We start from the raw sequence: 115,343 nt of genomic DNA, 5'->3' as shown, positions 1-115,343 counted from the left end.
AAATTATTCTGTAATTTTAGCGTTTTCAACTAAAAATTCTACAGTTTTTTGAGTTCGAATATCATTTTCAAGAATTTCAGTGTTTCCACCTAAAGCTGAAATGATTTGCTCATTTGTCATACCGAATTGACCGCCCATTTTTTCTAATTCAGCGTTAATATCTTCTTCTGTTACTTCGATATTTTCTGCTTTACCGATTGCTTCTAAAGTTAAAGAAACACGTACGCGGTTTTCAGCTTCTGGACGCATTTGCTCATGAAGAGCTTGTTCATTTTGACCAGAGAATTGGTAGTAAAGATCTAAAGACATACCTTGCATTTGTAAACGTTGAGCGAACTCATCGATCATGCGGTGAATTTCGTTATGAATCATTGATTCTGGAATGTCGATTTCTGCGTTTTGAGAAGCTTTTTCCACTAACTCATCGCGTAATGAGCTTTCAGCATCAGCTTTCTTTTGTTCAGCAGTTTGTTCTTTAAGTTTAGCACGTAATGCTTCTAAAGATTCAACTTCTGGATCGATTTCTTTAGCGAATTCATCGTTTAATTCTGGTAATACTTTAGTTTTAACTTCTTTAACAGTTACTTTGAAAGTAGCTTCTTTACCAGCTAATTCTGCTGCATGGTATTCTTCTGGGAATGTTACTACAACATCTTTAGATTCTCCAGCTTTTAAACCTACTAATTGTTCTTCAAATCCAGGAATGAATGAACCTGAACCGATTTCTAGTGGGTAATCTTCACCTTTACCACCTTCGAATGCTACACCATCTTGGAAGCCTTCAAAGTCGATTACAGCTGTATCACCTTCAACGATTGCTTCGTCTTCTTTGATTTCTAACTCAGCTTTACGAGCTAATTGTTCTTGGATTTTCGCTTCGATTTCTTCGTCAGTTACTTCAACTGAAGCTTTTTTAACTTCTAAACCTTTGTATTCACCAAGTTTTGGTTCTGGTTTAACAGTTACTTTAGCAGTAAAAGTAAAGTTTTGGCCTTTTGCAAAGTTTTCAGTTCCATCGATTTCTGGGTAATCTACTGGAATAATACCAGTTTCGTCGATTGCGTTTGAGTACGCATCTGGAACTAAAATTTCTAAAGCATCTTGGTAAAGAGCTTCTACGCCGAAACGTTTTTCAAATAACGGACGAGGCATTTTACCTTTACGGAAACCAGGTACGTTGATTGTTTTTACTACTTTTGCAAATGCTTTATCTAATGCTTTATTTACTTCTTCAGCTGGTACTTCGATTGTTAATGTACCAACATTTCCTTCTTGCTTTTCCCATTTTGCTGACATTTATAATACCTCCAAAAATAGTTTACAATTGTTAGACAAACTACTCGTTTATACGATTTTGACAACCATTTTAGTATAACATAGTCTACAATAGTTTCAACTTTTTTCATACTTCTTGTAGTTCTGTTAACTTTTCAAGCATCTGTAAAAATTGGACAAGTTCGTAATCCATCTCTTGTACACTACCAAACATTGTTCTTACAAAATCAATATACGCTAACGCAACATCTTCATCATCATATTCCAACCACTCAAATGGATAGGTTACAATTGCATGTTTCGCAATTAAATATTCAACCATTTCTAATGTTGACGGTTCTTTCTGTAGTTTTTCTGAAATCATTTTCGTTATATTGATAAAATGCGGTAATTTAGTTGGTAGTTCTAAAGTACTTGGATTAACTACGCTGCTTTTATCTAATTTAGATAATCTTATTTCTACATTTACTTCTTGTTCTACAAGTAAAATTAAAATAATGCTTTTAATAAAAGGATGGGTTTGTTCATACTCTATAATTGATTTTAATTGCGTTACTAATGGACGGATATTTGTTGTAGTTAATTCATGAACTTTATTTAACTGTTCTGTTGGTGGTAAAGACAAAAAATTATCTATAGAAAATGCATCAGCATCAACTTCATTCCGCACATTATTGCTAATGTCTTCTTGCTGATTTTTATTCTCAGCAATATTTGCATTAAGTTCTTTTAGCCGTTGAAATTTCTCTATTTTATCGTTAGGTATAGCACCTTCTTCGATAAGAGACGTAATAATTTGTTCGACTTGTTTATATTGTTTTAACTGCATACAAACAGTTAAATATAATTCCATTATTTCTAAATACATCGTGGGGCCTAAACTTAAAACCCTTTCACAAATTTCCTTCGCTCTTTCAAAAGATTTCGTTTCATATAGGGAGTATGCGTAAACACTTAAGGTAAATTCGTCACCTTCACTATACTTCAGAGCTTCTTCAAAGGTTTCATTTGCTAAATGATATTGATAACTTTCAACATACTCATGAGCTTTTTGGATTAATCTTTCAACCGTCCCAGGAAATATTACGACATTATCGAATGTTGTGTATTTTTTTAGTTTTCTTTTCAAAACTTCTCACTCCCGGATGTCTACAAAATATTTCCATAGTATTTCTTCATTTTACCTTTTATTGAACATCAGAACAATACAATTATTTTGAGATTCGAATTATTTACCATTTCTGCAAATCTCCTCATTAATTCTGCCAAAATTGTACTAAGTTAACCAAGTATTTGCCTTCAAAATACATTTTTAATCGGTCATTTATAAATTACTTAAGCATAATATTCGTTCTAATTTACGAGAAAAAGGCTTGAAGAACCTTTATCTCCAAGCCATTTTATTAATTATTTTCTTTTGTAATGTCAAGAATTAAAGATGGTAACCAATTAAGTAATGTCTCACATGTAAAACCTGCATTCATGGATTTCACTTGAGACATATACCAATCATCTGGTAAAGAGAAGGGTGAAGTACTTTCGTTATCTTCTTCAACCACTATATTGGCTTTTTTCCCTACCATCTTTTCAATTAAAACCATTAATTCTTGCATAGATATAGTGCCTGTTGATGTGGCATTAAATGGCCCCTCAATATCTGATAAAAAGGCAAATTTTAAAAATTTAGCCGCATCATCTGATGAAATAAAAGACATTCGTGCATCTAGATTAATAAAATGAATTGGCTTTCCTTCTATGACGCGTTCAATATGATAATGTAAACGTCTTGTATAATCATCTAATCCTAATACAATTGGAAAACGAACAGCTACGATAGGAAAAGTTGCTTCTTGGAAAAATACAGCCTCAGCTAACCTCTTTCCTTCCCCATAAGAAAAATCTTGGCTATTACCATAGCGAATTTTATAGGTATATGGATTAAAATCTTCTTCAGTTAGCTCTTTTCCCAATAATCCATCATAGACACTCAATGTAGAAGTGAATATGTACTTCTTTGTTTTACCTTTAAATACTTCACAAGCAGTCAACGCCTCATTTGGAGAATAACAAATATTATCAAAGATGACATCCCAAGAGGTATTTTCAAATACTGTTTTAAATTCCTCGGAGTCAGTACGATCGACAATGATTTGTTGTACTTTGTCTCCAAATGGATGCGGAGTGATACCGCGCGTTGCGATAGTGATATCAAAACCATCTTCTATTAAAAGTTCCACTAGTCTTTTACCAAAAAAACGTGTTCCACCTAGCACTAATATCTTTTTCATAACACCCTCCCCAATTTTTGATAATTTTTTATTTTCTATCTCTTTTATTTTCTATTCCATAAATTGAATTCCTTCTAACATGTATAATTATTTGATACTTGTCTAGGCTAGTTCTGTACAATTAAACAAGGAGTGGTATAGATGGGTATTATGAGTAGAAATCCAAAAGAAGAGCCATTACATTATGGGGAAGTATTTACAATTTGGTCACATCTGTTATCAAACAATGGTATGGTTGCTGCCTATCAAACACTTTATAACCATACTGGAGATCAAGAATTATTAAAAATATTAGAAGAAGCTATTGTGGGTATTGAGGAAGAAAATAAAAAACTAAAAGAGATCTTAAAAGTAAATGGTGTTGGCTTACCTCCTGCACCGCCTGAACGACCAAATGCAAGACGTGATGACATTCCAGTAGGGGCAAAGTTTATGGACCCAGAAATCAGTGCAAAATTATCAGCCGATGTAGCTGCTGGCCTCGTTGCTTGTAGTACGGCAATGGGGATGTCAACTCGTGAAGATATTGCCTATATGTATGGTCAGTTCCATATGGCTAAAGCTCAACTGGGTGCAAAATTATTAAGACTAAATAAAGCAAGAGGTTGGTTAGTACCCCCACCATTACAAGTAAGCCCACATGATGAAAGATAATCTTTAGGATAGGAGACAAAACGAGTCTTCTATCCTTTTACTATTTAACCCTTTAATCCAAACAGTGAGCGTAACAACTTCACATTTCTAATAACAAAATGATACAAAAGCATAATAAGGATAAAAGATGTTGTAATTAAAACGAATGCTTTTATAGAAATAGGCCATGAAAGCTCATAAATAAAATATCCAACAGCAACAATGATTGGCTGGTGCAATACATAAAAAGGCATCGATGCTTCACTTGTATACTTCAAAAAATTATTTGAAAAAGTTAAATACAAATTACCTAAATAAAAAATGACTAATATCCAACTCCAACAATTGACTGTTTTCACTGCATAAAAAATAATATCTTGTATACTATTTTCTTTTGGGAAAGCAATCATAAACCAAACAATATAGATAACGGAAGTTGATAGTGCTATAGGCAATATCCATTTAAACGAAGACACTAATGCAGGTTTGAACTCAGGACTCGATAAAAAGTAATATCCAAATATGAATGTCATGAATAAAATATAATATCCCATCCACCAATACCCATTGTTTCAATCACACCCGATAAAAATAACAGAAACGGAAGTAAAACAAATAAACTTTTTCTAAACTTTCTCCTAGCTATTGTTTTAAATAATGGGACGGAAATGATTGAAAAAACAAGTAGTACAAGTAAATACCAAAGATGCAGGCCCGAAAAAGCAAAATTTCCCCTTCCACCAATATCTAAATATAATCCATCAAAATAATGAGGAATAAAATTTATGAATGATCCTGAAAATTGATAATTTGTCACCCGTTCGATATAGACTTGTGGTGGGGATAATATAAATATACCGAATAACAATGGTACACCTAATCGAACAAGTCTCTCTTTAATAAAATTTGATGTACTTCGATTGTTTAAGGAATAAGTAACACTAATTCCTGAGATAGCAAAAAATAACGGCATTAGCCATACTCCTAAAAATAACGAAAATACGAGTATCCCATTTGTATCTAATTCATTATTTTTAACATGCCAAGGAAACGGATTAAAAAACATTGAACAGTGATACAAAAATACTCCTAATGTTGCGATTACTTTAATCCAATCGTAATCATAATATCGAACTCTTTTGCCCCTCCCCATAAAACACCCCTATCCGTAATTACTATAATACAAAGAATATACAGATAGACATAAAAAGGAAAAAGTTATTTACAACTTTCTCCTTCTAAATAAATTATACAGTTAGTGTATTTTCCTTAATTGCTGCAATAATTTCTTCTGCCACATCATAGGCAAGTTCTAATTGCGAAGTAAACCCAACGCAAGAACAGTTCATTTCACCTAATATATATTCATCTTCTAAAGCTTCATTTGTATCTAGTATAAAGTCCGCTGTCCAAATGAGAGGTAGATCATAATTGCCAAGTAATGAACGTACTTCAGGTAATTGGCTTAAAAAACTTTCTACAAGATTTGACCATTGTTCAGGTGTATCATAACGGTACTCAGCTCCTGAGAAAAGAGTGGCACTAAATGCATCTTCAGTTTCTGCTGGTTTTTTATGAACAACATAAAATGGTTTATCGCGCAGCATAAATAGACGGATTTCTCCTTCTTTAATTCGCGGTAAAAAACGCATGTCCACAATCATTCCGTTTTCTCCAGCAATATATTGTTCACAATAATCAATGAATTCACCGAGTTGCCAATATTCAACATGGTTATCTTTTGCTTCCGTACATTTAATTTGGGCATCTAATGGCGCTTCATCTTGCCCCTCTAGCGCTTCAACTAACTGAACACGCCATATCCCTTCCCCAGTCGATCCACGATTTTGTTTTAATACTCGTTCACCATAAGCTAATGATTTCGGAAATTGTTGTCTAAAATTCTCCATATCATAATAGGCAAATGTATCATCCGGAACTAATGTAGTTGTTTTCAGCTTAACTAAAACATCTTTTGATCCGTATCCAATCATTGCATCAGGATGTGGCATACCGATCACCCCATCTTCACAAAGACGTCTAAGCATTTGAAAATAACTTTGTTCCTCTTTTAAATTACCTGGGTTAATGCGAGATACATATGCAATTCCATTTAAAGATACATAATTATAGATTTCTTCTTCTCGCGCTTTGTCATAAAAAATAACTTCTGCATCTACGCCTCGTTCCTTTAATGCATTCACCATCGGCATCGTATCTTTACGAAAACCATCTGCACCTTTGTCATTTCCACCTTGTACTTCAAAGAATACAACTTTACTTCTCATAAAAGCCCTCCTTTTTTCCATTTATTACTAATCATTATAAAGGAGAATAATCTCATTATTTTACAGTAATTGTAAACTTTATGTGTATTTTTAATTACCAGTTCTGAAATTTGTAAATACATATTATTTTAATTACATTAAATTAAGGATGAACTTAGGAGGTTAGATATGTTTCAAAATAAAGTTGTTATTGTCACAGGTGCTGCCCAAGGGATTGGAAAAGAGGTTGCAACTCAATATGCCAAATCAGGAGCTAAAGTTGTATTAGCCGACCTGAACGAACAATTAGGAGAAGCAATTAATGATGATTTAAAGGAACAAGGTTACAATACTACCTTTGTAAAAACCGATGTTCGCCAGGAAGCTGATATCATAAATCTTATGAAAACTACCGTCGAGCGATATAGTACCATCGATATATTAATTAATAATGCTGGTGTCTTTAAAATCTGCTCACCTTTAGATTTAGACATTGATAGTTGGGATGATGTAATCAATACCAATTTGCGAAGTGTTTTTTTATGTTCACGGGAAGCTGCAAAATATATGCGATTAAACCAAAAAGGTGGGGCTATTGTTTCGATGGCTTCTACAAGAGCATTTATGTCAGAACCAAATACTGAATCCTACGCTGCTACTAAAGGGGGTATCATTGCACTTACACATGCTCTAGCTAGTTCCCTTGCACTTAACAAAATACGGGTAAATTGTATTTCACCTGGTTGGATTGAAACTGGAGAATACGAAAAATTACGTCCAATTGATCATCAACAGCATTTTTCCGGAAGAGTTGGAAAGCCAATCGATATTGCAAAGGCTTGCTTCTATTTGACCGATGAACGAAACGATTTCGTAACAGGAACTAATATAACTGTAGATGGTGGAATGACGAAAAAAATGATCTATGAGGAATAGGATTTTACTATTTTTTCCCTGTACTAAAACACAAATATTCTGGTTCAACATGAATTTTTTTAAAATTGATACATTAAAGTTGACTTGAAATAACATCTGTATTACATTATAAAGGAATCGATTCTGTTGTTATATAACAATAAGCCACACTATTTTCTTTCTTAACATTAGAAAACCGAATAATAGCCATCTGCCAATGACTACTATTCGGTCCTTTTTGCCATATTTATTAATACGTAGTTGAGAGATCTCCAACTTTTTCTTTTTTGTCTTTTTCGATTTGTTTTTTCTTTTTATTAACTTCTGAACGAAGCAACAATGAAATTAATAATGAGATAGCAATTAGTCCTGTAAAGATATAGAAAACAGGAATATAACTATTAGTCATATTTTTCACTGTATTCACTAATATTGGACCAAAAATTCCACCTAGTGACCAAGTTGTTAATAAATAACCATGAATAACACCAAGTTGTTTCGTACCGAATAAGTCACTTGCGTAAGCTGGCAAGTTCGAGAAACCACCACCATAACAACTAACTACAAGGAAGATGAAAACTTGGAATAATAAAACGTTTGTTGTAAATGGTAATACTGCAAATGTAATGATTTGAATAACGAAGAAGATGACAAATATATTTGGACGACCAATATAGTCAGAAACCGCTGCCCAGATAAGGCGTCCCCCACCATTAAACATTCCCATTAAACCTACCATCGCTGCTGCACCTGCAACAGATAAACCTACAATTTCCTGTGCCATTGGAGATGCTACAGAAATCATCATAATACCAGCTGTTACATTCACTAAATGCATTGCCCAAAGCATCCAGAAGTACTTTGTTTTCACTGCTTCTCTAGCCGTCATTTGTGCTAAATCTTGTTTTACTTTTGTTTTACCAGCAGTAGCTGCATTTTTCATACCCTCTGGCATAAAACCTTGTACAGGGGGCGCGATATAAGATGCACCTAAAATCATTAACGTAAAGTAAGATGCACCTAAAATAAAGTAAGTTGTAGAAATTCCTACGCCTTCCATTAAGTTCGCTGCAACCGGCGCAGTGATTAAAGCTCCAGAACCAAATCCTAATACTGCCATACCAGTCGCTAAACCACGACGATCTGGGAACCATTTTACTAATGTCGATACTGGCGCAATATAACCTATCCCCATACCTAATCCACTAAGAAGTCCATATGTTAGCCAATATAAAACTACAGAATCCATTAAAATTGCAAGTCCAGCACCTGCTTGTCCTGCTCCAAATAAAACAGCTGCAACCATCGCCGATTTTCTAGGTCCTAATTTTTCTACCAAACTACCAAAAAGTGCCGCTGCAAAACCAGCAAGCCCCATCATAATTGTGAATGCCACAGTTACATTCGTTTCACTCCAACCCATTTCTGTAACAATTGGCAGTTTATATACACTATAGGCATAAGCTCCGCCAATCGATAGGTGGATTGCAATAGCAGAAAGTGCAATTAGCCATCGATTTTTTTTCATATCTTCTCTCTTACCCTCTTTCTTTCTAAATGTGAAAAAGTTGTGACAACTACTTTACCAAGATAACATTAATAAAATATGAAAATCAATAGTTTTGCAGAAAAAATTATTTTTATAAAGTAGATTTTATATGCAATAAGTAGAAGATAATTATATAAACGCGAAAATCCACTATATACAACATTATTCTGAAAATTGATATCAGTTATTATAAAATAATTTAATCATCTTATGTATATACAGTTTTTATAACGTTTTAATCATCAAGAATGTTGAGTTAATAACGTTTATAACTTAGAAATAAATAGTATAATCTAGAAAAAATTTATCAATTCATAGTTATTATGTTATGATACAACTAATTTTGAACTCAATTATTACAGATATAAAATTATAATTAATTACCAATTAAAGATTTTTTGATAGTATATTAAAAAAGTTGCAACATGACATAAATATGTAAACTTCATTTTCAATTGAATACTATTTAACGAAATAAAACACCTTTTAATGACTTCATTAAAAGGTGTTTTATTTCATTATCTAACTATTAAAACATCATATTTAGAAAAACGAAGGATTCGTTCAGCAACAGAACCAATAATTAACTTTTCTATTTGGTTTACTCCCGTTGCTCCACAAATAAGTAAATCGATTTCAGGTAGTTGTGTTAAAATTTCTTTTGGCGAACCGGTCTCTACTTTTACTTCTACATTCAAAACCCCTGTAGTTAGAGCTTGTCCTTTTAATGCCTCAATTTTTTCTAATCTTTCATTCTTTAATTGATCTGCGTATTTTAAGTCATACGCAGCAATGGCACCAAATGATTTAGTATCAACAACATTTACTAGTTGTAAAATTGCCTCATTATTTTTAGCGATTTCAACTGCACGTTCAAATGCCTTGATGGATTGTTCAGAAAAATCAATTGCAACGGCAATCTTTTTATAATTATTTACCATATTCACCCTCCTTTGTTAATCAAATCATATTCGATATTTATATTTTTAACAAGAAAACTATTAATTAAGTAGTGTTTGTATATAAACAGTGTTATTACAAATAATAAAAAAGGTGTTTTATCACCTATAACAACGATGTGGAGGGATTTGTAATGAATAACATTCGTGAAGGCTTAATCCCTACAGTATTAGGGTCAGCTGTTACCGCTGCTGGATACGCAATGAAACAAAAAAGTGGATCTAACAAAATGTTAGCAAACACTATTTTCGGATTCGGCTTAGCACATATTGTGTTAGGGGCAATTGACCTTGTTGAGCATCGTCGTTAGCTTAAAGGAGAGCGCAACGATTGTGCTCTCTTTTTTTACCTTTTTAGTTCCTTCAACATTAGATATCAAATCTAGATAATTGATAAATAGAAGAAAAATTAAGGTAAACGTATGGGAGAACTCTTTGTAATTTTGCTTATTGTACAAATTATTGGGAATGTCATTTACTTTTTTAAATGGTTTAAGATGACGACACGGGAAAGAGAATGGGGTCGTAAAAAATCAAAATGAAGTAGTTCTGACTCTGGTTCATCCGATTCTTTTTGGTCCTTTGACACTAGCAGTTCGGACAGTGGAGGGGGATATGATTAATTGTTCAAACACATGTTAACTATTCTATCAAAATAAAAATCTCTCAATAAACTAATATATCTGCCCTTTTCTGTTCTCTTTTTTTACATAGTTTATAGTTATAATTATGGAAAATAGAGGTGTTACGATGGCCCGTTTATTTGGTTTTTGTTATCCTGGTTATCGTTATTGTGGGCCTGGTTGCAGTGGACCTGGAGCACCGACGAATCCAGTAGATGCATGTTGTAAGTACCATGATGAATGTTATAGATATTGTGGAGATAAAAAATATTGTGATGAACTATTCCAGCGCTGTTTATATCCATATATCAACCCCTATAGCAAAATGGGGAGAGATGCTAGAGTTTTCTCTAGAGCGATTCATTTAAAGAATTTCTTTTTCTAAAAACCCTTCCTTAAATTTGGAAGGGCTTTTATTTATTAATCAATCATTACAACATGTCCCATCTTCATTTAAATGTCCAGATCGATTGATTTTTGTTTTTAAGTAATTTTTATTATGTTCAGAAATATCGCCCCACAATTGCTTCCTTCCTGCTACAGGGAGCCCAGATGCTTGTAATGCTTCTATTTTTTTAGGGTTATTTGTAATTAGTGTAACTGGTTTAATCCTTAACGCTCGTAAAACACGAATTGCATCATCGTAATTTCTTGAATCATTCACAAACCCTAACATATGATTTGCATCAACTGTATCATAGCCATTTTCTTGTAATATATAAGCCAACGCTTTACTAAATAGCCCGATTCCTCTTCCTTCATGATTTGCTAAATAGAACAATGCTCCCGTTCCATGTTCTACAATCATTTTCATTGATTCTTTTAATTGGTATCCACAATCACATCGTTTACTACCAAAAATATCGCCGGTATGACAAATGGAATGCATCCGAATAATTGCATCTTCCCCATTTTTAAAGTCTCCATAAACTAGTACACTTGATTGCTGCCGTTCTGCTAAATTTACCGAAGACAATTTATCAATAATCTTTTGAAAATCTTCCGTCACTTCTTCGCAATTTAACCAACAATACCACTGAAAAGTAACTGTATTTCCATATAAATTAACTGGTAAATTTACTGGTCCAACTAAATAAATGGCACCTTTATTGTTTTGTATGAGTTTAATTTTATTTTCTAAAATAGATAACACTTTACTATTTAAATTTACCTGTGCCAATGCGTTTTCCTCCTTCTTTGCTGTTAGTTTGGTTACTTTAGTAAAATTTATGTCACACCGTCATTGAAAGGTTAAGATATTCAGTTGAAAAATGAAGTGATATACTATGAAATACATATATAGAGAAAATGAGGTAAAATAGAATGAAATATAGTTTTCGTAACGATTATAGCGAATTATGTCATCCCGAAATTTTTGAAGCTCTTATAGCAGCTCAAAAGGAACAAAATAGTGGATATGGCTTAGATAAACATAGTGAAAATGCGAAAAAGCTAATTCAAGAAAAATTGGAAACGAATAATTGCGATATTCATTTTGTTACAGGTGGAACACAAGCAAATGCTACGGTAATATCATACATATTACGACCATATGAAGCGGTACTAAGTTGTGAATCTGGACATATTAATGTGCATGAAACAGGTGCCATTGAAGCAACTGGCCATAAAGTCTATACTGTGCCAGGGCAAGATGGAAAATTATATCCGATTGATATCATCAATGCACTGAAAACTCACACAGATGAACATATGGTGAAAATCGGAATGGTTTATATATCACAATCTACTGAAGTTGGAACTGTATATAGTGTTTCAGAGTTAAAAGCTTTATATGATTGCTGTAAGGAAAATAATCTTTATTTATATATAGATGGCGCTCGTCTTTCAAGTGGTTTAGCAGCAAGTGATGTCGAGTTTCACATGCTAAAAGATCTATGTGATGTTATGTATATTGGTGGAACAAAAATCGGATTGATGAGTGGAGAAGCCATAGTCATTTTTAACGATCAATTTAAACCTTATTTCCGTCATCATATAAAAAATAAAACTGCTATGTTGGCAAAAGGATTTGCAATTGGCATTCAGTTTGAACGTGCATTCCAAGATAATCTATATTTTGAAATGGGAAAACATGAAAACGAACTTGCACATTTTTTAAGTAATGAACTTAAAACTTTAGGCGTACCTTTACTTAGTGAATCACCTACAAATCAAATTTTCCCTATATTTAGTAAAGATCAAGTTGAGGAATTAAAAGAACTTTATGATTTTGAAATATGGGGAGAAGTAGAAGATAAAATTGCTATCCGCTTTGTTACTTCTTGGGCTACAACAAAAGAAGCATGCATTGAACTAATTCAAGATATTGAGAAAATCATTTCAAAATAAAAATAAAATCTTCCTATTTCTAATTTAAAAGAAAGAGGAAGATTTTTTATTTACCCATTATATAAGTCTTTAATAATGCTAACCGTTCTCGAATATGAGATTTTACCGCAACACTTCGAGGCGTTTTTGCAGCTAATACATCCGCTTCTAGACCAACAACATTTGCTAAAAATTTCGCTCTTGCTAAATGGTAATCATTCGAAACAATCGTAATAGTTTTAACTCCTTCTGGTAAAAAGTCTTTTGAAAATAATAAGTTCTCATAAGTTGAAGTTGATTTTTCTTCCATTTGTATTCTTAATGGGTCAATTCCTGCATCGATTAAATATTGTGCCATTACAGATGCTTCTGTTGCTGGTTCATCGATTCCCTGTCCACCAGAAACAATTACTTGCACATGCTTATGATTTTGCAAATAATCAATCGCTACATCTAAACGATTTTTTAATGATAGCGAGGGATCCCCATTTGGCTTAATTTTTGCACCTAAAATTATTAAATAATCATTAGAACCATCTGCAACAGGTGTTTTGCCCTTCTCTATCTTTTCTCCCAGCCATGTGTAGCCACTTCCAATTAATAATAGAAATACAATTCCCCCACCAATCCAAAATTTCATACACTCACCTCTTACCTCTATTAAACGAATGATTAGAGGAAAGGGTTCTCACTTTTACTAATTTATTGATTCTCTACAAATCGCAATAACTGATTAATTAAATCTGGCATTTCATAAAATCCACTGTTAATTCTTAACCGCTCCGAAACCTGGTGTGCGTCCTTTCCATATGGACCTAAATTCATAACAGGAGCATTAAATTTTGCAATTTGTTCAAATGGGATATCATAAGTTCGATTCCACACAGGGGTATTTTCTTCATAGGCAATCCAACCATTATCATCCATTAGCTGACAATAACTTAAATCGCATATTCCATTAAAATAATGTACTTGTTGTAGTGGAATATTATATTGTTCTGATGCTTTTAATACTACATCAATGGCTTTTTTCACTAGTGGATGATCACTTGAATTCACTGCTGGATAAAATGGTGGTGCAAATAACACGACAACTGCTGGTGCTAACTCCTGACATTGAATCATTAATCTATCTGCAATAGCAAAGGATTGGTCACGCTCATCTAAATTCGGCAATGCCAATACCTCATGTATTAGTTGTTCAATATGTGGCTTCCCTAGTTTGTTTGTTGCGTAATCCAAAAGTTCACTATAACGAATTGTTCGAATTTTACCGATAGGACTAATTTTCATATTTGCACAAACTTCATCATACCGCGCTTGACATTTTTGCATTGCCTTTTTTGTTACTTCTTCAAACATATCAAAAATATCAGCCGCGCTTCTTTTCATTAAAAAGACATTGTACATCGCCACTGCTCGATACGGTGTTTGTGTAGAATATTGATCTTTTAAATCTTGTAATTTTAAGGCCACTGGAAGAGGGGTTGTTTCACCGTAAACTGTTTCACAAAATGTATCGTTCCATTCCATTTCAATTTCCAAATAAGCGCTCATAAAAGGTGCACTTATCCCCTTCAACGGCTCACCAACATGAGTTTCCTTTCCGTAGAATAACGCTGCCGGCATTACTTTCCCAATTGAACCAGTATATAAATATTCATTGTTATCATATGGTCCTTGGGAAAAGGAAGGTTCACTATTTAAGAATAGACTAATCTCCAAATTATAATTTTCAGTAACCTCTGCAATATGTTTTACAGCGACACGCATACCAGCTGAACTTACTTCTTCGTCTGGTACTGTAACTAATAATAAATTTAATGCCCACTCTTCTTCAATTGCACGTTCTAAAGCTTGCATATGAAGGGCAAGCCCCATTTTCATATCCATTACACCACGACCGAATAAGTAGTCACCGGATTCAAGATCCTTTTGTGCCTGCTCATTTAACATCCACTTTGCTTCATGAAAAGCTTGCGTAATCATTTCAGGTTCTGTGGCAAGCGGCATAAGCGCACCATATTCTTCAATTTGAACCGTATCAAAATGACTAATGAGCACCACGGTCTTTTTTGCGTTTGGATGCTTATATAACGCAGAAAGCACTTGTCTTCCACCTTCAACATCAACGGTTTGTAAAAAGTGTTGATTTGTATTGAAATACGGTAACAATTGAAATTTCGCAAATAACTTTTGTGTAAATTCCTGTTCGCCTTTAGTTAATGTTTGACTTTCCCAACGTACAAGTTCGTATAGTAATGATTTTAATTTTTCTGGAGTATCCCATTTCATCCTATCATCCTTTACTCGAAGATATTTTTTGAATACCCTAAACATCCCTAAACTATCATTTACCTAATAATAATAGTTTTAACTTTGCAAATAGTGGAATTCGTTTAATTTTACAGAACCCTAATAATGGATACAAATATTTGTGCTTTAAGAGCCAGATGTTTTCAATAAATTGGGATGACATTTAATGAGTTGTCTTATGATGGAATTCTCTTGGGAGCTCTTCTAACAAAAGATTAGCGAAAAATTTTCAAAGCCAAGTTACGAAATATCGTTCAAAACAACATCCTGAACTTAAACGCAAATACTTTGACAATTAGTGCCCATAATACTTTTGCGAGAGATTTACTTGAAGTAAAGATTATCAATGTTATTGAAGAAATTTTCTGTAAAACAAAAGGTAATTTGAAGAGGAAAAAACAGATTTGATTGAAGCAAGGATTGGAAACTTAATTGCGTTTTTAAATACGACTTAATCAAAAATATGTGAAAATTAAGATAATAATACCTACTTCTACATTATATTACAAATCAACTTCGATGTCCTATTAGAAATTTAATAAAAAACTTTTATTAATATATTATGTGGTTATAAATTACTGGATCGAAAATTATGTATATACTTAACAATACACTCCCTAGACGCAATCAACGTAAGTTGTATTTTGAATTAAAATAGGTGCTTATCTTTAGTAAAGTTAAGCACCCTTTTATTGAGGAAAGATTTTTTATTGAATATTTACCTTAATCAAAATCATACATATCATCATCATTTTCTTGCTCTACTTTAATAATTCGACCAGTTCTGGCATTGATTTTAACTTCATACATTTTATTTTGCATTGTTAAAACGTAAACTTCATAATTTAATACACCGTTATCCATATCTAGATCCACATGTACGATTTGTCCTGGCACTCTACTAAGTGCAATTTGCTGAGCTTGTTGTACAGAAATTCTTTGGTTATTCTGTAAATACATCGGATTTTGATATCCGTAATACATACTAATTTTACCTCCCCTAAGAAATTTAATCGACTCATATTATTCAAAAGTTTGGGAGATGGTTACTTTTCTTAGGTTTTGGCATGATTAGGATTTTAATTTTAACTGTCATCTGAAATAACTGACATTTGCTAGATTATAATAAAAATAAACATAGACAATCCTACAATACTTGCAGAATCATCTATGTTCTAGTGATTATTTAGGAAACGATTTTTCTCTAAGAATCATAAAGATTTAATCATTCCTTAAATTTCTTGACGCTTACTCGCCTACCATACCGTCATGATCATTATCTCGCATGTATTGGTATAACCAGTGATCACTCGTAATTGGCATACTGAAACCAGCTGCTTTTGCCTCTTTAATCGTCACCTGTCCATCCCCGTTTGTATCAATAGTAGAAATATCACCTTTAGTTTTTGAACTAGATGATTTAGAAGATTTATTACCAGTTATACCAAGTGATTTGTTTACTTCATCAGGGTTCACATTATCAAATGTATCAACTACTTTTTTACCTTTTATCGTATAAGTATATTTATAACTGGAAGGAATCTGCGTTTTCGTATTTGGATATGTAATAATGGCTTCGAAATTAGTAGCCCCACCAGCTTTACGAATCGCATCTTCCATATAAGCTTGATCACCATGTCGGTTGAGCGTACTGTCTTGAGGGGTAATATTATATGCATTTGATACCCCACCTAGTGAATCAGCAATAATATGCCCTTCATCTAAAACTGGGCTTTCAACACCAGGAACTTTTGCCTCGTCAGCATAATATCTTCCTGAAGACAAAACTGGTTCGTTACGATCATCCTGTAAAATAATTTCATCAGCAATAACACGTACTAGTTGTCCGTACTCATTGGTAAAAGCCCAATATTCACGGTCACCAAAACCAATATCAACGACAACATTTGGTTCACGATAACCAGACAAATCACCACCATCAACTTCAATCAGTTTATGACCTGAAAACAGTTCATCCTTTGATTGGGTTGAAGTCTCTTTTTCTACCGGTTCATCTACAACTGTAGTGACAATTTCATCGTTTTCATTATTATTACTTGTATTTACAGTGTTTTCTTCTTGCTGAACTGTTTCTTCATCAGTAATGGATACATCTTCTACGTTGGTACAACCAACCATAAAAATGCTCAACAATAGCAAGAATAAATAATTTAATTTCTTTTTCATTTAGGACTCTCCTATTTTTTCTTTTTCTAAAATTCTTGGATGGTTTACATAGTTGTTTGATTACTACGGAGATGTGTCCTTTAGTTGAATATCGTATAAGATAAAAATCCAAGCCCACAAACTCTAGAAATTCAAATCAAACTCTAAGTAAAAAACTGTTAGCAAAACCTATAAACCTCACTTATTATATCATGCCTGCCTCATTCCTCTTAAAAGTCAGAATTTACTCAAGCTTCTTAAAATCCCTTTTTGTTCCTATTACCTGTTATTAAATTACTTTTACCTTAACTAGAGGACAGGTTAAAATGAAATCCACTGTTTCTATTTGACTTTTTCATAGGAAGATGGATAATTAATAGAATATAAGAGAAATTTTAGTTGTAAAGGAGAATAATAATGTTTGATCAAGTAGCAGTAGGAATTTTACAAGCTCTTACAGTTGTAACAGTTGCAGTTATTGTTGTAGTAATGCCTCTTGTTGATACAATGGTACGCAAATAATTAGGACAAAATACAACACTGTAAATAAAAAGCCGGTTAAAGTTTACTCAATTGTAAATTTTAACTGGCTTTTTTTATGAAAAACTGATATGTGTATATCTCACATTAATCATTTAATACATCAATATTATCAATTGGTTCCCCTGCATTAAACTTTTCACTGTAAACCATTCGAATAAATTTTATTCTTTCTTTTTCATTCAGTTTCTCTAACAATCTATGCCATTCTTCAAAAGCTTTTTCAGCAGTATTAAGTAGACCAGCCTCATGCATTGCTTCAGAAAGTGCTTCATCTTTAATATGATGTTTTGGGTTACTTTTAATTTTAATAGTCATATCCCTGAATACTAGTGTTGCACCTTTTCTAGCATATGCAATGTAGTTTGGTGAAATTTCCATCGCTTCTATAAGTGTTGGTGCATGTAGAATTTTATCCGGTTTATCGAAGGTACAAATCAAATGTTTGCCATCTGGATGTACATATATGTATTGTTTTTCTTTCACAGTTTATACCACCTTTTTTAGAACAGCAGTTATTACTTTATAAAAATTAAAGTTATTGTTGAAACATAATCATTTGATCATACCCCATTAACATAACAAGCCTATATCATATACTTATTAAACTGCCATTACTTAAGTATATAATTAATATTCAAAGAATCAATAAATCTGACGCATTTCTTGAAATTAGAACGATTTTCTAACGCGCTTTCTTTGGTGCTAAGAAAAAAAGAGAACTCTTGTTAATCAAGAGTTCTCTTCGTAATATTAGTACGTCCCAGGAGGGATTCGAACCCCCGACCGTACGCTTAGAAGGCGTATGCTCTATCCAGCTGAGCTACTGAGACATTATCACTTAAGGATTGATTTCCTTAAGGACAATATTTATTATAGCAGACCTAGATGAAATGTCAACAACTTAAATAAACATTTTAAGAAAAATTTTCTTAGTTTTTTTATTCTATTCTTCCAATTCAAACACCTTTGTAAATAACTCATTACCTTTATCTGTATACCCCGTTACGGTCCACTTTCCAGATTCAAAATCCACTACTACATAACTTTTATCAGCAATGCCTCGGGGTTTCAGTAAGCTTCCAGGGTTTACAAATAACACATTATCTACAAGTTCTGCACCTAATAGATGGGAGTGGCCAAAAAAGGCAACATCTGCACCCACTTCTTTTGATCGATATAATAAATTCATTGTAGTTGATTTTACATTTAATAAATGACCATGAGCGACAAAAATCGTTAAGCCACCGATTTCAAACACTTCTTCTTCTGGAAATCGTGTATCATGATCACAATTACCGCGCACTTTTTTTACATTTTCTAAATATGGGTGATCAAAGGGTAATTCGCTATCACCGCAATGTATGATTGCATCCACATTCTTATGTTGGTCGCGTACACGTTTAATTACTTCAGCATCTCCATGGGTATCACTCATTACTAAAAGTTTCAACACCCATCCCCCCTCTTACATATTACAGAAAGTGATTATTTCAGTAACGTAGGTAATTTATCCGCTAACTTACGAATTGCATTGCCTCGGTGTGAAATAGCCCCTTTTTCTTCAGGAGATAACTCTGCCATAGAGCGGTCTAGTTCTGGAACGAAGAAAATTGGATCATATCCAAAGCCATTAGTTCCTCTCTTCTCATGAAGAATTACCCCTTCACAAGTTCCAAATACAGTATATGTCTCGATTTCTGGACCAGCTATCGCTAAAGCACAACAGAAACGCGCAGTACGCTCTTTATCTTCAACGCCTTGCAATTTTTCAAGTACCTTTACTATATTCGCTTCATCGTCATGATCTCCTGCATAACGTGCTGAATAAACGCCTGGTTCGCCCCCTAATGCATCAATTGCTAATCCACTGTCATCTGCAATGACAAGTTTCCCAAGGGCATTAGCTAGCGTTTCAGCCTTTAATATAGCATTTTCTTCAAATGTCGTACCAGTTTCTTCAATCTCCATATCTGGTGCGACATCAAACATTGTTACCACTTCATAACCTAGAGGAGTAAACAATGCTTCAAAATCTTTTGCTTTCCCTTTGTTTTTTGTAGCGATAACCACTTGTTTCATTTAAGCTTCCTCCTTCATAGACCGTACAAGATTTGCTGCTTCTCCCAGTACTTTCTTTTGGATTGCAATTAGTTCTTGAATGCCCTTCTCCCCTAAAGATAGCAATGTGTTTAACTCATCGCGGGAAAATGTTGCTTCTTCTCCTGTACCTTGGATTTCTACAAAACGGCCATCCCCTGTCATGACAAGGTTCATATCAACCGCTGCAGCCACATCTTCTACATAATTTAAATCGACAACTGGGCCAATTTCTTCAAGAATTCCAACACTTGTTGCAGCTAAAAAATCTACGATAGGAAACTTAGCAAAAGGTTTTACTTCATTGTATTTCACTAATGCTTGCGTTAATGCAACAAAGGCACCTGTAATCGATGCAGTACGTGTACCACCATCTGCTTGAATAACGTCACAATCAATCCAAACAGTTTTCTCTCCTAATGATTCTAAATCCACGATTGCACGTAATGCTCGTCCAATTAAACGTTGAATTTCCATAGTACGACCATTTATTTTACCTCGTGAAGCATCGCGTTGAGTGCGTTCTGCTGTTGCTCTAGGTAACATTGAATACTCTGCTGTAATCCAGCCTTTCCCTTGACCTCGTAAAAAGCCTGGAACTCTATCTTCAATTGTCGCTGTACAAATTACTTTTGTATTCCCTACTTGAATTAATACAGAACCTTCTGGATGCATTAAATAGTTTGTCTCCATTTGTACTGGTCTTAATTGTTCTATAGCTCGTCCATCATGTCTTGTCATAAAAGTCCTCCTTGTTACTCGCGTCAATCTTATCACAAAATATTTTTCCGTACCACGCTCATACGATAGGTATCTTTGAATTTGCTAAAATTTCCTATATTACTGTGCTAGTACGCAAAAGTAAAACAGGTATTCAAACGACTGCCTTGTTTGAATACCTGCACATTATAGTTTTATACGTCGAATATCTAAATCATTAATTGATAGCCAGTTTTCAGCAATTGTTCGAAAAATAGGAACGGAACCAGTTGCATAAAAAATGTGATGTGGTTCTTCACTACTTGTGTTTAACTTTTGCTCATAGGCTAGTAGCTCTTTCACTTCTTTTGCTGTTTCCTCTGCAGAAGATAGTACAAATACATCAGATCCTACTACTTTCTCAATATGATGTTGGATAATTGGATAATGTGTACAACCTAAAATAACTGTATCAAACTTTTTGTTCTTGAGCGGTTTTAATCCTTTTGCTACAAGGTCGAATGCAAATTGTCCCTCATATTCTCCACTCTCCACTAATGGAACGAATGTTGGACATGCAAGAGGAATTATTTTCGCCTTCGTACTTAAAGAAAGCAGCGCATTTTCATATGCTCCACTTTTAATTGTTCCTTCTGTTGCAAGAACAACTATTTCGTTTTTCTTTGTTTTTTTCTCTGCAGCACGTGCACCAGCATTAATTACACCGATAACGGGAATCGACAAGTGTTTTTGTAAACTTTCTAATGCTACTGCCGTTGCTGTATTACATGCGATGACTAGCATTTTAATGTTCATTTTTACTAATGCATTCGCCATTTGCCATGTAAATTTTAATACTTCATGTCGATTTCTAGGCCCATACGGACACCTTGCAGTATCACCTATATAATAAATTGTTTCATTAGGTAAAACATTTATTATTTGTTTAGCGACTGTTAAACCGCCAACACCTGAATCAATAACGCCTATCGGGGCATTCACTAAAACCGCCTCAATCCTCTTCCATTTGTAAATGTAGTTTGTGTAATAATTTTGATAATGTTTCTACTTCTTCTTTATCAAAATCCACTAATAATTCGTGGAGGTAATTTTGTCGTTTTTTAATTACTTCCTCAATTATTCGTTCGCCTTCTTTTAACAAATGAATGTGTACAACACGACGGTCTTGTTCATCCCGAATACGCACAACTAATTCATTTTTTTCCATACGATCAACCAAGTCGGTTGTCGTACTGAAAGCTAAATACATTTTATTCGATAATTCCCCAATTGTCATATCGCCCGATTCGTGTAACCATTGAAGCGCAATAAACTGTGGAGGAGTAATCGTAAAATCACTTAAAATTTCTCTTCCTTTTTGTTTTATCAAATGAGATGTATAACGAAGTTCTTTTTCTAAAAAAGCTACTGTATCTTTGCTATGCTTTTCAATATCACTCATTTAGTGCATCCACTCCTCAAGAATCAATCCTTGTATAGCATCATCCGAATTATAGTTCATAACAGACTTCTGCTTTTTGGTGTCAATTCTATTTTGAAGTGTTTTTTATGAAATAGCAAGCATCCATTCAATGTAGCGATAATTCATCTAGCCTTAACAATTCAATTAAGGCTTGTGATCTGCTGGATACGCCCAGTTTCTGAATCGTGTTTGAAATATGATTACGCACCGTTTTTTCGCTTATGCCCAACTTTTGCGAAATATCCTTTGTGGAATAATCTAGTATTAATAACTGGAATATTTCCCGCTCCCTTTTCGTCAAAAGTGAACGATGCTGCGGGCTATTCATAAGGCAACACCCTCCTATCTCCTCTTCTATGTAAAGTATGTCAAGAGATGAAAGGCTGTGAGGGCATTTTCACTATTTCCCATGCAATATCTGTTTTTCTTTTTCATTCCATGGTGTTGCTTTACCGGTATTTTTATCAATCTGTACTATTGTACCCCTACCAGTAAAACAGATTTCGTAATTTTCATTTTTAGCTAAATAGTGAAGATCGATTGAGGTAGTTCCAATATGAGCCGCCTTTACATAGATTCGAAGAGTTTCATCGAAGTACACTTGTTTTAAATAATCACATTGTAAGTTAGCCACAACTGGAATTTTTGTTATTTGTTCTGTCGTCCAATTCGTCATGAAACCAAGATGTTTTAAATATTCAATACGGGCAAATTCAAAGTATGCAAATGGCACCGTATTGTTCAAATGTCCAAACATATCAGTTTCAGAAAATCTAACTTTTACTTCAGTAAAAAATTCAAATTCTTCTTCCCATGTTTTCAGATCGTGAATATAATTTGCTCTCATGCTAAAACCCCTTCCAATAATCACCTTAATCCCCATTAAAAATGAATAATGGTTCATTGTATTATATCAGAAGTTTTATAGTTTTCGAAAGCAAATACAATGTGATCCATCTTTTTGAGACATATTTTTATTGAATGGTGTTAATTCCTTTGTGACTTCTATCTATATTATGCAAGCAATAAAAAAAGGGTATCTAAATGTCACATTAAATGACTTAGATACCCTTAAAAGTTTGAATCACTATATTATATCAATATATTAGTCAACCATATGATCTGAACCGAAGAAGTTACGGAACATTTGTACAGTTGTAGAACGGTTAAGTGATGCAATTGAAGTAGTTAATGGAATACCTTTTGGACATGCAGCAACACAGTTTTGAGAGTTACCACAGTTTGCAAGGCCACCATCACCCATAATTGCTTCTAAACGCTCGTCCTTATTCATAGCACCAGTTGGGTGTGTGTTGAATAGACGTACTTGTGATAAAGGTGCAGGTCCGATAAATGAAGATTTTTCAGATACGTTTGGACAAGCTTCCATACATACACCACAAGTCATACATTTAGATAATTCATAAGCCCATTGACGTTTACGTTCTGGTAAACGTGGACCTTCGCCTAAATCATAACTTCCATCGATAGGAACCCATGCTTTAACTTTTTTAAGTGCGTTAAACATACGGCTACGGTCAACTTGTAAGTCACGAACCACTGGGAAAGTTCTCATAGGTTCAAGACGGATTGGTTGTTCTAATTGATCGATTAATGTAGAACATGATTGACGTGGACGACCATTAATTACCATTGAACAAGCTCCACATACTTCTTCAAGACAGTTACTGTCCCAAGTTACAGGGGAAGTTTTTTGTCCCTCAGCTGTAACAGGATTTTGTTGAATATACATTAAAGCTGAGATAACGTTCATACCAGGACGGTACGGTACCTCGAATTTTTCCCAACGTGTAGATCCATTTGGATTGTCTTGACGTTGGATTTCGAGTTTAACCGTTCTGCCAGTAGTTTCTACGGCTGTTGTCATGATTAATGACCTCCTTATTAGTTTGAAGAGTAGTCACGTTTACGTGGAGGAATAAGTGAAACGTCTACTTCTTGATAGCTAATTTCTGGTTCTCCTGTTTTAGGATTGAATTTAGCCATAGTTGTTTTTAAGAAGTTTTCATCGTCACGCTCAGGGAAGTCTGGTTTATAGTGAGCTCCACGAGATTCGTTACGTAAAAGTGCCCCTTTAGTAATAACACGTGCTAGGTATAACATATTTTTCAACTGACGAGTAAAGTGAGCACCTTGGTTACTCCATTTTTGCGTATCGTTGATATTAATGTTTTCCCAACGTTGTAACATTTCAGTAAGTTTGTTGTAAGTAGCTTCTAGACGATCGTTATAACGTACAACTGTTACGTTATCTGTCATTAACTCACCAAGTTCTTTATGCAGTAAGTATGCGTTTTCAGTTCCATCCATTTTAAGGATAGCATCCCATTTCGCTTGCTCTTCTTTAACGCGAGCATCGTATAGAGATTGTGGAAGATCTTCAGCGTGTTTCTTTAAGCCTTTTACATATTTAACTGCGTTTGGTCCAGCTACGCTACCACCGTAGATTGCAGATAATAATGAGTTAGCTCCAAGACGGTTTGCACCATGTTGTGAGTAATCACATTCACCAGCTGCAAATAGACCAGGAATTTCAGTCATTTGATCATAATCTACCCATAAACCACCCATAGAGTAGTGAACTGCTGGGAAGATTTTCATTGGTAATTTACGTGGGTCATCACCTACGAATTTTTCATAGATTTCGATGATACCACCTAGTTTAATATCTAATTCATGTGGATCTTTATGAGAAAGGTCAAGATATACTACGTTTTCACCGTTAACACCTAATTTTTGGTTTACACAAACATCAAAAATTTCACGTGTTGCGATGTCACGAGGTACTAAGTTACCGTAAGCTGGGTATTTTTCTTCTAAGAAGTACCAAGGCTTACCGTCTTTATAAGTCCAAACTCGTCCACCTTCACCACGAGCAGATTCTGACATTAGACGGTTTTTGTCGTCCCCAGGAATCGCTGTTGGGTGAATTTGAATCATTTCACCGTTTGCATATGAAGCACCTTGTTGGTAAACAATTGATGCTGCAGAACCAGTGTTAATAATTGAGTTTGTAGATTTACCGAAGATAATACCAGGACCACCAGTTGCCATAATAACAGCATCAGAACGGAATGCTTGGATTTCTTCAGTTTGCATGTTTTGAGCAACGATACCACGGCAGTGACCTTCGTCGTCTAAAACAACTCCAAGGAACTCCCAGTGTTCGTATTTCGTAACTAAACCATCAACTTCATAACGACGAACTTGCTCATCAAGTGCGTATAATAATTGTTGACCAGTTGTTGCACCAGAGAATGCTGTACGGTGCATTAATGTACCACCGAAACGACGGAAGTCAATTAAACCTTCTGGAGTACGGTTGAACATAACTCCCATACGGTCGAATAAATGAATGATACCAGGAGCAGCATCACACATTGCTTTTACTGGTGGTTGGTTCGCTAAGAAGTCCCCACCATAAACTGTATCATCAAAGTGGATCCATGGAGAATCCCCTTCACCTTTTGTATTTACTGCACCATTAATACCGCCTTGCGCACAAACAGAGTGTGAACGTTTAACGGGTACTAATGAGAATAATTCAACTTCAGTGCCTTCTTCAGCAGCTTTCATCGTAGCCATTAAGCCGGCTAAACCGCCACCTACGACGATGATTTTGCTTTTCGCCATGATTATTCCTCACTCCTCATTTTTGCTAAGAACTATCTGATGTTCTATTTTGTAATTACACGAATGCTAAAATTGCAGCAACCCCAACGATACTTAATAGTACGAAGAATACCATTGTAACATATGAAGCCACTTTTTGTGATTTCGGTGATTGAGTAATACCCCAGCTTACTAAGAATGCCCAAATACCGTTAGATAAGTGGAAAGTAGCTGATACAATACCCACGATGTAGAATGCTAACATCCATGGATTAGCAACGATTTCTTCCATCATACTGAATTCAACTTCAGCACCTAGCGCTTTTTGAACACGAGTTTGGAAAATGTGCCAAGCGATGAAAATAACAAGGAATACTCCTGTGAAACGTTGAATTGCGAACATCCAGTTACGGAATGTACCGAAGCGTTTCACGTTGTGTGTGGCAGTAAAGGCAATAAAGATACCATACAGACCATGGAATAAAATTGGTATGTAGATTACTACCCATTCAACAATTAACAATAGCCAGTGTGGAATTAAGTCCATCATTCCTGTAGCATTGTTGTAGTTTTCTTCACCACCCGTAGCAGTGAAGTTCAGCGATAAGTGGAACACTAAGAACAGACCTACAGGAATAATACCTAGTAGTGAATGTAAGCGTCGCCAGTAGAACTCTCGATTTTTCGACAAGACTGTTACCCCCCTTAGTACTTTAAATACAGTAGCCAATATAACGTCACTATTTTGTAAACGTTCAATCATTGACTGTGTATTTCATCATGGTACAATATTATGACATGTCCATTGTACTCTCAGAAACCAACACCGTCAAGGTTACTTGGAATTTTTTAATCGACCGAAAATGGAAGATTTTTTCTAAGACAAGCCATAAATATTCTGAAAAAAACTTACTTTTCCTAAAATACCCTAAAAAAATAATTAAATTCATGAAAGAAGGAATTTTAGATGACATCAATTCACGATAAAACAGTTCCTGCATTTGGTTACGAAATTATTAGAGATTACATACTTCCTACTATTTTGGGAAAACATGAAAAGGATGTTCTCTACTGGGCTGGAAAAGATTTAGCACGTAAATTTCCATGTACTGATCTTCAACTCATTACCTCATTCTTTCAGGATGCAGGATGGGGTACTCTGTTAGTTGAAAAGGAAGAAAAAGATGGTTATATCCTCACTTTGTCAAATGAAGCAGATTTGTTTAACTTAGAAAATCGAACATTCCGACTTGAAGCAGGTTTTATTGCTGAACAGATACAATCAATTCAAGGCTGTATTACGGAATGCTATGATGAAAAAAGAGAAAAACAAAATCAAATTGTATTTACAGTAAAATGGGACAACAAGGAAAAAATAGGTTAAGAATAAATTTCTTCCATATTAATATAGAAGAAAAGGTGTTTTCGAAAATCGAAAACACCTTTTTATTTCTACTTTACAATTTCCTCTATTAAATTAAATTCATCGTGTAAAGCATTTGCTGCTTTAACCATATCATCTTGTGGTACGACAACTGATACTTTTATTTCTGATGTACTTACCATTTTTACTAGAATATTTTCCTTACGTAATCGATCAAACATACGAGCAGCTACTCCAGGATTTGAAACCATGCCTGCTCCAACGATTGAGACTTTTGATAAACCAACTTCAAAATCCGCAAAACTAAATCCTAATTCCGGTTTATTTTTTTCAAGTACTTTAATTGCTTCAGCAAAATCCTCTTTATCTATAGAGAAGGAAACAGTCGGTTTTACTCCATCTATTACTGCTTGTACAATAATGTCGACATCGATATCGTTATTGGCTAGAGTTGAAAAAATATTTGCTAACGAAGAATTTTCATACGAATCGTATCCTACCGTTAAACGAATAATTTCTGCCTCATATGCAACGCCACGAACAACTAGGTTTTTTTCCATGTCAACCTCTCCTTTAATCAATGTTCCTTGAGCTTCCGTACTTGAACGAACTACTAATGGTATCTCATAAATTTTTGCTAGTTCAACAGCTCTTGGATGTACAGTTTGAGAACCTAAATGTGCTAATTCTAACATTTCATCATAAGTGATTTGCTTTAACCTTCTTGCACCTTTTACAACTGCTGGATCTGCTGTATAAATTCCATCTTGAGCAGTAAAGATTTCAATATGCTCAGCCTTTAGCGCAACTCCAATCGCTACTGCAGTTGTATCTGCCCCGCCATCACCAAGTGTTAAGATATTATTCTTGTGATCAACACCTTGTGAGCCTGCAACAATAACAATTTCTCCTTTTTTGAGGCGGTCAATAATTCGTTCACCATTGATATTACTTATTAGAACACTATCATTGTTTTCAATTGTTTCAATCCCCGCTTGCCATCCTGTTAATGAAATAGCTTTAAATCCTTTTTTCTGTATTGCGATTGCTAAAAGGCTACTAGCAATTTGTGCGTTAGTCGATTCAATTACATGCAACTCTCGTTTTGATGGTTTGTCTGATAGGAGATTTACAATTTGATAATTTTTATCTTCCAATAACTCCATATTTGGAACGACCACAATTACATTGCGTCCTCTTTTCTTTTCATCGATGATTCGTTTTGCAATTTGTTCTATTTTTTCAGTTGATGATAGTGATGTGCTATCAATTTTTATTACGATGCTAACCATTTGTACCCTCTCCTTTATACGAAGAACTTAATTGGTTTTCTATAAAAAAGGGCAACCTCTCACTTATCGTGAAAAGCTGCCCCACCATACATAATGCAAGAAAGTATATGAACTGAGATAGCCCTCCAGAATCATTTTTAGATTCTGACAGTCTTACATTTATTCAATGCAAAACCAGCAAGTAAACCGAACAATTTGTTCACCGCTTCGGCAAGTTACCCTTTCGCAAGTCTTCATTGGAATTGTTCATCCTTCAACAAGTTACTATTGAACCTTGCACCTCTACCATTCTATTAAATTTTCTTGTGCTTACAATATCATACAATTATTCCTTTGGCAATGTATCTTTATGGAAATATTGGTATATTGCATTGGCAGTTTTACTAGGTATGTTTGCTTCCATTAATTGTTCCACAGTAGATTCTTTTATTTTTTTGATTGATCCAAAATGTTTTAATAATTGTTGCTTTCGTTTTGGTCCTATTCCTTCAATTTGATCTAAGACTGATTGTATTGCATTCGTTTGATGTTGTTGACGTAAAAACGTAATTGCAAAACGGTGTACTTCATCCTGAATTCTTTGGAGTAAGTAGAAGCCATCGCTTGTTCGTTTCATTTCAATTGGAACAGGTGGATCACCGAATAGTAGCTGGGAGGTGTTATGTTTTTCATCCTTTGCCAAACCAGCAATCGGTATGTAAAGTCCGAGTTCATCCTCCACTACTTCTCTAGCAACTTCCATTTGCCCTTTTCCACCATCGATGATGATTAAATCTGGTAAAGGTAAATTTTCTTTTAAAACTCTCGTGTATCTACGGCGAATTACTTCCTGCATTGCACCATAATCATCGTGTTTTGCCGCTTCTCGAAGTTTATATTTTCGGTATTCCTTTTTAGCAGGTTTTCCGTCTATAAATACAACCATTGCGGATACTGCATCGGCTCCATGCATGTGACTATTATCAAAGGCTTCAATTCTAAGTGGTGGTGCAATATTCATGGCTAAACCTAATTCCTCACATGCGCCTACAGTACGTTCTTCTTGTCGTTCAATTAGCTGAAATTTTTCATGTAAAGCAATTTGTGCGTTTTTCATCGCCAAGTCCACTAATTCCTTTTTCTGTCCCCTTTTAGGAATGATTACTTTAACATCCAACAATTTTTCTAAAATAGTTTCATCGATATTGCTTGGAATAAAAATTTCTTTTGGTTTTATATGTTCAGGTATGTCGTAAAAACGACCGATAAATGTTAGGAATTCTTCTTCTGGATCTTGATGTATTGGAAAAATTGACACATCTCTTTCAATTAGTTTACCTTGTCGTACAAAAAATACTTGTACACACATCCATCCTTTTTCAACGGCATAGCCGAAAACATCTCGATTGGATAAATCTTTAGAGACAATCTTTTGCTTTTGCATAATCGTTTCGATATGAGCAATTTGATCTCGGTATTCTTTTGCTCGTTCGAATTCCAGATTTTCTGCTGCATCTAGCATTTTCTTTTGCAGATTGTCTTTAACTTCTTCATAGCCACCACTTAAAAATTTAGAAATTTCTTCAATCATTTCCTCATAAACAATTGGCTCTATTTCCTTTACACAAGGAGCTAAACATTGTCCGAGATGATAATATAAACATACTCGATCAGGTAGTTTTGAACATTTTCGGAGAGGATAAATTCGGTCTAACAATTTTCTTGTTTCATTGGCAGCGAATGCATTTGGATATGGCCCAAAATATTTTGCTTTGTCTTTTTTAACTTTTCGAGTTGTTAGTATGCGCGGATATTTTTCATTTGTAATCTTTATATAAGGATAAGTTTTATCGTCTTTTAGCATAATATTGTATTTTGGATCATGCAGTTTAATTAAGTTTAGCTCCAACATTAGTGCTTCTAAATTACTAGATGTGACGATATATTCAAAGTCCTCGATTTCACTAACTAAGCGTTGGGTCTTTCCATCATGCGTACCGGTAAAGTAAGAACGAACACGATTTTTTAAGACTTTCGCTTTTCCAACATAAATAATTGTTCCTTGACGATCTTTCATTAAATAACAACCAGGTTCATCCGGTAAGATTGCCAATTTATATTGAATGTTTTCATTCATACTTATCACCTTTAATTTTTCGATATCTTTATTATAAAATTTAGGTGAAGACAAAAGCGAGAGAAAAGATAAGCAAATTAATTACTTTGAAGAGCAAATATTTTAGCCAAATAAGCAAATAAATCCAGGTCAAAAGCAAATAATAAAGAAAGGCTGTGTTAAAAGTCATTTGACTTTTGACACAGCCCTTGATTAGTAGAATTATTTATTGTTGTTAATGAATTCAGCTAATGCTTCTTTTGGTTGGAATCCAACAGTTTTTGCAACTTGTTGACCATCTTTGAATAATAATAAAGTCGGAATTGACATTACTTGATATTCAGCAGCAGTTGCTTGGTTATTATCAACGTCTAATTTGACGATTTTTACTTCTTCTCCCATTTCAGCATCAAGCTCTTCTAAAACAGGTGCGATCATTTTACAAGGTCCACACCATGTAGCCCAGAAGTCTACTAATACTAAACCTTTTTCGATTTGTTGAGCGAAATCTTGATCTGTTGCGTGTGTAATTGCCATATAAATAGCCTCCTTATTCTAACATCAAATGTAGTATAGCATGATTTACCAGAGAAAAAATAATATTTTGCTTACTGTAGTATTATGTCGAATTTAAGAAGCTTTATTACGCTAGAAAAAACTGCAATCCTATTAAGAATTGCAGTTCACCAAATCAATTATGAATTAACTTTTAATGCTTTAAATTCTTCGATTAATAATGGAATCACTTCGAATAAGTCTCCAACAATTCCATAATCAGCTACTTTGAAAATGTTAGCTTCTGGATCTTTATTAATGGCAACGATTACTTTCGAGTTCGACATACCAGCTAAATGTTGGATTGCCCCAGAGATACCAGCAGCAATATAAAGATCTGGCGTAACTACTTTACCAGTTTGACCAATTTGAAGCGAGTAGTCACAGTATCCTGCATCACACGCACCACGAGAAGCACCAACTGCTCCACCTAGTATGTTTGCAAGCTCTTTTAATGGTTCAAAACCATCTGCAGATTTTACACCACGCCCACCTGAAACAATTACTTTTGCTTCCGATAAGTCTACACCTGTCGATGCTTTACGAACTACTTCTTTAATAATTGTTCGTAAGTTTTGAATATCAACAGAAAGTTCTACTACTTCACCAGCACGGTTTGTATCTTGTTCAATTGGTGCAATGTTATTTGGACGAATTGTTACAAAAACAATGCCATCTTTAATTTTCACTTTTTCAAATGCTTTACCAGAATAAATTGGACGGATAAATAATGCATCATCACCAGTACCTTCAATTTCAGTAACATCGGAAATTAATCCACTTTGTAATCTTGAAGCGATTTTTGGTGATAAGTCTTTTCCTAAAGAAGTATGACCAAGTACAATTGCATCTGGTTTCACTTCATCTTTAATAGCAAGTAACGCTTGGCTAAAGCCATCAGAAGTGTATGATTTTAAATGTGGATGCTGTACGACTACAACACGGTCTGCCCCATATTCTATTAAGCTACCAGCTAATTGAGAAACTTGATCGCCAATTAGTGCGCCTACAACTTCTCCACCATCAGCAATTTTTTGTGCTGCTGCAATTGCTTCAAAAGAAACATTTCGTAAAGCCCCTTCACGTACTTCGCCTAACACTAACACTTTCTTTGCCATATATAAATCCCTCCGTTACCCTTTTTCGTTATCCTCTTAGACTACTTTTGCTTCAGTATGAAGTAAGTTAACAAGCTCTTTTACTTGTGCAGATAATTCCCCTTCTAAAATACGTCCAGCAGATTTTTGTGGTGGTAGGAAAATCTCCACAGTTTCGATTTTTAACTCAACATCATCTTCATCGATGTCCAAATCATCTAATTCAAGTTCTGCAAGAGGCTTTTTCTTAGCCTTCATAATCCCTGGTAAAGATGGGTAACGTGGCTCATTTAATCCTTGTTGAGCAGTTACTAATAATGGTAATGATGTTTCAATTGTTTCTAAATCCCCTTCAACATCACGAACAATCTTTACGTTCGTTCCATCAATTTCTAAATTTGTAATTGTTGTAACGTAGTTGATTCCTAATAAATCTGCAACGCGTGGACCAACTTGACCTGTTCCACCATCAATTGCAACGTTACCAGCTAAAATTAAATCAGCATCTTTATCTTTTAAATATTCTGCTAGAATATAAGCTGCTGCCCCTTGATCTAATTCATCTAAATCATCTTCTGTATTAATTAACACTGCTTCATCAGCACCCATTGCCAACGCGGTTCTTAGTTGTTTTTCTGAATCTTCTCCACCGATAGTGACAACAACTACTTTGCCACCCTTAGCATCGCGTATTTGGATTGCTTCTTCAATCGCGTATTCATCATATGGGTTAATAATAAATTCAGCACCATCTTCTTGAATTTTACCATTTTGAATAACAATTTTTTCTTCTGTGTCAAATGTACGTTTTACTAATACAAAAATATTCATAATTACTGACCTCCAGTTATAAATTATTTTCCTTTAAAGGATGGTTGCCTTTTTTCTATAAATGCTTGAATTCCTTCTTTGGCATCTTCAGACTCGAATACAGTACCAAAGCTTTGAGCCTCAGCCTTTACCCCTTCATGGAATGATTCAGATTTATTATATTGCAACATTTGAATCGCAGTTTTTAATGCGATAGGGCTCTTTAAAGCTATTTTTTTTGCAATCTCTAACGTTTTTGGTAGTAATTCATCAACTGGATAAGCTTTATTTGCTAATCCCCATTGGACTGCTTCAACCCCAGTAATTGGTTCACTTGTGAAAAGCATTTCTGCTGCCTTTGCCACCCCAACATAACGTGGTAGTCTTTGTGTACCCGCAAATCCTGGTATTAAACCTAGTTGCAGTTCAGGCAGTCCAAGTTTTGCATCTTCAGAAACAAAACGCATATGACAACCCATCGCCAGTTCCAAACCACCGCCTAGTGCAGCTCCATGAATCGCAGCGATAACTGGCTTTGGGAAAGTTTCTAATCGTTCGAATACTTGTTGTCCACTGCTTGCTAGTTCAGAAAACTCTGCTCCAGAAGCAACTTCGGTAAATTCTTTAATATCTGCCCCTGCAGAAAAGAAGCGCCCTTCACCATGTAATACAATAACGCGAACTGTATCATCATTTTCTACAGCATCTAGTAACTCGTTAATTTCTATAATTAATCCCCTTGATAGTGCGTTTGCAGGTGGTCGCTGAATTGTAACAATAGCAACTGCATCTTCCACCTTCCAACGTAAATATTCCATTTCTCCCACACCCTTTAATTCTTTATTCCATTTAATAACAACTGCGTAACTTTTGGAGCAGTAGCAATTAAATCGTAACGATATTCATTCATTACCCAAGTTGTAATGGTTTCATCAATGGTTCCAAATACCATTTGTCGAGCAATTCTAACATCCATATTTGGATTGAATTCTCCACTAACCATACCTTCAATTAATATTTCGTCTAATAACTTCAAATACTCTTTTAATACCGAGTTAATCTTTAATCGCAATTGTTTACTCGATTGTCTCAATTCTAATTGCGTGACTGTTGCAAGGTGGCGATCATTTGCTAGGACCGTAAAATGGTTTTCAATCATTCGAGAAAGTTTCTCAGTTGAAGATTCTCCATTTTTGATGATTTCTTGTAAATTCTCAATAAATACACCCATTTTTTCTTCAAAAACCGAGATTAATATATCTTCCTTATTTTTGAAATACAAATAAATTGTACCGTCAGCAATTCCCGCTTGTTTTGCAATCTTTGAAACTTGAGCTTGATGATAGCCATTTTCTGCAATCGCAATAACAGCAGCATCAATAATTTGTTTATACTTCGGTTTATCACGCTTCATATAGCTCACCACCAAAAAAATATGAAAACATGAATGACGATTCATTCATGTTTTCATATTATAATTTATTCAACTTTCTGTCAATATTTCACTATATTATTTAGCCTGTAATTCTAAGTTTTTTTGTTTTTCTTCTTCCACTAAAGTACGTCTTAATATTTTACCCACTGCAGTCTTTGGTAATTCTTTACGGAATTCATAATATCGTGGCACTTTGAATGCAGCTAAATTTTGACGGCAATATTTATCTAATTCTTCCTCTGTTACAGATTTTCCTTCTTTTAAAACGATAAAAGCTTTTACCGTCTCTCCACGATAAGGATCAGGAATTCCCGCTACCACACATTCTTGTACTGCATCGTGTTCGTATAGTACTTCCTCTACTTCACGTGGATAAATATTAAATCCACCAGCAATAATCATATCTTTTTTGCGATCAACTACATAGAAATATCCATTTTCATCCATATAGCCTAAATCTCCTGTTAAGAACCATCCATCTATAAATGTCATTGCAGTATCTTCAGGTCGATTCCAATAGCCTTTCATCACTTGAGGTCCTTTAATGGCAATTTCTCCAATTTCTCCAGGAGGCAAAATTATTCCATCACTAGAACGGAGGATAACGGCATCCGTATCTGGCCATGGTACGCCGATTGAGCCCTTCACGCGATTACCCCAGATAAAATTAACATGTGTAACTGGCGAAGTTTCCGTTAGTCCATAGCCTTCCACTAATTTCCCACCAGTTATTGCTTCAAATTTTTCTTGCACCTCAACAGGTAATGGAGCAGAACCACTTAAACAAGCCTTAATAGATGATAAATCATATTTTCCTATTTCAGGATGATTCAATAACCCAATGTACATGGTTGGTGCACCAGGGAATAGTGTTGGTTTATGTTTGTCTATTGCTTTTAAAGTTTGTTCAATATCAAACTTTGGTAATAGCACCATCTTGGAATATTTCATGACTGATAAAATTAATACAGTTGTCATCCCATATACATGGAAAAATGGAAGTACACCTAAAAATACTTCTTCCCCGTCTTTACATTTATACATCCATGCATCACACATTTTTGTATTCGCAATTAAATTTTTATGAGTTAACATAACTCCTTTTGGTGATCCCGTAGTTCCACCCGTATATTGAAGCAATGCAATATCATCTTCTGAATTAAAATCAACTTCGAGTGATGCAGGTTCTTGTGTGCGCATAATTTCAGTAAATAAATGTGTAATGCCTTTATGTTCTACTTTGACACTAAAGCCATATTGTTTTTTTTGTATAAATGGATAAATTAAATTTTTCGGGAATGGTAAATAATCTTTAATTGCTGTGATGATAACGTTTTCAATTTTCGTTCTCTTTATCACTTTTGTAATTCTTGGATATAGTATATCTAATGATAAAATAACTTTAGCACCGGAATCTTCCATTTGATATTGTAATTCACGTTCAGTGTAAAGTGGGTTTGTTTGGACAACAATACCACCCGCTAATAAAACACCGTAGTAAGCGATAACTGCTTGCGGACAATTCGGTAACATAATCGCAACACGGTCACCTTTTTCCACACCTAAACGCCTAAGATAATTTGCAAATTTTAATGAGGATTCATACACTTCCTTAAAAGTTAGATCTCTTCCCATAAAGTGAACAGAAATTTTATTCGGATGCTTCTCATATGCCCTAGTTAATAAACTTTGAACAGGTATATCCTCATAGGTTAAACTATGAGGAATTTCTTCTGGATATTGCGAAAGCCACACTTTATCAGTCATGAAAATCCTCCTCTTTATTCAAATTTTTAAATTTTCTTACAATTATTATAATTGAAAAGGAAAAGGCTTTCAAACTATTTTTATAAAACTTTCAAAAATTTGCTAGAAAACATAAAAATATTCTCGTTTTAATAGCATTGTTATTGATGATTAGATAATAAAATTGGTAGATGATTTCTCCAAAAATACTATAATAAGATAACAACTAAACTACGGTATAAACAAAAAAACTAGTAGATTATCCCATTAATCTACTAGCATTAAACCATTTTATATAGTAGACAAATAATAAATGCCTACAATTAAAAATAAAATACAGACAACTATTAATACTTTTGCTAATTTCTCCATTTGTCCTCCTATACAATGCTTGCCCCAATGACAAATGATAAACCGAGAGAAATAGTAAAGGAAATAAATCCAACTGAACGATTATCATTCGCTATCTCTTCATCAACTTTGAAGCGTGGTGTTAAAAACTCGAATAAAAGATACGCAAAAATTAATAATACAAATCCAAAGAATCCCCAACCGACCATTTCAAGTAAGGTCGAATGACGTTCAATCGAATATCTAAATATATTACAAATGCCTAGTATTTTTCCCCCAGTAGCAAGAGCTACGGCGACATTCCCCTTTTTTATTTCATCCCAATTTTTATATTTAGTAACTATTTCAAATACAACCATTGAAACAACCAAACAGAGTACTACAACACTAAAGTATCCTGCTGTTTCTACTAAAGGGTGTTGCCAAAAACTCGAACCTAGCATAATGTCATCCCCTAATTCTAAATTTTAGATGGAGAAGTAAACTCCACCTAAAATTTTGTTATTTCAATTCAACTATAGTGACGCCAAATCCACCTTCACCTGCTTCACCATAGCGGAATGACTTCACACGTTTATGTCCTTTAAGGAAGTTTTGAATTCCTTGTCTTAATGCACCCGTGCCTTTACCATGGATGATTGAAACGCGTGGATAATTAGCCAGAAGTGCATCATCTATATATTTTTCTGTACGTAGGATAGCATCTTCATACCGTTCTCCACGTAAATCCAATTCTAATTTCACATAGGAATTACGATTTTTAACATTTGTCATAGCGACAGTTTGTTTTTGTTTTTCTGGCTTCACATATTGTAAGTCTGATTCTTCTAATTTCATTTTTAAGATGCCGATTTGTACAACCCATTCTTTTTCCGATACTTTCTCAAGTAACGTCCCTTTTTGACCATAACTAATAACTTTTACTTCATCGCCAACTTTTAGATTCTGCTCACGTTCTCTAATTTGTGCTTGCTTCTTCAGTACAGGGTTCTCGATTGGTGCTGCTTCTTCTAGACGTTTTTTCGCATCGATTAGCTCGTGTTCTTTAATAGCCTTATTTGCATTTTCACGCATTTCGCGTAGTTCTGCAATAATTTTTTCAGCCTCTTCTTTTGCTTGGTCAACAATTTTTCGGGCTTTGTCTTTTGCCTTCTTCTCTAAATTATCTTTCTTTTCATCAAATGTTTTTAAGCGTTCATTAAGTTCTTCATGTAATGTACGTGCCTCTTCAAGTAGTTCATGTGCTTCTTCTGCTTCACGCTCAGAACGACGTCTACTTTCTTCTAATGAAGCAATCATTGCTTCAACTTCATGACGGTCAGAACCAGTGAAGGATTTTGCTTGATTGATAATTGATTCTTTTAAGCCTAGACGTTTTGATATTTCAAATGCATTTGAACGACCTGGAACTCCAATGAGTAAACGGTATGTTGGACTCAATGTTTCCACATCAAATTCAACGCTAGCATTTACTACTCCAGGACGATTATAGCCATATGCTTTCAGTTCTGGATAATGGGTAGTTGCCATTACTCTAGCACCTCTGCCAACTACTTCATCCAATATAGAAATCGCTAATGCTGCACCTTCTTGTGGGTCCGTTCCTGCTCCAAGCTCATCAAATAATACAAGCGATCTTGAGTCAAATTTACTTAAAATATCTACAATATTTACCATATGAGATGAGAATGTTGATAAAGATTGTTCAATGGATTGTTCGTCACCAATATCAGCAAATAATTGGTCGAATACGGCTAATTCTGACCCGTCTAATGCTGGAACAGGTAAACCAGCTTGCGCCATTAATGTACAAAGTCCAACTGTTTTTAATGTAACAGTTTTCCCCCCTGTGTTTGGCCCAGTAATAACAATTGCTGTAATATCTCTTCCAAATTCAATTGTATTTGGAACGGCATCCTCTATTGGAATAAGTGGATGTCTAGCACGAACGAGTTTGATATAGCCTTCTTCATTAATTGTTGGTTTTGTACATTTATTTGCTTGTCCGTATTTCCCCTTAGCTAAAATGACATCGATATCACCTAAAATTTGAACTAGAATAAATAGTTCATGAGCAACTTCTTGAACTTTGGCAGAAAGTTCCGTTAAAATTCGTTCAATTTCAACTTTCTCTTTAATTTTTAATCGACCAATTTCATTATTTGCCTGTACAACGGATTCTGGTTCGATAAATAGCGTTTGTCCTGAAGAAGATTGATCATGGACTATACCGCCGTAATGGGCACGGTATTCTTGTTTTACTGGAATTACAAAACGGTCATTTCGAATTGTCACAATGGCATCTGATAGCATTTTTGACGCATTGGATCCGCGCGTTAAACTTTCTAACTTTTGACGCACCTTTGCTTCTTCTGAACGTAATGATTGGCGAATGGATCGTAAAGTCGTACTAGCAGAATCTAGAACTGTACCATTATCATCAATACAATCATTTATTTCATGTTGTAATGCAGTAAGTACAGGTAATTGCTCTTTTCGTTCAATGAAATGAGGAATTTGGATTTCTCCCTCTTCTTGAATTTCTTCAATAAAATTACGCAAGATTCGACTTGCGCGGATTGTACTTGCAATTTCCATTAATTCAACAGGGCTTAACATACCGCCGATTTGTGCTCGTTTGGCATGTGGTCGCACATCAAAAATGCCCCCCATTGGTACATTTCCTTTTACACGTAAAATCGAAAGTCCTTCATCCATTTCTTCTAACAGTTCAACAACTTTTGCAAATTCTGTTTCGGGAATTAGTTGTTCAATTGCACTTTTACCTAATGAAGATGTACAGAATGTGGCTACTTGTTCACGTACTTTATCATATTCTAATGTCTTCAATGCTCGTTCTGCGATCACTCCCGAACACCTCCTAAATCATACTTATATTTCTCTACTTGTTTTTTCTAATAAAAGTTTCAAATTGTTCTTTTGACCATGTATTTACAACTAAATCTTTTTTCACCCATGCTTTTTGCGCATATTTCGTACCAATTTCCATAAATAATAGTTGCTCAATTGCATGGGCATCTGTATTTATTGCGATTGGCACATTTAATTCCATCGCCATCATAAGATGTTCTATGCATAAATCTAAACGGAAAGGGTTCGCATTTAGTTCTAAAATTTTACCGTACTCATTTGCCCATTGGATTAATTGCGGTATATCAGGATTATAACCTTCACGTTGACCTATAATGCGCCCAGTTGGATGAGCAATCATGTGTACATATGGATTACTGATTGCAGTAAATAACCTTTTCATAATCTTTTCCTGAGGTTGTGAAAAACTAGAATGGATTGATGCAATTACAAAATCCAGTTCTTTCATCACATCATCGTCATAATCTAACGTTCCATCTGGTAAAATATCCATTTCTGTACCTGCATATAGGGTAAAGTTTGGATGTGTTTCATTAAACTCAAAAATATCAAGACGCTGTTTTTTCAATCTTTCAGGAGTTAATCCATTTGCGACTTTTAAATATTGAGAATGGTCCGTAATCACACCATGTGTATATCCACGACTAATTAAAGCCTCACCCATTTCTCGAACAGTGTGGGCACCATCTGACCAAGTTGTATGCATGTGTAAATCAGAGACAATTGAATCTAAGGTAACAAGATTGTCTAATTCATCTAAACGTTCAAGCTCTTTACCAGACTCCCTTACTGTTGGCGGGATAAATGGTAAATCAAAATGAGCAAAAAATTCTTCTTCTGAATCAAATGTTACAATCGTTCCATCTTGTTGTTCAACACCATATTCACTAATTTTCTTGCCTTGTTCTTTTGCTAATTGACGCATGCGAACATTGTGATCTTTTGAACCTGTAAAATGATGGAGAGCCGTTGCAAATTCATTTTCAGCAACTAATCGGAAATCGACACTTACTGGGTCTTCCCCGTCAATAATGACAGACACTTTTGTATCCCCTGCTGCGACTACTTCTTTTATTACTAAGTTTTCAAGCAATTGTTCCTTCACTTTTTCTGGCTTGTCCGTAGCAACAATAAAATCAATATCTTTACTCATCTCACTGACACGACGGAAACTTCCTGCTACTGAAAACTTTTGAATTTCTAAAATGTCCAAAAGTACATTTTGAATATCCACCACCACTGTTTGTAAATACCAAATCGGTAGACGTTCTTTCCGTTCTCCAAAATGTTCTAGTTCTTTTAAAATCTTTTCTTCTGTTTTCGGACCGAAGCCTGCCAGTTTTTGAACAGCGTTGGATTCACAAGCTTCTTTTAATTTTTCTGCACTATCAATGCCAAGTTCACTATAGAGTTTAGCAAGTTTTTTCCCACCAAGGCCAGGAAGCTTCAATAATGGAATTAATCCTTTAGGTACTGCTTCTTCAAGCTCTTGTAATTGTGATGATTCTCCTTTTTCAATCAACTCATAGATGACAGCAGCTGTACCTTTTCCGATACCTTTAATTTTCGTAATGTCTTCTATCTCATCTAGACTTCTTTCATCTAGTTCCAGGGCATTGGCAGCTTTTCGAAAAGCTGAAATTTTAAAAGGGTTTTCACCTTGAAGTTCAAGTAATAGCGCAATTTTTTCTAATGTTTTGATAACGATTTTTTTATTCATAAAGAACCTCCGTCCATGCGAAATAGATTCAATTTGTCATCGTGAAAAAGGAAAGTGGCTGTCCAGAAAATGTAATTCTTCTAGACAGCCTATCCTATTCTTATTAAATTTCTGTAAAAAATGTTGTAAATATATTTAAGTTTCGTTACAGAAATTGTGCTCCTGTGGTGGTCGCATTAAAATGCCACCATCCTCGTCTCAAAGGGGACGTCTAAAATAAATTTTCAGACGTCCCCTTTACTATTTATAAATATACCACCAATTTTGTACAATTTTAGTCAAAATCGGTGTATGTTCTAACATAAGATTAGCGATAATTGAACTGCCCATTAAGTTTTGAACAGAACTAATTGGTATCAATGCTAACACATACATAATAATAAACAAAATAAAATAAAACTCTACAAAGCAAAGTGCTGCACCTAGAACTCGATTCACCGAGTTTAATATAGGAAAATACTTTAAGAAATCGAATACAGAAGCTAAAATTTGCATTGCAAGTTTAACGACAAAGAAAATTACTGCAAAGGCAATAATTCGATAAAACGTTTGATCGACATCTAAACTATCTAAAATTAACGTCATGGAAGAATCTTGTGTAATTCCTGGATAAGGAACCCATAAAACAAATTTTTCTGCCAATGGTTTATAATAGATATACGCAACTAGTAGTGCAATAAAAAAACTAGATAAGTGAATGGCTTGCACAATAAAGCCACGTTTCAATCCAACAAGTAAACTACCAGCAAAAATCAGTAATAAGATAATATCTAACATTTATTTCAACCCTTTAATTTTTTCAGCTCTTCTTCAAGCTGTTCAACTTGCTCTTTTAATTTTAATAGTTCATGAACAGTATTAACAGCTGTAAGTACTGCTAACTTTGAACTATCTAAAGATGGATTATGTATATGTATTTCTTTCATTTTATCATCTACTATGGATGCAACTAATCGCATATGACCAGTCGATTCAGTTCCTACCATTTTATAAGAATGACCGTAAATTTCCACGGTTATTCGATTTTTTACTTGTTCCTGATCAACCAAAATAATACCTCCCAGAACGTATATAACAAGCTAATCTTTCAAAATGAAAGAAAAAGTCGATAATCTATATCGTTTTATTTCTATCAAATTAGAATATATTTGGAAAATTTATAATACATATCATAACATGAAACGTATTTTGATGTGAACAACGAACCAAGAAAGGGACGAACTTATGTCGAATATTGTGTTACAACTTTCATCAGAGATACAAAATGAAATAAAAACTTACTATGCAACTTCTACGGTGGAACGAAATGCACCGGGTGTCATTTTTGCTGCTAAACTTCCAGATACAGCAATAACGATTTATAAATCCGGTAAAGTAATGTTTCAAGGAATCGGTGCAAAACGTGAAGCAAGTCGTTGGGGTGAAGTGAAAGAAAAAAATCCTGTACAAAACCCTAATCCCAATGCAATTAACGCAAAAGGCGATAAACTTCCAGAGAACTTTGCTACAATGTCGGTTATCGGTTCGGATGAAACAGGTACTGGCGATTACTTTGGACCAGTAACGGTTGCAGCTGTTTATGTACCAAAAGATAAAATTGAATTAATTTATGAAATTGGTGTTAAGGATTCAAAAATGTTAAATGACACCCTTATGACAAGAATGGCTCCAGATATTATGAATATTTGTCCCCACAGCATATTAACTTTACGGAACGAAAAATATAATCAGCTTCAAGCAAAAGGCTATTCTCAAGGAAAAATAAAAGCAATGCTTCATAATCAAGCGTTAAAAAATGTTTTATCGAAAATTGCGCCTAAAAAACCAGATTATATTTTAATTGACCAGTTTGCAGAACGAAATATTTACTATAACCATTTAAAAAATGAGAAAGAAATTGTTCGTGAAAATGTATTATTCTCAACAAAAGCTGAACAACTACATAGCGCCGTTGCAGCAGCCTCTATTTTAGCTCGTTATGCCTTTTTAAGAGAAATGGATCGACTAAGTAAAATTGTAGGAACTGAACTACAAAAAGGAGCAAGTGGTAAAGTTGATGAAATGGCAGCGAATATTTGGTTAAAACACGGAGAAGAAACGTTACGCTCTATGGCGAAATGGCATTTTGCTAATACCGATAAAGCCCGCCATTTAATTGAGAAAAAAAGAAAATAGAAAAGGGATTGTCTGAAAACTTGTTTTGAGACAATTCATATGAGACGAGGATAGTGGAAATTTTTTTCGACTACCGCAGGAACAAAGCTAAGAAGAGGGCTGTTCAGTAAATTTCACCTTCCTGGACAAGCCCTTTTCTATAATTTCCCTAATGGTATTGGACGAACCGGTGCTTGTGCTTTTTGGGTTTGTTCTATTTCATTTTGACCAATTGATTTTTGTAAAATATCCCTCAAAATCGGTTGACACGTTCTTCCTTGACAATACCCCATTCCAGCTCGAGTCCTTTTTTTAACCCCTTGAACACTTGTGCTTCCCTCATCTATCGCTTTTAAAATCAATCCCATGCATACCCCTTCACATCGGCATATTAATAGGTCATCCATCTATCTTTTTAAATACTCCTCCCATTTGTCTCTCATAATTTGTCTCCCTTTACGAATTTCCGGAAGAAATGTAATTGGCGAAAGAATTCTTGCCTTTTCTATCTCATTAAATGCAACAGATATTTCATTTTCACTACTTAAATTAAATTCTCTTAAAATACTCCTTGCGGCAAGTTTCCCTTGGGCCATTGCCACTTGAGCACCTTCAATACCAGTAATATTACCTGCAACATAAATTCCTTCTACTGTAGTTTTCAAATGTTCATTATGCAATGGAACAAATCCACCTAGTTCAGGAATATCTATAATGACACAATTAGCTAATTGAGACAGATCAATCAGCGGTAATAACCCTCCAGATAGGCAAACCGTATCTACATGTAAAGTTTTTTCAACCTCTGTTACTTCACCATCAATCTTTAAACTTCTTACATTGACACTCTGAACTTCTGCGCGGCCGTTGATTTGTGTTACTGCTTTTCTAAAATAAATGGGAATCCCATTTATTTTTAGTTGCTTATATTTCAGCAAATGTAATAAAAGTTTTGTATAAGCACCATGAACAAATTTTCCACCCAAACGATAAATTGGATTTGTCGCCATTCCAGCAGCTGATGCAACAGATTCTAGTACTTCTTTAGGATTGCATTTTTGATTTAACAAGTTTGTAGTAGGTGGTAAAAATAAGCCTTTCACATTTACCCCTGCATGTTTCATTTCAATTGCGACAGAAATGGATAGTGGATCGATCCCAACAAAAATAACATTTTGCCCAATTTTAACATTGTGGAGATTCGTAAATGTTTGGGCTGCTCCGACAGTAACGACCCCTACCTTTTGCCATCCAGGTATAGGCAATGCTTTTTCTATTGCTCCCGTAGCTAATAAAATTGCTTTTGCCTCTATCACTTTTACCACTTCATTTGATAGAAAAACTTTTTTATCCTCTATTTTCCACACGGATGTGTCAAATAAAAATTTCACACTTAGTGCCTTTGCTTTGTCAGCCAAATCCTTTGCAATTATTTTCCCAGCCCAAACTCGTTTCTTTCTTCTGTCCTCATATAACTGCCCTAACAAACGTCCACCTGAACGATAATTTTCATCCACAATAACTACTTGTAGACCTTTTAAAGCAAGTTCAATGGAAGCAGTTAATCCAGCAGGGCCAGCACCAATAATAACAACATCACACTTCATCATTTTGCACACCAGCAAGATTACTTGTGACAATCATATTTTCTTCAATTAGGGTTAAACAAGTACGTATTCCCGGAATGCCATTCACTGTTGCTCTACATTCAAAACAATGCCCAATTCCACAATAGACCCCTCTTTGTTCCCCAGTAACCTCACATTGACGAATTGCTCGTATTCCATTATTAAATAATGCTGCTGCTATTGGCTGTCCTTCAATCCCTTTTATTTCTTTCCCATTAAAGATAAAATGGATTTCTTTTTGCTTAGCCATCGTAACCCCTCACAAATTTGAATTTAACCTAGTAGGTAAAACTCTCAAAAAAACGACTCATATGAAATGGTGTTAAATCCATCTCAGTTGTTTGGTCAGTAACTATTTCTGCAATCATTTGACCCGTGATAGGAGCTAGTGCAACACCATCCCCCTCATGACCAGCAGCAATATATAACCCACTAACTGTAGGAACTTCTCCAATAACTGGTAAATTATCAGGAGTGAATGGTCTGAACCCAACAAAGGAACGAATTAAATTAACATGCTGTAAACATGGAAAAGCAGCAATAGCCTTTTTAGCTATTTCCGTTAGGATGAAGCTATTCACAGAGGAATCAAAACCAGCAAATTCCCTGGAACCTCCAATTAATAGATTTCCACTTTTCGTTTGACCCATTGATAGTCCGATTCCTAATGGATTTTTTTCAGGCGGTTCTTTTTGTAATTTCGATACAATATATGAACCACCTAAAATATTACAATTTATTATTTTAGGTAATTTTTCAGTAACTAAAATAACGCCTTTTCGTGGCATAATCGGTACTTCTAAATGGAGTGAACTTAGTAAACTAGTTACCCATACACCACAACAAAGTACAACGCAATCTCCATATATTTCACCTTGTGTTGTATTTACACCGATTACACGACCATTAACTTCTATGAGGTTTGTAACTTTACAATTTAAGTGCATTGTCATATTTGCTTTAGATGCAGCCTTTGCATAGGCAAAGGCTGTTTTAAGAGGATTTACTTCTGCATCTTGTTCACACCAAGTAGCAGCTAAAATTTTTGGAGACAGGTTTGGGTTTATCTTCCTTGCTTCATCACCAGTAATAATTGTAACTTTTAAACCAGCTTCTCTTTGCTTTTGAACATGTTCATAGAGTACTTTTAATTCCTCTTCATTATTAATTAAGATCATGCCGCCACCGTTTTCGTACTCTAAATCTTCCCCTAATTCTTCTTCAAGATTTTTATACAATTCCGCGCTTTTCATCGCCATTGCTAGCGTCGGCCCGGACTTTTTCGACTGTAACATTATTGCCTTGTCACATGCACCTGACGTACCTGCAGCAATATCCTTTGCATCAATCAGAACAACATTTACATCTTTTTTGGATAAATAATAAGCTACTGATGTTCCAATAATTCCTGCTCCGATGACGATGACCTTTTGCTTCAACGTCAATACCCCCAAAATAAAACCCAAGTTTTAGCCTATATTATGCATGCTCAATATTAATCGTTCTATCCGAGTCTGTTTTATTTGGGAGTAATAAAGACACTAAAACCGTTAAAATTGCAGAAACTAATACACCCCACAAGATACCATATATTACCGATACAATAGCACCTGATACAAGGCCGATACGTCCGCCCCATACGGAGACTTTACTATTTTGAGAACCCATTTCAAATTTCTCAGATTTTCGCTTTTTCCATATAAGCCCGATAATTAATACAGGTACGACCCCTCCACCAGTCATCGTATACGCGAAGGAGAATAAACTGATAATGGATTCTGAATATACCGCTGCTAAAATAGAGAAAATCCCCACTAAAACTACTAGCCATCTTGAAATAGCAATTATTCTTTGATCCTTTAACTCTTTCGAAAATGGAATAATTAGATCATTCACAATAACAATGGCTGCCGAATGTAATTGTGAAGAAGCACTAGAAATGGCTGCTAAGTAGATTAAAATAAAGAATAAAATCGCTACTAACTGAGTCATCTCGTTTAAAATAAGCCAAGAAATCGCATTACTAGCTTCAACATCTGGATTAATCGCTTTCACTATCATACCTGAAACAGAGGCTAAAATAGTAAAGATGATTGCAGCAATACCACTATAAAACATTGCTCGACTCGCTGCTTTTGGATTCACTGCAGCAAAACTTCTTTGCCAATATACTTGAGCAGCTAAAATACCAAAACACCCAGTAATGAATAGATTTAAGACTTCCCAACCGGAAATACTTAATTCCGTTAAGTGACTAGCACCTACATCAGCTAACATCGTTTGAAGATTAGAGTAGCTAAAATCGACCTTTGCAAATACCTTAATATAGAACCATACGGCAAGACCTAATAGTAATACCCCTTGAACGAAGTCGGTCCATACAACGGATAACATACCACCAACTGTTGTATAAATAATAAATACAGCAGAAAAGAAGAAAATTAATGGAAGAGGGTCCGCGCCAGTAAATACAGAAAATAATGCACCCATCCCCTTTGCTTGCCCACCAATCCATGCAATCATAATGGCAGAAGTCAAAATACCCACAATGGCACGAGAGACTTTATCCCGTAGTATGAGATCATTTAAAAGTTCTGCAATACTTTTATAAGTAAAACGTGCAGCAAACCCTGCAAATATTAGAGCAAATAATATCTTTGATCCTTGCTCACCAATAATAAATGGGATATTCGCAACACCTACTTCAAATCCCTTTGAAGAATGTCCTACAAAGTTTCCAACACCCATAATTGTTGCTATATCAGTAAATAAAATTAAGAAAAATGGTAAGGTTCCACCAGCTATAGCGAATTGTAAAAAACTTTCACTCGACTTTTTACGGAAGCGTAAAGACATACCAATAAAGAAAAGACTTAGTAGTATCGTAATCACCCAGGTCCACGTAGCTAACATTACATTCCCCCTTTTTTATTGGTAATGTATGTCTATGCTTTATTAACATCATATATAAATTAAAAACCGTACTACCAACTTTGCTACCAGTGATAGTACGGATTAACTATTTCTTATTTTACAAGTTTACTAATTGCTTTAAATGTATCTCCTTTAGCAACCTGAAGCATTTCAAATAATGCCATTTCGACATTCGTCACTTTCGCACCAAGTTGGACCATTTTTTGTAGTCCAATGGCAGAATTTTGTGCTGTTCGTGAAGAAACACAATCTGCTAAAACTTCTACCTCATAGCCATTAGCAAGTAAGTGTGCTGTTGTTTGATAGACACAAATATGTGTTTCAATTCCTGCTAATAATACTTTTTTACGTCCTGTTGCTTCTAATTGTTGGACAAACTCTTCTGTATCATAAGCACTAAATGTAATCTTTTCAATTGGTTGTTGATCTGTTAAATGTTGTGAAATTTGTTCAACAGTTGGGCCAAGTCCTTTTGGATATTGTTCTAACCAAAGTACCGGCAATCCCAATATTTTTACACCTTCAGTTACTTTTGCAATATTACTTATCACTTCTTCACTATTATCAACAATTTGAGCTAACTTTCCTTGAATATCAATTAGTACAAGTACAGTATCTTCTTTTTGCAACATAATCATTTCCCCTTTGTATTCCAATTTCTTTCCTTATTATATATTGAATAAATAGTAAATTGAATTCTAAATATATGAAAATACTCCTTAACCCAGATAATTCTTGCATAAAAAAAGAACCCATTTATTAATGGATTCTGATATAGTAATAGTTTTTATCGTAGTATTAGCTTCTTAAATTTTCCCACACAGCCGCGATTCCTTGTCCACCGCCAATACAAACTGCACTTACACCATATTTAGCGTTTCTTCTTCGTAGTTCATAAAGTAACGTTAAAGAGATTCTCGTACCACTCGCTGCTAATGGATGACCAATTGCTACCGCACCGCCATTAACATTACCAATTTCTAAATCAAATCCTAATTCCTTTTGACATGCTAAATATTGAGCAGAGAAAGCTTCATTAATTTCAATCAAATCGATATCGTCTAAAGTTAAATCTGCTTTTCTCAACGCTGATTGGATTGCTGGTACTGGTCCTATCCCCATATACTTTGGCTCTACTCCAACAACATCCCATGAAACTAATCGAGCAATTGGTTGTAAGTTGTTTGCTTTTGCATATTCGCTTGAAGCAACAATCATCGCTGCTGCACCATCTACCATCCCGCTAGCATTTGCTGGTGTTACTACTCCATCTTTTACGAAGCGAGGTTTAAGTTTTGCTAATTGTTCTAAAGAAGACTTTCTTACATGGTCATCGTTCTCAATCACCACATCGCCTTTCCTTGTTGAAATAGTAACAGGAACAATTTCCTCTGCGAAATATCCTTTTTCAATGGCGTTTAAAGCACGTTCATGACTTGTTAATGCATGAAGATCAACTTCTTCACGAGAGATATTATATTTACTAGCTAGATTTTCAGCAGTTTCTGCCATAGAACATCCACCAACCGTATCATTTAGCCCTTCCCATAACCAATCTTCAACAACTGTTGAACCAAGAGGGGTACCTGATCGCATACCTTTCACTACATGAGGAACTTGACTCATACTTTCAGCTCCTCCAGCCAAAACTACTTGCGCTTCCCCTGACTTTATTAGACGTGCAGCAGAAATTAGCGCTTCTATTCCTGTCCCACATAATCGATTTACTGTCACAGCCGGTACTTCAATAGGTATCTCAGATTTCAATCCGACGTGCCTTGCAAAAAATAAGGCATCCTTACTAGATTGATGTACGTTACCAAAAACTACATGATCGATTTCTTTTGGATCAATTCCAGATTTTTTTATCGCTTCCTTTGATGCAATTGCACCTAAATCAATTGCGCCTATATCTTTAAAAGTCCCTGAAATATTAGTAAATGGGGTTCTAGCACCATCTAAAATAACAATTTCCATAATAAAACCACCTATTCTATTTCTTAGTTAATATTAATGTAACTTCAGAAATCATTTTATTTCGTATCTCCATAGGAATTTCCATTGCTTTTGGAGTATCTAAAAATGAAGTCCAAGCTCTAATTTCATATCCTTGGGCAACACAATCTTCTCCCTTATAAAACTCATGTGAGATTTTAAAAACTTTACGATGCAATTCACTAATAACACTTTTTACAGTTACTTGATCCTCGAAAAATAACGGTTTCTTAAATTGACATAATGCTTCTACTAAAGGAACGTTTATTTTCATTGTTTCAAATATAGTATTTGATCGAATCTCACTTTTGTTTAGATATTCATGTGTTGCCTCATCCATCCATTTATAAAAATTTGGGTAGAACACAATGCCAGCAGCGTCTGTGTCACCCCATCTAACTTTAAAGTCATATTCTACTAGCATAATTAATTCCCGCCCTATATTGGTATTCCATTTCGATAAACTAATTCGAATAAAAATGGCAACGTTATAAGAAAGGGGTGTCCCATAATTAATTGGAACATCCCCTACGTTTCGCCTAAATAAATCTTTATTGTATTCTGAATCATTTTGAAACTATGCGTTGTATTGTACTGTTTTATCAATTAATGGTAAATTTAACTTTTTTGAAAGTTCCTCGATGGACAAATCACCATATATATCAATCACGTGGATGCCATCTTTTTCAAAAGTAAATGCAGCATATTCACTTACGAATAAATCTACTTTTCTTTCACCACTAGACTTGTATGTTAATTCATCAACTAATTTAGGTGAACCATCTTTTGAAAATAATAAGGATGCTACAATTACTTTTTTAGCTCCTGCAACTAAATCCATTGCTCCCCCAACCCCTAAAATAGGTTGATTTGGAACAGCCCAGTTGGCAATTTCACCTGTTTTATCAATTTCAAGTGTCCCTAAAATGGCTACATCAATATGGCCACCGCGAATCATCCCAAAAGAATCTGCGCTATTAAAGAATGCTGCACCTTTCGTAATTGTAACAGGTGACTTTCCTGCATCTACAATATCTGGATCCACCTCATCTATTGGTGGTCTCGGTCCCATTCCTAATAATCCATTTTCTGTTTGTAAATAAACTTGTTTATCTCCAAGAAAAGATGTTACTAACGTTGGAATTCCAACACCTAAGTTGACTACATCTCCGTCATTTAGTTCTTCTGCAATTCTTTTTGCAATAATTGCTTTACTATCTAGACTCAACGTACGCACCTCTTTCCTTTTTGTATCCCGTTTGAACTATGTAATCTACATAGAGATGTGGGGTTACAATAATTTCTGGATCTAATTCATCTACAATTTCATCCACTTCAGCAATGACAATATCAGCTGCAGTTGCCATCATTGGATTGAAATTACGTGCAGTTGCGTAATAAGTTAGGTTCCCTAATTTATCTGCTTTTGCAGCTTTAATTACTGCAACATTACCCCGTATAGCTTTTTCAAAGACATACCGTTCTCCATCGATTTCACGAATCTCTTTTCCTTTACTCAATTCTGTTCCAACTGCAGTTTTTGTGTAAAAGCCACCAATTCCTGCACCACCAGCACGTATCGCTTCAGCAAGTGTGCCTTGTGGAAGCAATTCAATTTCTAATTCGCCTCTTGACCAGGCCATTACCGCTTCTCTATTAATAGTAAAAAAAGAGCCGACAGCTTTTTTTATTTGTCCCGCTACAAATACTTTGTGTAACCCTTGTCCGTTTTCGCCAAGGTTATTACTAACAATTTCTAAATCTTTTACATTTGTACGAGCGATTTTGTCTAAAATAGTTAATGGACTACCTGTAGCACCAAATCCTCCAACTAGAATTCGGTCTCCATCTTTCACTAATTCTTCTATTTTGTCTATATTAACTAATTTCTTCATTCCTTCACCTCATACATGATTGTCTGGCAAAACCTTAAACTAGTAATAAATAGTGCTAATTGCCATCCAAAAAGTTATTTTGTATGATAAGAAAAGGATTTATAATTTAGCAACAATTCGCATTTTATGCATTAGTATTTTGTTTGCAGACAAAACAATGCATCGAATTGTTTTCGGTTCCCAAACCTAATCAAATTATAAATCTCTTTCCTTGAGACAATTAGTATAAGTTGCAGCTTACACTAATTGTCTTGCATTCATTATATTTTCAACTAACTTCGTATTCACTTTACCAGAACGGAATTGATCACTAGACAAGACTTCTTTTAAAAACGGTATAGTTGTACTAATTCCTTCTACTTTAAACTCGTCTAATGCCGCAAGCATACGTCTTATTGCATGATCACGATCATTTCCAAGGACAATTAGTTTACCAATCATAGAGTCGTAGAAAATAGGTACTTTATATCCTTGATAGCAATGGGAATCAACGCGAACTCCTGGACCTTGAGGAATTTGCCATTTTGTAATAACACCTGGTGTTGGACGGAACCCTTCATTCGGTTCTTCTGCATTTATTCGAACTTCAATAGCATGTCCTCTTATTAGAATGTCTTCTTGGCTATAATGTAATGGCTCTCCATTTGCAACATGTATTTGTTCTTCAATTAAGTCGACATTTGTAATCATCTCTGTTACAGGATGCTCTACTTGAATTCGTGTGTTCATTTCTAAGAAATAGAACGTACCAGCATCTTGGTCAACAATATATTCAACTGTTCCAGCACTTTGGTAATTCATTGATTGTGCCAGTTTAACTGCAGATTGACGAATTTCTTCACGTAATTGTTCTGAAATGAGTGGTGCAGTTGCCTCTTCCACTAATTTTTGATGTCTACGTTGCGTTGAACAATCTCGCTCACCCAAATGAATCACATTACCATATGAATCACCTAAAACTTGAATTTCAATATGGCGTGCATTTGCAATGTATCTCTCAACATACATAGATGAATCACCGAATGCAGAAAGTGCTTCAGCTGATGCAGATTCAAAGGTTGATTGAATTTGCGATTCATCTGTAACAATTTTCATTCCTCGACCACCGCCACCAGCAGCAGCTTTAAGCATGACAGGTAGTCCGATTTGCTTTACAATCTTCACAATTTCATCCACAGAATTTACTTTTTCAGAACCAGATAGTATTGGCACTCCACATTCTTTAGCCAATGATCGAGCTACTAGTTTGTTCCCCATCTTTTCAATGTGCTCAGGTTTCGGTCCAACGTAGATGATGCCGTTTTCTTCACAAGCTTTTGCAAGCGCTGGAACTTCAGATAAAAAACCATACCCCGGATGAATAGCATCTACTCCTACTGCTCGTGCAGTAGTAATAATAATAGGTATATTTAAATAACTTTTTTGAGAGTTTGCAGGTCCTAATACGACAACTTGGTCAGCTAATTGCGCAGGTAGACTTTCTTTGTCAGCCTCTGAAACAGCAAGTACTGTTTTAATACCTAGTGCTTTACAAGTACGTAAGATTCGTAATGCAATTTCTCCTCTATTAATAATAAGTAAGCTTTTAATTTTCAAAGATTTATACCTCCTACTTAACTTTTACAGAAATAAGCGCATCTCCGTACTCAACTAGTTGTGCATCCTCAACATGGATCGCTACTACTTCTCCTTCAACGCCAGCAGGAATTGCACTAAATACTTTCATAATTTCAATTAATCCTACTGTAGAATCTTCAGATACTTTATCTCCAACTTTAACGTATGGAGCAGCTCCTGGTTCTGATTGAGCATAGTAAATTCCTGTTGTTGAAGCTGTAATTGTCACAACACCTTCTTGTTCCGGAACCTCTACTTTTTGTTTTTGTTGGACTGGTTCAGCTACAACTTCTTCTACCACTTCCGGTTTTTCAGCTACTGCTACTGCTTGAGCTACTGGAGCGGCTTCTTGAGCAACCGTATTAGCAACTATTGTTGAATTAATAGTAGGTACCACTTCTTTACCTATTACAATTTTATTCTCACCGTCTTCAACCGCTAAATAATTGAAAGGCGAACTTTCTAATTTCTCAATAAGCTTTGTTAATTCCGTTACTGATAAATTCTTTTCAAAAATTTGATTAGACATATTTTTTTCCTCCCAATGTTTATTTACTTGATAATACTAACGATTGATTTTTTGTTTGAATTTGTACATGTTTAATACTACTATTTTTACTAATATTCGATAAAAGTTGTTCAAGTGGTGCTTTTGCAGAAAAGTATTGTTTATATGGCCCGGCTTTGCGCATTTCTTCAATATCTTTTGTACCTTTCATAATATAGCGCAACATAAATTCTTCATCCGAAAGCGTTGGACCACCAAATTGTTCTTTTAACTTTTTGATCGGTATATCTTCAACCGGCTTATAATGTAACTCTTTAGCACGTGGTAAACTTAAGAACTTATCTTTTAAGTTTTGATCCATCATTAAATATCCTGAATCTTCACTATATATTCCTGCAGCAAATTGAATTAATTCGTCAATAACCACTTTGTAACGTTCACCTGTCGCCACGTTGATAGCCGCTTGCGTTACCATAAATTGAGAGTATGGCGTAATCATCACTGGATATCCAAGTTCAGCACGAATGCGAATTGATTCTTCCACCACTTCTTCAACTCGATCTTGTAAATTCATACCAATTAGCTGATAACGTAAGTTAGAAATTACACCACCAGGAACTTGGTGAATATATTGCGAATAGTCATATTCTAGAGGAGCACCAATTGGTAAGTTGTCTTCTTTTGCAACAACCATTAACTTATCTGAAACTCTTTGAATACGTTCAATATCCAAACTATGACCAAAATTTAAATGTTTTGCATTTTCAATTGTGGTAAATACAGATGGTTGGCCCGATCCACTCGCTAATGGTGGGATTGATGTATGAAGAGTTCTTACACCAAGTTTCATTGCTTCTACATAAAGCTCATTTGCAAGGCCAGTTGTACCATGAGTATGGAACTCTATTGGAAGTCCATTTGAGTTTTCTATAATAATAGGCAATATTCTTCTTAAACTTTCAACCGTTAATAGACCAGCCGCGTCTTTAAAATAAATAACATCCGGCTTATTTTTTACGATTTCTCTAGTTTTCTTAGCAAAATATTCATCCGTGTGTCTTGGAGAGATACTATAGGCAATGGCATGTACTACCTCTACCCCTTTACTGCGCAAGTAAGGTAAGAACCACGGGAAATCTGTTTTTAAATTTCCAAATATATTGGCCATTGTTTGAACACGATTTAGTGCACCCCGATCAATTAGAAGATCATAAAATAGCTTTGAAACAGAAGGAGGTGTTTCTAAAAGTTCGAATAACACTAAGCCTGGTTCACCCATAAATGCCTTTTTTGAATTTGGCATTTTCTCCCCAATAATTCTCACTAATTCCCATGGATCTTCTTTCAAATCACGTACAATTTTTTTGAAGTTGTAAGGCATAATTGGCACTTCAACAACATCAAAACCCGCTTGATCTAAATCTTCTGCAACCGCTTCCACCATACCCACTCGGGATTCAGCAGCCCACAAACTTTGTGTACCATCCCTTAACGTGGTATCAACATAACGAATTTTTTCCATAACGATTAACACACCCTTTTGTTAGAAAATTTAGAGTTTTAGAAAATGCATTTTTTCATAGAATAAATTTGATTATTAGAGAAAAATACGCAATTTCTAAGCGGAATCCGTATTCCGTATCCAAATTCTAACTTGAGTGTTATACAATGTCAACACAATTTATAAAATTCTGAAAATAATTTAAGTTGTAATTTTTTCTTTTTTAATATTATTAATGTGTTATTTTAAGAAAATAATTTAATTTAGGATGGACTTTCTGTAGAATACTAAGAATACACTTGCTATTTAGAGAGAAAAGTTAAATAATTAGTAGAATATTTGATATAGTATTAGTAAAAATATAAGATTTTAAAATTTATTATAGGTGGTTATTCTATGGTTTCACATTCGAAAAATGCTTCTCCAAGAGCAGATGCACAAAAAAATCGTATTAAGATTAAACAATCTGCAATTACTATTTTTAAAAATAAAGGTCTTGAGGCAACAATTGAGGAAATTGCAGATCACGCAAATGTTGGGGTAGGGACAATTTACCGAAACTTTGGTAGTAAACAAGAATTAGCAAATCTAATTTCATATGAGGTTTTAAATGAAATATATAAAAAGCAAATAGAAGTGATTGAATCTGATTTTCCTATTGAAGAAAAACTATATAAAATTTTTGATACTTTCATCTACTTATCTACTGAATATGGTGAAATCCATCAAATGGTACTACAACTTCTTACATCGACTATTGAACCCAATCCATTAAAAGAAGATTGGCAACAAAAATTACATAGTCTTTATCATAGATTAGTAGCACTTGGTCAAAAAGAGGGCATTTTCTCAAAAGAAAATACTTTAATACAGGAAAAAATACTTATTAATACCGTAAATCCTATGATGGTAAAAGAAGTTTCAGCAATACTACCGATTGAGGAAGCAGCGGTTACACTTTCCAAATTTGTTCTAAATGGTCTCATTATCAGAAAATAACAATCTATTATTTTTAAATAATATCAGCATATCAAATACATGCAAAAAAATTTTAAATAAATGTTTTTTTTTCAGAACAATAACAGGAATCGAAAAAACTATTCGGAAGGATTATTTATGCTACGACTTAGTTGGCTCATAAGTATAGGAATCTCGTTACTTGGATTTTTGATCGTTGGAAATTTATTTAATGCAAAAGATGGGGATTTTGGATTCATAGGTATTATTTTTGTTATTCCATTTCTTTTATTAAGCATGTTTATTACGTTTCGCTATTTCTATGTATTGTCCAATAATGCGACAATGCTTTCAAATATCATTGGATTAGTTGCCGGTGTCATTATCATCGGAATTTTATCTTATTATGAAATAGATTTTAAGAATAATGTACTTAATAGTAATGAAAATAACTATAGCATTTATATTAATTTTTATACTTTTGCACTCATTCACTCTATTTCTGCAGTCATTGGTGGTGTATGGGGGTTGTTTTCGAATTCAAAAGAAAAAGAACATACGACTTAAAGTCTATGTTCTTTTTCTTTTATTAATTTAATCTTCCATTTTCATAAGGCTTTAAAATACCATAGATTGTTTGAATTACTGGAATTTCCACCCCATGTTTTGCTGCGATTCTCAATGCCCCGCCTTGTAAGTGCTCAACCTCAAGCGGTAACCCTTTTCTCATATCTTGGTGCATCGATGAAGTTGCTTCAGGATGCATAATTTTAATATTATTGGCCATTGATTCGATTTCTTTTTCAGTCAATGAAATTCCTTCTTTTTCAGCAAGCATACTCATTTCATAGACGATATTTTGTGCAACTGCTAATGTCGCTTCATTTTCTGCAATATATCCAGATGTTAATTGTGTTGCTGATGTAATACCAGAGAAAGACGTAATAAAAATATATTTTTTCCACATATGCTTTAAAATGTCTTTTTCCTGTAAAATTTTTGTTTTCACATTACGGCCAACTTCTGCTAGTTTTTCACAAATCTCAATTTGAGCTTCATGAAGTGCTCCGAATCGAACAACACTACTATTATTTGAATGTACAACATGTCCTTTTTCATTTAATGTAGCAATAATGCCTGCAAAACCGCCAATTACCTTTTCCTTACCAACTGCTTTTTGTAGTAAATCTAATTGTTCTACACCGTTTAACAATGGTAATACAAATGCACCTGTTCGTTCTACAATCGTTTGAATTTGTGGAATTGCTTGTTGTAAATGGTAGCCCTTTATTGCCAAAATAATTAAATCGATATTTTCTACACTCTCAGGAGTAGTATAAATCTTAAAATCTTGACTTGTGAAATCCCCCTCAGGACTATTTATTACAAGCCCTTCTTTTTCTAATTGTGCCGCGCGTCGTTCTCTTACAAAATAAGAAACATTATATCCAGCTTCGAGTATTCTTCCACCAAAATAAACACCTAGGGCACCAGCACCCTGAACTAATATATTCATCATGATAACCTCCTAATCTACTTAACTCTATGTTATCATGAATATTCAGAAGATTGTTGGTTTTTGTTAGTGTAAAAAGGGACGCCCTTAATGGACATCCCTTCTTACATGAAATTATTTTAAATATTTATCAAAGAAATCCACCATTGCATTGTAAAACTCAATACGGTTTTCCTCGTTCATGAATCCGTGTCCTTCATTGTCTTTTAACATGTATTCTACATCTACACCACGTGAACGTAATGCTTCAACGATTTGATCTGACTCTTGTTTATTTACACGAGGGTCATTTGCACCTTGCGCTACGAATAATGGTGTTTTAATTTTGTCAGCATGGAATACTGGCGATACTTTTGTTAATAATTCTTTATCTTCTTCTGGGTGCCCTACACGCTCATAGAACTGTTGACGCATTGTTTCCCAATATGGTGGAATTGTATCCAGTAGTGTAAAGATGTTTGAAACCCCAACATAGTCTACTGCAGCAGCATAAAGGTCTGGGGTAAATGTAATTCCGGCTAATGTTGCATACCCACCAAAGGAAGCTCCATAAATACCGATTTTCTCTGGATCTGCAATTCCTTGGTCAATAGCCCATTGTACACCATCTGTAATATCGTCTTGAATTGCTAAGCCCCATTGTTTATTTCCAGCCTCTAAAAATGCTCGTCCATATCCAGTAGAAGAGCGGAAGTTCACTTGTAATACAGCATAACCACGATTTGCTAACAATTGCACTTCTGGGTTAAAGCCCCACATATCTCTTGCCCAAGGACCACCATGAGGAATAACAATCAACGGAAGATTTTCTGCCACTTTATTTTTAGGTAATGTTAAATAGCCATTAATTGTTAAACCATCCCGAGCTTTATATGAAATAGATTGCATCTCAGCCATTTCATTAGGGTCTAACCATGAACCTAATGTTGCTAGCTCAGTTAGATTATCTGTAGTTGAATCATAGTAATAATATTTTCCATAAACTTTATCACTTGAAACAGATACGATGAATTTCGTCATATCCTTGTTGTAATCATTAATACCAAATTCACTTTCACTAACACCTAGTTTGTTTTGAATGTTCTTAAATACCTTTTCAAAATCGTTATCGAAAAACTCATAATGCACTTTATCTGTCATATAAGTAGCAAATAAGATTTTATCTTTTGATGTGCTGTAAATTGCATTACTAATGTCCACATTTGAGTTTGTGAAAAGGATTTCCTCATTCCCTTGTAAATCATATTGAACTAATTCAATTTTGTCTCGACCTTTATTGGATAACATATAGACCGATTGATTATCTTGAGAGAAAGCAATTGGTGAAACTGTATCTCCAGATTCAATTGTAATGAATGGTTTAAATTCATCTTTTTCTGAGTCACGGTAAAGAACAGCCCCGGCTACACCATCTGTAGCAACAGCCATACGAACTTGTCCATTACTGTCAGATATCCATGATTGAACATTCCCTGGATTCTTAGCAACTAGTTTTGTTTCACCAGTTTTAACATTTAATTTATAAACATCGAAAACAGTAGCGTCTTCTTTGTTCATCATAATTAAAATTTCATCTTTAGCATCTTTTAATATATCAATTGGATAGGCAACAACATTTTCATATGGAGTTAAATCTTTCTCTTCTCCACCATTAAACGTAGTTGTGTAGATATGATAGTTTTCATCGCCACCATTATCTTTTAAATATAAAATAGTATCTTCTTTCCAAATGAAACCAGCAATATCACGATCTGTTAAATTCGTCACACGTTCTGGTTCTGAATCACTATTCATTTCTTTGACAAAAATATTTAGTCGATTTTCCCAAGCTGCAGCATAAGAAATATAGTTACCATCTGGAGATAATTGATATCCTAAATTACCTGGATTTTTCATGAAATCTTCTACAGAGTATTGTTGTACACCAGTATTATCAACATCTTTATTTTCTACTTTTTCGAAATTACTGAAAATTAATTCGAGCTCGCTATCTGTAACCGTTATACGATTATTCGGCACACCTTCAAAAAGCCCTAATTTATCAGCAGTAGATTTATAACTTTGACCTTCTTTTTCCACGTTTAATTTATTGACTAACACATTGGCAATTTGCTCTTGGGTAATCACACCATCAATATTTTGCCAATCGGCACCTTTAAGCAAAGCATTTAGCACTTCTTTTCGCATAAAGTCAGAACCATGCTGATAACTTAGTTTAGTAACAGCTTGTTCGAGAAATGCCTTAGTGGTAACCCATGAATTTTGATTTGTTGTAACTGTAGCAATCTCTTTATCTATCGGATTTGTAGAAGTGGTAGCAACTGCTGAAAATGGTAATGTAAAGAGTGATGCTACTATAACTGAAGATATTACTTTTTTCTTCATACTATTCCTCCTTTTCTAATTCTACTTACGAACTGAACTGGGAATAGTTTCATATTCACCTAAATTTTTCTGAAATATTTTAAAAAATCCACGTCCCAATTTAGGAACGTGGATACTTTTACTAGCGTACTTCTGCTCCAGCTTCTACAAGAGCTTTTAATACTTTTTCATGTGCGTTGACAACTTCATCATCTGTTAATGTGCGTTCAGGATCGAAGTATGTTAATGAGAATGCAACTGATTTTTTACCAGGAGCCATTTTCTCACCTTCATAAACGTCGAACACTTTCACATCTTTCAATAGTTTCGTACCAGCTTTGCGAATAATTTCAATAATTTCTCCTGCTGGTGTTGAGCGATCAAGTTCTAATGCAATATCACGCGTCATAGCAGGGAAACGTGGTACAGCTGTATAAACAAGATCTTCAACTGTTGCAGTTAAAATTGCTTTTAAGTTCAATTCCGCAACAAATGTATCTTTAAGATCTAAATTTTTACGCTCAACTGGATGTAACCCTCCAATAATACCAACCTTTTCTCCATCTAAGAAAATATCTGCTGTTTGACCTGGATGTAAACCATCGACAGTTGATTTTACATAAGAAATTCGATCTGCTAATCCTAATTTTTCAAATAATCCTTCTAAAATTCCCTTTACAATGAAGAAATCTGCGTTAACTTTTTCACCTTGCCATGCGTTGTCTACCCATTTTCCAGTAACAACTACAGCAACATGCTCCTCTTCATAAGGAAGTCCTTCATCTGTTTTGCCTAAGAATACAGAACCAATTTCATAAAGTGCTACAGATTCAGCATTACGAGCAACGTTATAACTTGCTGATTCTAATAAATGAGGAATTAAGCTTTGACGTAAAGTTGAACGTTCTTCACTCATTGGCATTAATAATTTTGTTGTTTCTTCTGCTTTTAAAGCATATTTTTGTGATAGCTCTTCAGATGTTAAAGAGTAAGTCACCGCTTGGTATAAACCAGCACCCTCTAAGAAATTACGAGCAACACGACGTTTCGCTTGGTAAGATGTTAATCCACCAACTTGATCATTGCCTTCTGGTAATGTCATTGGAATTTCATCGTATCCGTAAAGGCGTGCAATTTCTTCAACGATATCTTCTTCAATTTTAATATCTTGACGGCGAGTTGGCGCATCGATGATTAGTAAACCATTTGCCGCTTCCACATCGAACTGTAAACGTTTTAAAATTGATAACATATCTTCTAGAGAAATTTTCATACCAAGACGTGCATTGATGAAGTCAGGTGAAACAACTACACGAGTTGGCGTTTTATCTAACTCATCCACTAACACTGTTCCTTCTAAAACTTCTCCACCTGCTAGTTCTGCGAGTAATTGAGCTGCACGTTCAGCTGCTAAAATAACTCGGTTTGGATCTACACCTTTTTCGAAACGAGCCGATGCATCAGAACGTAAACCAATTTCCTTTGATGTACGACGAACAGAGAAGCCATCAAAATAAGCAGATTCGATGACAACAGTTGTTGTATTTTCTGTTACCTCAGAATTTGCACCACCCATAACACCTGCAATGGCAACTGGTTCTACTCCATTTGTAATAACAAGGTTATGTGCTTTTAACGTACGTTCTTGATCATCTAAAGTAACAATTTTTTCTCCTTCATTTGCAAGACGAACGACAATTTCTTTCGTTTTTAATGCATCATAATCGAAGGCATGTAGTGGTTGACCATATTCCATTAAAATATAGTTTGTAATATCAACGACGTTATTGTGTGGACGAACACCTGCAGCCATTAGGTAATGTTGTAACCAAAGTGGTGATTGTTCGATTTTAACGTTTTTCACAACTTTTGCTGCATATAATGGATTTTCTTTTGCTTCCACACGTAATTTTAAATAATCTTCTGCTTTTTCATAAGTTGTTTCATATTTCACTTCAGGTAATTTCACTTCACGAGATAAAATGGCAGCTACTTCATATGCCACACCTAACATTGAAAGTGCATCCGAACGGTTTGGTGTTAAGCCAAGTTCTAATACTATATCACGTAAACCAACAAGCTCTAATGCATCACTACCTGGAACTGCATCTTCAGGTAACACGTAAATTCCATCCGCATAAGCTTTTGGAACAACACGACCTTCAACACCTAATTCTTGTAACGAACAAATCATTCCGTTTGATTCTTGACCGCGCATTTTTGCTTTTTTAATTTTGATCCCACCTGGAAGACGAGCACCTGGTAAAGCAACGATTACTTTTTGACCTGCTGCAACGTTTGGTGCACCACAAATGATTTGTCGTACATCCCCTTCGCCTACTTCAACTTGGCATACGTTTAATTTATCTGCATCGGGGTGTTTTTCCTTTGAAACAACATAACCAACTACAACATTCGTCATGCCTTGTGAACGATCAATTACTGCATCTACTTCGATTCCAGAGCGTGTAATTTTTTCAGCTAATTCTTCGGCTGTTAAACCATCTATATCTACATATTGTTTTAACCAATTTAAAGATACTAACATTTTTGGCCCTCCTACTCTTCTGTACGGTGGAATTGTGATAAGAAACGAATGTCATTTGTGTAGAAATGACGAATATCATCCACCCCATATTTCAACATCGCAATACGTTCTGCACCAATACCGAAAGCAAAGCCAGATAATTTTTTCGAATCATAGCCAGCCATTTCTAGAACGTTTGGATGTACCATACCAGCTCCTAAAATCTCAATCCAGCCAGTTTGTTTACATACGTTACAACCTTTACCACCACATTTATGACAAGAAACGTCCACTTCTACAGATGGCTCTGTGAATGGGAAGAAACTTGGACGAAGACGAATTTCACGCTCTTCACCAAACATTCTTTTTGCCAGTGCATCAAGTGTACCTTTTAAATCACTCATACGAATGTTTTCACCAATTACTAACCCTTCAATTTGCATAAATTGGTGTGAGTGAGTAGCATCATCATTGTCACGACGGAATACTTTCCCTGGACAAATAATGCGAATAGGCTCACCTTTTTTAGCTTCCATTGTACGAGCTTGAACAGGTGAAGTATGCGTACGTAAAAGTGTTTCTTCAGTAATGTAGAAAGTATCTTGCATATCACGTGCAGGGTGACCTTTTGGCAAGTTCAATGCTTCAAAGTTATAATAGTCTTTTTCCACTTCAGGACCTTCAGCAATTTCATATCCCATAGAAAGGAATAAATCTTCAATTTCCTCAATAACACGAGTTAATGGATGACGGTTACCTGTACGAATTTTTCGACCTGGTAATGTTACGTCAATTGATTCCTTTTCAAGTTGTTCTTGAATTGCTTGTTCTTCTAAAACTGCAATACGAGCTTCAAGTTGGTTTGTTACGTTTTCACGAACTGTGTTTACTAAAGCCCCCATTTTTGGACGTTCTTCAGGAGATAATTTCCCCATTCCTTTTAATAAATCCGTAATTGGACCTTTTTTTCCTAAGTACGCAACACGAACGTCATTTAATTCTTTTAAATTTGAAGCAGCTTCGATTTTCGCTAGTGCTTCTTGTTCTAATTGCTTAAGTTGTTGTTCCACTTTTATTCCTCCTTAGAGAATTCTTTTTACGATTGAGCTATTTGCGTTTGGGTAGGAAATACTTTTCCATATAAATAAAAAAACCCCGCCCCTAAAAAAGGGACGAGGATTATATCGCGGTACCACCCTAGTTATTGCAAAAAAGCAATCACTTCATTAACATAACGACTAACTTAGCCGGCCTTCCTTTCACAAGTTGATCCCGGAAGCTGCTCGCGGGGTGAACTTCAATTTTGGTTACATACATAAGCTTGCAGTCTATGGCTTATGCTCCCTACATGCAACATTAAAATTTACTCTTCCCGCTCATAACGCATTTTTATTATGAATTTCTAAATCCTTCATTATTTTACGTCAACTCTCAGTATTTTTCAACTAATTTACGAACGCACGAGTTGATATAAAAGTATTCCTGTTGCGACAGCCACATTTAATGACTCAGCCTGCCCTAAAATTGGAATGATAACATTTTGATCGGTTTGGCTTAATAATTGGGGATGAATGCCACTACCTTCATTGCCAACAATTAATGCAAAGCCATCAGTTTTTTTAATTTCAGTATATTCAATCGCATCCTGAAGTGCTGTACCATACACTTTTACACCATTATGTTGTAAGTCTTCAATCCAATCTTCTAACTCACCACGAACAACAGGAATGTGGAAATGAGAACCTTGACTTGAACGTAACGTTTTTGGATTATAAGCATCTGCACAGCCTTTTCCAAGAATTACTGCATCGATTCCAGCAGCATCTGCTGTACGAATCATCGTTCCAATATTGCCTGGGTCTTGTACAGCATCAACAAGCAATAATTTACGCCATTTCAATTGATCTTCACGAGAAATTTCTTTCTGTTTACAATGAGCAAACACACCTTGTGATGTTTCTGTTTCCGCAATCTCCTTTGCAACAGTTGGCGTCACTTCCACCATCATTACATTATCGATATCCCATAATAATGGTAAATCAACACCTTCACGAACAATGATTTGGATAATTTGGTCTTTATTTTTTAACGCTTCTTCTACTAAATGAAATCCTTCTACAAGAAATTCACCTGTTTTTTCACGTTCTTTCCGAGTTGTCACTAGCTTTTTCCAATGTTTTACTAATGAATTTTGAGTTGATTCGATTCGTTTCATATGAACTTTATTTACCGCCTTTTCACTTCATTCTTGCCTAATTTTACATGAAAAGTGGAAGCATGTAAAAATTTATATCGTAGCTAGTCGATTTAATTGAGTGCATAACAATTCAATATGTTGTTCAGTTGTGCCCTCCCCAAAGGAAACACGGAAAAATTGTCGTGCCTTCGATAATGTATGTCCCATTGCTATAATCGCTTTCGTACCTGATGCACTATTAATATCACATGCACTTCCTGTGGAAATACAAATATTTTCTTCATTTAAACTTAACATGACATATTGACCTTCAAGCCCTGGAATGCAAAGTCCACAAATGCTAGGAAATTGCTTCTCTTCCTGCGATTCAATCCAATCAATTGGAGAATCACTAATGATTTCTTTCAACCGTTTTCGTAATTGCCAATGCTTTTCTAGATGATACTTATACTGTTCCACAGCAGTAGCCATCGCAACGATTGCAGGGGTATCCACCGTACCACCACGAATTCCTTTTTCATGGGTTACCCCTGGAAAAACGTGAACGATTCTTCTACGGGGATTCAAATAAATTGCACCGCACCCTTTTGGTCCACCAATTTTATGGGCTGATACAGTAATACTATCCACTTTTTGTGAGAACTGTGTGATATCTAGCTTGCAAAATGATTGAACACAATCAACATGATATGGAATTCCATGTTCACTAGCGATATTTGCAATTTCTTCTACAGGTTGAATCGATCCAATTTCAGAATTTACATGTTGTATGGAAATTAACACCGTATCTTCCCGAATGGCGCCTTTTAGTTCATCTAAATTGATTACTCCATCACTTGTTAATGAAAGTTTCGTAACTTCGAACCCTTCCCGTTCCAATGTATTCATCGCTGCATGGACACTCGTATGTTCGGCAGCAGAAGTGATAACATGTCTTCCCTTTCCTGCCCTAGCAAGGGAAAGAATAGCGATAATGTTACCTTCAGTTCCACTTCCTGTAAAAATAATTCCATCACGATTAACACCCATTTTGTTTGCTATAATTGCTCGCGCTTCCTCTAACAAAAAATGAGCTTTCCCTCCAGCATCATGCAAACTGGATGTATTTCCATAAACTTCTTTCGCTATTTGACTATACGCATCTATTGCAGCTTCTGTCATAGGACTTGTTGCCGCGTAATCTAAATAAATCATTGTGATTATCCCTCATTTTCAATCAATAATCTTTAGCTAAATCTAAAATTTTTATAAGTTTAGTAGTAAAATCAATGCTTGTTTTCTACTTCATTTTATGTAAATATAGGTGTCAAGACAACTGTAAAGAAGGGGACTATATGAAAATCGATACGGATATCGTCATTATTGGAAGTGGTATTGCCGCATTACAAGCAGCTCGTGTCTTATCACAAAAATTTGACGTTCATATCGTCACAAAGGCAAATATAACAAATGGTAGTTCTTATAAAGCCCAAGGTGGTATTGCCGCTGTTACAAGTACGGATGACAATGCTTCTTTGCACATTCAAGATACATTAGATGCTGGTGAACACCACCATTCCTATGAAAATGTTGAAGCTCTAGTTGAAAAAGGTCAAGATGCGATTACACATCTTATCCATGACCAATTTTCTATTGATCGAAAAGAGGATGGCACTATTTCATTAGGTCTTGAAGGTGCGCATAGTAAACCACGAATTATTCACTCAGGTGGCGATGCAACCGGTAAAGCATTGGTCGATCATTTAATTGAAAAACTTCCAAAGAACGTTCGTATTCATGAGTATGAACTTGCCTATGAACTATTATTAAACACTATTGGCGAATGTATTGGAGTTAAAACGAAAAATGAATCCGGTGAGAATGTATATTTTGCATCTTATGTCATTTTAGCTACTGGCGGTGCAGGGGCCATTTATTCTTGTACATCTAATTGTTCAGATAGTTATGGGGATGGAATAGCTCTAGCCTTTTTAGCAGGTGCAAAAATAGCAGATATGGAATTTATTCAATTCCACCCTAGTCTACTTTATATCGATGGCAAATCAAAGGGGCTTGTTTCAGAAGCAGTGCGCGGTGCTGGAGGTTATTTCGTAAATGAGAATGGTCGAAAAATTATGGAAGGTGTTCATCCGTTAGGTGATTTAGCACCAAGACATATTACAGCTTACGAAACGTATAAAGAACGAGCAAAAGGTAATGAAGTATACATCGACATATCACAAATTCGCGATTTTGCAAAAAAGTTCCCGACCATTACAAAATTATGTGAAGAAAACGGAATTTCAATAAGTGATAATCGTATTCCTGTTGCACCAGGTAGCCATTTTTTAATGGGTGGTGTTGTAGCAGATCGCTATGGACATACAAGTATTCCAAGACTATTAGCAGTTGGTGAAGTAGCATGTACTGGTGTTCATGGTGCAAATCGATTAGCAAGCAACTCCTTATTAGAAGGAATTACTTTCGGAAAATTAATGGCCGAAAACCTTTTAAAATATGGAAAGAAGCAAAAAAATTTCCAACAGTTTCAAGCAAGGAAAACTACAAACTATATAGAACTTTTACCAACTCATAAAATTCAAAATGAAATGTTAGCACATGCAGGTATTTTACGAGATAGTGAAGGTTTAAATAGATTAATTAATCTACTACCATCTTTTGAAGAGTATTTTTCAATTAATCTAAGTAGTTTATCCCGAGAAAAAATTGAACGACTCTTTATGCATATTAGTGCATCTCTAGTAGCGAACGCTGCTTTAACACGAAATGAATCCCGTGGAGCCCATATTCGAAAAGAATATCCAAATAAAGAAGACAATTGGCAGAATAAATGGGTCGTGTTTAAAAATGGAAAATTAAATGTGAAGGATGAGCTATATGAACAAAATCAAATTGCAATCGATGTTAAAGCAGTTTTTTAACGAAGATATTGGTGATGGAGATTTATCAAGTGAATTATTATTCTCACCTACAGAACAGGGATCCTTCACATTTTATGCAAAAGAAGAAGGTATTTTCTGTGGAGCCGAAATTATAGAAACTGGTTTTACTTTACTAGATTCATCATTAAAAACTACCATTCTAAAACAAGATGGAGAGAAATTAAATAAAGGTGATGAAATAGCAATTATTGAAGGGAACTTACGTAGTTTACTGACTGGTGAACGTGTCGTACTTAATTTAATCCAAAGAATGAGCGGAATAGCAACGAATGCAGCAAAAGCTGTTCTGTTAACAGAGGGAACGAACGCAAAAGTTTGTGACACACGTAAAACGATTCCTGGCCTTCGCATGCTTGATAAATACGCAGTTCGATCTGGTGGTGCTTTCAATCATCGCAGTGGCCTATATGATTGCATAATGTTAAAAGATAACCATATTTCCTTTGCTGGTAGCATTACAAATGCAGTTAAAACTGCCAAAGCAAAAATTGGACATACCGTGAAAATAGAAGTAGAAATTGAAACGAAAGAACAACTATTAGAAGCCATTGAAGCCGGAGCAGATATTATTATGTTTGATAATCGCTCCCCTGAACAAATTGCTGAATGGTTGCCTCTCGTTCCATCCCATATTACAACGGAAGCATCTGGTGGTATTACATTAGAGAACTTACGCAGTTATGCAGAGTCTGGTATTGAATGGATTTCTTTAGGAGCACTTACCCACTCCGTTAAAGCCTTAGATATTAGTGCATTAGTTAAATTGAAGGGGGCAATGTAAAGTGGCAATTGCAAATCTTTTAAACAATAAAGGAATGTTACCAGAAAAATATCGCACAATGGACCGTGCCGAAATGGAAAATCGTATTCGTGAAATAAAAGAGAAATTAGGAGAAAAATTATTTATTCCTTGTCATCATTATCAAAAAGATGAAGTTGTACAATTTGCAGACAGTATTGGGGATTCCCTACAATTAGCCCAAGTTGCAGCAGCTAACAAAAAAGCAGAGCATATCGTTTTTTGCGGTGTTCACTTTATGGCAGAAACTGCAGATATGTTAACAACAGATGAGCAAGTGGTGTATTTACCTGATATGCGTGCAGGTTGTTCAATGGCGGATATGGCTGACATTTACCAGACAGAAGAAGCATGGGTTCAACTACAACAAATTTTTGGTGACACATTGATTCCACTAACCTATGTCAATTCAACTGCAGCAATTAAAGCATTCACAGGTCGAAACGGTGGCGCTTGTGTAACTTCTTCCAATGCTAAGAAAATGGTAAAATGGGCATTTACACAAAAAGAACGTTTATTTTTCTTACCAGATCAGCATTTAGGAAGAAACACAACATTTGAACTAGGTATTCCATTAGAGCAAATGGCCGTGTGGAACCCAATTAGCGGCAAGCTTGAATTTGAAGGAAATGTGGAAGATATTAAAGTCGTCCTTTGGAAGGGCCATTGTTCTGTACACCAAGGTTTTACGGTAGAAAACGTGCGTGAAGTTCGTGAAAAATATCCTGAAATGACAATCATTGTTCATCCTGAGTGTTGTAGAGATGTAGTCGAAGTTTCTGATATGAATGGTTCTACTAAATTTATTGTAGATACTATTAATGCTGCTCCTACTGGATCAAGTTGGGCAATTGGTACCGAGATGAACTTAGTTAAACGAATCATTGCAGAACATCCAGATAAGAAGATTATTTCATTAAATGAAAATATGTGTCCGTGTTTAACAATGAATCGAATCGACTTACCTCATCTTCTATGGGCTTTAGAAATTATTGAAAATGGTGAAGAAGGTAATGTCATTCAAGTTGATAAGGAAGTTACTAAAGAAGCCATTTTATCATTAGATAGAATGTTAACATTAGCTTAAGGTTTGAATTTGGAGGGAACTTTCCCTCCTTTTTATTTTGGTTTTATTGTAATTGGGATTGGGCGTATTCTTTAGGAATAATTTCCGCGCATCTCACTTCTGGTGCTTTCGGAGCTGTACGAACGCGCTCCGCTTTTCTATGTTTTACTATGTATAGTTTCCTTTTATTAAGGCACACTATTAAATGAGGAGGAGATTGTTATATGAACTTTCAAATTAGAGATGCAATAAAACAAAATGTCCAAGGTGATAGTGCAGCAGAATTTCGCGATACTGTGCAAGATGCAATTTCCCGTGGAGATGAACATTTACTTCCAGGATTGGGCGTATTTTTAGAGGCATGGTGGAAAGCTTCTTCTGAAGAAGAACATCAAGCCTTTACGGAAAAACTATCAAAAACTTTTATGAACTAAAATTCTGTACTGGCAATATGTCTGTCATATTGCCAGATATATTACATTCCCCATTCTTTCCCTAATAATTCTTTAAGTGTTTCGAATTGTTTTTCTCCAATATGATTAGAAATTTTCACTTCTAATTCTTTTTTTATGGAATTATATTTTTCTACACATCTTTCCCCTAGTTCTGTTAATTCAATACATTTATCTCGTTTATTATTTGCATTCAAAACATTGACTAATCCTTTTTCTTCAAGCTTCTTAATAAATTTATGAGTAGCTTGTCTTGTAATTTGGACAGATTTTGTAATAGACGATATGGTAGGTTGATTTTTATAAATTTTCGCCATAATATACCATTCTGAGTTCGATATGGAAACATCGCTCATTTCACTCCATCTTTCCCCAAGGACTTTACGCACCATATTATGTCTTTCGCTAATTAGATCAAATAAATCTAAAGAACCGTATTCTAAACTCATCATTGTCACTCCAAGTTTTAAATGTGTCATCAAGTATACAAAAATCAGAATTATACGTCAACTAAGTTGACATTTTTAAGAATATAGGGTACTATTAGAATAGTCAACTAAGTTGACAAATACAATTTGGGAGGCAAATAAATGTTCAAGATTGGTGATACGATTATTTATTCTTCACATGGTTTATGCCAGATTGATGATATAACTGAAAAAACCTTCTCAGGTGTTACAAAAACGTATTATGTCTTACATCCTGTCGACAATGTCCACTTACAAATCAATGCCCCGATTGATAATAAAACCATTTCCATGCTAGAAATAATGACAAAGGAACAAGCGGATGAAATCTTTACATTATTTACACTGCCTGGCATTGAATGGATAGAAAAAAACAATCAACGTACTCAAATTTATTCCTCAATAATAAAAAAAGGAAACCGCAAAGAAATTGCAAAACTCATTAATACACTAATGACAAAAAAATATGAGCTTGAGCAAGAAGGAAAAAAGTTCCCAGAATATGATCGAAAATTATTATTAGAAATTCAAAAGGTTTTATTTGCTGATTTAGCCATTTCTTTAAAAACTACTCCAAAAACCATTGAAAATAGAGTAGAAAAACTATTACAGATAAGTGATAAACAAACAACTTAAAAAAACAATAATAAAAAGCAACCTAGCGTCTCCCAGGTTGCTTTTCCTATGTAGCGATGAGTCTTTCCATCTTGAAATTGTCATCGCGTCGATCAATCCCAGCGAGTCCCCCGTTCATGATCTATATAGAGTCTTGAGTCAAAGTACACGACCTGCATACTTTGCCAAGGTAAACACACAATCACTTCCCCTGAAGATTCCTGTGCATTTATTAATAAATTAAAATTTCCCTCTTCAATTAAGCCAGTAACGAAACTAATACTGCTTTTTGTGCATGAAGTCAATTTTCTGCTTGCACCTGCCGCTACGCTTTCGGTGCAGAGCGTCTAGCGTCTAGCTCTCTCTTCTTACTAAGCAAGTAATGAATCTAGAACTGCTTTCGGTGCAGAGCATCTAGTCTTCATTTCTTACTAAGCAAGTAAAGAAACAAGTACCGCTTTTTGAGCATGTAGTCTATTCTCAGCTTGCTCAAAGATATAAGAATTTGGTCCATCGATAACAGATGATGATACTTCTTCTTCACGGTGAGCTGGTAAACAGTGTAAGAACATGTAATCAGATTTTGCATGTGCTACTAAGGCATCGTTAATTTGATATCCTTTGAAATCTTGAAGACGTTTAGCAGACTCTTCTTCTTGACCCATACTAGTCCATACATCTGCATAAACAACATCCGCATTTTTCACTGCCGCTACTGGATCAGTTGTCACTGTTACAATACTTCCGTTTGCTTTTGCAATCTCTTGTGCTTTTGCAATGATTTCTGGATCTGGTTCATACCCGACAGGAGTTGCAACTGCAATGTCCATTCCCACATGAGCAGATGCTACAACTAATGAGTGAGCAACATTATTGCCGTCACCAACGTAAGCTACTTTTAATCCTTTAAAATCGCCTTTATTTTCAGCAATTGTTTCAAGGTCAGCTAATGCTTGGCAAGGATGGTAAATATCCGTTAAACCATTAATCACAGGGATAGAAGCATGTTCAGCTAATTCTTTCACCATTTCATGAGAGTTTGCACGAATCATAATGGCATCTAAATAACCTGATAAAACGTGACCTGTATCTGAAATCGGTTCACCACGGCCAATTTGCATGTCTCGGGAATGCATATACATCGCTTTACCACCAAGTTGATTCATTCCAACTTCAAATGAAATACGTGTACGAGTCGAATTTTTTTCGAAAATCATACCTAAAGTTTTACCTTCTAGTAATTTTGGGCATCTACCGGCTTTTGTAATTGTTTTTAATTGTGTTGCTAATTTAATTAAGTCTTGAACTTCTTCACTTGTATAATCAAGTAGTGTCAGTAGATCTTTTCCTTTCAAACTTGACACTAGCTTTAACTGAACCTCTTCTAGTAATTTCATTAACTAACGCCCCTTATTTCGTTGATGATGAATTCATTATACATTTGTATATTTATTAAATCAAGTGCATTTTTATTATTTTTTAAAACTTTCTCTAAACAAACAATATTCATTAAGTATCGAGCAAATTATGAAATTTACTCATAAATATTCGCATTTAAGATTAAAAATAAATCTTCATTAATACACCAATATTACTTATATGCAAGTTAGACTTAATTAGACATAAAAAAGGGAAGAAAATTTTTTCTCCCCCTCAAACTTTAAATATTAATCAAAAACAATTTTATTTACTGTCTCACGATCTAATCTTTTAATAACTTCTACAACTAATTTTACTGTATTTTCGTAGTCATCTCGATGAAGAATCGCTGCATGAGAATGAATATAACGTGTTGCGATTCCAATTGCCATTGCAGGAACACCATTTGCAGTTAAATGGATTGAGCCAGCGTCAGTTCCTCCACCTGGTGTAGAATCGAATTGATATGGGATATTATGTTCTTCAGCGATATCTACAACAAAGTCTCGAAGTCCTTTATGACCTACCATTGATGCATCATAGATAATAATTTGTGGCCCGTCCCCAAGTTTTGATGTGGATTCTTTTGCAGTAATCCCTGGAGTATCTCCAGCAACACCTACATCTAGCGCAAAACCAATATCCGGTTGAATTTTAAATGTAGATGTTTTGGCGCCACGTAAGCCAACTTCTTCTTGAACATTTCCTACGCCATAAACAATATTTGGATGATTGCTATCCTTTAATGCTTTGAATACATCAATTGCAATGGCACATCCAATACGATTATCCCATGCTTTTGCTAATAACATTTTTTCATTTTTCATCACATTAAATTCAAAATATGGAGTAATCATATCCCCCGGGCGAATTCCCCACTCTAGCGCTTCTTCTTTTGATGTTGCTCCGATATCAATGAATAATTCCTTCATATCAACAACTTTTTTACGAGCTTCCGCAGGTAAAATGTGAGGAGGTTTTGAGCCGATAACCCCAATAATTTCTTCACCTTTACGCGTTGTAATCGTAACGCGTTGGGATAGCATCACGTGACTCCACCATCCCCCAACTGTTTGAAACTTAATAAATCCTTTTTCATCAATTTGTGAAACCATAAATCCAACTTCATCAAGGTGTCCTGCAATCATAATCTTCGGACCATTTGGATCACCAATTTTTTTGGCAATCAAGCTACCGAGGTTATCGTATTCAATTTCGTCTGCCAATGGTTCGATATATTTTTTCATGACTTGTCTTGGTGCTCGTTCATTCCCTGGAATACCATTTGCATCTGTTAATTCTTTTAACATTTTTAACGTATCATCTAATTGAGCCATTTACTTGTCCTCCCAAATCCTAATAACCTGAACGCTGACGCTCATAGTTTTTTTCGTTCTTAGAAATATATGCTTCAATTATATCATCTAATGTGAACTTCAAATTATAAGCTAATACTCCATAACATTGCCAAACTTCACGGTAAGTATCCGCAGTTGGATGTTGAATAAATTGTAAAATGACTTCCTGTGTTTGTAAAAACCAATTTGTTAAATCTTCTTTCTTATTTATCTCTGGCCATGATTCCAACGATAATCCTTTTTCGTTTCCTAATGAAAGAAGAAAGTGAATTGAATCAACAAATTCCTCTAATATAACTTCCCTTTTTGAAGGTCCCTTTGTACTCCAAAATTTAAAACATCTTGTTTCATTAGCGAGTTCTGCCAGTTCAATCATTAATGCTAGTCCTTTTTCTTTAAACACATCTCGATCTATCTTTTGTGTTTGTTCAATAAAAGAATCTAGTTGTCGTTGCATTTCAAAAAGTTCTTTAAATTCCATAAAAAATTCCCTCAATTTCTTTATAAAAAATGAAACTTCATCCACTACTTAATCGTAAATGAAAGTATTACGTTTTTACAAGGGGGACTTTTATGGCTCTTCTAATTATTCGCTTTCTTATCATTGCACTTATCATTTATTTATTTTATAAAGGGGTACGTTTCTTAACTGACCCAAAACGAAAATTAGATGAAGCATATGAGAAGGGAGAATATTATTTTTACGATGATGTGAAAAACGTTCGCAAAAACTTTTTCATTTCCTACAAAGGTGCCTTATTTGAAGGTGAAAAGTATTTAGGAACAACAGAAAATGCTTTTGAAGTCGTTTCAATCTTCGTTTGGGTACACGATACAATGAAACTTCAAGGACTAACAAAAGAAGATTTTCTCTATTTAGAAAAGGAGATTCAATTGAACTACCCAAAAGCCAAAATTAATTGGAAAAATCCAATAGAACAATTAATGAAAAATGAGACTAGTAATGATTGAATACCCACATAAGGATTGTCTAACATTGCATGAACTATGCATGATAGACAATCCTTTTTAATTTATTAATATTTATATTTTTTCTTATAAAAATGGTTATTTGTACAAGGAACAATTAAAGGAAGTCATATAAATAGAGAGAAAGGAGGTGCTAATATGGGTTGTAGAAGAGACCGCGTTATGGGTGATTTTGATAGAAGACATCGCTCTTGTGGATGTAACCGTGTAATGGGTGACTATGATAGAAGACACCGTTCTTGTGGCTGTAATCGTGTTATGGGTGATTTCGATAGAGGCAGAAACAAAGGTCGTGATCGCGTAAGAAACATTAGAGATGACAAATGCCTAAAATGTACAATTGAAATTGTAAGTCCTGAGAGAAATCACGGGAAACATTGTAAGTGCTCGCGTTGTGGGAACAACAGAGGCTGGTAAAAATAATTTAGCTTAATTGCAATTTTGTTTATACAAACCTTCCTAATTTTAGGAACATGATGCGTGCCAATATAGCACGCATTTTTATTTTATACAATCGAAAATACTTTTACTATGAGAAAAATATGAACTGCTGCGAGTAATGGAAAACCAAAGGCAAATGAATTATGTTTTGTTTTGTGTCGGAATAAATACATTCCTAACACACCACCACAAGCTCCACCTAAAATAGCTAACGTGAATAAGGATTTTTCTGATATACGCCACTCATGATTTTTGGCACGGGATTTGTCAATGTACATGAAAATACATAATATGATTGACATGACTGCTATATATGATATTAAAGCTAAATCCATAGTATCCCCCTATCTTTATCTCTATAATAGACAAAAAAGCTGATAGGTTCTCCTACCAGCTTTTTATTAAGTATTTATTATTTTGCACCTGTCGCTTTGCTTTCGGCGCAGAAATAATTTAATTTACTATGTAGATTAAATTATTTCGCTACAGCTTTTTTTGCTGTATCTGCTAATTGAGCAAATGCTTGTGCGTCAGTTACAGCTAAGTCAGCTAACATTTTACGGTTAACTTCGATACCAGCTACTTTTAAACCGTGCATTAAACGGCTGTAAGAAAGACCGTTGATGCGAGCAGCTGCGTTGATACGAGTGATCCATAATTTACGGAAATCACGTTTCTTTTGACGACGGTCACGGTATGCATATTGACCTGATTTCATTACTGCTTGGTTAGCAACTTTGTATAATGTATGTTTTGAACCAAAATAACCTTTTGCTAATTTTAATACTTTTTTACGACGCTTGCGCGTTACTGTTCCGCCTTTTACGCGTGGCATAACAATTACCTCCTGCAATTCTTTCGAATGTTTAATTTAATCACGTTCGTTCATCTATTACACAAAAATTATTTCATGTAAGTAAGTAAAGATCTGATGCGTTTGAAGTCACCTGAAGTAGCAACTTTTGCTTTACGTAAGTGACGTTTTTGTTTAGTAGATTTGTTAGCGAATAAGTGGCTACCGTATGCACGGTCAAATTTTAATTTTCCTTTGCCCGTTTTTTTGAAACGCTTCGCAGCGCCACGGTGAGTTTTCATTTTTGGCATTTCGAATTTCCTCCTAAATATTCGTCAATATTACTTTTTCTCGTTCTTCGGTTGAAGAACTAAGAACATACTTCTGCCTTCCATCTTCGGTTTTTGTTCAACCGTAGATACTTCAGCACAAGCTTCAGCAAAACGATCTAATACGCGTTGTCCAATTTCTTTATGTGTAATGGCACGTCCTTTAAAACGTAAAGAACATTTAACTTTATCGCCTTTTTCAAGGAATTTAATTGCATTACGTAATTTTGTTTGGAAATCATGTTCATCAATTGTTGGACTTAGACGAACTTCCTTCATGTTGATGACTTTTTGATTTTTGCGAATTTCACGATCTTTCTTTTGCTGTTCAAACTTAAACTTACCATAGTCCATAACACGAGCGACTGGTGGCTTAGCTTGAGGGGCCACAAGGACAAGATCCAAGTTTGCACGAGCGGCAAGTTCTAACGCTTCATTACGAGATTTAACTCCTAGCTGATCACCATTATGGTCGATTACACGAAGTTCACGTGCGCGAATGCCTTCGTTTACATACATGTCTTTGCTAATACGAATCCACCTCCAAGATTTGTCGCGAATACACGATTAAGGCTTAGCTAGCCCGGTTGAACGGTACACTTTCTAAGTATGTCCATAAAAAAAGGGACGGACATTATTCAGAAGATGTCCGCCCGCTATATATACATACGCGTCTAATTAGCGTAGTCAATTCAACGTGTCATACCTGTTAACTGCAAAATGCGTAATTCAGGTGAGAAGCGGGCAGCCTCTACTTCAACCACAAACTGTATTCATAACCTAAATAATCATAACACCACAAAGTTTTAATGTCAACTAACATTTATAAATTTCTTTTATTGAATTAGTTAATTGCCTTTGGGGATATGTTATGTGCTATATATTATAACGAATTTGCCAAAATAGCAATGTAATTTGCTTTACAACACTTATTTAGTTGCTTCGGCAGTAATTTTTTCAACAAATTCAGCAAGTGAAACTGTTTCTGAATCTTTAGATCCATAACGACGTACATTTACAGCTTCAGATTCTAATTCTTTATCACCTAATACAAGCATATAAGGAATTTTCTTCATTTGTGCTTCACGGATTTTGTAACCAAGTTTTTCTTCACGGTCATCCATTTCTACACGAATGCCTGCTGCACGAAGATCTGCTACAACTTTTTGTGCATATTCGTAATGTACTTCATTTGAAACAGGGATTACTTCTACTTGAACTGGTGCTAACCAAGTTGGGAAGGCACCTTTGTACTCTTCAATTAAGAAGGCAACGAAACGTTCCATTGTTGAAACGACACCACGGTGAATTACAACTGGACGATGTGGTTTACCATCTTCTCCAACATAAGTTAAGTCAAAACGTTCTGGTTGTAGGAAGTCAAGTTGAACTGTAGATAATGTTTCTTCTTTACCAATAGCAGTTTTCACTTGAACGTCTAATTTAGGACCATAGAATGCAGCTTCACCTTCTGCTTCAAAGTAATCAAGTCCCATATCATCCATCGCTTCTTTTAACATGCTTTGTGCTTTTTCCCACATTTCATCATCATCGAAATATTTTTCTTTATCAGCAGGGTCGCGATAAGATAAACGGAATTTATAATCTTTTAAATCGAAATCTTTATAAACATCTAAAATTAATTCCACAACATTTTTAAACTCTTGTTTAATTTGGTCTGGACGAACAAAAATATGAGAATCGTTTAAAGTCATTCCACGTACACGTTGTAAACCAGATAAACCGCCTGAACTTTCATAGCGGTGCATTGTACCAAGTTCAGCAATGCGAATTGGTAATTGACGATATGAGTGTAATGATGATTTATAAACCATCATATGGTGAGGACAGTTCATAGGACGTAAAACTAATGTTTCGTTATCCATTTCCATTGGTGGGAACATGTCTTCATGGTAATGACCCCAGTGACCTGAAGTTTCATATAATTTCTTAGAACCTAATACTGGTGTGTAAACATGTTGGTATCCAAGTTTTACTTCTTTATCTACAATGTAACGTTCGATAATACGGCGAATTGTCGCTCCATTTGGTAACCAAAGTGGTAAACCTTGACCAACAGTTTGTGATAAAGTGAATAATTCTAACTCTTTACCAATTTTACGATGATCACGTTCTTTTGCTTCTTCTAACATTTGAAGATGATGTTTTAATTCTTCTTTGTTAAAGAAGGCTGTACCGTAAATACGTTGAAGCATTTTGTTATCAGAGTTACCTCTCCAATATGCTCCCGCTAATGATAATAATTTAAATTCTTTTAATTTACCTGTTGATGGTACGTGAATTCCGCGGCAAAGGTCAAAAAATTCACCTTGATAATAAATTGATACTTGTTCGTCAGCTGGAATTGCTTCAAGTAATTCTAATTTATATTCATCACCGATTTCTTCGTAAATTTTTTGTGCTTCATCACGGCTTACATTTTTACGCTCGATTTCGATATTTTCGGCAATGATTTTTTTCATTTCTTTTTCAATTTTTGGTAAATCTTCTGCTGAGATTGGTGTTGGAGAATCGATATCGTAGTAGAATCCACCTTCGATTACAGGACCAATACCTAATTTCACACCTGGGAATAAACGTTTAACAGCTTGAGCTGTTAAGTGAGCTGTAGAGTGACGTAAAATTTCTAATGCTTCTTCAGATTTAGGTGTGATGATTTCAATTGCACCGCCTTCTTCGATTGGTGTTTTAAGGTCGATTTGTACACCATTTAATTTACCAGCTAATGCTTGTTTTTTAAGTCCTGGGCTAATAGAAGCTGCCACATCTTCTGTTGATGTCCCACGTGGAAACTCCTTCACAGCGCCATCTGGGAATGTAAGTTTAATTACTTCTGTCATGATACTTTCTCCTTTTTCTTTGATTTAGTCGATGAAAACGCACATCAGTTCTCGAAACGCTCATAAACAGACAAATTTCGCTACTAGAGCAAAATAAAAAGCGCCATCCCTATGAAAGGGACGACGCGTATGCTCGTGGTTCCACCCTTCTTCCTTCCGAAACACAAAAGGTTTCAGACGAAGCTCTAGGTCGGTTAACGTACCGATAAACGTTAGCGGATTATCCCCGCTAAAGCTCAGAGGTAGTAAAGTTTGTGCCGGTACTAGGAAACTTACAGCCAAGGTTTCCCTCTCTAGAAGTCGTTTCACAAGCTTGTTGTCCTCATCAACGCAAGAGTATTTAAATTCTATCGATAGTATACGCTCGAATGATTTGAATTGCAACTAGCAACCAAAAATTTTATCCACGGCGATTTGTACCATCTAGTGGAACAGGGATAGTAAGGCTTTTAATTCGTTCCATCATCCGCGCTGCTTTAATTCTTTCATAATCCCCTTTTTGAGAATTAGCTAAATGATATTCCAATTCGTCATAGTTAAAATTCGATGAAATAAAAATCGGTTTTTTCTCTGACATTCGATAATTTAATATCGTGCTAAAAATCTCATCCCTTGCCCAACTTGTCATAGATTCAGCGCCAAAATCATCTAACATTAGAACAGGTGCTTTTTTAATATATTCAATTTTTTGTTTGATAGTAGAATCATCAATCGATTCTTTTAATTCTCTTAAAAATTCAGGTACATACATCAATACCGTTTGCACCTTCATTGCAGCTAACTCATTTGCAATAGCTCCAAGAATAAAAGATTTCCCTACACCAAATCCACCATGAATATATAATCCTTTTGATGGAATGGTTTGTTTTTCACGAATTTCATTAATAAAGTCCGCCACAAAGTCCGCAATTCTAATTCGACCTGGTGTGTTGATATCCATTGATTCGATATTTGCAGTAAGAGCATCTTTCGGCATATGGAAACTTCGAATCATCTTTTCGATTTCTCGTTGTTCTTCTTCAATTATTCTTTGAGAACATGGAATATAATCTACAACGATAATTTGATTGCCTAAACGTAATTTAGGAATGAAGCCATTTACATAGTTTGTACAAGTGGCTGTTCCACCACTTCCACAACATTTATGAGCTTGGTTCGTAAATTCTTGTAATGCTGGAAGACTGCGTTCAATAACATCCTCTGTTAATACATTTTCGTGGGTCTTTAGAAATTCTTGAACTTCTTGATTGGCTAAAATATTTCTTTTCACTTCTTCATAACGTTGTTGAAATGAAGGAACGTTGATTACTTTATTTAATGCATTTTTTATTGGTTCTATTGTTCTCACCTACTATTCTTTTCTGCCAAGCTTTTCAAGTATTCTTAACCGCTCTTTTTCAAAATCGATGGAATCCGTTTGCGGGTTATCATTTGTTGCCCCCTGATCATCGCGTTCTTTAAACCATTCTGGGATTTTTTCAACTCTTCCCCATTTACTTCTAGGGCGATTTTCTTGTTCCACTTGTCGTTTCGCATAATTTTCTTTTTCCATTGCGACATGTTCAGCAGCATCTTTAGCTGTTACGAAATTTTTACGACTCCAACTATCTGCAATCGTTTCAACATATGCTCTTGGTAATTTTCCATCTTTTATTTCTAATACATATTCTATTAATACATTCGCAACGCCTACTGGAAGCTTATAACGATGTACAAGCTTTTCAGCAAGTTGAATATTATTCGCATAAGGTTCTACACCATGGTTCATCTTTTTCAAGAATTCATATGGTGTTGTCATTTCATATTCTTTAAACTCTTCTTCAATCACTCGATTACCAATCATTTGTTGTATATCAATTTCGGATATAGTTGGAACATATCCAACATTGCGGAGCATTTCATTCGTTGTTTCTTTATTGTGTATTACAGCTTTAGCTTGTTGTACCGTTTGGATATTTTGATGCACCCAATTAGCTGCAATCGTTTCAACATACTTTTTAGGCAATTGACCTGATTTCAGATTGTATACATATTCAATCAAAACATTAGCGACACCAATAGATAAGCCGCTATTTAAAACAAGGCTTTCTGCTAATTTTAAATTTGAAGCACTAGGTTCATTACCATTTGACAATTGTTTCAAAAATTCATAAGGAGTTTTGGAACTATAATGATCTACATCATTACCATTGCGTTGTATATGTTCCTGTGTTATTTGTGGAACATATCCGAGCTTGCTCTTCATCTCTAACTCTTCTTCTGTTTTTGATAAATATTCAAATGCTTCTTTTGCAGTCTGAATCCCAGCTTGTCTTAAAGTATTCGCAATTGTTTCCACATAACGCTTAGAAAACTTTCCATCCTGTCTAGATAGCACATATTCACTTAATACATTGACAACACCTAAAGGTAAATCATATTTATTAATCAGATCTTCTGCTATTTTAACATTTGTTGGGAAAGGTTCGCTGCCATTATTTATATCTTTCATAAATTCGTAAGGTGGTGTAGATTCATAAAAATAATAAATACCATCCACTTCAGAAAAATCTTTTTTAATAGACTCTCTTGTGATAGATGGAATAAATCCGGTTGTCCTTAAGAATTCTTTATTTTTAATAGTTTTGTCAATTTGATTTAACGCTTCTTCGGCAGAATCAATTCCTATTTTCATCCAGTTACTTGCAATCGTTTCAACAAACCTTCGAGTAACTTTCCCCTCCGTTTGCTCAAAGGCATATTCCATTAATACATTCACGACACCTATTGGCATTGAATAGTTTTTAACTAGGCTTTCTGCTAATTCGATTGTATATGGGAAAGGCTCTCTACCATTATTTAATTGTTTTAAAAATTCATAAGGTATTGTTCGTTCATATTTTGCAAATTGATCATTAACAATGGGAACGTTTTGTTTTGCAAGTTCGGCTTCGCTTACTTGAGGAACATATTCTTTATTTTTCAATTTCTTAAATTTATCGTGTTCTGAGCGAGCGATTGCCATTGCTTCTTTGGCCGTTTTAATATTTTTACGATTCCAATGATCAGCAATTGTTTCAACAAAGTTTTTTGGAAGCTTTTTATCTGTTTGAAGCATAACATATTCAATTAATACGTTCACTACGCCAATATTCATTCCATGGTTAATAAACAGATTCGATACAAGATCCTTTGTATAATCTGTTGGTTCTTTTCCATTATTTAAATTACGTAAATGCTCAATTGGATTTGTTGATTCAAAATACTCGATCATCTCTTGTTCTTTTGATTTAACAGGATTCTCAACAATTCGATTTTCTTCAATCTCTGATGAAAAGAACTTCTGTAATTGAGGAGGTTCCTTTGAAATCGTTAATTTATAAACATCTGCTGCTGCTTTTTTTAATCGATCTCTCGTAAGATTCATTTGATCATCTAGTGCTAAAATGACAACCTTTTGCATTTCAATTGGGTTGAAACGATAAAGGTATGCTAATTTTGCAATAACCTCACGTATTTCTATCGTTAACGTTTTAGACGGCACTAACTGTTCGCTTAAACCACTTTTTAATAAATCAAAATCAAATTCTTCCATGTAAAATGGATAATCAGTTTTAACAGTTGGCTGATTATCCATTTGCTCCACATTGATTTTACTATGAACCGGTTTATAAACGTCCGTAAACGTTCTAGAAATATCCGTATAACCACTAGTAGATATTGTGCTTACGAAACGTTTCCGTAATTTTCGATAGGCCTGTTCACCGATTTTTGAAAAAAGAAACATTGATAGTAAAGGATCTTGGAAAAACGTATTGGCATCAAGAGGACGAATCAGTTCATAAATAAATGAGCGATTTTCTTCTTCCTGTTTGCGAAAAGTTCGAAGCAGTCCAATTGCTTCTAAGGCAATTCGCGCTTCAAAAATTTTTCCGATCGGCATGTTTAAAACACTCATTAAATAATAATGAGTCATACTATTAGTCAATGCATCTTCCGCTTCAGCCCATAATGTTAAATAAAGACTTATCGGTTCAGGCCCTGTTAATGGTTGGTAAAACAACGTTAAGAGTTGTCGCTCCTGCGTTGAAAGTGATTGAGGGAGACTGATTTCAAAATGATCCGCAGGCTGTAATTCCTTATATAAATGAACCATTTTTTACCCTCCTGAAATTTTATTTTTTTAAATCGGATTGACGGTGCAATAAATCTTTTAACTCCGATATAAAGACATTAATATCTTTAAACTGTCGATACACAGAAGCAAATCGAACATAGGCAACTTCATCTTCTTTTGCAAGTAAATCCATAACCATTTCTCCGATTTCTTCTGAACGCACCTCAGAGTTACCGATTCTTCTTAAGTTTTTTTCAATTGAAATTACAATGGATTCTAATGTTTCCAATGGTACAGGACGTTTCTCACATGCACGTATTAAACCACGCAAGACTTTTTCTCGGCTAAATTCTTCCCGAGATCCATCCTTTTTAACAACGATTAGTGGTGTTTCTTCAATTCGTTCAAAAGTTGTAAAACGATACCCGCAAGATTCACATTCTCTTCTTCTTCTAATTTCTTTATTATCGTCAACTGGTCTTGAATCAACTACCCGTGTACCATTATATTGACAAGCTGGACATCTCATATATATTCTCCGTTCAACTTAATTTCGTAATCATATTATAACAAATCTATTTGCGCTATAAAAATGCTCTATTTCTTTTTGCAAGTTAACATTTTAATACAATTTACAAAACATGAAAAGAGTACGAGATGTAGCAACAGTTTACAAAGAATACTAAAGGAGCACTAATACAAATTTGTACTTCCTAATTATTTCCTATACAAAGAAAAAAAGGCAGGAATGTATATCCTACCTTTGACTTAATTGATATTTATTTCACAAGGTTATGCAGTAACAGTTTCTAAAGCTTTAACAATTTTCTTCGTTAAATCTACAACACGTGCAGAATAACCCCACTCATTGTCATACCAAGCTAAAACTTTTACTTTTCTTGTACCCATTACCATTGTTAATAATCCATCAACAGTTGAAGAATAAGTTGTTGTATTGTAGTCAGTTGATACTAATGGTTCTACTGAGAAGTTTAAGATTCCTTTTAATGGACCTTCTGCTGCAGCTTTAAACGCATTGTTTACTTCTTCAACAGTTACATCTTTTTGTAAGTCTACAACTAGGTCTACTAAAGAAACGTTAGAAGTTGGAACACGTAAAGCCATACCATGTAGTTTACCTTGTAATTCTGGAAGCACTAATGCTAATGCTTTAGCAGCCCCAGTTGATGTTGGAATAATACTCTCCGCACATGCACGGGCACGGCGTAAATCTTTATGTGGATTATCAATATTTTTTTGGTCATTTGTATAGGCATGAACTGTAGTCATTAAACCATTTTCAATTCCAAATGTATCATTTAATACTTTTGCTACAGGAGCTAGACAGTTCGTTGTACATGATGCATTAGAAATAACATCGTGCTTAGAAATATCTAATAATTCATCATTTACACCCATAACAACTGTAACATCTTCGTTTTTACCAGGGGCAGTTAAAATTACTTTTTTAGCACCAGCTTCTAGGTGCATTGCTGCCTTACTACGTTCATTAAATTTACCAGTTGCTTCAATTACAATATCCACACCTAATTCTTTCCATGGTAATTGTAATGGATCACGTTCACTAATTAACTCTACTCGTTTACCGTTAACAATTAATGCGTTTTCAGCAGTTTCGACAGTACCCTCAAATCTACCGTGATTTGTGTCATACTTTATTAAATGAGCTAATGTTTCAGCTGGGTAGCTTGCATTAATAGCTACAATATTTAAATCTTCTTGTACAATTGCTTGGCGGAAAACCATGCGACCAATTCGGCCAAAACCATTTATTGCAATAGAAACTGTCATTATCTATAAAGCCTCCTGTAATATGCTCTTAATTATGTTATCTGTTCTCTCCAAATAGTATAGCACATTCGTAAAAAAGGTGAACATATTTCTTCAACAAAATAAAAATTCTTATATTCTGAAAAATAAGAAAAGCGGAGAACGCTCGTTCAGCTCTTGAAGGCACTGGAGACTTCCGACAAGCGTGTTTACACGCGTAGGAGGAAGTTGAAGTGTCCGAAAGAGCTAGCGTTCGCAGCTAGACATATCCGAAAAGCGGAGCGCGTTCGTTCAGCCGTGAAAGAAACTGGAGACTTCTGACAAGTGTGCTCGCACACGCAGGAAGAAGTCGAAGTTTCCGAACGGCTAACGCGCGCAGCTAGACATCTTAGAAAAGCGGAGCGCGTTCGTTCAGCCGTGAAAGAAACTGGAGACTTCTGACAAGTGTGCTCGCACACGCAGGAAGAAGTTGAAGTTTCCGAACGGCTAACGCGCGGAGCTAGACATATCCGAAAAGCGGAGCGCGTTCGTTCAAGCGTAATACCCATAATAATACTTACTTTTAAATCCAATGATAATAAATCGAATTTCAAATACATCAAAATAAAAAAACCTCTACGCTTAGAGTAGAGGTTAAAGCATGTTATTATGCCTTGTAATTTCAAGGGGAATGTTATAACACATTCCATTTATTTAAAATATCTTCGAGTTGTTGTCTAGTTTCTTCAATCGACCCATTATTATTTATCACCGCATCTGCACCTTGTTCCTTGATTGAAAGAGGTAACTGTGAACTGATGCGCGCTTTTGCATCTTCTTCATTTAATTGATTGCGTTCAATCAATCGTTTCAATTGCGTCTCTTCATTTACTGAAACAACAAGTATTTTTTCAACGTAATGTTGCAGTTTACTTTCAAATAACAGAGGAATATCCATAATAACTGTTTTTGCCCCGTTCGCAACATGTTCATCCCGTTGACGCAACATTTCTGCTCTAATGGCTGGATGGATAATATCATTTAATACTTTACGTTTAGATTCGTCATGAAAAATGATGGAGCCGACTTTTGCTCGATCCATTGTTCCTTCAGGTGTTATTACTTCTGGACCAAAAGCATCCGCTATTTTTTGTAATGTTTCACTCCCAGGCTCTACTACTTGTCGAGCTACTAAATCCGCATCAACAATTGGAAAACCATATTCTTTTAACATATTTGCTACTGTACTTTTACCACTCGCGATACTACCAGTTAACCCAATAATCATTCCCAAATCCCACACCTTTTAATGTTGACATTGTGGGCAATAGACTGAAGTACGCCCACCAATGACCATCGATTTTGTATTTGATCCGCATTGAGGACAGATTTTCTTACCGTACATTTTAAGTCGGTGCTGCATTCCACCTGCTTCACCGTTAATGTTACGATAATCCGAAATTGTTGATCCGCCCATATCAATACTTTCTTGTAAAATGTTGCGGATAACTTCAAATAATTCAATCTTTCTCTGTTTACTTATACGGCTCGTTTTTCGACCAGGATGAATTCCCATCTTAAATAGTGATTCAGTTGCGTAAATATTACCGCAACCGGAAATTACTTGTCCGTCCATAATGACTTCTTTAATCGGTTTATTTTGATATTTCGGTAACTCACTCTTTCTGAGGAAAAAATCACAAGCATCTTCTTCAAAAGGTTCTGGTGCCATTTGCAATAGCGGTGCATGTTCTTCTTCCTTCACAATAAAGCGCATTTCCCCAAATCGACGAATATCACTATAAACAAGCAGTTCCCCTGACGTTAAGTAAAAAACACCATGGGTATGCTTCCTGAATTTTTCTTCTGTAATCTCATTTAAATCATTAACGACAAACCAAGCACCTGTCATACCTAAATGATTAACAAATAAATACTCAGCATTATTTTTTTCTAAATGAAAATAGATATATTTGGATCGCCGTGTTATTTTCGAAAATGTCATTCCTTGCATTGCTTGTTCAAATAAGTTAGGTTCTATCGCTTTCACAATGCATTGCTTACCTTCTGCCCAAGAATTATAAATCGTTTGGGATAGTTCAACCTTTTCAATTGTCTTCCCTTCTACTTTAGGCACTAACGCCCGAACAACACCTTCTACTTCTGGTAATTCAGGCATCTCTACACTTCCTTACTTTGCATCGTACCAAGTACTACCATATGAGAAATCCACTTTTAAAGGTACTTTTAATTCTATAGCATTTTCCATTACTTCTGGTACAATTCGTTCTAAAATTTCAATTTCATCTCGTGGCGCTTCAAATATTAATTCGTCATGCACCTGTAATAATAATTTCGATTTAAGCCCCTCTTCTTTTAATTTTGCATCCATATCAATCATTGCCTTTTTAATAATGTCAGCAGCACTTCCTTGAATTGGGGTGTTCATTGCAGTTCTTTCTGCAAAACTTCTTAAATTAAAGTTTCGATTTGTAATATCCGGTAAATATCGACGACGATTTAAAATCGTAGTGACATATCCTTTTAATTTCGCATCCTGAACAATATTATCCATATACTCTTTTACACCAGGAAAGCTTTGTAAATATTTATCAATAAACTCACCCGCTTCTTTACGAGTAATATCTAAATTCTGAGATAAACCGTAATCACTGATTCCATATACAATACCGAAGTTAACTGCTTTTGCAGCACGGCGCATATTACTCGTTACTTCATCTTCTGAAACATGGAACACATCCATTGCAGTACGAGTATGAATATCCATTCCTTGATTAAAGGCATCTACTAAATTTTCGTCATTAGACATATGTGCAAGAACACGTAATTCAATTTGTGAATAATCCGCAGCAAACAAGACCCAATCTTCATTTGAAGGTACAAATGCTTGTCTTATTTTACGTCCTTCTTCTAAACGAATCGGGATATTTTGAAGATTTGGATCTGTAGAACTTAATCGACCCGTTGCCGTTAATGCTTGTTGGAAACGAGTATGCACTTTACTATCTTCACGGTGTACTTCCTTGATTAACCCTTCAATATACGTTGACTTCAATTTCGCCAACTGACGGTAATCTAAAATATATTTTACGATGGTATGTTCTGTTTGTAGTCTTTCTAACACATCAGCAGCAGTGGAGTATCCTGTTTTCGTTTTCTTAATAACAGGTAAACCTAACTTTTCAAATAGAATCACACCAAGCTGTTTTGGTGAATTAATATTGAATGTTTCACCTGCTAATTCATAAATTTCTTTCTCTAAAGATGTGATTTTCTCTTCAAGTTCTACACCCATTTTTTCTAATGTTTCAATATTAACTTTAATCCCTTCACTTTCCATTTTGCCTAGGATGGTAGCTAAAGGTAGTTCAAGATCATAGTACAGATCAAATTGTTCATTTTCTCTTAATTTTTCTTCAAGTACTGGTTGTAATGTCCAAATAGCAAATGCCTTTCTTGCCACATGCTCAGCTAACACATTTTCATTAGGAACAGTCCATTTTGCACCTTTACCATATATCGTTTCATTCGCTTGAACATCACGATATCCGAATTCGGAGGCAAGTGTTGCAACATCATCACCAGAAATAGCTGGATTTACAATATAGGACGCAAGCAACATATCAAACTCTACTCCACGCAAATCAATATTTATACGGTTTAAAATGGCTTGTGCAGCTTTGCTATCAGACATATATTTTTTCTTTGAATCATCTTCTAGCCAATTTTTTAACGTTTCATTATTGCTTAAAGTATCAATGGAAACGAAAAAATTAGCTTGTCCATCTGAAAAACCAACACCTAAAATTTGGCAAGTGTGATAGTGTTCGTTTTCTATCTCTACATGGACAGCCATTGCGTCTTTTAACATATCAGGTGTCACTTCTTGAACAATTTCAAAATCTAATTCTGCCGTAACTTTCTCTTCAACTTGGAAATCACTTTTTTCAATTAACGATTTGAACGAAAGCTCCTGCCACACTTGTAAAACTTCTTCTTCATTTGGACCAGGGTAATCTAAATCTTCTAATGAAATGTCAATCGGTGCATCAGTAAAGATGGTTGCTAATTTTTTTGACATCTTCGCTTGTTCTTCGTTCGCTTCAAGCTTCTCTTTCATTTTCGATTTTTTCATACCATCAATTTGTTCGTATAGCGCTTCTACAGAACCATATTCCTTCAGCAGTTTTATCGCTGTTTTTTCACCTACGCCAGGTACCCCTGGAATATTATCGGATGGATCTCCCATTAACCCTTTCATATCAATAATTTGTTTAGGTGTTAAGCCATATTTTTCTTCAATATGACTAGGTGTGTATTTCTCAATATCTGTCATACCTTTTCGAGTAATATATACGCTCACTTGCTCTGTTGCTAGTTGAGTTAAATCTTTATCCCCCGAAACAATAATGACTTCCATATCTTTATTTTCAGCTTGTTTTGCTAAAGTACCAATTATATCATCTGCTTCATAGAGTTCTTTTTCGTATCGTTTAATTTGATACGCATCAATTAGTTTTCGTAAGTATGGAAATTGCTCCGACAATTCTGGTGGTGTTTTTTGACGTCCACCTTTATATTCATCAAAGGTTTCATGACGGAATGTAGTTTTTCCTGCATCAAAGGCTACTAGCATTTTTGTCGGTTTTTCTTCTTCTAAAATCTTTTGAAGCATCGTTGTAAATCCGTACACCGCATTTGTATGGATGCCACTTTCATTTGCAAGAAGCGGTAATGCAAAAAATGCTCGATAGGCCAAACTATTTCCGTCCAGTAATAATAATTTTTCTTTTGCCATCAAAATTCTCCTTTATTATGTAAATCAAAAACTTCACGAAGTATCTCTATTTAACTTTATCTTTATTAACGACTTTTTTCCATTATAAAACACGTATCCATCGATAAACGATCAATACGTGTTTTGTCATTAAATATTATTACCTTTTTAGCATACGTTTTTCTTTCGGATAAAAGATTTCTTCATAAATAACAGTGATTAAAAATGCATTTAAAAAGGAAATTACTAAATATAATGGCATTCCAGCTAATTTATAAGTCATAAATGAACGTGCAAAAACTTCAACAAAACCAACTTGTGCAAAATAAAAAATCATACCTACACCGACTTGCCAAATCGGGCGTTTGTCTTTTCGTTGATCAAACTTGAAAACTTTTTTAAAACTATTACGTACTTCTTCTGCAACAAATAATGTTAAAAAGAATAAAGGAATAAATGTTATTGGTATATAGAAAATTTCAAATTTCGTCCAAGTATAAGGTGTCGGAGTAAATAAAGCTGTAATTGAACAAGTCATAATAAAAGCTAACAATACATTTTGAATCCATTTATTTAAGTTATTCAATCGCTTTACCTCTTTTCTATTAAAAAATTACTATTTTATTATAACAATAAATATACTAATAGAAAGTAGTAAATTGTGTTAATTAGTATTCTTATATGTATTTTCTTAAGTGTGAGCGGACTAAGCACACAAGCCGCAAAGCCAACTTGTAGTTGTCTTTACGACTTGTCTTTGTGCTTGTGTTAGGTCCGCTCACAGTCGTTTCATATCTACTAAAATTTCTAAAATACTGCGCGGCTTACTGTGGTAGGCCGCGTTTTCTAATATAAATCGCTAACGAAACATAAAATTTGATTAGAACCTTAATTTCAATAACTAAAAAACCACCTACCAGAATCGCTCTGATAGGTGGTGAAAAATTTTATTATTCTAGGTAGCCGGATAAAATTTTTGCATATGGTGAATCTGATGGTAGGATAATCATAGTATCATCATCAATTGTCTTTTTATACGATTCTAAAGTACGATACAATGAATAGAACTCTGGATCCTTAGAGAATTCTCTGTTATAAATTTTCGCAGCCTCTGATTCCCCTTCAGCTCGAATCAATGCAGCTTCTTTTTTAGCCGTTGCAATTAATTCTTGTACCTTTCGATCCGTTTGTGCCTCGATACGATTTTTCTCGGCGTCCCCTTCAGATAAATACTTTTGTGCAATAGATTCACGTTCAGAAATCATACGTGTATAAACGGATTGTTCATTTTCTTCTGGTAAGTCCGTACGACGAATACGAACATCCACTACTTCAATACCAAAATTCCCATCCGTTAATAATTCATTCACTCTTTCTGTCACTTTATCATTAATACTACCACGTGAAGAATTTTCATCATTAATGATATCATCATAATTTAATTGTCCTAACTCAGTTCGAATAACCGAGTAAATATATTCTTCCATACGCGATTCTGCATTCACTAAGTTCCCCGCATTCGAAATCAATGCCTTTGGATCGGTAACGCGCCAAACTGCATAATTATCAATAATGATTCGCTTTTTATCTAACGTATTAATCTCTTCTTCTGTCATATCATACGTCATTAAATTTTTCGGTAATGTTGTCACACTTTGAATAAACGGCACTTTAAAATTAATACCCGGTTCATTTTCGTATTTTACAACTTCTCCAAATTGACGTACTACACGATATTCATTTTCTTTTACAATATAAATATTAGCAAGGATTATAACTATTACTGCAAACAAGGCTGTTAGAACGATGGCAGACTTGGCAAATTTACGACCATCAAAGGGCTTTTTATTCTTTTCTTTTATTACTTTTGCATCTTTAATATCAACAACGTTTTTATCCTTTTTATTTTTGCTAGCAAAAAGTGATTTAATGAATTTCTCTAAATCGCCATCAAAGTTGTTGTTACTCATTGTTTGTCGCCTCCTTCAGTAGATTCTTCAGTTTGTTTTGGAGAAGAACTAGCTGTCGGTTGAAGAGGTAAATATTTTAACGTTTCCCCTTCATCATTCATGATATAAATTTGAGCATTTGGAAGTACAGCCTCTAACGTTTCAACAATTAAACGTTGTCGGGTAATTTCTTTATTGCCCGCATATTGCTCATATAACTTTTTAAATACTGCAACTTCACCTTCTGCTTGTTGAATACGTGCAACTTTTTCACCTTCAGCACGGGAAATTATTGCATCTTTTTCCCCTTGAGCTTCACTTAGCTTTTGGTTTTCATATTTTTTTGCTTCGTTCGTTTTCGTATTTTTCGTTTCGCGCGCATCCGTTACGGCTGTAAACGCTGCACGAACTTCAGCATTTGGTAATTCAACATCTTGTAGCTTAACCCCTAAAATACTAATTCCGATATCATATTTTTCAATTAAATTAACTAGTAAATCTCGAGTACTCGCTTCAATTTCAGCCTTTCCATCTGTTAAAGCTTCATCAATTGTTGAGCTACCAATGATAGAGCGAATCGCACTTGAAGTGGCATTATGTAGTATCTTTTTTGGATTTTCTGCATTGAATAAATATTTTTCAGGGTCTGTAATTTTCCATTGTACAATTAAATCGGTTAATACAATGTTTTCATCACCAGTAATCATCTTCGTTTCACTATCAAACGTTTCGACTACCCCTTCATCGGTCTGTTTATAGCCGAATTGTAAACTATATGTCTCTTTTGAAAGTACCTCAACCTTTTGGATTGGCCACGGTAACTTAAAGTGCAAACCTGAATCCGTAATGGTTTCATCTGCAGACCCAAATGTAATGACAACTGCTTGCTCTGATTCATCAACAGTGTACCAAGATGTAAAAACAGCTAATAATGCAATGATTGCTAGTACCGACATACCTGTGATGAGCAATGTTTTTTTTACACTCATTTTCATCCTCCTCGTTTTTTTGAATTACCTTATTTACGTAAAAATTTATAAAAAGTTTCATTAATTACAAAAATATTAACAATCAATAAATTGTTGCAAAAAGAAAATGCCCCACTCATGGTGAGACATTTACTTTATACTTTGCAATATTACTAAATCTGAAACAGGGGGTTTCTAGATTTAAGGTTAGTCGATGAATATGAAGGGAACATAACAATAATGTAAAGAAATTGTTAATTCAAGTTTCTTTGCAAAGGAATTAACACTTTCATACAAGTCCCTTTCCCTACTGTACTTTCGACTTGAATTTTTCCTTGATGTGCTTCGATGATATGCTTAACAATGGCTAGACCAAGGCCCGTTCCACCTGAATTACGACTTCTTGCTTTATCTACCCGATAAAATCGTTCAAATATCCGGGCAATTTCATTTTTCGCAATGCCAATTCCTTGATCTTCTACTTCGATAATTCCGAATCTGTCGCTTTGTTTAATTCTTAAAGATATCGTTGTGTTTTCCGGTGAATAGGTAATCGCATTTGTTATTAAATTCGTAAATACTTGTATTAAACGATTGAAATCACCCGCAATGATGACATCCTGTTCAGCGTCAATCTGAAACTGCATATTTTTTTCAACTAAACGCGGGATAGTTAGCTCCACTGCACGATTTAAAACATCTTGTAAACTTGTTGGCATAATTTTTACAGAAAAACCATGTTGCTCAATTCTAGATAATTCAAGTAAATCTTCTATCAACATTTGTAGTCGATTACTTTCTTGATAAATTATATCTAAAAATGAAATAAGCATTTGTTCATCTTTAAATGCACCATCCAACAAAGTTTCCGAAAATCCTTTAATGGACGTAATTGGTGTGCGCAATTCATGGGATACGTTCGCAACAAAATCTTTTCGAATTTGTTCGAGTCGAATTAGCTCTGAAATATCATGCATAACAATAACAACACCTAACCAACGCCCATGCTCTCCAACTACTGGGGCACCGTATACTTGTTTGTATTGAATTTCATGATTTACAACAATTTCAATTTGTTTACGATAAGGTAGCTCCGTTAAAAAAACATGATCAATAAACTTCTCTAATTTTTCTGGTAAACCTAAAGTTAAGAAATTTTTCCCTCGTACTTCATCTAACTGTAATTCAAAGCCATCTAAAAATTGACGATTAACTATCGAAACAGTAGCTTCGCGGTCAATCATAATTAGTGCGCTACCCATATTTTCAATTAACGTTTTCAATCGTTCATCTTCAATTTCTTTTAACTTTTCTATCTCTTGTAAGTTTCGAGCCAATAAATTTATCGAGTTTCTCAAGTCAACGATACTGGCAGGACCTGCAGCATATGCTCTCGCTCGATAATTTCCTTTTGTTAATTCCCTAGCTGTTTGTGTAATATTATCAATTGGGTCTAGTAAATTTCTTATTAACCTGCTCGTAACCAAACAGATAAAAATAAATGCAACAATTAAACATAAATTCATAACAAAGGCAAACTGTTTTTTGAAGTAATCCAATTGATAATCATCAATTTTTATATTGTTTTCGATAAAAAATTTTTCAATATAGAAAGGAAAAAGCTGGCCTAAGACAAAGCCAAGGACAGCTAAAATAGAGCCAGTTAATATGATGTAAAATAAAAAGAGTCTATTGCTATAAGCTTTCATACCATTTTCGGCTCCTCGAATTTATACCCGATTCCTCTAATCGTTTTAATGTATTTCGGTTTACGGCTATTCTCTTCAATTTTATCCCTTAAGTGACTGATATGAACATCTACAATTCGTGTATCACCTGCAAAATCATAGTTCCATACTGCACTCAACAATTGGTCACGTGTTAATACACGATTTTTATTTTCTAATAAATAAACAAGTAATTCAAATTCTTTCGGTGTAAAGTCTAATGGTTCCTCATTTAAGAAAGCTTCAAAACGTTCTGGATAAACTTGCAAGTTCCCAAATTGATAAAACGTTTTATCCATTTCTACCTCTTGTGATGGAGTCGTTGTGAATCGACGTAAAACTGCTTTTACCCTCGCCACTAATTCACGTGGACTAAATGGTTTTGTCATATAATCATCTGCACCAAGTTCTAGTCCAAGTACTTTATCAAACTCATCATCCCGCGCTGTTAACATAATAATTGGTATATTGAATTTTTGACTACGTATTTCCTTACAAACTTCCATACCATCCATCGTTGGTAACATTAAATCAAGAATAATTAAATCAGGTACATGAGTAATAGCAGTTTCTAGACCTGTTTTTCCATCATGAGCAAGCAAGACTTCATAACCCACTCGTTCTAAATTATATTTTAATAATGTTGCGATTGAAATTTCATCTTCTACAACTAAGATTGTTTTTGTCATCGTTAAACCTCCAATGTTGATTTGAAACCCCCATTTCAAATCATTTGCACGTCCTAATTGGGAGGTAATACTTTAATTATTCCTTCTATTACCTGTACATTCTTGTCTTTTATAGCACTTACATAGATATCAACTATATTTAAATTCAAATCAACTTGCTGTACTTCGAATAGTATTTCAATTGTTTCATAATGATAAACTGGTTCAAGGTATGTTAAATGTTGTTCACGAATATGAGAACCAGGTCCAGGCATATGTTTGGATATGGCAGAAGTAATAATGCCATTTAACATAATGACAGGAACGATTGGTTTTTTATATGATGTTTCAGCTGCATAATCATGCTGAATATATAGAGGGTTACTATCGTTCGTTAAACCTAAATAAAGTAATAAATCTTTATCCTCTATTTTTTCTGTTATTTGTAACCTTTCACCAACTACAAGCTCATTTATTTTTTTACCAATTTTCATACCCTTTCTCAACAGCAACTTCGCAACCCCTTTATATTTGAGATTACTCTCATAGTATCAACTTTTTCAGAAAATAACAATAATCTTAGAAGCTTAGATAAGTTACAGTAAAAAGAAAAAATCGAACAGGATACTTGCCCTGCTCGATTTACTCTAAAAACTATTCTAATACAGCCATTACATCACGTACTGCTTGTGCAGAAACGTCTAAAGCTGCTTTTTCACTATCTGTTAAGTCTAACTCAAAGATTTTTTCAACACCTTCTGCACCTAGAAGAGTTGGAACTCCAAGATAAATACCATCATATCCATATTCACCTTCTAAATATGCAATTGAAGGTAAAACGCGTTTTTGATCTTTGATAATTGCTTCAGCCATTTCGATAAGTGCTGCAGCAGGTGCATAATAAGCTGAACCGTTACCTAATAAGTTAACGATTTCGCCCCCACCAACACGAGTTCGTTGTACGATTTCTTCTAAACGTTCTGGTGAGATTAATTTTTCAAGTGGGATACCACCTGCATAAGAATAACGTGTAAGAGGAACCATTGTATCACCATGGCCACCAAGTACGAACCCTCTAATATCTTTTACTGAAATATTTAATTCTTCTGCGACAAAAGCACAGAAACGAGCTGTATCTAATACACCAGATTGACCAATGACACGATTTTTAGGGAAACCTGTTTCTTTATAAACCGTGTACGTCATAGCATCTACCGGATTTGTTAAAACAATAATTGTTGCATTTGGAGAGTATTTGGCTATTTGACCAGAAACAGATTTCATAACCTTTTGATTAATTTGAACTAAGTCATCACGGCTCATACCAGGCTTACGTGCAACACCAGCAGTAATAATCACTACATCAGAATCAGCAGTATCTTCATAATTTGAAGTACCTTTTACATATGAATCAAAACCTTGCACCGGAGCTGCTTCCCACATATCTAGCGCTTTTCCTTTAGTTGGGTTTTCTGCATCGGGAATATCTACTAATACAACATCACCAAGTTCTTTTTGAGCTGCTAAAAAGGCTGCAGTTGCACCAGTGAAGCCGGCACCAATTACTGAGATCTTTTTTCGTTTCAATGTCATTCAAATACGCTCCTTCAATATTTTATTATTTTACACAAAAAGGAGAGAATTCGAAAATCCTCTCCTTTTTTTGACAATATTATTTTGTCCTATTTCATTATTATTAGTCAACTAATAAGTAATGAATCAAAATAAATTATCTAAATTGATTAAATTTTAATATTAAAGGTTTTTAATTAATTCGTTAGCGAATTCAGAACATTTAACTTCAGTTGCACCTTCCATTAAACGAGCGAAGTCGTAAGTTACAACTTTAGAAGAAATTGTATTTTCTACAGATTTAGTAATTAAATCTGCAGCTTCTTGCCAACCTAAGTGTTCAAGCATTAACACACCAGAAAGTAATACTGATGATGGGTTAACTTTATCTTGACCAGCATATTTTGGAGCTGTACCGTGAGTAGCTTCGAAAATAGCATGTCCAGTTACATAGTTAATGTTAGCTCCTGGAGCGATACCAATACCACCAACTTGTGCAGCTAATGCATCAGAAATGTAGTCACCGTTTAAGTTCATTGTAGCTACTACATCGAACTCTTTTGGACGAGTTAAGATTTGTTGTAAGAAGATATCAGCGATTGAATCTTTTACGATGATTTTACCAGCAGCTTCAGCATCAGCTTGTGCTTTGTTAGCAGCTTCAACACCTTGTTCTGCTTTAATTCTGTCGTATTGATCCCAAGTGAATACTTTATCACCATATTCACGTTCAGCTAATGCATAACCCCAGTTTTTGAATCCACCTTCAGTAAATTTCATGATGTTACCTTTGTGAACTAATGTTACTGATGGACGGTTATGTTTAATAGCGTATTCGATTGCAGCACGTACTAAACGCTCAGTACCTTCAACTGATACTGGTTTAATACCGATACCTGAAGTTTCTGGGAAACGGATTTTGTTAACGCCCATTTCTTCTTTTAAGAAGTTGATTACTTTTTTAACTTCTTCAGTACCTTGAGCATACTCGATACCAGCATAAATATCTTCAGTGTTTTCACGGAAGATTACCATATCAACATCTTCTGGACGTTTTACTGGAGAAGGAACACCATCGAAGTGACGTACTGGACGTAAGCAAACATATAAGTCAAGTTCTTGACGTAATGCAACGTTTAGTGAACGGATACCGCCACCGATTGGAGTTGTAAGAGGACCTTTGATTGCGATTAAGTATTCGTTGATTTTATCTAAAGTTTCTTGTGGTAACCATTCACCAGTTTGGTTGAATGCTTTTTCACCAGCAAGTACTTCTAACCATTCAATTTTCTTTTCGCCGTTGTAAGCTTTTTCAACAGCTGCATCGATTACGCGTGATGCTGCAGCCCAAATATCAGGACCAATTCCGTCACCTTCGATAAATGGAATTGTTGGATTGTTTGGTACTTGAAGTACACCGTTTTCTACTACAATTTTACTCATTAAAGTTGCCTCCTAAAGTCATAAGTCTAGGACTGTGCCATTAATAAAACACAGTCCTTGACATTTTAACATAATTTTAAAAAATTATCGCTCGTTAATTGGAACATATTTTTGCATTCCAGGTCCCACATATTCTGCTCTAGGACGAATTAAGCGGTTATTAGCATATTGTTCTAGGATGTGTGCTACCCAACCTGATGTACGAGAAACAGCAAAGATTGGAGTAAATAAATCATGTTCAATTCCTAAAGAATCGTAAACAGACGCTGAGAAGAAGTCAACGTTTGCTGGAAGACCTTTTTGGCCTACGATCATATCATGAATTTTAACTGACATTTCAAATAATTCTGGTTTGCCAGTTAATTTAGTTAATTTTTCACTCATTGCACGTAAGTGTTTAGCACGTGGGTCGCCTTTACGATATACGCGGTGACCGAATCCCATGATTTTTTCTTTATTATCTAATTTACCTTGAATATAAGATTCAACGTTATCAATTGAACCAATTTCAGATAACATTTTCATTACTTGCTCGTTTGCTCCACCGTGAAGAGGACCTTTAAGAGCGCCAATTGCTGCAGTAACACCAGAGTATACATCAGAAAGTGTTGCTACACATACGCGAGCTGTAAATGTAGAAGCGTTTAATTCATGGTCAGCATGTAAAACTAATGCTTTGTTGAATGCTTCAACTTCAATTGGTTGTGGCTCTTTACCATGTAACATATATAAGAAGTTTGCTGCATATCCTAATTCAGGTTTTGGTGCAACTGGTTCTAAACCTCTGCGGATACGAGAGAAACCAGTAACTACAGTAGCAATTTTAGCTTGTAAACGAATCGCTTTACGGTAGTTTGCTTCTGGAGACATGTCGTCAGCTTCTTCGTCATATACACCTAATAAAGATACAGCTGTACGTAGAGCTGCCATTGGGTGTACAGTGTCTAATGGGTATGTTTTAAATTGGTCAAAAATCGCTTGAGGTACACTAGCATTTTCTGCTAATTGTTTAGTTAACTCTGCTAATTCATCTTCTTTCGGTAGACGTGTATGCCAAAGTAAGTAAACTACCTCTTCGAATGTAGCGTTATCAGTTAGATCATCAATGTTATAACCTACATATGTAAGTGTGTCATCGATAATTGAACTGATTTTTGACTCTGCTGCTACGATACCTTCTAAACCGCGTGTTGCTGTCATAAAAAATCGCTCCCTCATAAATGAATTTAGATTGTAAGTGCTTTCTTTCTATCCCAAAAGAAGCACAAAGAAAGTGTTCTGCTCATATTGAACCTATAAGTAAATCGCTTACACAAGTTATTATAATAAATTTTGACGTCTTTGTGAATGAATTTAATAGAAATGAAGAAAAAATTGAATAGAATATAAAAAAAGAGTTTAAAAGAGAATAATTGGATATGAACGAGATTTGGATTACATAAAACAGAGGTGACAAATTTGCAATCAAACAAAATGAGTAATTTTCCTTCTAAAAAAGTTATTAAATACCTAATTTTAATGGTATATTTTATCATTTTGTGGCTTATTTTGCCAGTTTCCCTTGCTTTATTTGCTGCTTACTTTCTCTATCCCGTCATCAACTTTTGCCATAAAAGATTGAAGATACCCTATGTCATTAGTGCTATTCTTGTTTCAATCTGTATATTTTTAGCCACTTATTCATTATTCTATATTACCATACAAAGTATTATATCTATTTATCCCGAAGTTAAACTTCAAGTAGAGAAATTAAATATACTAAATTCTGGAGAGCATATCTTATTAGAAACAATTTTTAATAAATCATTATCTTTAATTGACACTGCTATTATGGGTTTAGCAAATTTTCTTCAAGATCTATTAGCATATGTTATTGAAGTGTTCATTTTCATCGTTGCATTCTTTTTCTCCATTTTTGAATCACGAAGAAATCGATATTGGTTCTTTATTTACGTTCCGAAGCAGTATCGTGATGAATGGAAAAGTTATTTCATGAAAGCAACAAATCTTTTTGGTTATTTTCTTTATGTTGAATTTCAATTGTTTATTATCACTTTTTTATTATTAAGTTGTGGACTTGCTTTATTAGGGTTTGAGCATCCAATTAATAAATCATTTTTAATTTCCTTAGCAGATGCGCTCCCGTTTTTTGGAATTGGACTCTTTCTTATTCCATTAGCAATATATTTCTTTGCCATAGGTGAAAAGTTTTTATGCTTTGCAATCATACTCCTTTATATTTTTATCCAAATAACAAGGCAAATTGCAGAGAGTTTGTTATGGGCTTCCACCTTCCATTTACGAACAGTTCATACGTTCTTTATCAGCGCTGCTTCTATTTTATTATTTGGAGTTTACGGAATTTTATTAAGTCCATTTTTATTATTAATTGCTGTAAAACTAAAACATAATTCACTTTATAATAATTAAAAAACTACAGGCAGTAGTTGGATGCTACTGCCTGTAGATATATACTTGACCATTTTTAAATTTTCTTCTTAACCAATTAAAAATTACAGGTTTAAACAATTTTCTTGTAAATGGGACAACCATTAAAAATCCAACAATATCCGTTAAAAATCCTGGAACCGCTAATAATAATCCTCCTAAGAAAATTAAAAATGTATCAATCATTGCAGGACCTGGTGGGATACCGTTTGAAAGACTGGATTGCATATTTTGAATGGAATCGATTCCTTGCTTTTTGGCAACTACAATCCCAACAATACTTGTTAGAACAATTAATAAAAGGGTATTAAATATTCCCATCGTTTTACCAACTAAAATAAATATCGCAATTTCTATTAACATAGTGGCGATAAGCCCTAAAAATATTTTTCTCAGTTCAGATCTCCCCCTCACATATTTCTCATAATTAAATACGGTTTTTCAAGTTAAAAGTTTCATTATGAAATAAAAAACGAGAACATTCTCATACAATGTGAGACGTTCCCGCGTTAAAACTAAAGTTTCTGATTAAAGTACACTTGCATGTCCTTTATAAATAACACCTGTTTCTGCATCCATCGTGATTTCTTGACCATGACGGATTAATGTTGTCGCCTCGTTTACTCCAACGATTACCGGAATTCCTAAGCTAAGTCCAACTACTGCTGCATGACTAGTTAGTCCGCCTTCCTCAGTAATAATTCCAGCACAATTCTCAATAATCGGCATCATTTCACGATCCGTGCTTACTGTAACTAAAATACATCCTTCTGTATCATATGCAGAAGCTTCCTCAGCATTTTTAGCTACAACCGCTTTTCCAACAACAGACAGTTTTCCAACACCTTGTCCTTTTGCTAGTAAATCACCAATTACATGTACTTTCATCAAGTTCGTTGTACCCGCTTCACCTACAGGAACACCCGCAGTGATAATTACTACATCACCATGGTCGACATATTGATGTTTTAATGCTTCATCAACAGAAAGCTCTAAAATTTCATCCGTTGTCGTTACTTTTTGTGTAACAATTGGTATTACTCCCCAAACAAGGGTTAATTTTTGTGCAGTTGAATGCTCATTAGTAATGGCTATAATCGAAACGCCTGGGCGATATTTCGCAATCATTTTTGCAGTTGTTCCACTTGATGTAGGAGCAAGAACAGCTTTTACACCTAAATTAATTGATGTGTATGCTACTGCTTGCGAAAGAGCTTCTGTCATTGTCGTTCCTTTTTCTCGACTTCGAATAGAAACAATTGAACGATAATCTAAAGAATTTTCCGTATGAACCGCAATCTTATTCATCGTTTGAACAGATTCTACAGGATAGTTACCTGCAGCAGTTTCGCCTGATAACATAATTGCATCTGTACCATCAATAATTGCATTCGCAACGTCTGATGCTTCTGCACGAGTTGGTCTAGGATTACGTTGCATAGAATCTAACATTTGTGTAGCCGTAATTACTGGTTTACCAACTTGATTACATTTTTTAATTAACGTTTTTTGTACAAGTGGTACTTCTTCTGCAGGAATTTCTACCCCTAGGTCACCACGGGCAACCATTAAACCATCAGATACTTGAATGATTTCATCAATATTATCTACGCCTTCTTGGTTTTCAATTTTTGGGATAATTTGAATATGACTACCGCCATTTTGTTCTAACAGTTCACGAATTTCTAATACATCTTTCGCTGTTCGAACAAATGATGCTGCAATGAAATCTACTCCTTGGTCAATACCAAATAAAATATCTTGAGCATCCTTTTCTGTAATTCCAGGTAATTTTACTGATACGCCTGGTACGTTAACACCTTTTTTATTTTTTAATATTCCTGGATTTTCTACAATTGTAGTAATTAATCCTTTTTCTGTATCTTTTGCTAAAACACGAAGTTCAATTAAACCGTCATCAAGTAAGATTTTATCATTTTGATTCACATCATCGATTAGCTGGTCATACGTCACAGAAAAACAGCTTTCATTTCCAACGACTTCTGTCATCGAAATATCAATAACTTGTCCTTGAGAAAGATGTAATTCTCCATTTTCCATTGTGTGCGTACGAATTTCTGGACCTTTTGTATCTAATAAAATACCAACTGTTTTGTTTAACTTTTCTGCAACATCACGAATTGTTGCAATACGAACTGCGTGCTCTTCATGAGTTCCGTGGGAAAAGTTTAGTCGTGCAACATTCATTCCCGCGTTTATTAGTTTTTCTAACATTTCTGGCGATTCACTTGCCGGACCTATAGTACATACAATTTTTGTTTTTCTCATATTTTTCTCTCCGTAACTAAAGTTAAATTGAAAGTTCTTTTGATAATGTGTATAAGCTTAAATCTGCTTTATGTTTTTGCGTAAATGCTTCTTCTAAATCATAATCGATAACTTGGTGATTTTTTATTCCTACTGCACGGCCACCGCGACCTTCAAGTAAAACTTCAACTGCTTTTGCACCTAAACGTCCACCTAAAACGCGGTCACGTGCTGACGGTGAACCACCTCGTTGAATATGACCTAATACAGAAACTCGAGTAATAATATTCGCTTTCTCTTTTAGAATTTTTGCTAATTCACTACCAGACATAACACCCTCAGCGACAATGATAATACTATGTTTCTTACCGCGCGCTTCACCACGTCTAATGCGTGCAATAATTTCATCTATGTCATAAGCTTCTTCAGGAATTAAAACTGATTCAGCACCTGCTGCAAGTCCTGCCCATAATGCAATATCTCCAGCATCACGGCCCATTACCTCAACAATAAATGAATTTTCATGACTTGTTGCAGTATCACGGATTTTATCGATTGATTCAATCACTGTATTCAGTGCAGTATCAAATCCGATTGTATATTCAGTGCCTGGAATATCATTATCAATTGTTCCTGGAACACCAACACATGGAAAACCTTTTTTCGTTAATTCCAATGCGCCACGATATGATCCATCTCCACCGATAACGACAAGTCCTTCCACACCAGCAGCCTTCATTTTTTCAATACCTTGATATTGGTATTTATCTTCTTTAAATTGTGGACAACGCGAAGAAAATAATTTTGTACCCCCTCTTTGAATTATACCTCCAACAGAGCCTAAATCTAATAAGTCCATTCTACCTTCTATAAAGCCCTCGTATCCGTGATTTATCCCCATCACTTCAACACCATGAAAATTTGCTTTACGGACAACTGCTCGAATAGCAGCATTCATTCCAGGTGAATCTCCCCCACTTGTTAATACAGCTATTTTCTTCATCGTGTTTCCTCCTAAACTACCCTTACTATAAACATTAACATAAAATCCTAACAATGTAATAAATCCACTTTAAAACTAAACATTCTTTTACAAAAATAATATATATTCCAATTTTATTAAAAAATAAATAATCGCGTTATTATTTTACCTTTAATAGAAAAAAACGACAAAGCTAAATTTAGAAGATAGGAAAATAAAAATTTTAAATACGTTATCTAACTATAATCCATACTTTCCTATACTCTAACAATTAATAAGTACCTTAAAAGAAATTCACCTCGGCAGATAAAAAAGCCGAGGTGTCTTTCATTTATAAATCTTCTAATTCTATATATTCACCAATTTTTCTAAATTTATCATAGCGATTTTCAATCAGTTCTCGCTCTGAAAGTGTTGATAATTCTTCTAGGGCTTTTTCAAGGAATGTTTTTAATGATTTAGATTGTACTTGAACATCTCGATGTGCACCACCAGCGACTTCAGGAATGATGTCATCGATAATGTCCATTAGTTTTAAATCACCTGCTGTAATTTTCATTGCCTCAGCTGCTTGTTTTGCAAGACTAGCATCTTTCCATAAAATAGATGCTGCGCCTTCTGGAGAGATAACGGAGTAAGTCGAATTTTCAAGCATATATAGCTTGTTCGCAACACCTAATGCTAACGCACCACCACTTCCACCTTCTCCAATAACAACGCTTATTACTGGTACTTTTAATCCAGCCATTTCAAACAAGTTTTTAGCGATAGCTTCGCTTTGACCGCGCTCTTCAGCTGCTTTACCAGGATAAGCTCCTTTTGTATCAATAAAGCAAATAATAGGTCGATTAAATTTTTCTGCTTGTTTCATTAAACGTAATGCTTTTCGATACCCTTCTGGATGAGGCATTCCAAAGTTACGGCGGATATTTTCTTTCGTAGTTTTCCCACGTTGATGACCAATGATTGTAATAGGTTGCCCTTCAAATAAAGCAATTCCCCCTACAATAGCCTCGTCATCACCGTAGTAACGATCACCATGAAGTTCTATAAAATCTGTAAATAATTCTTGAACATAATCTAATGTTGTCGGTCTATTTGGATGTCTTGCTACTTGCACTCGGTCCCAAGGCTCCATATTTGAATAAAGTTTCGATTCAAGTTGTTGTAATCTTGTTTCTAATGTTTCAATTTCATCAGACATATCAACATCTGCACTGCTCGCAATCTCTTTTAGCTCATCGATTTTTTCACGTAATTTTACAACTGGTTCTTCAAAGCCTAGTGTTTTAGACATGTACAACTCCTCCTTTACGGTGGATTTTCACGATTGCTGCAATTTTATCACGCATGTCTTTTCTGTGGAAAATTGCATCTAATTGACCGTGTGCCAGTAAAAATTCTGCAGTCTGGAAATCATCAGGTAATTTTTCACGTACAGTTTGTTCGATAACACGACGTCCTGCAAATCCAATTAAACTTTGTGGTTCTGCAATATTAATATCACCCAGCGATGCAAAACTAGCAGAAACACCACCTGTTGTAGGGTGAGTCATAATCGATATGAACAAAAGACCATGATCACTATGACGTTTAAGGGCTACACTTGTTTTTGCCATTTGCATTAATGAAATAACACCTTCTTGCATTCGTGCCCCGCCACTTGCTGTAAAAATAATAAATGGAAGTTCATATTCTGTTGCTCTTTCAATCGCTCTTGTTATCTTTTCACCTACAACAGAACCCATAGAACCCATGCGGAAGTGGGAGTCCATAATCGCAACGACTACCTGTTCACCTTTTAAGCTTCCCATACCTGTTAAAACCGCTTCATTTAAACCTGTCTTTTGAGAATCTACTTCAATTTTATCTAAGTAAGATGGGAATTTTAATGGATTTGAAGTTCGTAAATTTTCATCAAAGGATTCGAATGTACCCTCATCTAAGAAAATGTCTACTCGCTCCCAAGCAGTCATCTTATAATGATGGTCGCAATTCGGACATACTTTTAAATTACTTTCTAATTCTTTCGTTAAATATATTTTTTTACATTCAGGACATTTAGTCATTAAATCAGCCGGAAAGGAGTTTTCTTTATTACGATCTACAATGACACCTTTACTTTTCTTCTTGTTAATAGATAATAGATTTCTAATTGCCACTGTTTTTCCCCCTTTAATATTGGTCAAAAATCTGTGTTTTTTAAATACATCATCCATTTTTCATAGGCTTCGATTGTTTCAATTTCATTACCTTCTTGTAATGATGCTAATAGCTTTTGTATGATTATTTTCTCTTCTTCAGTAGTTAGCTTTTTCAATGATTTTGAACTATAAGCTGCTAATTGGAGCCAAATTTTTAGTGCCAGTCTATTCCCTGAAGCGATGAGTATTTCTCTTAAAATAAGGTCGCGTACAACTTCTTCATCATTTTCTAATCTAAAAATTAAGCTTTCCCAAACTGGGAGTCGTCTTAAAATCTCATTAGAACAAATTACTCGAAGTGCTTCCCTTTCATGCATTTTTCTTGTCGTATGAACATCTTCTATTGATTTATTTTCTTGTAAGATAAAAGAAGCTACTATTTCAACTAATTGATGGGATTGAAATGAGGCTAAGAAGGTACCTCCACCGTGTCTTGTTTCGATTAGTCCGAGCAATTCTAAACTACGTAATGCTTCCCGAACTGACGAGCGACCTACATTGAGCCTCTCTGATAAAACTCTTTCCGATGGGAGCTTATCTCCAGGTTGAATATTTTCATGCTTAATTAACTCTCTTAATTGTTGTACAATCTCTAAAAATATTTTTTTATTCTCCTGTTTTTTATCCATAAGCCCCCCTCAAATCAGAAATATCCCTTTACTTAATAATTTCTTCATCCAATCAGTTAATCCTTCATTCTATCGTGGTAAGAATTAGATATTTCGCTTCTAAAAAAATCAAATTGTCTCCAATATTGAATGTGTTCTCTTCAAACTCCAACTATGTCAAAAGTGGTCTGACCACTTTTATAAGCATACATAATGAATTTCTCTTTGTAAAGAAAAAACTGTGCATAAATGCACAGTTTTTTTTGATTAATTATTAACTTTTCTCGTTTACTAACTATTTCTCATTATTTTCACGATAATTTGCGGAGTTCCATTTCTTAATTCGAATATTCCTTCAATATAAACAATTCGGTCAACTTGAATCCATCCTAATACTTCGTTATATTGCTTAGGGAAAAGAGTAGTAGAAATCGATCCATACTCATCCTGAACTTGAATAAATGCCATGAGCTCCCCTTTTTTCGTCCGTATCTGGCGAATATCTTCTACCATTGCTACGAATTTAACATACGTGTTAGGTACACTATTTTTTATGGTTTTAATTGTAGAATGTATGTCTGTCCATTTCGTTCGTTCCAATGAAACTGGGTGTTCAGATAAGTAGAAGCCTAATACTTCTTTTTCAAATTGTAGCTTCATTTTATCTGGCATTGGGGAAGCTTCTATATATTTGGGTTTGCCAAATAAAAAACCTTCTGATGAAAATAAATCATTCTCTTCTGTAGGTCTGACAATTTCGGCATGTTTTTCAGCAGCTTCTAAAGTTGAAAGTAATGTTGCGCGATCCTTTTTAAAATCATCCAAAGCACCAGATTTAATTAATGGTTCCATTACCTTTCGATTAAAATGAATCGCACTTAAACTCACCGCCAAATCAAATAGATCCTCAAATGGTTGTGGCCTTGATTTTCGGATATCGATTATCTTTTGTAAAAAGGGCTGTGGCAATCTTCTAATAGCTGACAGGCTGAAACGAATGCCATCCTTTTCAACAGTAAAGACTCGATTGCTCTTAACGATAGAAGGTCTTAACACTTCAATTCCCTTATTTCTAGCTTCTAAAATAAGTTGGAACAGTTTTTCCTGATTTCCTATTGCATTCGTCATTAATGCTGCATAAAAGTTTGCTGGATAATTCGCCTTTAAATAAGCCATTTGATAAGAAATTAAACTATAAGCAACTGCATGACTTTTCGGGAAACCGTAGTCAGCAAATCGTACAATTAACGCGTACACTTCCTTTGCAACTTGTTCAGGAAAGCCTTTAGCAATTGCACCATTTACAAAAGCTAACTCTTGTTCCTCTAACACTTCTCTTTTCTTTTTACTAACTGCTCTCCTTAGTAAATCTGCTTGCCCAATTGTGAAACCTGCCATTACATTGGCAATTTGCATGATTTGTTCTTGATAAACAATAACACCATATGTTTCTTTCAAAATTGGTTCAAGGACAGGATGTGGCATAACAACTGGTTCTTTCTTCGCTTTTCGTTTCGCATAAACGGATATAAACTCCATTGGTCCTGGACGATAAAGAGCATTGACTGCTACGATATCTAAAAAATGTGTTGGGGCAATTTCTCTTAACGCATTTTTCATTCCGTCCGATTCTAATTGGAAAATACCATTCGTATCTCCTTGCCTTAAAAGTTCAAATGTTTTTTCATCATTCAACGGAATTTTATTAAAATCGATAACTTTTCGAGTAGTGTAATAAATGGATTTTCGAATATTTTCTAATATCGTTAAATTACGTAGACCGAGGAAATCCATCTTCAATAACCCTACTTGTTCCACCTCTTGCATAGACCATTGAGTTAAATAAATTCCGTCATGACCTTGTTCGATTGGAACAACTTCAACTAACGGTACAGGACTTAATACAACACCAGCAGCATGAGTAGAAGCGTTTTTAGGCAAACCTTCTAATTTTTTCGCTGCCATAAACCATTTCTTACGGATTTCTTCAGATTCAACCCATTTTCTAAATGGTTCTGATGTAATATAAGCTTCTTGCAATGTTATTCCGATTTTATTTGGTATTAACCTAGAAATCATGGATAGTGTTTCGCTTTCGAAGTTAAACATGCGAGCAACGTCACGAGCTACCGCTTTAGCAGACAAAGTTCCAAATGTAATAATTTGCGCTACATGTTGTTTACCATACTTTTCTGATACATATTGAATCACTTCTTGTCTTTTTGTATCAACAAAATCAATATCAATATCCGGTAGTGTAATACGTTCCGGATTTAAAAACCGTTCAAACAGTAAACCATATTGTATTGGATCAACTTGCGTAATATATAAACAGTAAGCAACAAGAGAACTTGCAGAAGATCCACGACCAGGACCTGTTAGTATATTTACTTTTCTAGCATAATTCATAAAGTCGGCTACAATTAAAAAATAGTCCGCATAGCCCATTGATTGAATAATATTTAACTCATACTTCAATCGATTTATATACACTTCACTTGGAGAATCGGTATTTAATCGTTCTTTTAAACCATGATAAGCAAGTTTCGCTAACTCTGTTTCTGCATTTTTATCATCTGGAAGCGGATATTTCGGCATGTAGTGGCCTTGATTTGTGAGCTCTACTTGACAGCTAAGCATGACCCTCTTACTTTCCTCAAGCCAATCAAGTTTATCTTGGAACCATGCTTCCCATTGATTTTTAGTAGGGGTAAAATGATTTTCTTGATAATTATGTATTCCTTCACTCAGTTTGACCCCTGTTTCAATGGCCCTCGCAACTTGATATGGAAAATACTCTTCAGGTTGTAAAAATAAACACTCTTGTATAGCCATACATTTAACATTGAAATGATCACTTAAATAAAAGACTTTATTTTCTTCCGGAGAAACCATTCCCCCACTACGAGATATACCAAAATAAACTTCTGCCTGAAATGCATCTTTAACTTGAGAAATGAACGGTACATTTTGTTCTCGTAACCAATTTCCGTTTTCCGAAATCACTGGAATAATAGCAATACACCCTTTAGAATATGCTGTGAGCCATCGCCAAGGGATTAATCGATCTTCACGGATTGAAATGCTACTACTTATTTTCAACAAATTTTTATATCCATCATTATTCTTTGCATAAATAATTAATGGCAAATTTAGTTCATTAGAAAATTGGACTCTTATATTTAATCCGATAACCGGATGAATGCCTGCTTGTTTTACACTATGCCAAAAAGGCAAAAGCCCGTACAATGTAGAATTTACCATTGCACAGCTTTTTGCCTCTTGTTTTTTTAGAAATGGAATGAGCTCTTCTATACGAATGGTACTTTTTAATAAATCCGCACTAGTTCGTATTTGTGGGTATACAACTGACAAAACTTCATCCCCAATCTTATTTATATTCTCGACAAAGTTCTATTAAATCTTCTATCGCACGATCTGCTTCTTCCCAAGAATAAACCGTTGCACCTGAAGCAAGTGGATGTCCGCCCCCATTATACTTTTTAGCTAGTTGATTAATAATTGGACCTTTCGAACGTAGTCTAACACGAATATGGTTTTCATCCTCAACAAAAATCAACCATGCTTTAACACCTTTAATATTACTTAAAGAACCAACTAGCAATGATGTATCAGTTGGTGTTACTTGAAATTTATTCAAGATTTCTTTCGTTAGCTTTATGTACACTGCCCCGTCTTTATCCATTTGGAAGTTCTCATAGATGTAACCTTGTAAATGTAGAAGATTAGGCTCTTTCTCATACATACTATTAAAAACTTCATTTCGGTCAAAATTGTAACGAATTAAATGACCCGCTATTTCAAATGTTTTTTCTGTAGTACTTGGATATAAAAATCTTCCAGTATCCCCTACAATACCTGCAAATAATGCACGAGCAGCTTCATCTGGTAAAACCCAACCTTTGTAACTTTTACCCTCTTCAAATAATTCATAAATCATTTCACTACAAGAACTTGCATCTGTATCTACCCATAACTTATCACCATATTGATCGTCATTTGGGTGATGATCAATTTTTATAAGAAATGAACCATTTGTGTATCTAGAATCATCAATTCTATCCGTATTAGCAGTATCTGTAACGACGACTAAAGCATTTGAATATGTTTCATCACTTACTGAATCTGGAGTAGCAATAAAAGTTAGATTGTGGTCATGGTCCCCAACTGCGTAAATGGATTTGTTTGGATAATTTGCTTCTAATATTTTTTTCAATCCAAACTGTGACCCATATGCATCAGGATCTGGACGTACGTGGCGATGAATAATGATTGTGTCATATTTTTCAATTGTGTCAATGATTTGTCGTTTCAAGTTGTTTTCCCCCTAAGGAATCTATTTTTTATTCTATCTGTTAGCATTTTTATATAAAAATCGTTACAATATTATCAGTGCTTTTTGGGAGGTCATAATAATGTTCAATATAATATTTGTCGCATTGATTATCTTATCTTTTGTTGCGTACTTTTATTTTAAAACAAAACAATTCCGTTCTGTTTTACCAATTCGAAAAAAATGGTATAAAGCCCAAGCTGGTGTAGCACTAGGTTGCTTTATCGTTTTCTTTGGTATCAATACATGCATTATCTATCCAACACTTGTAGGATTTTTAATAGGCGCTGTCTTTATACTTGTAGGATTATTGTATGCAAACGCTCAATATAAACGAGCTCGACACGAAGGACAATTTGTTAAAGAAGAATTTGAATTGAATAAATAATAATGATAAGGCTAGTCCAAAACATATTGGATTAGCCTTTTAGTTATTATCTCTCTAATAGCTGGAACGTCATCATTGCTTTCCCAACCAGAATCGATTCGTTGAAAATATCAAAGTCCATTTTTACGAATTTACGACTCATATCTAAAATATGTGGAACAACTGTTAAGACACTTTCCATTTGAATTGGCTTAATGAAGTAGATTGTCATGTTTTCAGCTACTGCATCTCCACGTTTTCTTCTTTTCAACGCAAATGCCCCAACCTCTGCTAGTAATGTCGTAAAAGCTCCATAGGAAATGGCACCATAATGGTTCGTCATCTGAGGAGTTACCTTAAATTCTACGACAACATCTTCTTCACCCATAACTTTCATTTCACTTTTTACTAAGTCATCGATTGTTTCACCGTGTTGCGGCTGTCTTTGTGCATGTTGTAAGGCTTTTAAAACATCTTGACGACTGATTACCCCTTTTAAGATACCATCATCATCAACAATTGGTAGTAAGTCAATCCCTTCCCAAATCATACGGTGCCCAGCAGATGCAACGCTCGTTTTCATCGTTCCAGAAATCGGATTTTTCGTCATTACTTTATCAATTGGCTCATTTTCCTCTTTACCGATTACGTCCTTTACTGTAATCATCCCTACTAATTTATTAGCTTTCGTAACAACTGGGAATGCTCCGTGTGAAGTTCGGATATTTAAGTTTTGGAAGTCAGCAATTGTATCTGTATTTTTTAATGTTGCAGTCTCTTCAATTGGAATATATATATCTTCAATTAATAAAATATCCTTTTTAATTAATTGGTCATAAATGGCACGATTAATCATCGTAGCTACAGTAAATGTATCATAGCTTGATGAGATAATTGGTAGTTCTAATTCATCAGCAAGCTGTTTATTTTCCTCTGTTGTATCAAATCCACCTGTAATTAATACTGCAGCACCTGCTGTTAAAGCATTCTGATGGGCTTTAACACGGTTCCCTACAATTAAGAGGCTTCCTGCATCTGTATAACGCATCATATCATCTAATTGCATGGCACCAATTACAAACTTCGTTAATGTTTTATGTAACCCGGCTTTTCCACCAAGAACTTGTCCATCGACAATGTTAACAATCTCAGCAAATGTTAAGCGTTCAATGTTTTCCTTTTTCTTTTTCTCTATTCGAATCGTACCAACTCGTTCGATGGAACTTACAAGTCTGCGATTTTCAGCTTCTTTAATTGCGCGATATGCAGTACCTTCACTAACTTGCATTTCTTTTGCAATTTGTCGAACTGAAATTTTATCGCCAACAGGTAATGATTCGATATACTGTAATATTTTCTCGTGCTTTGTTGACATGGCTATCACCTAATCCCATCTATCTTTCCTTGCCATTAGTGTAACATATTTCAATTATGTATAGATAATAAGCATATTTGCAATAAGAGAAAAAAATAAGAATGCTGTCTAAAAAGTCATTTTGAGTAGTTCCTTGTGACAAAGATGGTGGCATATTGATGCGACCATCAAAGGAGTTCTTGAGAGATATTTATCAAGTAAGAAAAGGGTGTCCAAAAAGGGTTTTCTTTTTGGACACCTCATTCTCTTGCTAATGTATTACAGACGAACTTTCTCACCAGCTTGTAAAATTTGTACTTCGCTATCCTTAACTAATTCAGCGAATACTGTAGGATCTTGCTTAATAATCGGGAAAGTATTGTAGTGTATTGGAACAACTACTTTTGGTTTTAATAATGAAACTGCATAGGCTGCATCTTCTGGTCCCATTGTGAAGTTATCTCCAATTGGTAGGAACGCGACATCAATATTATTTCTATCACCGATTAACTTCATATCTCCGAATAATGCTGTGTCACCAGCATGATAAATTGTTAAACCTTCAGCAGTGAATAAAATACCACCTGGGTTACCTGCATTAACCACTTCATCTTCTGTTTCATAAGTAGAACCGTGGAAAGCAAGTGTATATTTTACTTTACCAAATGGAAATTCGTATGCTCCACCAACTCCCATTGGATGTGCATTCACACCAACTTTTTGTAAATAAACTGCAAATTCATTAAGAGCAACAACAAAAGAATTATGCTTTTTCGCTAATTCAATTGTATCTCCAACATGGTCATTATGCCCGTGAGTTAATAAAATAACATCTGGCTTTTCTTCTTCTGCCTTTAAGTCTGTTGCAGGGTTACCAGTAATAAAAGGATCAATCAAAATTGTTTTTCCGTTTGTTACTATTTTTACTACTGAATGTCCGTGATATGATATTTCCATTTATTAATCCTCCTATAAACACACGTAATAATTTCTTAATTCTCTTTTTAAGGGTGTTTTTCCTTCTTTTTGCTATACTATTACAAGTACAAATCCATTTTTAATTTTCAGGAGGACTCTCTTATGACAGCAATTAATAAATTACAAAGCTATTTAAAAGCGAATGAAATTGATTTAGCTTTTATCACAACTCCAGATAATGTGTTCTATTTTTCAAATTTTAAAAGTAATCCGCATGAACGATTACTTGGTGTTGTCGTTTTTAAAGACCAAGATCCATTATTAATTTGTCCAAAGATGGAAGTTCCCGATGCGAAAGCTTCAGGTTGGAATTTTGAAACAATTGGACATTTAGATACTGATAATCCATGGCAAATTTTATCGAATGCAATTAATGCGCGAGGTGTAGCTTTATCAAACTTTGCAATTGAAAAAGCTCATTTAACTGTTGAGCGACTTGAAGCACTACAACAATTTTATCCTCAAGCAAATTTTGTCCGTCTCGATGATCAAATAAACAAGATGCGTGTAATTAAAGATGAAGTTGAATTAGAAAAAATGAGAGAAGCTGCAAAACTAGCAGATTATGCTGTAGAAGTTGGATGTAAAGAAATTGCTGAGGGCAAAACGGAAATGGAAATCTTAACTGCAATCGAAAATGCCGTTAAAGAAAAAGGTTACAATATGTCCTTTGAAACAATGGTGCTTTCCGGTCCAAAAACAGCTTCACCACATGGTACACCTGGTAATCGCAAAATCCAAAAGGGCGATATGATTTTATTTGATTTAGGTGTTATTTATGAAGGATATTGTTCAGACATTACTCGAACTGTTGCTTATGGAGAACCTACTGATGAGCAAAAATTAATTTATCAAACCGTTCTTGCGGCAAATGAAAATGCGATTAACACTGTTAAATCCGGTGTTCGTGCAATGGACTTAGATAAAATTGCAAGAGACACAATTGGAAATGCTGGTTATGGCGAATATTTTACACATAGACTTGGACATGGTTTAGGAATTTCAGTTCATGAATTCCCTTCGATTAACGGTTCAAATGAGATGGAGTTATTACCTGGTATGGTCTTTACAATTGAACCTGGTATTTATAAAGAGGGTGTGACAGGGGTTCGTATTGAGGATGATGTCGTTGTAACGGAAAACGGTGTAGAAGTACTAACTAAATTCCCTAAAGAATTAATGATTCTATAATATAAAAGCTGCTATTGGAAACAATCCAAAGCAGCTTTTTCTTTATTGTAATAACGTATCTACTGGAACATATTCACGGCCTTGATCTTCTGCCACTGCCTTATAAACAACATGCCCTTCTA

General features: G+C 34.9%; 111 protein-coding genes, 1 tRNA gene, 1 riboswitch and 1 other annotated feature (1 of these 114 only partly in view). Of the genes, 19 read left to right on the top strand and 93 right to left on the bottom strand.

Translation table 11 applies throughout. The features are described 5' to 3' along the window. Positions 1–3: 3 nt before the first annotated feature. From tig to D8M03_RS00930, 3 genes are all read right to left on the bottom strand, one after another. Complete coding sequence (gene tig, locus D8M03_RS00940) at positions 4–1,296, bottom strand: trigger factor (RefSeq protein WP_121212802.1); 1,293 nt, start codon at positions 1,294–1,296, stop codon at positions 4–6. Between the two features lie 106 nt (positions 1,297–1,402). Further along, positions 1,403–2,404, bottom strand: a complete 1,002-nt coding sequence (locus D8M03_RS00935; protein WP_121212801.1) for a tetratricopeptide repeat protein — start codon at positions 2,402–2,404, stop codon at positions 1,403–1,405. A 274-nt stretch (positions 2,405–2,678) separates the two neighbouring features. After that, positions 2,679–3,563, bottom strand: coding sequence for an NAD-dependent epimerase/dehydratase family protein (locus tag D8M03_RS00930; protein WP_121212800.1), 885 nt, complete (start codon positions 3,561–3,563; stop codon positions 2,679–2,681). A 141-nt stretch (positions 3,564–3,704) separates the two neighbouring features. On the opposite strand from D8M03_RS00930, the gene D8M03_RS00925 reads away from it, so the two are divergent. Beyond that, the gene (locus D8M03_RS00925) at positions 3,705–4,217 is read left to right on the top strand and encodes a DUF3231 family protein (RefSeq protein WP_121212799.1); all 513 of its coding nucleotides are present in this window, start codon (positions 3,705–3,707) and stop codon (positions 4,215–4,217) included. Positions 4,218–4,261: 44 nt separating this feature from the next. Here D8M03_RS00925 and D8M03_RS17935 read toward each other — a convergent pair whose 3' ends face one another. The 3 genes from D8M03_RS17935 to D8M03_RS00910 form a co-directional block, all read right to left on the bottom strand. Continuing rightward, positions 4,262–4,750 (bottom strand): acyltransferase family protein, encoded by a 489-nt coding sequence (locus D8M03_RS17935; protein WP_121212798.1) that lies wholly within the window; start codon positions 4,748–4,750, stop codon positions 4,262–4,264. Next, positions 4,726–5,349: an acyltransferase family protein gene (locus D8M03_RS17930; protein WP_121212797.1), complete on the bottom strand. Its 624-nt coding sequence runs from the start codon at positions 5,347–5,349 to the stop codon at positions 4,726–4,728. Before D8M03_RS17930 ends, D8M03_RS17935 begins: the two co-directional genes overlap by 25 nt. A 94-nt stretch (positions 5,350–5,443) precedes the next feature. Then, entirely contained in the window at positions 5,444–6,484 is a 1,041-nt protein-coding gene (locus D8M03_RS00910; RefSeq protein ID WP_121212796.1) for a Cj0069 family protein, read from the bottom strand. A gap of 168 nt (positions 6,485–6,652) precedes the next feature. Here D8M03_RS00910 and D8M03_RS00905 point away from each other — a divergent pair, with 168 nt between their 5' ends. Continuing rightward, on the top strand, positions 6,653–7,399 hold the full coding sequence (locus D8M03_RS00905) for a glucose 1-dehydrogenase (protein WP_121212795.1): 747 nt from the start codon (positions 6,653–6,655) through the stop codon (positions 7,397–7,399). Between the two features lie 229 nt (positions 7,400–7,628). Here the strand turns inward: D8M03_RS00905 and D8M03_RS00900 are convergent, their stop codons facing one another. Continuing rightward, positions 7,629–8,906, bottom strand: a complete 1,278-nt coding sequence (locus tag D8M03_RS00900; RefSeq protein ID WP_121212794.1) for an L-lactate MFS transporter — start codon at positions 8,904–8,906, stop codon at positions 7,629–7,631. Between the two features lie 539 nt (positions 8,907–9,445). Beyond that, the gene (locus D8M03_RS00895) at positions 9,446–9,868 is read right to left on the bottom strand and encodes a universal stress protein (protein WP_121212793.1); all 423 of its coding nucleotides are present in this window, start codon (positions 9,866–9,868) and stop codon (positions 9,446–9,448) included. A gap of 152 nt (positions 9,869–10,020) precedes the next feature. On the opposite strand from D8M03_RS00895, the gene D8M03_RS00890 reads away from it, so the two are divergent. Both D8M03_RS00890 and D8M03_RS17860 read left to right on the top strand, forming a co-directional pair. Further along, positions 10,021–10,197 carry an asparagine synthase gene (locus D8M03_RS00890; protein ID WP_121212792.1) on the top strand — a complete coding sequence of 59 codons (177 nt, stop codon included), beginning with the start codon at positions 10,021–10,023 and terminating at the stop codon, positions 10,195–10,197. A gap of 418 nt (positions 10,198–10,615) precedes the next feature. After that, positions 10,616–10,894 carry a Parvovirus coat protein VP1-like protein gene (locus D8M03_RS17860; protein ID WP_342768772.1) on the top strand — a complete coding sequence of 93 codons (279 nt, stop codon included), beginning with the start codon at positions 10,616–10,618 and terminating at the stop codon, positions 10,892–10,894. A 39-nt stretch (positions 10,895–10,933) separates the two neighbouring features. On the opposite strand, the gene D8M03_RS00880 is transcribed toward D8M03_RS17860, so the two are convergent. After that, positions 10,934–11,689: a GTP cyclohydrolase II gene (locus D8M03_RS00880; protein WP_121212790.1), complete on the bottom strand. Its 756-nt coding sequence runs from the start codon at positions 11,687–11,689 to the stop codon at positions 10,934–10,936. Between the two features lie 143 nt (positions 11,690–11,832). On the opposite strand from D8M03_RS00880, the gene D8M03_RS00875 reads away from it, so the two are divergent. Then, complete coding sequence (locus tag D8M03_RS00875; RefSeq protein ID WP_121212789.1) at positions 11,833–12,858, top strand: threonine aldolase family protein; 1,026 nt, start codon at positions 11,833–11,835, stop codon at positions 12,856–12,858. Positions 12,859–12,904: 46 nt separating this feature from the next. Here the strand turns inward: D8M03_RS00875 and D8M03_RS00870 are convergent, their stop codons facing one another. From D8M03_RS00870 to D8M03_RS00795, 16 genes are all read right to left on the bottom strand, one after another. Next, positions 12,905–13,477, bottom strand: a complete 573-nt coding sequence (locus tag D8M03_RS00870; protein ID WP_121212788.1) for a YdcF family protein — start codon at positions 13,475–13,477, stop codon at positions 12,905–12,907. Positions 13,478–13,539: 62 nt separating this feature from the next. After that, positions 13,540–15,132 carry a M20/M25/M40 family metallo-hydrolase gene (locus D8M03_RS00865; RefSeq protein ID WP_121212787.1) on the bottom strand — a complete coding sequence of 531 codons (1,593 nt, stop codon included), beginning with the start codon at positions 15,130–15,132 and terminating at the stop codon, positions 13,540–13,542. 744 nt (positions 15,133–15,876) lie between these two features. Further along, a complete protein-coding gene (locus tag D8M03_RS00860) occupies positions 15,877–16,137 on the bottom strand; it encodes a PepSY domain-containing protein (RefSeq protein WP_121212786.1) in 261 nt (86 codons plus the stop codon). Between the two features lie 264 nt (positions 16,138–16,401). Continuing rightward, complete coding sequence (locus D8M03_RS00855; RefSeq protein WP_121212785.1) at positions 16,402–17,340, bottom strand: DNA/RNA non-specific endonuclease; 939 nt, start codon at positions 17,338–17,340, stop codon at positions 16,402–16,404. A 606-nt stretch (positions 17,341–17,946) separates the two neighbouring features. After that, positions 17,947–18,345 (bottom strand): hypothetical protein, encoded by a 399-nt coding sequence (locus D8M03_RS00850; protein WP_121212784.1) that lies wholly within the window; start codon positions 18,343–18,345, stop codon positions 17,947–17,949. Between the two features lie 273 nt (positions 18,346–18,618). Beyond that, positions 18,619–18,692, bottom strand: a tRNA-Arg gene (locus D8M03_RS00845). 113 nt (positions 18,693–18,805) lie between these two features. Beyond that, positions 18,806–19,315 (bottom strand): metallophosphoesterase, encoded by a 510-nt coding sequence (locus D8M03_RS00840; RefSeq protein WP_341943851.1) that lies wholly within the window; start codon positions 19,313–19,315, stop codon positions 18,806–18,808. Between the two features lie 32 nt (positions 19,316–19,347). Continuing rightward, positions 19,348–19,941: an XTP/dITP diphosphatase gene (locus tag D8M03_RS00835; RefSeq protein WP_121212782.1), complete on the bottom strand. Its 594-nt coding sequence runs from the start codon at positions 19,939–19,941 to the stop codon at positions 19,348–19,350. Beyond that, complete coding sequence (rph, locus tag D8M03_RS00830) at positions 19,942–20,700, bottom strand: ribonuclease PH (protein ID WP_121212781.1); 759 nt, start codon at positions 20,698–20,700, stop codon at positions 19,942–19,944. Positions 20,701–20,865: 165 nt separating this feature from the next. Continuing rightward, entirely contained in the window at positions 20,866–21,660 is a 795-nt protein-coding gene (gene racE, locus D8M03_RS00825) for a glutamate racemase (RefSeq protein ID WP_121212780.1), read from the bottom strand. 10 nt (positions 21,661–21,670) lie between these two features. Then, the gene (locus D8M03_RS00820; RefSeq protein WP_121212779.1) at positions 21,671–22,120 is read right to left on the bottom strand and encodes a MarR family winged helix-turn-helix transcriptional regulator; all 450 of its coding nucleotides are present in this window, start codon (positions 22,118–22,120) and stop codon (positions 21,671–21,673) included. Between the two features lie 127 nt (positions 22,121–22,247). Beyond that, positions 22,248–22,469, bottom strand: a complete 222-nt coding sequence (locus D8M03_RS00815; protein ID WP_097072809.1) for a helix-turn-helix domain-containing protein — start codon at positions 22,467–22,469, stop codon at positions 22,248–22,250. 72 nt (positions 22,470–22,541) lie between these two features. Beyond that, positions 22,542–22,988, bottom strand: a complete 447-nt coding sequence (locus tag D8M03_RS00810) for an acyl-CoA thioesterase (protein ID WP_121212778.1) — start codon at positions 22,986–22,988, stop codon at positions 22,542–22,544. Positions 22,989–23,246: 258 nt separating this feature from the next. Continuing rightward, complete coding sequence (sdhB, locus tag D8M03_RS00805; protein ID WP_121212777.1) at positions 23,247–24,029, bottom strand: succinate dehydrogenase iron-sulfur subunit; 783 nt, start codon at positions 24,027–24,029, stop codon at positions 23,247–23,249. A gap of 17 nt (positions 24,030–24,046) precedes the next feature. After that, the gene (sdhA, locus tag D8M03_RS00800) at positions 24,047–25,795 is read right to left on the bottom strand and encodes a succinate dehydrogenase flavoprotein subunit (protein ID WP_121212776.1); all 1,749 of its coding nucleotides are present in this window, start codon (positions 25,793–25,795) and stop codon (positions 24,047–24,049) included. Positions 25,796–25,850: 55 nt separating this feature from the next. Then, positions 25,851–26,465 (bottom strand): succinate dehydrogenase cytochrome b558 subunit, encoded by a 615-nt coding sequence (locus D8M03_RS00795; RefSeq protein ID WP_121212775.1) that lies wholly within the window; start codon positions 26,463–26,465, stop codon positions 25,851–25,853. A 276-nt stretch (positions 26,466–26,741) separates the two neighbouring features. Between D8M03_RS00795 and D8M03_RS00790 the strand changes: the two genes are divergently transcribed. Next, complete coding sequence (locus D8M03_RS00790; protein ID WP_121212774.1) at positions 26,742–27,158, top strand: YslB family protein; 417 nt, start codon at positions 26,742–26,744, stop codon at positions 27,156–27,158. Positions 27,159–27,226: 68 nt separating this feature from the next. Here D8M03_RS00790 and D8M03_RS00785 read toward each other — a convergent pair whose 3' ends face one another. The 13 genes from D8M03_RS00785 to zapA form a co-directional block, all read right to left on the bottom strand. Next, on the bottom strand, positions 27,227–28,450 hold the full coding sequence (locus tag D8M03_RS00785; protein ID WP_121212773.1) for an aspartate kinase: 1,224 nt from the start codon (positions 28,448–28,450) through the stop codon (positions 27,227–27,229). 110 nt (positions 28,451–28,560) lie between these two features. Next, a riboswitch (Lysine riboswitch) is annotated at positions 28,561–28,743 on the bottom strand. Between the two features lie 32 nt (positions 28,744–28,775). Next, positions 28,776–30,566, bottom strand: coding sequence for an excinuclease ABC subunit UvrC (gene uvrC, locus D8M03_RS00780; RefSeq protein WP_121212772.1), 1,791 nt, complete (start codon positions 30,564–30,566; stop codon positions 28,776–28,778). A 201-nt stretch (positions 30,567–30,767) separates the two neighbouring features. Beyond that, entirely contained in the window at positions 30,768–31,082 is a 315-nt protein-coding gene (trxA, locus tag D8M03_RS00775) for a thioredoxin (RefSeq protein WP_121212771.1), read from the bottom strand. A 158-nt stretch (positions 31,083–31,240) separates the two neighbouring features. Continuing rightward, the gene (locus D8M03_RS00770) at positions 31,241–32,218 is read right to left on the bottom strand and encodes an electron transfer flavoprotein subunit alpha/FixB family protein (protein ID WP_121212770.1); all 978 of its coding nucleotides are present in this window, start codon (positions 32,216–32,218) and stop codon (positions 31,241–31,243) included. Positions 32,219–32,254: 36 nt separating this feature from the next. Further along, positions 32,255–33,028, bottom strand: a complete 774-nt coding sequence (locus D8M03_RS00765) for an electron transfer flavoprotein subunit beta/FixA family protein (RefSeq protein WP_121212769.1) — start codon at positions 33,026–33,028, stop codon at positions 32,255–32,257. 23 nt (positions 33,029–33,051) lie between these two features. Then, entirely contained in the window at positions 33,052–33,825 is a 774-nt protein-coding gene (locus D8M03_RS00760) for an enoyl-CoA hydratase (protein WP_121212768.1), read from the bottom strand. A 14-nt stretch (positions 33,826–33,839) separates the two neighbouring features. After that, entirely contained in the window at positions 33,840–34,421 is a 582-nt protein-coding gene (locus D8M03_RS00755) for a TetR/AcrR family transcriptional regulator (RefSeq protein WP_121212767.1), read from the bottom strand. Positions 34,422–34,517: 96 nt separating this feature from the next. Continuing rightward, on the bottom strand, positions 34,518–36,209 hold the full coding sequence (locus tag D8M03_RS00750) for an AMP-binding protein (RefSeq protein WP_121212766.1): 1,692 nt from the start codon (positions 36,207–36,209) through the stop codon (positions 34,518–34,520). 359 nt (positions 36,210–36,568) lie between these two features. Further along, positions 36,569–36,982 (bottom strand): DUF350 domain-containing protein, encoded by a 414-nt coding sequence (locus D8M03_RS00745; RefSeq protein WP_121212765.1) that lies wholly within the window; start codon positions 36,980–36,982, stop codon positions 36,569–36,571. A gap of 58 nt (positions 36,983–37,040) precedes the next feature. Next, a complete protein-coding gene (locus D8M03_RS00740; RefSeq protein WP_121212764.1) occupies positions 37,041–39,407 on the bottom strand; it encodes an endonuclease MutS2 in 2,367 nt (788 codons plus the stop codon). 34 nt (positions 39,408–39,441) lie between these two features. Continuing rightward, positions 39,442–41,151, bottom strand: a complete 1,710-nt coding sequence (polX, locus tag D8M03_RS00735; RefSeq protein ID WP_121212763.1) for a DNA polymerase/3'-5' exonuclease PolX — start codon at positions 41,149–41,151, stop codon at positions 39,442–39,444. 240 nt (positions 41,152–41,391) lie between these two features. Further along, complete coding sequence (locus D8M03_RS00730) at positions 41,392–41,928, bottom strand: CvpA family protein (RefSeq protein ID WP_121212762.1); 537 nt, start codon at positions 41,926–41,928, stop codon at positions 41,392–41,394. A 5-nt stretch (positions 41,929–41,933) separates the two neighbouring features. Continuing rightward, positions 41,934–42,200 carry a cell division protein ZapA gene (zapA, locus tag D8M03_RS00725; RefSeq protein ID WP_121212761.1) on the bottom strand — a complete coding sequence of 89 codons (267 nt, stop codon included), beginning with the start codon at positions 42,198–42,200 and terminating at the stop codon, positions 41,934–41,936. Positions 42,201–42,375: 175 nt separating this feature from the next. Between zapA and rnhC the strand changes: the two genes are divergently transcribed. Next, entirely contained in the window at positions 42,376–43,326 is a 951-nt protein-coding gene (gene rnhC, locus D8M03_RS00720) for a ribonuclease HIII (protein ID WP_121212760.1), read from the top strand. Positions 43,327–43,463: 137 nt separating this feature from the next. Here rnhC and D8M03_RS00715 read toward each other — a convergent pair whose 3' ends face one another. From D8M03_RS00715 to D8M03_RS00655, 13 genes are all read right to left on the bottom strand, one after another. Then, positions 43,464–43,712, bottom strand: coding sequence for a (2Fe-2S)-binding protein (locus D8M03_RS00715; RefSeq protein WP_121212759.1), 249 nt, complete (start codon positions 43,710–43,712; stop codon positions 43,464–43,466). Then, on the bottom strand, positions 43,713–44,915 hold the full coding sequence (locus D8M03_RS00710; RefSeq protein WP_121212758.1) for an NAD(P)/FAD-dependent oxidoreductase: 1,203 nt from the start codon (positions 44,913–44,915) through the stop codon (positions 43,713–43,715). It abuts the gene before it with no gap. Continuing rightward, entirely contained in the window at positions 44,902–45,183 is a 282-nt protein-coding gene (locus D8M03_RS00705) for a (2Fe-2S)-binding protein (RefSeq protein ID WP_121212757.1), read from the bottom strand. Before D8M03_RS00705 ends, D8M03_RS00710 begins: the two co-directional genes overlap by 14 nt. Before the next feature lie 28 nt (positions 45,184–45,211). Then, entirely contained in the window at positions 45,212–46,372 is a 1,161-nt protein-coding gene (locus D8M03_RS00700; RefSeq protein WP_170148358.1) for an NAD(P)/FAD-dependent oxidoreductase, read from the bottom strand. A gap of 40 nt (positions 46,373–46,412) precedes the next feature. Next, entirely contained in the window at positions 46,413–47,846 is a 1,434-nt protein-coding gene (locus D8M03_RS00695) for a sodium:solute symporter family protein (protein ID WP_121212755.1), read from the bottom strand. Positions 47,847–47,959: 113 nt separating this feature from the next. Next, a complete protein-coding gene (locus tag D8M03_RS00690) occupies positions 47,960–48,499 on the bottom strand; it encodes a hydrolase (RefSeq protein ID WP_121212754.1) in 540 nt (179 codons plus the stop codon). Between the two features lie 166 nt (positions 48,500–48,665). Then, positions 48,666–49,847, bottom strand: coding sequence for an acetyl-CoA C-acetyltransferase (locus D8M03_RS00685; protein WP_211330845.1), 1,182 nt, complete (start codon positions 49,845–49,847; stop codon positions 48,666–48,668). A gap of 13 nt (positions 49,848–49,860) precedes the next feature. Then, on the bottom strand, positions 49,861–50,286 hold the full coding sequence (locus tag D8M03_RS00680; protein WP_121212752.1) for an acyl-CoA thioesterase: 426 nt from the start codon (positions 50,284–50,286) through the stop codon (positions 49,861–49,863). A gap of 153 nt (positions 50,287–50,439) precedes the next feature. Beyond that, positions 50,440–51,090, bottom strand: a complete 651-nt coding sequence (locus tag D8M03_RS00675; protein WP_121212751.1) for a CoA-transferase — start codon at positions 51,088–51,090, stop codon at positions 50,440–50,442. Continuing rightward, on the bottom strand, positions 51,077–51,757 hold the full coding sequence (locus D8M03_RS00670; protein ID WP_121212750.1) for a CoA transferase subunit A: 681 nt from the start codon (positions 51,755–51,757) through the stop codon (positions 51,077–51,079). Before D8M03_RS00670 ends, D8M03_RS00675 begins: the two co-directional genes overlap by 14 nt. Positions 51,758–51,994: 237 nt before the next feature. Further along, positions 51,995–53,347 (bottom strand): acetyl-CoA carboxylase biotin carboxylase subunit, encoded by a 1,353-nt coding sequence (locus D8M03_RS00665; protein ID WP_211330844.1) that lies wholly within the window; start codon positions 53,345–53,347, stop codon positions 51,995–51,997. A gap of 19 nt (positions 53,348–53,366) precedes the next feature. Next, positions 53,367–53,903, bottom strand: a complete 537-nt coding sequence (locus D8M03_RS00660) for an acetyl-CoA carboxylase biotin carboxyl carrier protein (protein WP_121212748.1) — start codon at positions 53,901–53,903, stop codon at positions 53,367–53,369. Positions 53,904–53,922: 19 nt separating this feature from the next. After that, positions 53,923–55,404 (bottom strand): hypothetical protein, encoded by a 1,482-nt coding sequence (locus D8M03_RS00655; protein ID WP_121212747.1) that lies wholly within the window; start codon positions 55,402–55,404, stop codon positions 53,923–53,925. Between the two features lie 375 nt (positions 55,405–55,779). On the opposite strand from D8M03_RS00655, the gene D8M03_RS00650 reads away from it, so the two are divergent. Continuing rightward, the gene (locus D8M03_RS00650; protein ID WP_121212746.1) at positions 55,780–56,382 is read left to right on the top strand and encodes a TetR/AcrR family transcriptional regulator; all 603 of its coding nucleotides are present in this window, start codon (positions 55,780–55,782) and stop codon (positions 56,380–56,382) included. Between the two features lie 117 nt (positions 56,383–56,499). After that, positions 56,500–56,907, top strand: a complete 408-nt coding sequence (locus tag D8M03_RS00645; protein WP_121212745.1) for a nucleoside-diphosphate sugar epimerase — start codon at positions 56,500–56,502, stop codon at positions 56,905–56,907. 22 nt (positions 56,908–56,929) lie between these two features. Here the strand turns inward: D8M03_RS00645 and D8M03_RS00640 are convergent, their stop codons facing one another. The 6 genes from D8M03_RS00640 to D8M03_RS00615 form a co-directional block, all read right to left on the bottom strand. After that, the gene (locus tag D8M03_RS00640; RefSeq protein ID WP_121212744.1) at positions 56,930–57,859 is read right to left on the bottom strand and encodes a ketopantoate reductase family protein; all 930 of its coding nucleotides are present in this window, start codon (positions 57,857–57,859) and stop codon (positions 56,930–56,932) included. A 111-nt stretch (positions 57,860–57,970) separates the two neighbouring features. Further along, complete coding sequence (locus D8M03_RS00635; RefSeq protein WP_121212743.1) at positions 57,971–60,241, bottom strand: S9 family peptidase; 2,271 nt, start codon at positions 60,239–60,241, stop codon at positions 57,971–57,973. 121 nt (positions 60,242–60,362) lie between these two features. Continuing rightward, positions 60,363–62,768, bottom strand: coding sequence for a phenylalanine--tRNA ligase subunit beta (pheT, locus tag D8M03_RS00630; RefSeq protein ID WP_121212742.1), 2,406 nt, complete (start codon positions 62,766–62,768; stop codon positions 60,363–60,365). Positions 62,769–62,779: 11 nt separating this feature from the next. Continuing rightward, positions 62,780–63,817 (bottom strand): phenylalanine--tRNA ligase subunit alpha, encoded by a 1,038-nt coding sequence (gene pheS, locus D8M03_RS00625; protein ID WP_121212741.1) that lies wholly within the window; start codon positions 63,815–63,817, stop codon positions 62,780–62,782. Between the two features lie 95 nt (positions 63,818–63,912). Next, positions 63,913–64,138, bottom strand: a binding site (T-box leader). 59 nt (positions 64,139–64,197) lie between these two features. Further along, positions 64,198–64,962 (bottom strand): TrmH family RNA methyltransferase, encoded by a 765-nt coding sequence (locus D8M03_RS00620; protein ID WP_121212740.1) that lies wholly within the window; start codon positions 64,960–64,962, stop codon positions 64,198–64,200. Positions 64,963–65,034: 72 nt separating this feature from the next. Further along, the gene (locus tag D8M03_RS00615; RefSeq protein WP_121212739.1) at positions 65,035–66,138 is read right to left on the bottom strand and encodes a cysteine desulfurase family protein; all 1,104 of its coding nucleotides are present in this window, start codon (positions 66,136–66,138) and stop codon (positions 65,035–65,037) included. Between the two features lie 140 nt (positions 66,139–66,278). On the opposite strand from D8M03_RS00615, the gene nadB reads away from it, so the two are divergent. The 4 genes from nadB (at position 66,279) to sspI (ending at position 70,185) form a co-directional block, all read left to right on the top strand. Next, positions 66,279–67,865, top strand: coding sequence for an L-aspartate oxidase (gene nadB, locus D8M03_RS00610; protein ID WP_121212738.1), 1,587 nt, complete (start codon positions 66,279–66,281; stop codon positions 67,863–67,865). After that, positions 67,822–68,667, top strand: a complete 846-nt coding sequence (gene nadC, locus D8M03_RS00605; protein WP_121212737.1) for a carboxylating nicotinate-nucleotide diphosphorylase — start codon at positions 67,822–67,824, stop codon at positions 68,665–68,667. The genes nadB and nadC overlap by 44 nt, the downstream gene beginning before the upstream one ends. A gap of 1 nt (position 68,668) precedes the next feature. Next, on the top strand, positions 68,669–69,772 hold the full coding sequence (gene nadA / locus D8M03_RS00600) for a quinolinate synthase NadA (RefSeq protein WP_121212736.1): 1,104 nt from the start codon (positions 68,669–68,671) through the stop codon (positions 69,770–69,772). A gap of 203 nt (positions 69,773–69,975) precedes the next feature. Continuing rightward, positions 69,976–70,185: a small acid-soluble spore protein SspI gene (gene sspI, locus D8M03_RS00595; protein WP_121212735.1), complete on the top strand. Its 210-nt coding sequence runs from the start codon at positions 69,976–69,978 to the stop codon at positions 70,183–70,185. A gap of 41 nt (positions 70,186–70,226) precedes the next feature. Here sspI and D8M03_RS00590 read toward each other — a convergent pair whose 3' ends face one another. Beyond that, complete coding sequence (locus D8M03_RS00590) at positions 70,227–70,655, bottom strand: MarR family winged helix-turn-helix transcriptional regulator (protein ID WP_342768769.1); 429 nt, start codon at positions 70,653–70,655, stop codon at positions 70,227–70,229. A 138-nt stretch (positions 70,656–70,793) separates the two neighbouring features. Here D8M03_RS00590 and D8M03_RS00585 point away from each other — a divergent pair, with 138 nt between their 5' ends. Beyond that, positions 70,794–71,306, top strand: a complete 513-nt coding sequence (locus D8M03_RS00585) for a CarD family transcriptional regulator (protein ID WP_121212733.1) — start codon at positions 70,794–70,796, stop codon at positions 71,304–71,306. Positions 71,307–71,716: 410 nt separating this feature from the next. Here D8M03_RS00585 and argF read toward each other — a convergent pair whose 3' ends face one another. The 3 genes from argF to D8M03_RS00570 all read right to left on the bottom strand — a co-directional run bounded on the left by argF (position 71,717) and on the right by D8M03_RS00570 (position 74,543). Further along, on the bottom strand, positions 71,717–72,682 hold the full coding sequence (gene argF / locus D8M03_RS00580) for an ornithine carbamoyltransferase (RefSeq protein WP_121212732.1): 966 nt from the start codon (positions 72,680–72,682) through the stop codon (positions 71,717–71,719). A 270-nt stretch (positions 72,683–72,952) separates the two neighbouring features. Next, a complete protein-coding gene (locus tag D8M03_RS00575) occupies positions 72,953–74,041 on the bottom strand; it encodes a M42 family metallopeptidase (RefSeq protein WP_121212731.1) in 1,089 nt (362 codons plus the stop codon). A 19-nt stretch (positions 74,042–74,060) separates the two neighbouring features. Further along, positions 74,061–74,543 carry a dUTP diphosphatase gene (locus D8M03_RS00570; protein ID WP_121212730.1) on the bottom strand — a complete coding sequence of 161 codons (483 nt, stop codon included), beginning with the start codon at positions 74,541–74,543 and terminating at the stop codon, positions 74,061–74,063. A gap of 92 nt (positions 74,544–74,635) precedes the next feature. Between D8M03_RS00570 and D8M03_RS00565 the strand changes: the two genes are divergently transcribed. Then, positions 74,636–75,034, top strand: coding sequence for a sigma-w pathway protein ysdB (locus tag D8M03_RS00565; protein WP_121212729.1), 399 nt, complete (start codon positions 74,636–74,638; stop codon positions 75,032–75,034). A gap of 156 nt (positions 75,035–75,190) precedes the next feature. Further along, positions 75,191–75,469 (top strand): hypothetical protein, encoded by a 279-nt coding sequence (locus D8M03_RS00560; protein ID WP_121212728.1) that lies wholly within the window; start codon positions 75,191–75,193, stop codon positions 75,467–75,469. A gap of 89 nt (positions 75,470–75,558) precedes the next feature. Here the strand turns inward: D8M03_RS00560 and D8M03_RS00555 are convergent, their stop codons facing one another. From D8M03_RS00555 to citZ, 21 genes are all read right to left on the bottom strand, one after another. Continuing rightward, complete coding sequence (locus D8M03_RS00555) at positions 75,559–75,828, bottom strand: DUF1294 domain-containing protein (protein ID WP_121212727.1); 270 nt, start codon at positions 75,826–75,828, stop codon at positions 75,559–75,561. A 140-nt stretch (positions 75,829–75,968) separates the two neighbouring features. After that, positions 75,969–76,328 carry a 50S ribosomal protein L20 gene (gene rplT / locus D8M03_RS00550; RefSeq protein WP_121212726.1) on the bottom strand — a complete coding sequence of 120 codons (360 nt, stop codon included), beginning with the start codon at positions 76,326–76,328 and terminating at the stop codon, positions 75,969–75,971. 68 nt (positions 76,329–76,396) lie between these two features. Continuing rightward, complete coding sequence (gene rpmI, locus D8M03_RS00545; protein WP_097072856.1) at positions 76,397–76,597, bottom strand: 50S ribosomal protein L35; 201 nt, start codon at positions 76,595–76,597, stop codon at positions 76,397–76,399. Positions 76,598–76,627: 30 nt separating this feature from the next. Beyond that, on the bottom strand, positions 76,628–77,134 hold the full coding sequence (gene infC, locus D8M03_RS00540; RefSeq protein ID WP_121212725.1) for a translation initiation factor IF-3: 507 nt from the start codon (positions 77,132–77,134) through the stop codon (positions 76,628–76,630). A 410-nt stretch (positions 77,135–77,544) separates the two neighbouring features. After that, entirely contained in the window at positions 77,545–79,476 is a 1,932-nt protein-coding gene (gene thrS / locus D8M03_RS00535; RefSeq protein ID WP_121212724.1) for a threonine--tRNA ligase, read from the bottom strand. Between the two features lie 400 nt (positions 79,477–79,876). Continuing rightward, entirely contained in the window at positions 79,877–80,824 is a 948-nt protein-coding gene (gene dnaI, locus D8M03_RS00525; RefSeq protein ID WP_245987377.1) for a primosomal protein DnaI, read from the bottom strand. Positions 80,825–80,827: 3 nt separating this feature from the next. Next, on the bottom strand, positions 80,828–83,611 hold the full coding sequence (locus D8M03_RS00520) for a DnaD domain protein (protein WP_121212722.1): 2,784 nt from the start codon (positions 83,609–83,611) through the stop codon (positions 80,828–80,830). 19 nt (positions 83,612–83,630) lie between these two features. Next, positions 83,631–84,101 carry a transcriptional regulator NrdR gene (gene nrdR / locus D8M03_RS00515; RefSeq protein WP_121212721.1) on the bottom strand — a complete coding sequence of 157 codons (471 nt, stop codon included), beginning with the start codon at positions 84,099–84,101 and terminating at the stop codon, positions 83,631–83,633. A 263-nt stretch (positions 84,102–84,364) separates the two neighbouring features. Next, positions 84,365–85,384, bottom strand: coding sequence for a glyceraldehyde-3-phosphate dehydrogenase (locus D8M03_RS00510; RefSeq protein WP_121212720.1), 1,020 nt, complete (start codon positions 85,382–85,384; stop codon positions 84,365–84,367). A gap of 652 nt (positions 85,385–86,036) precedes the next feature. Continuing rightward, entirely contained in the window at positions 86,037–86,630 is a 594-nt protein-coding gene (coaE, locus tag D8M03_RS00505; RefSeq protein WP_121212719.1) for a dephospho-CoA kinase, read from the bottom strand. 18 nt (positions 86,631–86,648) lie between these two features. Then, positions 86,649–87,521 (bottom strand): bifunctional DNA-formamidopyrimidine glycosylase/DNA-(apurinic or apyrimidinic site) lyase, encoded by an 873-nt coding sequence (mutM, locus tag D8M03_RS00500; RefSeq protein ID WP_121212718.1) that lies wholly within the window; start codon positions 87,519–87,521, stop codon positions 86,649–86,651. Positions 87,522–87,533: 12 nt separating this feature from the next. Further along, the gene (gene polA, locus D8M03_RS00495) at positions 87,534–90,161 is read right to left on the bottom strand and encodes a DNA polymerase I (RefSeq protein WP_121212717.1); all 2,628 of its coding nucleotides are present in this window, start codon (positions 90,159–90,161) and stop codon (positions 87,534–87,536) included. 139 nt (positions 90,162–90,300) lie between these two features. Next, positions 90,301–90,726, bottom strand: coding sequence for a DNA polymerase I (locus D8M03_RS00490; protein ID WP_121212716.1), 426 nt, complete (start codon positions 90,724–90,726; stop codon positions 90,301–90,303). 364 nt (positions 90,727–91,090) lie between these two features. Then, positions 91,091–92,110, bottom strand: a complete 1,020-nt coding sequence (gene hflC, locus D8M03_RS00485) for a protease modulator HflC (protein ID WP_121212715.1) — start codon at positions 92,108–92,110, stop codon at positions 91,091–91,093. Further along, positions 92,107–93,078, bottom strand: coding sequence for an FtsH protease activity modulator HflK (hflK, locus tag D8M03_RS00480; RefSeq protein ID WP_121212714.1), 972 nt, complete (start codon positions 93,076–93,078; stop codon positions 92,107–92,109). Before hflK ends, hflC begins: the two co-directional genes overlap by 4 nt. A gap of 233 nt (positions 93,079–93,311) precedes the next feature. Next, positions 93,312–94,766, bottom strand: coding sequence for a two-component system histidine kinase PnpS (gene pnpS, locus D8M03_RS00475; protein ID WP_121212713.1), 1,455 nt, complete (start codon positions 94,764–94,766; stop codon positions 93,312–93,314). Beyond that, positions 94,763–95,473, bottom strand: coding sequence for a response regulator transcription factor (locus D8M03_RS00470; RefSeq protein WP_121212712.1), 711 nt, complete (start codon positions 95,471–95,473; stop codon positions 94,763–94,765). The genes pnpS and D8M03_RS00470 overlap by 4 nt, the downstream gene beginning before the upstream one ends. Positions 95,474–95,526: 53 nt before the next feature. Further along, a complete protein-coding gene (locus D8M03_RS00465) occupies positions 95,527–95,964 on the bottom strand; it encodes a MaoC/PaaZ C-terminal domain-containing protein (protein WP_121212711.1) in 438 nt (145 codons plus the stop codon). 142 nt (positions 95,965–96,106) lie between these two features. Further along, complete coding sequence (gene mdh, locus D8M03_RS00460) at positions 96,107–97,045, bottom strand: malate dehydrogenase (protein ID WP_121212710.1); 939 nt, start codon at positions 97,043–97,045, stop codon at positions 96,107–96,109. Between the two features lie 162 nt (positions 97,046–97,207). Continuing rightward, on the bottom strand, positions 97,208–98,467 hold the full coding sequence (icd, locus tag D8M03_RS00455) for an NADP-dependent isocitrate dehydrogenase (RefSeq protein WP_121212709.1): 1,260 nt from the start codon (positions 98,465–98,467) through the stop codon (positions 97,208–97,210). Positions 98,468–98,551: 84 nt separating this feature from the next. Next, entirely contained in the window at positions 98,552–99,667 is a 1,116-nt protein-coding gene (citZ, locus tag D8M03_RS00450; RefSeq protein ID WP_121212708.1) for a citrate synthase, read from the bottom strand. 258 nt (positions 99,668–99,925) lie between these two features. On the opposite strand from citZ, the gene D8M03_RS00445 reads away from it, so the two are divergent. After that, the gene (locus tag D8M03_RS00445; RefSeq protein ID WP_211330841.1) at positions 99,926–100,897 is read left to right on the top strand and encodes an AI-2E family transporter; all 972 of its coding nucleotides are present in this window, start codon (positions 99,926–99,928) and stop codon (positions 100,895–100,897) included. 24 nt (positions 100,898–100,921) lie between these two features. Here D8M03_RS00445 and D8M03_RS00440 read toward each other — a convergent pair whose 3' ends face one another. The 8 genes from D8M03_RS00440 to D8M03_RS00405 all read right to left on the bottom strand — a co-directional run bounded on the left by D8M03_RS00440 (position 100,922) and on the right by D8M03_RS00405 (position 111,313). Next, a complete protein-coding gene (locus tag D8M03_RS00440) occupies positions 100,922–101,329 on the bottom strand; it encodes an FxsA family protein (RefSeq protein WP_341967449.1) in 408 nt (135 codons plus the stop codon). Positions 101,330–101,443: 114 nt separating this feature from the next. Then, positions 101,444–103,204 carry a pyruvate kinase gene (pyk, locus tag D8M03_RS00435; RefSeq protein ID WP_121212707.1) on the bottom strand — a complete coding sequence of 587 codons (1,761 nt, stop codon included), beginning with the start codon at positions 103,202–103,204 and terminating at the stop codon, positions 101,444–101,446. A gap of 22 nt (positions 103,205–103,226) precedes the next feature. Further along, positions 103,227–104,186, bottom strand: coding sequence for a 6-phosphofructokinase (gene pfkA / locus D8M03_RS00430; protein WP_121212706.1), 960 nt, complete (start codon positions 104,184–104,186; stop codon positions 103,227–103,229). Between the two features lie 310 nt (positions 104,187–104,496). Then, a complete protein-coding gene (gene accA, locus D8M03_RS00425; protein ID WP_121212705.1) occupies positions 104,497–105,462 on the bottom strand; it encodes an acetyl-CoA carboxylase carboxyl transferase subunit alpha in 966 nt (321 codons plus the stop codon). Continuing rightward, complete coding sequence (gene accD, locus D8M03_RS00420; RefSeq protein WP_121212704.1) at positions 105,455–106,327, bottom strand: acetyl-CoA carboxylase, carboxyltransferase subunit beta; 873 nt, start codon at positions 106,325–106,327, stop codon at positions 105,455–105,457. Before accD ends, accA begins: the two co-directional genes overlap by 8 nt. A gap of 23 nt (positions 106,328–106,350) precedes the next feature. Next, positions 106,351–106,998 carry a FadR/GntR family transcriptional regulator gene (locus D8M03_RS00415; protein ID WP_121212703.1) on the bottom strand — a complete coding sequence of 216 codons (648 nt, stop codon included), beginning with the start codon at positions 106,996–106,998 and terminating at the stop codon, positions 106,351–106,353. 270 nt (positions 106,999–107,268) lie between these two features. Then, the gene (gene dnaE / locus D8M03_RS00410) at positions 107,269–110,352 is read right to left on the bottom strand and encodes a DNA polymerase III subunit alpha (protein WP_121212702.1); all 3,084 of its coding nucleotides are present in this window, start codon (positions 110,350–110,352) and stop codon (positions 107,269–107,271) included. 16 nt (positions 110,353–110,368) lie between these two features. Then, a complete protein-coding gene (locus tag D8M03_RS00405) occupies positions 110,369–111,313 on the bottom strand; it encodes a DHH family phosphoesterase (protein ID WP_121212701.1) in 945 nt (314 codons plus the stop codon). Between the two features lie 100 nt (positions 111,314–111,413). Here D8M03_RS00405 and D8M03_RS00400 point away from each other — a divergent pair, with 100 nt between their 5' ends. Then, positions 111,414–111,719, top strand: coding sequence for a YtpI family protein (locus D8M03_RS00400; RefSeq protein WP_121212700.1), 306 nt, complete (start codon positions 111,414–111,416; stop codon positions 111,717–111,719). A gap of 46 nt (positions 111,720–111,765) precedes the next feature. Here the strand turns inward: D8M03_RS00400 and D8M03_RS00395 are convergent, their stop codons facing one another. Both D8M03_RS00395 and D8M03_RS00390 read right to left on the bottom strand, forming a co-directional pair. After that, the gene (locus D8M03_RS00395) at positions 111,766–113,073 is read right to left on the bottom strand and encodes a DRTGG domain-containing protein (RefSeq protein WP_121212699.1); all 1,308 of its coding nucleotides are present in this window, start codon (positions 113,071–113,073) and stop codon (positions 111,766–111,768) included. A 258-nt stretch (positions 113,074–113,331) separates the two neighbouring features. Then, a complete protein-coding gene (locus D8M03_RS00390) occupies positions 113,332–114,009 on the bottom strand; it encodes a metal-dependent hydrolase (protein WP_121212698.1) in 678 nt (225 codons plus the stop codon). 123 nt (positions 114,010–114,132) lie between these two features. On the opposite strand from D8M03_RS00390, the gene D8M03_RS00385 reads away from it, so the two are divergent. Continuing rightward, positions 114,133–115,221, top strand: a complete 1,089-nt coding sequence (locus tag D8M03_RS00385; RefSeq protein ID WP_121212697.1) for a M24 family metallopeptidase — start codon at positions 114,133–114,135, stop codon at positions 115,219–115,221. A gap of 42 nt (positions 115,222–115,263) precedes the next feature. Here the strand turns inward: D8M03_RS00385 and ald are convergent, their stop codons facing one another. Next, positions 115,264–115,343, bottom strand: partial view of an alanine dehydrogenase gene (gene ald / locus D8M03_RS00380; protein ID WP_121212696.1) — the final stretch only. It continues 1,036 nt past the right edge of the window; only the last 80 of its 1,116 coding nucleotides appear in the window; its start codon lies off the right edge, out of view — the gene reads right to left on this strand; its stop codon occupies positions 115,264–115,266.

Origin of the sequence: Ureibacillus endophyticus (assembly GCF_003628435.1) — a bacterium.
GTDB lineage: Bacteria > Bacillota > Bacilli > Bacillales_A > Planococcaceae > Ureibacillus > Ureibacillus endophyticus.
This window is presented reverse-complemented; position numbering and strand designations above follow the sequence as displayed.

What these genes read in the sequence shown, in the direction of transcription:
- sdhB (WP_121212777.1), bottom strand. Translation starts at nt 24,029, where the DNA reads ATGACAACAGCCGTAGAAACTACTGGCAGAACGGTTAAACTCGAAATC.
- sdhA (WP_121212776.1), bottom strand. Translation starts at nt 25,795, where the DNA reads ATGGCGAAAAGCAAAATCATCGTCGTAGGTGGCGGTTTAGCCGGCTTA.
- D8M03_RS00570 (WP_121212730.1), bottom strand. Translation starts at nt 74,543, where the DNA reads ATGGAATTTAAAGAACTTTTTGAAATGCAACGACAACTAGATTCTTTT.
- D8M03_RS00865 (WP_121212787.1), bottom strand. Translation starts at nt 15,132, where the DNA reads ATGAAATGGGATACTCCAGAAAAATTAAAATCATTACTATACGAACTT.
- D8M03_RS00640 (WP_121212744.1), bottom strand. Translation starts at nt 57,859, where the DNA reads ATGATGAATATATTAGTTCAGGGTGCTGGTGCCCTAGGTGTTTATTTT.
- infC (WP_121212725.1), bottom strand. Translation starts at nt 77,134, where the DNA reads ATGTATGTAAACGAAGGCATTCGCGCACGTGAACTTCGTGTAATCGAC.
- hflK (WP_121212714.1), bottom strand. Translation starts at nt 93,078, where the DNA reads ATGAGTGTAAAAAAAACATTGCTCATCACAGGTATGTCGGTACTAGCA.
- D8M03_RS00890 (WP_121212792.1), top strand. Translation starts at nt 10,021, where the DNA reads ATGAATAACATTCGTGAAGGCTTAATCCCTACAGTATTAGGGTCAGCT.
- D8M03_RS00820 (WP_121212779.1), bottom strand. Translation starts at nt 22,120, where the DNA reads ATGAGTGATATTGAAAAGCATAGCAAAGATACAGTAGCTTTTTTAGAA.
- D8M03_RS00745 (WP_121212765.1), bottom strand. Translation starts at nt 36,982, where the DNA reads ATGCTAGGTTCGAGTTTTTGGCAACACCCTTTAGTAGAAACAGCAGGA.
- nadC (WP_121212737.1), top strand. Translation starts at nt 67,822, where the DNA reads ATGAACAAAATCAAATTGCAATCGATGTTAAAGCAGTTTTTTAACGAA.
- D8M03_RS00590 (WP_342768769.1), bottom strand. Translation starts at nt 70,655, where the DNA reads ATGATGAGTTTAGAATACGGTTCTTTAGATTTATTTGATCTAATTAGC.
- D8M03_RS00660 (WP_121212748.1), bottom strand. Translation starts at nt 53,903, where the DNA reads ATGTCTAATCAAATTTTTGAAAAGAATTTATCAGTAACGGAATTAACA.
- D8M03_RS00635 (WP_121212743.1), bottom strand. Translation starts at nt 60,241, where the DNA reads ATGAAGAAAAAAGTAATATCTTCAGTTATAGTAGCATCACTCTTTACA.
- polX (WP_121212763.1), bottom strand. Translation starts at nt 41,151, where the DNA reads ATGAATAAAAAAATCGTTATCAAAACATTAGAAAAAATTGCGCTATTA.
- D8M03_RS00650 (WP_121212746.1), top strand. Translation starts at nt 55,780, where the DNA reads ATGGTTTCACATTCGAAAAATGCTTCTCCAAGAGCAGATGCACAAAAA.
- mutM (WP_121212718.1), bottom strand. Translation starts at nt 87,521, where the DNA reads ATGCCTGAATTACCAGAAGTAGAAGGTGTTGTTCGGGCGTTAGTGCCT.
- rph (WP_121212781.1), bottom strand. Translation starts at nt 20,700, where the DNA reads ATGACAAGACATGATGGACGAGCTATAGAACAATTAAGACCAGTACAA.
- icd (WP_121212709.1), bottom strand. Translation starts at nt 98,467, where the DNA reads ATGAGTAAAATTGTAGTAGAAAACGGTGTACTTCAAGTACCAAACAAT.
- pyk (WP_121212707.1), bottom strand. Translation starts at nt 103,204, where the DNA reads ATGAGAAAAACAAAAATTGTATGTACTATAGGTCCGGCAAGTGAATCG.
- uvrC (WP_121212772.1), bottom strand. Translation starts at nt 30,566, where the DNA reads ATGAATGAAAACATTCAATATAAATTGGCAATCTTACCGGATGAACCT.
- D8M03_RS00695 (WP_121212755.1), bottom strand. Translation starts at nt 47,846, where the DNA reads ATGTTAGCTACGTGGACCTGGGTGATTACGATACTACTAAGTCTTTTC.
- D8M03_RS00770 (WP_121212770.1), bottom strand. Translation starts at nt 32,218, where the DNA reads ATGGCAAAGAAAGTGTTAGTGTTAGGCGAAGTACGTGAAGGGGCTTTA.
- D8M03_RS00395 (WP_121212699.1), bottom strand. Translation starts at nt 113,073, where the DNA reads ATGTCAACAAAGCACGAGAAAATATTACAGTATATCGAATCATTACCT.
- rnhC (WP_121212760.1), top strand. Translation starts at nt 42,376, where the DNA reads ATGTCGAATATTGTGTTACAACTTTCATCAGAGATACAAAATGAAATA.
- D8M03_RS17860 (WP_342768772.1), top strand. Translation starts at nt 10,616, where the DNA reads ATGGAAAATAGAGGTGTTACGATGGCCCGTTTATTTGGTTTTTGTTAT.
- pheT (WP_121212742.1), bottom strand. Translation starts at nt 62,768, where the DNA reads ATGTTAGTATCTTTAAATTGGTTAAAACAATATGTAGATATAGATGGT.
- D8M03_RS17930 (WP_121212797.1), bottom strand. Translation starts at nt 5,349, where the DNA reads ATGGGGAGGGGCAAAAGAGTTCGATATTATGATTACGATTGGATTAAA.
- thrS (WP_121212724.1), bottom strand. Translation starts at nt 79,476, where the DNA reads ATGACAGAAGTAATTAAACTTACATTCCCAGATGGCGCTGTGAAGGAG.
- D8M03_RS00925 (WP_121212799.1), top strand. Translation starts at nt 3,705, where the DNA reads ATGGGTATTATGAGTAGAAATCCAAAAGAAGAGCCATTACATTATGGG.
- D8M03_RS00705 (WP_121212757.1), bottom strand. Translation starts at nt 45,183, where the DNA reads ATGGCTAAGCAAAAAGAAATCCATTTTATCTTTAATGGGAAAGAAATA.
- D8M03_RS00400 (WP_121212700.1), top strand. Translation starts at nt 111,414, where the DNA reads ATGTTCAATATAATATTTGTCGCATTGATTATCTTATCTTTTGTTGCG.
- D8M03_RS00655 (WP_121212747.1), bottom strand. Translation starts at nt 55,404, where the DNA reads ATGGAAAAAATTCGTTATGTTGATACCACGTTAAGGGATGGTACACAA.
- D8M03_RS00750 (WP_121212766.1), bottom strand. Translation starts at nt 36,209, where the DNA reads ATGACTGATAAAGTGTGGCTTTCGCAATATCCAGAAGAAATTCCTCAT.
- D8M03_RS00620 (WP_121212740.1), bottom strand. Translation starts at nt 64,962, where the DNA reads ATGAAACGAATCGAATCAACTCAAAATTCATTAGTAAAACATTGGAAA.
- D8M03_RS00390 (WP_121212698.1), bottom strand. Translation starts at nt 114,009, where the DNA reads ATGGAAATATCATATCACGGACATTCAGTAGTAAAAATAGTAACAAAC.
- D8M03_RS00730 (WP_121212762.1), bottom strand. Translation starts at nt 41,928, where the DNA reads ATGTTAGATATTATCTTATTACTGATTTTTGCTGGTAGTTTACTTGTT.
- mdh (WP_121212710.1), bottom strand. Translation starts at nt 97,045, where the DNA reads ATGACATTGAAACGAAAAAAGATCTCAGTAATTGGTGCCGGCTTCACT.
- hflC (WP_121212715.1), bottom strand. Translation starts at nt 92,110, where the DNA reads ATGAGTAACAACAACTTTGATGGCGATTTAGAGAAATTCATTAAATCA.
- D8M03_RS00615 (WP_121212739.1), bottom strand. Translation starts at nt 66,138, where the DNA reads ATGATTTATTTAGATTACGCGGCAACAAGTCCTATGACAGAAGCTGCA.
- coaE (WP_121212719.1), bottom strand. Translation starts at nt 86,630, where the DNA reads ATGATTATTGGGTTAACTGGTAGTATCGCGAGTGGTAAAAGTACAGTA.
- citZ (WP_121212708.1), bottom strand. Translation starts at nt 99,667, where the DNA reads ATGACAGCAACACGCGGTTTAGAAGGTATCGTAGCAGCAGAGTCAAAA.
- D8M03_RS00835 (WP_121212782.1), bottom strand. Translation starts at nt 19,941, where the DNA reads ATGAAACAAGTGGTTATCGCTACAAAAAACAAAGGGAAAGCAAAAGAT.
- D8M03_RS00520 (WP_121212722.1), bottom strand. Translation starts at nt 83,611, where the DNA reads ATGGTTCATTTATATAAGGAATTACAGCCTGCGGATCATTTTGAAATC.
- pnpS (WP_121212713.1), bottom strand. Translation starts at nt 94,766, where the DNA reads ATGAAAGCTTATAGCAATAGACTCTTTTTATTTTACATCATATTAACT.
- D8M03_RS00930 (WP_121212800.1), bottom strand. Translation starts at nt 3,563, where the DNA reads ATGAAAAAGATATTAGTGCTAGGTGGAACACGTTTTTTTGGTAAAAGA.
- D8M03_RS00810 (WP_121212778.1), bottom strand. Translation starts at nt 22,988, where the DNA reads ATGAGAGCAAATTATATTCACGATCTGAAAACATGGGAAGAAGAATTT.
- trxA (WP_121212771.1), bottom strand. Translation starts at nt 31,082, where the DNA reads ATGGCAATTACACACGCAACAGATCAAGATTTCGCTCAACAAATCGAA.
- D8M03_RS00895 (WP_121212793.1), bottom strand. Translation starts at nt 9,868, where the DNA reads ATGGTAAATAATTATAAAAAGATTGCCGTTGCAATTGATTTTTCTGAA.
- D8M03_RS00815 (WP_097072809.1), bottom strand. Translation starts at nt 22,469, where the DNA reads ATGAATAGCCCGCAGCATCGTTCACTTTTGACGAAAAGGGAGCGGGAA.
- polA (WP_121212717.1), bottom strand. Translation starts at nt 90,161, where the DNA reads ATGGCAAAAGAAAAATTATTATTACTGGACGGAAATAGTTTGGCCTAT.
- D8M03_RS00555 (WP_121212727.1), bottom strand. Translation starts at nt 75,828, where the DNA reads ATGGATTTAGCTTTAATATCATATATAGCAGTCATGTCAATCATATTA.
- D8M03_RS00785 (WP_121212773.1), bottom strand. Translation starts at nt 28,450, where the DNA reads ATGGTTAGCATCGTAATAAAAATTGATAGCACATCACTATCATCAACT.
- nadB (WP_121212738.1), top strand. Translation starts at nt 66,279, where the DNA reads ATGAAAATCGATACGGATATCGTCATTATTGGAAGTGGTATTGCCGCA.
- D8M03_RS00790 (WP_121212774.1), top strand. Translation starts at nt 26,742, where the DNA reads ATGACATCAATTCACGATAAAACAGTTCCTGCATTTGGTTACGAAATT.
- nrdR (WP_121212721.1), bottom strand. Translation starts at nt 84,101, where the DNA reads ATGAGATGTCCAGCTTGTCAATATAATGGTACACGGGTAGTTGATTCA.
- D8M03_RS00870 (WP_121212788.1), bottom strand. Translation starts at nt 13,477, where the DNA reads ATGAAATTTTGGATTGGTGGGGGAATTGTATTTCTATTATTAATTGGA.
- D8M03_RS00905 (WP_121212795.1), top strand. Translation starts at nt 6,653, where the DNA reads ATGTTTCAAAATAAAGTTGTTATTGTCACAGGTGCTGCCCAAGGGATT.
- accA (WP_121212705.1), bottom strand. Translation starts at nt 105,462, where the DNA reads ATGTCTAAAACACTAGGCTTTGAAGAACCAGTTGTAAAATTACGTGAA.
- D8M03_RS00565 (WP_121212729.1), top strand. Translation starts at nt 74,636, where the DNA reads ATGGCTCTTCTAATTATTCGCTTTCTTATCATTGCACTTATCATTTAT.
- D8M03_RS00715 (WP_121212759.1), bottom strand. Translation starts at nt 43,712, where the DNA reads ATGGATGACCTATTAATATGCCGATGTGAAGGGGTATGCATGGGATTG.
- rplT (WP_121212726.1), bottom strand. Translation starts at nt 76,328, where the DNA reads ATGCCACGCGTAAAAGGCGGAACAGTAACGCGCAAGCGTCGTAAAAAA.
- D8M03_RS00760 (WP_121212768.1), bottom strand. Translation starts at nt 33,825, where the DNA reads ATGGAATATTTACGTTGGAAGGTGGAAGATGCAGTTGCTATTGTTACA.
- D8M03_RS00645 (WP_121212745.1), top strand. Translation starts at nt 56,500, where the DNA reads ATGCTACGACTTAGTTGGCTCATAAGTATAGGAATCTCGTTACTTGGA.
- D8M03_RS00680 (WP_121212752.1), bottom strand. Translation starts at nt 50,286, where the DNA reads ATGCTAGTAGAATATGACTTTAAAGTTAGATGGGGTGACACAGACGCT.
- D8M03_RS00860 (WP_121212786.1), bottom strand. Translation starts at nt 16,137, where the DNA reads ATGTATTACGGATATCAAAATCCGATGTATTTACAGAATAACCAAAGA.
- D8M03_RS00755 (WP_121212767.1), bottom strand. Translation starts at nt 34,421, where the DNA reads ATGAAGCGTGATAAACCGAAGTATAAACAAATTATTGATGCTGCTGTT.
- D8M03_RS00415 (WP_121212703.1), bottom strand. Translation starts at nt 106,998, where the DNA reads ATGGATAAAAAACAGGAGAATAAAAAAATATTTTTAGAGATTGTACAA.
- D8M03_RS00575 (WP_121212731.1), bottom strand. Translation starts at nt 74,041, where the DNA reads ATGGCTCAATTAGATGATACGTTAAAAATGTTAAAAGAATTAACAGAT.
- rpmI (WP_097072856.1), bottom strand. Translation starts at nt 76,597, where the DNA reads ATGCCAAAAATGAAAACTCACCGTGGCGCTGCGAAGCGTTTCAAAAAA.
- tig (WP_121212802.1), bottom strand. Translation starts at nt 1,296, where the DNA reads ATGTCAGCAAAATGGGAAAAGCAAGAAGGAAATGTTGGTACATTAACA.
- argF (WP_121212732.1), bottom strand. Translation starts at nt 72,682, where the DNA reads ATGAAATTACTAGAAGAGGTTCAGTTAAAGCTAGTGTCAAGTTTGAAA.
- D8M03_RS00670 (WP_121212750.1), bottom strand. Translation starts at nt 51,757, where the DNA reads ATGAAGAAATTAGTTAATATAGACAAAATAGAAGAATTAGTGAAAGAT.
- D8M03_RS00875 (WP_121212789.1), top strand. Translation starts at nt 11,833, where the DNA reads ATGAAATATAGTTTTCGTAACGATTATAGCGAATTATGTCATCCCGAA.
- D8M03_RS00690 (WP_121212754.1), bottom strand. Translation starts at nt 48,499, where the DNA reads ATGTTGCAAAAAGAAGATACTGTACTTGTACTAATTGATATTCAAGGA.
- D8M03_RS00470 (WP_121212712.1), bottom strand. Translation starts at nt 95,473, where the DNA reads ATGACAAAAACAATCTTAGTTGTAGAAGATGAAATTTCAATCGCAACA.
- D8M03_RS00560 (WP_121212728.1), top strand. Translation starts at nt 75,191, where the DNA reads ATGGGTTGTAGAAGAGACCGCGTTATGGGTGATTTTGATAGAAGACAT.
- D8M03_RS00900 (WP_121212794.1), bottom strand. Translation starts at nt 8,906, where the DNA reads ATGAAAAAAAATCGATGGCTAATTGCACTTTCTGCTATTGCAATCCAC.
- D8M03_RS00765 (WP_121212769.1), bottom strand. Translation starts at nt 33,028, where the DNA reads ATGAATATTTTTGTATTAGTAAAACGTACATTTGACACAGAAGAAAAA.
- D8M03_RS17935 (WP_121212798.1), bottom strand. Translation starts at nt 4,750, where the DNA reads ATGGGATATTATATTTTATTCATGACATTCATATTTGGATATTACTTT.
- D8M03_RS00910 (WP_121212796.1), bottom strand. Translation starts at nt 6,484, where the DNA reads ATGAGAAGTAAAGTTGTATTCTTTGAAGTACAAGGTGGAAATGACAAA.
- D8M03_RS00385 (WP_121212697.1), top strand. Translation starts at nt 114,133, where the DNA reads ATGACAGCAATTAATAAATTACAAAGCTATTTAAAAGCGAATGAAATT.
- pfkA (WP_121212706.1), bottom strand. Translation starts at nt 104,186, where the DNA reads ATGAAGAAAATAGCTGTATTAACAAGTGGGGGAGATTCACCTGGAATG.
- sspI (WP_121212735.1), top strand. Translation starts at nt 69,976, where the DNA reads ATGAACTTTCAAATTAGAGATGCAATAAAACAAAATGTCCAAGGTGAT.
- D8M03_RS00510 (WP_121212720.1), bottom strand. Translation starts at nt 85,384, where the DNA reads ATGACAGTTTCTATTGCAATAAATGGTTTTGGCCGAATTGGTCGCATG.
- D8M03_RS00855 (WP_121212785.1), bottom strand. Translation starts at nt 17,340, where the DNA reads ATGAAAAAGAAATTAAATTATTTATTCTTGCTATTGTTGAGCATTTTT.
- D8M03_RS00710 (WP_121212758.1), bottom strand. Translation starts at nt 44,915, where the DNA reads ATGATGAAGTGTGATGTTGTTATTATTGGTGCTGGCCCTGCTGGATTA.
- D8M03_RS00585 (WP_121212733.1), top strand. Translation starts at nt 70,794, where the DNA reads ATGTTCAAGATTGGTGATACGATTATTTATTCTTCACATGGTTTATGC.